Annotated in this window: 89 protein-coding genes and 3 pseudogenes (2 of these 92 cut by a window edge); 54 read left to right on the forward strand and 38 right to left on the reverse strand. The window is 69.3% G+C overall.

The window, feature by feature from the left end; genetic code table 11:
- The 7 genes from ABD466_RS05570 to ABD466_RS05600 form a co-directional block, all read right to left on the reverse strand.
- A protein-coding gene (locus ABD466_RS05570; RefSeq protein WP_344655839.1) for a hypothetical protein crosses the window boundary here: on the reverse strand, nucleotides 1-1,396 show its 5' portion. Its footprint begins 65 nt before the window's first position; only the first 1,396 of its 1,461 coding nucleotides appear in the window; it begins with the start codon at nucleotides 1,394-1,396; its stop codon lies off the left edge, out of view.
- A 21-nt stretch (nucleotides 1,397-1,417) separates the two neighbouring features.
- On the reverse strand, nucleotides 1,418-4,981 hold the full coding sequence (locus ABD466_RS05575; protein ID WP_344655840.1) for a hypothetical protein: 3,564 nt from the start codon (nucleotides 4,979-4,981) through the stop codon (nucleotides 1,418-1,420).
- Nucleotides 4,978-7,233 carry a hypothetical protein gene (locus ABD466_RS05580; RefSeq protein WP_344655841.1) on the reverse strand — a complete coding sequence of 752 codons (2,256 nt, stop codon included), beginning with the start codon at nucleotides 7,231-7,233 and terminating at the stop codon, nucleotides 4,978-4,980. The genes ABD466_RS05575 and ABD466_RS05580 overlap by 4 nt, the downstream gene beginning before the upstream one ends.
- Nucleotides 7,230-11,774 (reverse strand): DUF6603 domain-containing protein, encoded by a 4,545-nt coding sequence (locus ABD466_RS05585; protein WP_344655842.1) that lies wholly within the window; start codon nucleotides 11,772-11,774, stop codon nucleotides 7,230-7,232. The genes ABD466_RS05580 and ABD466_RS05585 overlap by 4 nt, the downstream gene beginning before the upstream one ends.
- Before the next feature lie 8 nt (nucleotides 11,775-11,782).
- Entirely contained in the window at nucleotides 11,783-13,285 is a 1,503-nt protein-coding gene (locus ABD466_RS05590) for an exonuclease/endonuclease/phosphatase family protein (protein ID WP_344655843.1), read from the reverse strand.
- A gap of 397 nt (nucleotides 13,286-13,682) precedes the next feature.
- Nucleotides 13,683-15,041, reverse strand: a complete 1,359-nt coding sequence (locus ABD466_RS05595) for an ABC transporter permease (protein WP_344655844.1) — start codon at nucleotides 15,039-15,041, stop codon at nucleotides 13,683-13,685.
- The gene (locus tag ABD466_RS05600) at nucleotides 15,038-16,027 is read right to left on the reverse strand and encodes an ABC transporter ATP-binding protein (RefSeq protein ID WP_344655845.1); all 990 of its coding nucleotides are present in this window, start codon (nucleotides 16,025-16,027) and stop codon (nucleotides 15,038-15,040) included. The genes ABD466_RS05595 and ABD466_RS05600 overlap by 4 nt, the downstream gene beginning before the upstream one ends.
- A gap of 359 nt (nucleotides 16,028-16,386) precedes the next feature.
- On the opposite strand from ABD466_RS05600, the gene ABD466_RS05605 reads away from it, so the two are divergent.
- The 3 genes from ABD466_RS05605 to ABD466_RS05615 all read left to right on the forward strand — a co-directional run bounded on the left by ABD466_RS05605 (nucleotide 16,387) and on the right by ABD466_RS05615 (nucleotide 18,393).
- Nucleotides 16,387-16,767, forward strand: coding sequence for a hypothetical protein (locus tag ABD466_RS05605; protein ID WP_344655846.1), 381 nt, complete (start codon nucleotides 16,387-16,389; stop codon nucleotides 16,765-16,767).
- Nucleotides 16,768-16,833: 66 nt separating this feature from the next.
- Nucleotides 16,834-17,841, forward strand: a complete 1,008-nt coding sequence (locus ABD466_RS05610; protein ID WP_344655847.1) for a hypothetical protein — start codon at nucleotides 16,834-16,836, stop codon at nucleotides 17,839-17,841.
- Nucleotides 17,842-17,925: 84 nt separating this feature from the next.
- Nucleotides 17,926-18,393 carry a DUF6884 domain-containing protein gene (locus ABD466_RS05615; RefSeq protein WP_344655848.1) on the forward strand — a complete coding sequence of 156 codons (468 nt, stop codon included), beginning with the start codon at nucleotides 17,926-17,928 and terminating at the stop codon, nucleotides 18,391-18,393.
- 209 nt (nucleotides 18,394-18,602) lie between these two features.
- Here ABD466_RS05615 and ABD466_RS05620 read toward each other — a convergent pair whose 3' ends face one another.
- From ABD466_RS05620 to ABD466_RS05635, 4 genes are read right to left on the reverse strand one after another with little or no spacing between them, the layout of a single operon-like run.
- Nucleotides 18,603-18,824 (reverse strand): ferredoxin, encoded by a 222-nt coding sequence (locus ABD466_RS05620; RefSeq protein WP_344655849.1) that lies wholly within the window; start codon nucleotides 18,822-18,824, stop codon nucleotides 18,603-18,605.
- 3 nt (nucleotides 18,825-18,827) lie between these two features.
- Complete coding sequence (locus tag ABD466_RS05625; RefSeq protein WP_344655850.1) at nucleotides 18,828-20,132, reverse strand: NADH-ubiquinone oxidoreductase-F iron-sulfur binding region domain-containing protein; 1,305 nt, start codon at nucleotides 20,130-20,132, stop codon at nucleotides 18,828-18,830.
- On the reverse strand, nucleotides 20,129-20,782 hold the full coding sequence (locus tag ABD466_RS05630; protein WP_344655851.1) for a ferric reductase-like transmembrane domain-containing protein: 654 nt from the start codon (nucleotides 20,780-20,782) through the stop codon (nucleotides 20,129-20,131). The genes ABD466_RS05625 and ABD466_RS05630 overlap by 4 nt, the downstream gene beginning before the upstream one ends.
- A complete protein-coding gene (locus tag ABD466_RS05635; protein ID WP_344655852.1) occupies nucleotides 20,767-21,798 on the reverse strand; it encodes an FAD:protein FMN transferase in 1,032 nt (343 codons plus the stop codon). Before ABD466_RS05635 ends, ABD466_RS05630 begins: the two co-directional genes overlap by 16 nt.
- Before the next feature lie 36 nt (nucleotides 21,799-21,834).
- Here ABD466_RS05635 and ABD466_RS05640 point away from each other — a divergent pair, with 36 nt between their 5' ends.
- On the forward strand, nucleotides 21,835-22,155 hold the full coding sequence (locus tag ABD466_RS05640; protein WP_344655853.1) for a hypothetical protein: 321 nt from the start codon (nucleotides 21,835-21,837) through the stop codon (nucleotides 22,153-22,155).
- A 903-nt stretch (nucleotides 22,156-23,058) separates the two neighbouring features.
- Here the strand turns inward: ABD466_RS05640 and ABD466_RS05645 are convergent.
- The 3 genes from ABD466_RS05645 to ABD466_RS05655 form a co-directional block, all read right to left on the reverse strand.
- Nucleotides 23,059-23,202 (reverse strand): ABC transporter permease, encoded by a 144-nt coding sequence (locus ABD466_RS05645; protein WP_425558548.1) that lies wholly within the window; start codon nucleotides 23,200-23,202, stop codon nucleotides 23,059-23,061.
- A 251-nt stretch (nucleotides 23,203-23,453) separates the two neighbouring features.
- Nucleotides 23,454-24,191 (reverse strand): ABC transporter ATP-binding protein, encoded by a 738-nt coding sequence (locus tag ABD466_RS05650; RefSeq protein ID WP_425558554.1) that lies wholly within the window; start codon nucleotides 24,189-24,191, stop codon nucleotides 23,454-23,456.
- An 8-nt stretch (nucleotides 24,192-24,199) separates the two neighbouring features.
- Nucleotides 24,200-25,090, reverse strand: coding sequence for a peptidoglycan-binding protein (locus ABD466_RS05655; RefSeq protein WP_344655950.1), 891 nt, complete (start codon nucleotides 25,088-25,090; stop codon nucleotides 24,200-24,202).
- A 34-nt stretch (nucleotides 25,091-25,124) separates the two neighbouring features.
- Between ABD466_RS05655 and ABD466_RS05660 the strand changes: the two genes are divergently transcribed.
- Both ABD466_RS05660 and ABD466_RS05665 read left to right on the forward strand, forming a co-directional pair.
- Nucleotides 25,125-25,394 carry a hypothetical protein gene (locus ABD466_RS05660; RefSeq protein WP_344655854.1) on the forward strand — a complete coding sequence of 90 codons (270 nt, stop codon included), beginning with the start codon at nucleotides 25,125-25,127 and terminating at the stop codon, nucleotides 25,392-25,394.
- 73 nt (nucleotides 25,395-25,467) lie between these two features.
- Complete coding sequence (locus ABD466_RS05665) at nucleotides 25,468-25,920, forward strand: hypothetical protein (RefSeq protein WP_344655855.1); 453 nt, start codon at nucleotides 25,468-25,470, stop codon at nucleotides 25,918-25,920.
- Between the two features lie 862 nt (nucleotides 25,921-26,782).
- Here the strand turns inward: ABD466_RS05665 and ABD466_RS05670 are convergent.
- On the reverse strand, nucleotides 26,783-27,769 hold the full coding sequence (locus tag ABD466_RS05670) for an SDR family NAD(P)-dependent oxidoreductase (RefSeq protein ID WP_344655856.1): 987 nt from the start codon (nucleotides 27,767-27,769) through the stop codon (nucleotides 26,783-26,785).
- A gap of 157 nt (nucleotides 27,770-27,926) precedes the next feature.
- Here ABD466_RS05670 and ABD466_RS05675 point away from each other — a divergent pair, with 157 nt between their 5' ends.
- The 6 genes from ABD466_RS05675 to ABD466_RS05700 all read left to right on the forward strand — a co-directional run bounded on the left by ABD466_RS05675 (nucleotide 27,927) and on the right by ABD466_RS05700 (nucleotide 34,226).
- Complete coding sequence (locus tag ABD466_RS05675) at nucleotides 27,927-28,496, forward strand: TetR/AcrR family transcriptional regulator (RefSeq protein WP_344655857.1); 570 nt, start codon at nucleotides 27,927-27,929, stop codon at nucleotides 28,494-28,496.
- Nucleotides 28,497-28,928: 432 nt separating this feature from the next.
- Nucleotides 28,929-29,477 (forward strand): hypothetical protein, encoded by a 549-nt coding sequence (locus tag ABD466_RS05680; RefSeq protein ID WP_344655858.1) that lies wholly within the window; start codon nucleotides 28,929-28,931, stop codon nucleotides 29,475-29,477.
- Between the two features lie 289 nt (nucleotides 29,478-29,766).
- On the forward strand, nucleotides 29,767-30,486 hold the full coding sequence (locus tag ABD466_RS05685; RefSeq protein ID WP_344655859.1) for a succinate dehydrogenase cytochrome b subunit: 720 nt from the start codon (nucleotides 29,767-29,769) through the stop codon (nucleotides 30,484-30,486).
- A gap of 1 nt (nucleotide 30,487) precedes the next feature.
- Nucleotides 30,488-32,452 (forward strand): fumarate reductase/succinate dehydrogenase flavoprotein subunit, encoded by a 1,965-nt coding sequence (locus ABD466_RS05690; protein WP_425558551.1) that lies wholly within the window; start codon nucleotides 30,488-30,490, stop codon nucleotides 32,450-32,452.
- Complete coding sequence (locus ABD466_RS05695; protein ID WP_344655860.1) at nucleotides 32,449-33,195, forward strand: succinate dehydrogenase/fumarate reductase iron-sulfur subunit; 747 nt, start codon at nucleotides 32,449-32,451, stop codon at nucleotides 33,193-33,195. Before ABD466_RS05690 ends, ABD466_RS05695 begins: the two co-directional genes overlap by 4 nt.
- Before the next feature lie 260 nt (nucleotides 33,196-33,455).
- Nucleotides 33,456-34,226 (forward strand): helix-turn-helix transcriptional regulator, encoded by a 771-nt coding sequence (locus ABD466_RS05700; protein WP_344655861.1) that lies wholly within the window; start codon nucleotides 33,456-33,458, stop codon nucleotides 34,224-34,226.
- A 61-nt stretch (nucleotides 34,227-34,287) separates the two neighbouring features.
- Here ABD466_RS05700 and ABD466_RS44380 read toward each other — a convergent pair.
- The 3 genes and pseudogenes from ABD466_RS44380 to ABD466_RS05710 form a co-directional block, all read right to left on the reverse strand.
- Nucleotides 34,288-34,461: pseudogene (locus tag ABD466_RS44380) on the reverse strand (hypothetical protein); the annotation flags it as partial.
- Nucleotides 34,398-35,117 carry a thioredoxin domain-containing protein gene (locus ABD466_RS05705; RefSeq protein ID WP_344655862.1) on the reverse strand — a complete coding sequence of 240 codons (720 nt, stop codon included), beginning with the start codon at nucleotides 35,115-35,117 and terminating at the stop codon, nucleotides 34,398-34,400. The gene ABD466_RS05705 and the pseudogene ABD466_RS44380, both read right to left, overlap by 64 nt.
- 63 nt (nucleotides 35,118-35,180) lie before the next feature.
- A complete protein-coding gene (locus ABD466_RS05710) occupies nucleotides 35,181-35,696 on the reverse strand; it encodes a hypothetical protein (RefSeq protein WP_344655863.1) in 516 nt (171 codons plus the stop codon).
- Between the two features lie 207 nt (nucleotides 35,697-35,903).
- On the opposite strand from ABD466_RS05710, the gene ABD466_RS05715 reads away from it, so the two are divergent.
- Nucleotides 35,904-37,271 (forward strand): hypothetical protein, encoded by a 1,368-nt coding sequence (locus ABD466_RS05715; RefSeq protein ID WP_344655864.1) that lies wholly within the window; start codon nucleotides 35,904-35,906, stop codon nucleotides 37,269-37,271.
- 39 nt (nucleotides 37,272-37,310) lie between these two features.
- On the opposite strand, the gene ABD466_RS05720 is transcribed toward ABD466_RS05715, so the two are convergent.
- From ABD466_RS05720 to ABD466_RS05730, 3 genes are all read right to left on the reverse strand, one after another.
- The gene (locus ABD466_RS05720) at nucleotides 37,311-37,664 is read right to left on the reverse strand and encodes a DUF488 domain-containing protein (RefSeq protein ID WP_344655865.1); all 354 of its coding nucleotides are present in this window, start codon (nucleotides 37,662-37,664) and stop codon (nucleotides 37,311-37,313) included.
- A gap of 360 nt (nucleotides 37,665-38,024) precedes the next feature.
- On the reverse strand, nucleotides 38,025-40,415 hold the full coding sequence (locus ABD466_RS05725; RefSeq protein ID WP_344655866.1) for a BTAD domain-containing putative transcriptional regulator: 2,391 nt from the start codon (nucleotides 40,413-40,415) through the stop codon (nucleotides 38,025-38,027).
- 198 nt (nucleotides 40,416-40,613) lie between these two features.
- The gene (locus ABD466_RS05730) at nucleotides 40,614-40,868 is read right to left on the reverse strand and encodes a hypothetical protein (protein ID WP_344655867.1); all 255 of its coding nucleotides are present in this window, start codon (nucleotides 40,866-40,868) and stop codon (nucleotides 40,614-40,616) included.
- Between the two features lie 87 nt (nucleotides 40,869-40,955).
- Here ABD466_RS05730 and ABD466_RS05735 point away from each other — a divergent pair, with 87 nt between their 5' ends.
- From ABD466_RS05735 to ABD466_RS05755, 5 genes are all read left to right on the forward strand, one after another.
- Nucleotides 40,956-41,138, forward strand: coding sequence for a hypothetical protein (locus ABD466_RS05735; protein ID WP_344655868.1), 183 nt, complete (start codon nucleotides 40,956-40,958; stop codon nucleotides 41,136-41,138).
- A 13-nt stretch (nucleotides 41,139-41,151) separates the two neighbouring features.
- Nucleotides 41,152-43,938: an aconitate hydratase gene (acnA, locus tag ABD466_RS05740; protein ID WP_344655869.1), complete on the forward strand. Its 2,787-nt coding sequence runs from the start codon at nucleotides 41,152-41,154 to the stop codon at nucleotides 43,936-43,938.
- Between the two features lie 14 nt (nucleotides 43,939-43,952).
- On the forward strand, nucleotides 43,953-44,510 hold the full coding sequence (locus ABD466_RS05745; RefSeq protein WP_425558555.1) for a DUF488 domain-containing protein: 558 nt from the start codon (nucleotides 43,953-43,955) through the stop codon (nucleotides 44,508-44,510).
- Between the two features lie 486 nt (nucleotides 44,511-44,996).
- A complete protein-coding gene (locus ABD466_RS05750) occupies nucleotides 44,997-45,362 on the forward strand; it encodes a YciI family protein (RefSeq protein WP_344655870.1) in 366 nt (121 codons plus the stop codon).
- Nucleotides 45,363-46,028: 666 nt separating this feature from the next.
- Complete coding sequence (locus ABD466_RS05755; RefSeq protein WP_344655871.1) at nucleotides 46,029-46,181, forward strand: hypothetical protein; 153 nt, start codon at nucleotides 46,029-46,031, stop codon at nucleotides 46,179-46,181.
- A 38-nt stretch (nucleotides 46,182-46,219) separates the two neighbouring features.
- On the opposite strand, the gene ABD466_RS05760 is transcribed toward ABD466_RS05755, so the two are convergent.
- Nucleotides 46,220-47,206 carry an ArsR/SmtB family transcription factor gene (locus ABD466_RS05760; protein ID WP_344655872.1) on the reverse strand — a complete coding sequence of 329 codons (987 nt, stop codon included), beginning with the start codon at nucleotides 47,204-47,206 and terminating at the stop codon, nucleotides 46,220-46,222.
- A gap of 402 nt (nucleotides 47,207-47,608) precedes the next feature.
- Between ABD466_RS05760 and ABD466_RS05765 the strand changes: the two genes are divergently transcribed.
- On the forward strand, nucleotides 47,609-52,495 hold the full coding sequence (locus ABD466_RS05765) for a LamG-like jellyroll fold domain-containing protein (RefSeq protein WP_344655873.1): 4,887 nt from the start codon (nucleotides 47,609-47,611) through the stop codon (nucleotides 52,493-52,495).
- A 170-nt stretch (nucleotides 52,496-52,665) separates the two neighbouring features.
- Nucleotides 52,666-59,124, forward strand: a complete 6,459-nt coding sequence (locus tag ABD466_RS05770; protein WP_344655874.1) for an RHS repeat domain-containing protein — start codon at nucleotides 52,666-52,668, stop codon at nucleotides 59,122-59,124.
- Nucleotides 59,125-59,798: 674 nt separating this feature from the next.
- Here the strand turns inward: ABD466_RS05770 and ABD466_RS05775 are convergent.
- Together ABD466_RS05775 and ABD466_RS05780 are read right to left on the reverse strand one after the other, a co-directional pair.
- Nucleotides 59,799-60,527 carry an endonuclease/exonuclease/phosphatase family protein gene (locus ABD466_RS05775; RefSeq protein ID WP_344655875.1) on the reverse strand — a complete coding sequence of 243 codons (729 nt, stop codon included), beginning with the start codon at nucleotides 60,525-60,527 and terminating at the stop codon, nucleotides 59,799-59,801.
- 114 nt (nucleotides 60,528-60,641) lie between these two features.
- Complete coding sequence (locus ABD466_RS05780) at nucleotides 60,642-61,862, reverse strand: alpha/beta fold hydrolase (RefSeq protein ID WP_344655876.1); 1,221 nt, start codon at nucleotides 61,860-61,862, stop codon at nucleotides 60,642-60,644.
- A gap of 81 nt (nucleotides 61,863-61,943) precedes the next feature.
- Between ABD466_RS05780 and ABD466_RS05785 the strand changes: the two genes are divergently transcribed.
- Together ABD466_RS05785 and ABD466_RS05790 are read left to right on the forward strand one after the other, a co-directional pair.
- Nucleotides 61,944-62,096 carry a hypothetical protein gene (locus tag ABD466_RS05785; RefSeq protein ID WP_344655877.1) on the forward strand — a complete coding sequence of 51 codons (153 nt, stop codon included), beginning with the start codon at nucleotides 61,944-61,946 and terminating at the stop codon, nucleotides 62,094-62,096.
- Nucleotides 62,097-62,453: 357 nt separating this feature from the next.
- Complete coding sequence (locus tag ABD466_RS05790; protein ID WP_344655878.1) at nucleotides 62,454-63,005, forward strand: PH domain-containing protein; 552 nt, start codon at nucleotides 62,454-62,456, stop codon at nucleotides 63,003-63,005.
- Nucleotides 63,006-63,089: 84 nt separating this feature from the next.
- Here ABD466_RS05790 and ABD466_RS05795 read toward each other — a convergent pair whose 3' ends face one another.
- The 3 genes from ABD466_RS05795 to ABD466_RS05805 form a co-directional block, all read right to left on the reverse strand.
- The gene (locus ABD466_RS05795; protein ID WP_344655879.1) at nucleotides 63,090-64,181 is read right to left on the reverse strand and encodes a hypothetical protein; all 1,092 of its coding nucleotides are present in this window, start codon (nucleotides 64,179-64,181) and stop codon (nucleotides 63,090-63,092) included.
- A gap of 559 nt (nucleotides 64,182-64,740) precedes the next feature.
- Nucleotides 64,741-66,027, reverse strand: coding sequence for a DUF3320 domain-containing protein (locus ABD466_RS05800; protein ID WP_344655880.1), 1,287 nt, complete (start codon nucleotides 66,025-66,027; stop codon nucleotides 64,741-64,743).
- Entirely contained in the window at nucleotides 65,994-66,230 is a 237-nt protein-coding gene (locus ABD466_RS05805; RefSeq protein ID WP_344655881.1) for a hypothetical protein, read from the reverse strand. The genes ABD466_RS05800 and ABD466_RS05805 overlap by 34 nt, the downstream gene beginning before the upstream one ends.
- A gap of 267 nt (nucleotides 66,231-66,497) precedes the next feature.
- On the opposite strand from ABD466_RS05805, the gene ABD466_RS05810 reads away from it, so the two are divergent.
- From ABD466_RS05810 to ABD466_RS05840, 7 genes are all read left to right on the forward strand, one after another.
- Nucleotides 66,498-68,105 (forward strand): amino acid permease, encoded by a 1,608-nt coding sequence (locus tag ABD466_RS05810; protein ID WP_344655882.1) that lies wholly within the window; start codon nucleotides 66,498-66,500, stop codon nucleotides 68,103-68,105.
- A complete protein-coding gene (locus ABD466_RS05815; RefSeq protein ID WP_344655883.1) occupies nucleotides 68,102-68,947 on the forward strand; it encodes an urea amidolyase associated protein UAAP1 in 846 nt (281 codons plus the stop codon). Before ABD466_RS05810 ends, ABD466_RS05815 begins: the two co-directional genes overlap by 4 nt.
- Nucleotides 68,944-69,618 carry an urea amidolyase associated protein UAAP2 gene (locus tag ABD466_RS05820; protein ID WP_344655884.1) on the forward strand — a complete coding sequence of 225 codons (675 nt, stop codon included), beginning with the start codon at nucleotides 68,944-68,946 and terminating at the stop codon, nucleotides 69,616-69,618. Before ABD466_RS05815 ends, ABD466_RS05820 begins: the two co-directional genes overlap by 4 nt.
- Nucleotides 69,615-73,274 carry an urea carboxylase gene (uca, locus tag ABD466_RS05825; RefSeq protein WP_344655885.1) on the forward strand — a complete coding sequence of 1,220 codons (3,660 nt, stop codon included), beginning with the start codon at nucleotides 69,615-69,617 and terminating at the stop codon, nucleotides 73,272-73,274. The genes ABD466_RS05820 and uca overlap by 4 nt, the downstream gene beginning before the upstream one ends.
- Nucleotides 73,271-74,920 (forward strand): allophanate hydrolase, encoded by a 1,650-nt coding sequence (locus ABD466_RS05830; protein ID WP_344655886.1) that lies wholly within the window; start codon nucleotides 73,271-73,273, stop codon nucleotides 74,918-74,920. The genes uca and ABD466_RS05830 overlap by 4 nt, the downstream gene beginning before the upstream one ends.
- A gap of 5 nt (nucleotides 74,921-74,925) precedes the next feature.
- Nucleotides 74,926-75,603: a TetR/AcrR family transcriptional regulator gene (locus tag ABD466_RS05835; protein ID WP_344655887.1), complete on the forward strand. Its 678-nt coding sequence runs from the start codon at nucleotides 74,926-74,928 to the stop codon at nucleotides 75,601-75,603.
- A gap of 516 nt (nucleotides 75,604-76,119) precedes the next feature.
- Nucleotides 76,120-76,245, forward strand: coding sequence for a hypothetical protein (locus ABD466_RS05840; protein WP_344655888.1), 126 nt, complete (start codon nucleotides 76,120-76,122; stop codon nucleotides 76,243-76,245).
- A gap of 190 nt (nucleotides 76,246-76,435) precedes the next feature.
- Here the strand turns inward: ABD466_RS05840 and ABD466_RS05845 are convergent.
- From ABD466_RS05845 to ABD466_RS05875, 7 genes and pseudogenes are all read right to left on the reverse strand, one after another.
- Nucleotides 76,436-77,676: pseudogene (locus tag ABD466_RS05845) on the reverse strand (serine hydrolase domain-containing protein).
- Nucleotides 77,677-77,945: 269 nt separating this feature from the next.
- A complete protein-coding gene (locus tag ABD466_RS05850; protein ID WP_344655889.1) occupies nucleotides 77,946-80,327 on the reverse strand; it encodes a helix-turn-helix domain-containing protein in 2,382 nt (793 codons plus the stop codon).
- A gap of 52 nt (nucleotides 80,328-80,379) precedes the next feature.
- Nucleotides 80,380-81,108: a DUF4097 family beta strand repeat-containing protein gene (locus ABD466_RS05855; RefSeq protein ID WP_344655890.1), complete on the reverse strand. Its 729-nt coding sequence runs from the start codon at nucleotides 81,106-81,108 to the stop codon at nucleotides 80,380-80,382.
- Between the two features lie 305 nt (nucleotides 81,109-81,413).
- Nucleotides 81,414-81,596, reverse strand: a pseudogene (locus tag ABD466_RS05860) (NF041680 family putative transposase); the annotation flags it as partial.
- A 186-nt stretch (nucleotides 81,597-81,782) separates the two neighbouring features.
- Nucleotides 81,783-82,124, reverse strand: a complete 342-nt coding sequence (locus ABD466_RS05865; protein WP_344655891.1) for a hypothetical protein — start codon at nucleotides 82,122-82,124, stop codon at nucleotides 81,783-81,785.
- Entirely contained in the window at nucleotides 82,121-82,825 is a 705-nt protein-coding gene (locus ABD466_RS05870) for a glycoside hydrolase family protein (RefSeq protein ID WP_344655892.1), read from the reverse strand. The genes ABD466_RS05865 and ABD466_RS05870 overlap by 4 nt, the downstream gene beginning before the upstream one ends.
- A 79-nt stretch (nucleotides 82,826-82,904) precedes the next feature.
- On the reverse strand, nucleotides 82,905-84,113 hold the full coding sequence (locus ABD466_RS05875) for a pectinesterase family protein (RefSeq protein ID WP_344655893.1): 1,209 nt from the start codon (nucleotides 84,111-84,113) through the stop codon (nucleotides 82,905-82,907).
- A 483-nt stretch (nucleotides 84,114-84,596) separates the two neighbouring features.
- Between ABD466_RS05875 and ABD466_RS05880 the strand changes: the two genes are divergently transcribed.
- The 14 genes from ABD466_RS05880 to ABD466_RS05945 all read left to right on the forward strand — a co-directional run bounded on the left by ABD466_RS05880 (nucleotide 84,597) and on the right by ABD466_RS05945 (nucleotide 100,381).
- Nucleotides 84,597-86,060, forward strand: a complete 1,464-nt coding sequence (locus ABD466_RS05880) for a glycoside hydrolase family 28 protein (protein WP_344655894.1) — start codon at nucleotides 84,597-84,599, stop codon at nucleotides 86,058-86,060.
- Between the two features lie 181 nt (nucleotides 86,061-86,241).
- Nucleotides 86,242-86,907, forward strand: coding sequence for a GntR family transcriptional regulator (locus ABD466_RS05885; RefSeq protein WP_344655895.1), 666 nt, complete (start codon nucleotides 86,242-86,244; stop codon nucleotides 86,905-86,907).
- Between the two features lie 84 nt (nucleotides 86,908-86,991).
- Nucleotides 86,992-87,933, forward strand: a complete 942-nt coding sequence (locus tag ABD466_RS05890; protein WP_344655896.1) for a dihydrodipicolinate synthase family protein — start codon at nucleotides 86,992-86,994, stop codon at nucleotides 87,931-87,933.
- Nucleotides 87,930-89,687: an L-arabinonate dehydratase gene (gene araD / locus ABD466_RS05895; RefSeq protein ID WP_344655897.1), complete on the forward strand. Its 1,758-nt coding sequence runs from the start codon at nucleotides 87,930-87,932 to the stop codon at nucleotides 89,685-89,687. The genes ABD466_RS05890 and araD overlap by 4 nt, the downstream gene beginning before the upstream one ends.
- 142 nt (nucleotides 89,688-89,829) lie before the next feature.
- A complete protein-coding gene (locus ABD466_RS05900; protein ID WP_344655898.1) occupies nucleotides 89,830-91,062 on the forward strand; it encodes an extracellular solute-binding protein in 1,233 nt (410 codons plus the stop codon).
- A gap of 2 nt (nucleotides 91,063-91,064) precedes the next feature.
- Complete coding sequence (locus ABD466_RS05905; protein ID WP_344655899.1) at nucleotides 91,065-92,246, forward strand: ABC transporter ATP-binding protein; 1,182 nt, start codon at nucleotides 91,065-91,067, stop codon at nucleotides 92,244-92,246.
- Entirely contained in the window at nucleotides 92,243-93,145 is a 903-nt protein-coding gene (locus tag ABD466_RS05910; protein WP_344655900.1) for an ABC transporter permease, read from the forward strand. Before ABD466_RS05905 ends, ABD466_RS05910 begins: the two co-directional genes overlap by 4 nt.
- A 41-nt stretch (nucleotides 93,146-93,186) precedes the next feature.
- Nucleotides 93,187-94,023, forward strand: a complete 837-nt coding sequence (locus ABD466_RS05915) for an ABC transporter permease (protein WP_344655901.1) — start codon at nucleotides 93,187-93,189, stop codon at nucleotides 94,021-94,023.
- A 21-nt stretch (nucleotides 94,024-94,044) separates the two neighbouring features.
- Nucleotides 94,045-95,445 (forward strand): glycoside hydrolase family 28 protein, encoded by a 1,401-nt coding sequence (locus ABD466_RS05920; RefSeq protein ID WP_344655902.1) that lies wholly within the window; start codon nucleotides 94,045-94,047, stop codon nucleotides 95,443-95,445.
- Complete coding sequence (locus ABD466_RS05925) at nucleotides 95,442-96,224, forward strand: NAD-dependent epimerase/dehydratase family protein (protein ID WP_344655903.1); 783 nt, start codon at nucleotides 95,442-95,444, stop codon at nucleotides 96,222-96,224. Before ABD466_RS05920 ends, ABD466_RS05925 begins: the two co-directional genes overlap by 4 nt.
- 164 nt (nucleotides 96,225-96,388) lie before the next feature.
- On the forward strand, nucleotides 96,389-97,372 hold the full coding sequence (locus ABD466_RS05930) for a hypothetical protein (protein WP_344655904.1): 984 nt from the start codon (nucleotides 96,389-96,391) through the stop codon (nucleotides 97,370-97,372).
- 31 nt (nucleotides 97,373-97,403) lie between these two features.
- Nucleotides 97,404-97,910, forward strand: a complete 507-nt coding sequence (locus tag ABD466_RS05935; RefSeq protein WP_344655905.1) for a SigE family RNA polymerase sigma factor — start codon at nucleotides 97,404-97,406, stop codon at nucleotides 97,908-97,910.
- Between the two features lie 179 nt (nucleotides 97,911-98,089).
- Nucleotides 98,090-99,598, forward strand: a complete 1,509-nt coding sequence (locus ABD466_RS05940; RefSeq protein WP_344655906.1) for a glycoside hydrolase family 28 protein — start codon at nucleotides 98,090-98,092, stop codon at nucleotides 99,596-99,598.
- Nucleotides 99,599-99,904: 306 nt separating this feature from the next.
- Complete coding sequence (locus ABD466_RS05945; protein ID WP_344655907.1) at nucleotides 99,905-100,381, forward strand: tyrosine-type recombinase/integrase; 477 nt, start codon at nucleotides 99,905-99,907, stop codon at nucleotides 100,379-100,381.
- A 252-nt stretch (nucleotides 100,382-100,633) separates the two neighbouring features.
- On the opposite strand, the gene ABD466_RS05950 is transcribed toward ABD466_RS05945, so the two are convergent.
- The 3 genes from ABD466_RS05950 to ABD466_RS05960 are packed head-to-tail and all read right to left on the reverse strand — an operon-like array spanning nucleotide 100,634 to nucleotide 103,344.
- On the reverse strand, nucleotides 100,634-101,170 hold the full coding sequence (locus tag ABD466_RS05950) for a DUF5134 domain-containing protein (RefSeq protein ID WP_344655908.1): 537 nt from the start codon (nucleotides 101,168-101,170) through the stop codon (nucleotides 100,634-100,636).
- A gap of 33 nt (nucleotides 101,171-101,203) precedes the next feature.
- Nucleotides 101,204-101,818: an NAD(P)H:quinone oxidoreductase gene (gene wrbA, locus ABD466_RS05955; protein ID WP_344655909.1), complete on the reverse strand. Its 615-nt coding sequence runs from the start codon at nucleotides 101,816-101,818 to the stop codon at nucleotides 101,204-101,206.
- 44 nt (nucleotides 101,819-101,862) lie between these two features.
- Nucleotides 101,863-103,344, reverse strand: coding sequence for an aldehyde dehydrogenase family protein (locus tag ABD466_RS05960; protein WP_344655910.1), 1,482 nt, complete (start codon nucleotides 103,342-103,344; stop codon nucleotides 101,863-101,865).
- 160 nt (nucleotides 103,345-103,504) lie between these two features.
- On the opposite strand from ABD466_RS05960, the gene ABD466_RS05965 reads away from it, so the two are divergent.
- From ABD466_RS05965 to ABD466_RS06015, 11 genes are all read left to right on the forward strand, one after another.
- Nucleotides 103,505-104,212: an IclR family transcriptional regulator gene (locus ABD466_RS05965; RefSeq protein WP_344655911.1), complete on the forward strand. Its 708-nt coding sequence runs from the start codon at nucleotides 103,505-103,507 to the stop codon at nucleotides 104,210-104,212.
- 299 nt (nucleotides 104,213-104,511) lie between these two features.
- Nucleotides 104,512-106,083 (forward strand): acetolactate synthase large subunit, encoded by a 1,572-nt coding sequence (locus tag ABD466_RS05970; RefSeq protein WP_344655912.1) that lies wholly within the window; start codon nucleotides 104,512-104,514, stop codon nucleotides 106,081-106,083.
- Nucleotides 106,080-107,609 carry an aldehyde dehydrogenase family protein gene (locus tag ABD466_RS05975; protein WP_344655913.1) on the forward strand — a complete coding sequence of 510 codons (1,530 nt, stop codon included), beginning with the start codon at nucleotides 106,080-106,082 and terminating at the stop codon, nucleotides 107,607-107,609. The genes ABD466_RS05970 and ABD466_RS05975 overlap by 4 nt, the downstream gene beginning before the upstream one ends.
- Nucleotides 107,606-108,412: an SDR family NAD(P)-dependent oxidoreductase gene (locus tag ABD466_RS05980; protein ID WP_344655914.1), complete on the forward strand. Its 807-nt coding sequence runs from the start codon at nucleotides 107,606-107,608 to the stop codon at nucleotides 108,410-108,412. Before ABD466_RS05975 ends, ABD466_RS05980 begins: the two co-directional genes overlap by 4 nt.
- A gap of 36 nt (nucleotides 108,413-108,448) precedes the next feature.
- Nucleotides 108,449-109,477, forward strand: a complete 1,029-nt coding sequence (locus ABD466_RS05985; protein WP_344655915.1) for a WD40/YVTN/BNR-like repeat-containing protein — start codon at nucleotides 108,449-108,451, stop codon at nucleotides 109,475-109,477.
- 30 nt (nucleotides 109,478-109,507) lie between these two features.
- Nucleotides 109,508-110,011: a VOC family protein gene (locus tag ABD466_RS05990; protein ID WP_344655916.1), complete on the forward strand. Its 504-nt coding sequence runs from the start codon at nucleotides 109,508-109,510 to the stop codon at nucleotides 110,009-110,011.
- 46 nt (nucleotides 110,012-110,057) lie between these two features.
- Nucleotides 110,058-110,660: an amino acid synthesis family protein gene (locus ABD466_RS05995; RefSeq protein ID WP_344655917.1), complete on the forward strand. Its 603-nt coding sequence runs from the start codon at nucleotides 110,058-110,060 to the stop codon at nucleotides 110,658-110,660.
- Nucleotides 110,661-110,668: 8 nt separating this feature from the next.
- Nucleotides 110,669-111,526, forward strand: coding sequence for an alpha/beta fold hydrolase (locus ABD466_RS06000; protein ID WP_344655918.1), 858 nt, complete (start codon nucleotides 110,669-110,671; stop codon nucleotides 111,524-111,526).
- Nucleotides 111,523-113,133 (forward strand): bifunctional 3-(3-hydroxy-phenyl)propionate/3-hydroxycinnamic acid hydroxylase, encoded by a 1,611-nt coding sequence (locus ABD466_RS06005; protein WP_344655919.1) that lies wholly within the window; start codon nucleotides 111,523-111,525, stop codon nucleotides 113,131-113,133. Before ABD466_RS06000 ends, ABD466_RS06005 begins: the two co-directional genes overlap by 4 nt.
- A gap of 17 nt (nucleotides 113,134-113,150) precedes the next feature.
- Nucleotides 113,151-113,477, forward strand: coding sequence for an NIPSNAP family protein (locus tag ABD466_RS06010; RefSeq protein WP_344655920.1), 327 nt, complete (start codon nucleotides 113,151-113,153; stop codon nucleotides 113,475-113,477).
- Between the two features lie 212 nt (nucleotides 113,478-113,689).
- Nucleotides 113,690-115,132, forward strand: coding sequence for an APC family permease (locus ABD466_RS06015; protein ID WP_344655921.1), 1,443 nt, complete (start codon nucleotides 113,690-113,692; stop codon nucleotides 115,130-115,132).
- Between the two features lie 130 nt (nucleotides 115,133-115,262).
- Here ABD466_RS06015 and ABD466_RS06020 read toward each other — a convergent pair whose 3' ends face one another.
- Nucleotides 115,263-115,343: the 3' end of a TetR/AcrR family transcriptional regulator gene (locus tag ABD466_RS06020; protein ID WP_344655922.1), read on the reverse strand. Its footprint extends 567 nt past the window's final position; only the last 81 of its 648 coding nucleotides appear in the window; its start codon lies off the right edge, out of view — the gene reads right to left on this strand; its stop codon occupies nucleotides 115,263-115,265.

Raw genomic sequence — 115,343 nt, forward strand, 5'->3', positions numbered from 1 at the left:
CTTCCGTCAGCCGGTCGAGGAACACCGTCGCGGCCTCGGTACGCCGGTCGGCGAGGGCGGTGAAGTCTGGCGGTACCGGCACCGCTTCGGCGAGTTCCTCGCTGGAAAGGATCTGAAAGGTCTGCTCGCCGTCGTGGTGACCGCTTATGGTGGAACACCAGACTTCAATTCTCACGGATGACTGGAAAAAGGACCTGATAGTAAAATCGGTGCCTGCCGGGAGTGGCACGGTGATCGACTTCCCGGCCGCGCTGCCCCCGAGATAGAAGTGGTTTCCCGAGACGGTGGCCATGGCGACCACCGGGTCATTCAACGAATTGCTAGCCTGAACCAGCATGTAGCTGTCGGTACCACAACTGAAGCTGAATTGCATCATATCGTGGGTATCGAGCAGCTTCGCACCGGGAGCGAGCAGCGCCACCCGGCCGGAAGGGCCGTTCAGTGTTCCGCGCACAGTGAGGTTGTCCAGTGCTGCCGTGCCGCCGTTCAGTGTTCCGCGCACAGTGAGGTCGTGCGCGGAGGTCACCGAGTCCGCCGTCAGTGCGCCGCCCACAGTCGCGGCCCCAGATGTGGACAGGCTCGTCGTGGTGACCGCGCCCGTGACGTGTGCGTCGTCGGTGACCTCCAGAAGGCCGTTGAGCGTGGACCGGCCGGAGACTGTCAGTGTCGAAGCGGTCAGCGCCGGGTTCGCCACCGTGACTGAAGTGCTCAGGTAGTGCTCGATCGTTTCGCCGCCGATCTGGAGGCTGGCCCTGAGCACGAAGACTGTGTCGACCGCCAACGGCACGCTTGTGAAGGGTGGCCCTGCGGAGACGTCGACGGGCGGACGGTTGCCGTAGAGGATGTCCAGCTTGCCTCCGATCGAGGACTGCCAGGACAGTACGGCGGGCTGGCCTACCTGGACCTGTGGGACCAGAGGCGCGAAGTCACTGAGGAACCAGTCGTACGGGAACTTCGAGAGCTGGTAGTCGTTGCGGTGCGCGGTGTACGGATCGGTGCCGGTGTGCGACCGCTCGCTCACGCCGAGGATGAACGTGCCGACTTGCGCGTTGACGGCGATGCCGGTCAGCTGCAGAAGCAGCCCGTCGGTGGTGAATTTGGCGTGTTCGGTCTCGGTCGGGATGAAGGTGATCAGGCCGGGATCGCGGGCCTTGAGCCGCCAGGACCGCGGGGAGACGACAGCGGCGATCGTGCCTTCATCTGTGGTCATCTGCTGCGCGTCCGGGCCGATCGGATATTCCACCCGGATCTCGTCGCACCAGATCGGCGCGCCCGTCGTGTTGGAGACCACGATGTTGATCGTGGCCACCCCGGGGCTGACCCCGATCGGGTCGGGTTCGCTGCTGAGCCCATATGTCAGAAGGTTGTTATTGGTGGCGAAGGACTTGATCGGCATGGTGGTGCTCTCGGTTCCGGGTCAGGGCCGCTGCCCGCGGGTGACGCACAGCCACCCGGATCGCAGCGACGGCGGTGTGTCCGGCATTTCCGCGCCGGTGGCCGGAGCGGCGGTCGGATAGGCCTTGACCTTTCCGGCCGAGTCGTTCTCCAGCCAGGACCAGGTGAAGTCCCGACTGGCAGGGACGGGCAGGCGGACAAGCGGCACCGGGCCGGTCGTGTCCAAGATCGTGAGGGTGGGGGAGACCTCGAACAGCAGCGTCATCGCCGCCAGGGCGGGATCGACGAAGGACGCGTCGATGCCGAGGGACGCCACCGGCAGGATGTCGCTGACCACGTGCACCGGCGCGCGCGGGTCTACCAGCATGGTCAGCAGCAGGTCGGCGCCGTTCGCCCGCAGCGAGGGGAAGGTGCCCGGCCCGGCCGTGGCCAGGAAGCCCCCGCCGGTCACGGCGGCCGGCAGTCGGCCGACTGTGCAGTGGGCGTAGTCGGAGCCGGTGAAATAGCCGACCAGTCCGTCGCCGCGCAGGTCTGTGTCACCGATCCGGACCGGGAAGTCCAGGTCGAGCACCGCGGCCGGCGGCTGCTGGAAGGTGAAGCGCCAGGTGGGGTCGGTCAACGCCGGTCCGTCGAGCTCCAGGCCGAGGCGGGCGCGCACCAGCGCCAGCGGCCGTCCGGCCAGCACCGCGGTCGACTGGTCGTCAGGCAGGCCCGAGGGCACGATACTCCACAGGCTCTCGTCGATCGTCTCCAGGATGCCGGGGAACTGCTGGGCGCCGGCCGCGACCATGCCGGCCAGCGTCTGTCCCAGATGCGGATAGGCCGAGGTGAGCGCGGCGACCGTGGGGTATCGGCCTCCCGGGGCCGGCATCCAGGTGACGATCCGGGTGTCGTGGACGTCGACGGTCAGACGCAGTTCGCCCAGCGCCTCGCCAGCCGGGGAGTACGCGGCGAGCGCGGAGTCGAGGTGGTTGAGGATGATCCACCCGCACACCGGGTTGACGCCGTCGTGCAGGCTGAGCACCTTCGAGTCGTCGAGTGCTGAGACGAAGTCGAAGCGCAGGCGGGCCGGCTGGAGCAGACGTGGACGCAGTTGCAGCATCCGGTTCGGCTCATAGGCGGCGGCCGGCTTATCCGGCAGGAGGTCCTCAGCCAGAACCGGCCGGAACGTCGCGGCACTGGAGGAGTCGACGACTTCGAGGGTCTGCCCGAAGGCGTCGACCACGATCAAGTCACTGATGAACGCCAAACCGGAACGCACCGGCTGGAAGGCCGATGGCGGCGGGTCGCGGAATTGCGGGAGCTTCGGGGCGCCCGGCATCGGGTGGTAGGCCGCGGCGGTGCCGACTACGTCAGCCAGGGTCACACCGGGGACGACTTCGGTCATCGGGTCGGGGCCGACCACGGCGACCGGATCACGCAGCGCCAGCTGTTGGTGGAAGCCGTCCAGCGTCTGGGACAGCAGGTCCCAGCCGTCAGCCTGCTCGATGAAGGCCTCGACCTGGGACAGCGGCGCGTGCGGGTCCGCTTTGGCGAACTGCTGTAGACGCGTGCGCATGGTGAAGACGTTCTGCGGGGTCAGCAGCGAGTAACCGGAAAAGGTTTTGTACGACAACTGTTTCTGGCTGTCCATCGCGGCGCCCCGGCCGGTCCACCGGTAGCGGTTTCCGTCGAAGATCCAGTTCGGGTCGGCCGCGGTGCCGAAGTCCACCGGGCAGTAGGAGATCCGCCAGATCAGGAACAGCGGCGACCACGGCTGGCTCCACGCGCCGAGATGAATCGCCGGCGGTGTCCCGCACAATTTCGCCGGGTCGGCCATGGCCGCGGCGATGGCGCCCGCGGCTTCAGGGTCGTGCAGCACCTGCTGCGCGACGGCCGCGGCGTTGTCCGGGTCGACCAGGAAGAACTCTTCGATCAGTCCCTTGACGGCTGTGGCAACGGCCTGCGGGAGGCCGGTCAGCGGGACCGTCGGGACGGTGAGTTCGGCAGCGGTGATCCGGCCGCCGGGGGCGGACGCGAAGGAGACCGCGTCGATGAGGCTCGCGGGCAGGCGGCAGGCCAGTGGTGCGGCCGGGGTCAGCGGCGCCGACGCTTTGGCTCCGGAGACGACGACCACCGGGTTGGCCTGCTGCCAATAGCTCGGCCGCACAGTCGCCCGGAGCACGCGGCCGGACGCCAGCTGGTGCGCCGTGCCGTAGGCGCGGATCGCGTCGGCCAACTGCTCTGCGGTGTCACCGTGGGGGATCGCGCCCGAAGCCGTGCGGACCTTCGCCAGCTGCGCGATCGTCCGGCTCAGCAGGCTGTCCGGGCCGGCGGGGTCGAGCGCGGCCGCGAACTGGGAGTCGCTGCAGCCGGTGGGCATCTGGTTGGCGTTCGCCCACCCCCGCTTCCACGCCATTTCGTACAGCTCCCACTGCAGCGCGGAAAGCTGCCTCGCGGCGTCGTCGAAGAGGCGCTGCGCCTGGTTGAGGTCCACCAGCCAGGACTCGTCGGGCTGTGCGGCGGGCCCGGTTCGGAGCGAGGAGCCCCCTGGCGGCATAGGAGGTGCGTCCGAGATCTCCCACAGCGTCCCGCCGGAGGAGCGCAGGAACGCTGCCTGCTGGGCCTGGGCGCGCAGCAGTTCCGGGCCGTCGGGCTGGTCGAGCGTCGGGAGCAGTCCGTACTGGAACGCCTTGAGGAGCTTGGCGTCCAGGTCGGTACCCCCGTGACCGCTTTCAGCGGCCTGGCGGGCGACCATCGCGGTCAGCGCGTCGACGGAGGTGTCGGCCACGGAGACGCACACGTTCCGCGCGGACGTCGGCCTTTCGCCGGCCGGAGCGGGTCCGTGCGGATCCCAGGCGATACCGCGTACCAGTCCGTGTACCACGCAGACGGCGGACGCGAGTGTGTCGGCTCCGGGGGCTGTCCAGCCGAGGGCGGACAGCGCGGCGGCGAGATTCGGCCCCGCCGTGCGCAGCGCGTCGTCCGCAGGGTTCGAATACCAGCCGGCCACCGCGTACGCCAGTGTGCCGGCGGCGACCCCGGACAGGTCATCGTGGATGGAGAAGACGTCTTCCACGTTCGGCTGGAACGAGGCGAAGGCCGGATTCCCCGGCGCGACCGCGGTGAGGAACAGCTTTCCGGTCCCGGTCTCCGACCAGCCGCCGGTGCTCAGATCGATCTTTCGGCCGATCGCGGTGGGCACCGGCGCCGATGCGGACGGGTCGAGGTATCGCGAGGTGGCGTCCTGGTCCAGGTGGTCGCTTTCGACCACCCAGCCTGCCGCGGTCCGTGCGCCCGCCGGCCCGCTGTAGCGCACGACCAGCCAGCGGTTGGGCACCAGCGGCCAATGCGTGGTCGCCGCCGCGGAATCGTGCGCACCCCGCCGCAGGGCGTCCGGCAGCGTCCACATGAGGTACACCCCGTTGGCCGAGGCGTCGTTACTCCATTGGCCCGACTGGACGTCGAACGGGGATTGTTCGGGCGTGTCGTACTGCTCTATGGCCTCGTAGCTATATGTCCAGCGCCGGTAGTTCAGCTGGCGCGCCGCGTCGTTGATCGCCATCGCCTGGACGGCCATCGGTACCAGCAGGACCGGATCGGTCACGACTCACGCTCCAGGGACAGGGTCTTGTGCGGTGCGAACACGAGTCGCTCAGGTGCCCGCACCAGGAGCACCGCGAAATCGGCCGCACCCAGTCTGGTCACGCCGAGCCGGGTCTTGAGCGCCGCGACCAGCGCGGTGATCGACAGCACCCTGGCGGGTGCGCCGTCCGGCGCCGGACGCAGGTACTGCGTCAGGTCGCCTGTCTCTGGGAAACGCGGTCGCGCGGCCGGGACGCCGACCGGCGGTGTCAGGCTCCTCAGTTCGAGCACGAACCCGTCCTGAGCACCGAACACCAGTCCGTGCGCCGGCTCGGTGAGCCACACTGTGTCCGGCACCGCCGCGAACAGACACAGCAGCACATCCGCGGACAGGCGCTTGACCACGGGCACACCGACCGGCGCCGAACCGGCCTTCGCCGTGACGGTCAGTCCGGGCCAGCCGGAGACCACGGACGAACGCAGCAGCAGGCCTGCGACCGGCGTGCCCTCCTTCTGCGCGTCCGCCACCGTCTTGTCCAGCACCGCGTCGAAAACGCTGAGCACGTAGAGGTCCCGGCTGCTCTCGACCGCGACGCTCAACGCCCCGTCGATCAGCGCGCCGGTCCAGCCGGGATCGACGTGGAAGAAGCGGATCGACTCGACTGGCAGCATCGAGGGGTGCGGCACGAGGTGGGTGAAGGGGACGCCTTCCATCCGGGCCAGCGCCGCCACCCGGGTTCCCACCGGCGCCAGACTTCCATCGGCCGCGTCCGTGCCGGCCTGCGCGATCAGGGCGAGCCCGGCCGGAGTGCCGAGAAACGCGGTGACCTGCGACCTCGGCGACAGCCCCGGCGCGGGCGGCGGCGGGGCCACGGTCGGCGCGTTCGCCCCGGTCGCCGCGTCCAGGGCGAGCACGGCGGTGTGCACCGTGTCCCCGAGGCCGGCCGCGACCAGGTTTCCGAACCGCCGGGTGACGGGGTTCGCCGTGACCAGCGTGGCCGGACCGGACAGGGTGTCACCGAGCGCCGCGATCCGACTCAGGGCCAAGTCGACGAGCTGATGAACGCGGCGGCGGAACTGGTAGAGCGCGGTGGCGAAGGCGCGGTCGGCCAGGCCGGCGGTCCGGCCCAGCGTCCACGCCGCGGCGTAGCTGAGGTCGAACACGCCGTTCTGCTCGATGAAGACCGTCGCCTGGTCTGCGCTGGTGTAGCGGCCCGGCTCGGGTTTGGCCGGCAGCGGCTGCGCCACCTCCGGAGTCCAGGGGCCGCGGTACCAGGCGAAGGTCTGTTCTCCGGTCGCGGTGGCGTAGTCCAGCGGGACATATCCGGCGGCGATCCGGTCCTGAGCTTCCTGCTGGGCCGGCGTTCGAGGGGCGGGCAGCTTGGGAACCGGGGCGCGCAACAGCAGTGCCCGCGGATCCCCGTGGGCGGAATCGACCAAGTCGCCCATCAGAGCGGCGAAGGTACCGCCCGCAGCCTTCGCACTGACGAAGGACCATGAGGCCAATGAGACGAGAGCCACGTCCCGGGGCCCGCCGGAGAGCTTGTGCCCGAAGTCCGGATGGCCCGTCAGCAGCGCGCCGTGCCCTTCCAACGACACCAGGTGTACCCGGTTGCGGGTGCCGCTGGTGCCCGGCGCTGCGGTCGAGTCCGGAAAGCGGGAGGCCACCACGACCGCGAAGGTGCCGACCTCGGTGCTGCCGCCGTCCTGTCCGCTCAGGTTCGCACTGCGTACGTGCGCCAGATACGGCAATTCGGCGGCCGTCGGGATCACGGCCTGGAAGACGTCGGCCGAGAGCACCAGCGCCGTGGTGGCCGAGGCCGCGATGGCCGCGGGCAGCGCAGTCGGGTCCAGATCGGGCTTGATCACGTTCGGGTCCGGACGCAACAGCGCCGCCGGAGTCGTCACGGTGGTCGAGACGATCTCCGCGTCGGTCAGTACCAACAACGCGAACCAGGGCGTGCGCATATCGGTTCCGGGGATGTCGCGTTCCCACGGCAGCGTCGGCTCGGTCAGCACGATGTGCGCCAGTACCTCGGAGTAGTCCCCAGCGGTGTCCGCCGGCGGGTAGAGCGAGGCGGTCTCGCCGGGATCCAGCGCGAACTGCGGAGCGCGCACCTCGAAGTCCTGGACGGCCGGCTTCGTGAAATACCCGTCGGTCGCGGCGCTCAGATCCTGGTGCGCCGTGATCTGGTAGACGCCGGCGGGGAACGCGGGCACATCGTCGTCGTGGAAGGCCAGCTGGCCGGGGGCGAGGTCGGGCAGATCGGTCACGGGGCGGCCACGAGGAGCGGTTCGTCGGTGAACAGGGAGCCGGCCTGGCCGGCGAACTGGGTCATCGGCGCGTTCGCGGCCAGCCGATAGCCGAGGGTGGCCAGTACGCCGAACAGCTCGCCGCGGGCCGTGGCCACGGTCTCGGACGCGATGCCGGCGACGATGGCGCGCACGGTCTGCCGCCCGGCCGTCGGCACCGGTCCGGCCGCCGGCGAGTGGGCGAGCACCGGAACGTTCGTGGTCTGCGGCAGCGGGTCGTAGCCGAGCGAGTCGGCGAGCGAGATGACGCCGGGGGTCGGGGCGATGGCGGGCGGGGTGACGGCGATGTCCATGCCGACCAGCAGTCCGGGCACCAGCTGCTGATCCGCTGGAACCAGTGCCTTGCCGGAGCCGGTTCCCCACAAGGCTTTCGGCCCCGCGGCGGTGGCCGCGGTCGCCGTGCAGGGCGCAGGGAACGCCTTGCCGTTGCGTGTGATCGACAGGACGTGCGGCGAGCTGGCGCCTGTCAGCTGCATGGGCAGGATGTCGACGCCGGTCCTCTCCGCAATCGCCGCTGCCCCACCGAAGCTGAGCGAGGTGGCCGGCACCGCGCAGCGGCTGCTGAAGGCGAAAGAGCCGGAGCGCACGATCCAGGTCGTCGTCCCGTTCGGGGCCCTCTCCTGGCCGGTCATGCCGGCCGTCGCGGTCAAGGTGATCGGGGCGGAGGGCAACAGGCCCTTGAAGTCGGGCCACTCCAGCGGCCTCGGGTCGTCGCTGGGCCCGGCGCCGAAGGCCACCGTGAACGACAGGATCCAGATGTGCACCGTCGCGGTCCCGCCGGTCGGCGGGCCCCACAGGTCCACCTCGGCCCCGAGCTCCACGGTCAGCGTCTTCGAGCACACGCCGAGGTCGAGCCGATAAGAGGCGCCGATGCTCACCCCGATCCCGGCCCGGAAGTGGAACGGCTGCCACCAGGCGATCACGTCGGCGTGCGCGGTGAGCCAAGCGGTGAGGTTGCCGTCGTGGAAGTTCACCGACAGCGCTCCGCCGGCCATCACCGCCGCGGGGGTCAGCGCGAAGTACGCGTTTCCCGAGACCGTGGCCTTCGAGCTGACGTTCCAGGTGAAGCCCACCCGCGATTCGAGCGGGTACCAGGCCGGGGCGGTGTAGTAGGGACTGTATCCACCGACAGTCAGCACGAAGTCGCCCTGGTGAGGGTTCTGCCCGAACCAGAAACAGAACGCGAAACCGCCAGTGAGCCGGCAGGCCGGGTCCAGCAGGTACGACTGCGGGGTCAGCAGTGCCGTGGCCGCGAACGAGCCTTCGTATACGCGGACCACGACCTGCAGCTCCAACTGGATCTGCGCGTAGGTCACCGGACCGGTCCGCGGGAAGCGGGCGGTGGACAGGCCCAGCAGGGCCACGGTGAGGTCCGTGCTGCCGAGCTCGGCGATCAGCAGGGCTTGGGAGCAGACCAGTTCGAATGAGGTGAAGGTGACTCCGGCGGCGACCCAGATCGCCCCGGCCGCAGGGGTGATCCAGGGTTCTGTTCCGCCGGTGAGCACGCTGAGTGCCGTGAGCGGGTCGGTCGCCCCCTGCAGGCCCGCCGCGCCGGTCGAGCCGGCGACCAGCGGGAAGGAGACCACTTGGTCCTGGGTCGGGATGCGCAGCGCCGAGTTGTAGCCGAAACCGCCTGCCAGTCCGGTGACGAAGAAGAACGGTGGTCCGCCGAGCGGCGCATTGAGCCGGGCGAAGACGAACATGCTCGGCACCCTGTCGAGGTCGGCGAAGGCACCGATCGCGGCCAGCTGGAGGTCTGGCAGCGAGACGGTCACGCCGCCGCCGTACTCCCATGTGGTGCCCTTCGGCGGCGGCACGATCTTCTCGAAGGCTCCCCCGATCGCGAGCGGCGCCTGGGTGTAGCCGATGCCCAGTCCGTCCAGACCCAGCACCGGGCAGAAGTCGGAGACGGGCGAGGTCACCGACAGGCCGAGCAGGGTGATGCTCAGGCCGCCTACCGTGAGCGTGGCGTCGAGCAGCAGGGTGAGGGCGCCGGCGAGGTAGCGGGCGCCGACCCGCTGGAGCGTGAGCGGCCCGACCGTACGCTGCACGGTGAACCAGGTGGTGCCGTCCGTGGCCGCCGGGGGCGTGGCGGTGACCGGCGAACCGGCCGGCGGGGGCGGCGCGACGGTGTTCGAACCCGTACTCTTCGGCGCGCCCATACCGATGCTCAGCGGGAGCTGGGTGCCGGCCAGGTCGATGGTGACGCAAAGCGCGATCCTGTCGGCGGTTCCCGCGCTCGGTGGCGCCGGGTATCCCTGCGGGATCAGCGGGCGCAGGGCGTCCGCGATCGGCTTGGTCAACGGTTGAGACGACAGCACCACGTGCACGTCGCCGATCGCGAGCACCTTCGCCAGCGCCTCGCCGACCACCGGCAGGCCGCCGAGGCCGACGTGCCCGACCGACAGGCCGAAGAAGTACTCGGTGTCCTGGCCGACCGGGACGGCCGCGAAGATCGCCTTGCCGTGGGAGGTCGACTCGGCCGTGATGACGAACGCCTTCGTGGTGATGTCGTACGTGAACGACGCATTGATCAGCCTCAGGTCGAGCTCTGGCGGGAGGGCGGGCGGGGTGAACCCGAGCCCTGCGATGACCGCGGTGATGCCGAGTCCTGCCGCGCCCTCGACGGCCGACCACGTGCCGGTCAGCACACTCGTCTGCGCGCTGGAGCTGAAATCGACCTCGAAGGCCTCGTCGCCGACGAACAGCATGCCGGTGAAGTGTGTGCGGTCGGCGGAGTGCCGGACTGAGACGCCGAGCGAGCAGGCGGCATCGGCCACCTCGAACGAAGCCAGCCCGGTGAACTCCAGGCTGCCGGCGGTGTCATAAAAGATGTTGAGGTTCTCCACCATCAGCCCGGCCGGGGCGTTCGACGCCGGGAAGTCCAGACCCAGATCCCGGGCCAGGCCAGACGCGAGCGCGGGCACATCGAGGGTGATCGGGGCCCGGGTGCCACCGGCGAAAGACCAGCTCGAGGTGGCGGCGACGTACGTCGCGGTGGCCCACAGCTGCTGTCCGGCCAGGGTGAACAGGCCGGTGATCTCGCCGCTCAGAGCCTTGTCATAGGTCAGGCCGAGGTCGATTTCGGTGAGGGCGAAGGTCTTGCCGCCGAGGGTGAAGCTCCATGAGTCGGTGACGCTGGCCTGGACGGTGTAGACCCTCCCGGGGACGTCGCCGTGCACGGCCAGCCGGGAGCAGGTGACCTGCGGCATGCCGATCGATGCGCCGGCGATGTGTTGGATGATCTGCTTGATGTCGAGACTGGTGTCCTCGGCGAGTTCAAGGTCGAAGGTGAGGTCGGGCAGGCTGATCTCGGCGTCCAGCGTCCCGCCGGCCACGGCCGCCCGGGCCTCGACGGTGGTGATCATCTCCGCGAGCGCGGGCAGATAGGTGAAGGTGACGGCCATGCCGTGGAACGCGACCAGCTCGTCGAACACCTTCCAGCCGGCCGGATCGGGGTCGACCAGTCCGACCGTCGCGCTCACGCTGACCAGCTGCTGGGACAACGACGGGGCGAAGGTCACCGAGACGTCTTCGAGCACGATGTCGTCGAGGACCGGGAAGCCGCCGGTGGTCGGAATCTGGCCCGCGACGTCGTGCCCGCTGACCAGCGAGGCGAGCTCGGTGAGCGCGATGGGGGCCTTGGCCGGCAGGTTCGAGCCGAGCGTCAGCGTTCCGGCGCTGCACGGCAGGGTGCGCAGACGCAAAGGCAACCTGATCACGTGGGGGCTGCCCGGACCGCCGACATCCTTGTCGATCTCGGCGTCGAATTGCAGGACGCTGGCGACGTGCACGGGCAGGGTGCCGTCCGCCGGCTGCAGCGCGGCCGCGACCACGGCGACCCGGAACGGCACGTCGTACCCCGCGATGCTGAACGGGTGCGTGGACGGCCTCGTGGCCAGACATGTGGTGACCGCCGAAGGCAGGAGGGCGATCTCGCCGGATACGTCCCAGGTGGTGCCGCCGGCCAGCGCGCCGAGGCCCGCGGGCGGGGACTGCAGGGCGACCTCGGCATGCAGTGACAGGCCTCTGACGAGCTTCGCGGACGTGGTCGAGGTGAAGGCGGGAAAGCCGAACACGGCCGGGTGATCCACGGGCAGCGCATCCGGATTCTGGGAGTCCAGAACCAGTCGCGGCCTGCTGTAAGTGAAGGAATCGGTGATCGAGCCGGCCAGAGACGGGAAGCTCGCAGAGGGCCGCCAGTCGGCCGGAAGGCCGGAGAGTTCGACTCGGACTTGGGCCAACCCGCCGACAACCGTGAACACCGCCGTGGCCGTCAGATCCGGCAGCCCGTGCAACGGGACGGCGAGCGTCCCGGACACGGTGATCGACTCCCCCGTCTGCTCGGCCGGCGGGGTGTCGGCCAGTTGTAGCCGGTCGGAGCCGAGGTGGCCGGTGAGCAGGCGGCTGACAGGCGGCGACTGCAGTTCGACGCCGCTGATGCGGAATGGCGGGTTGCGCAACGCGGTCTCGACCAGCTGGACGACAGTGGCGATGTCCATAGGCGCGCTCACGGGCAGGTGAACTGGAGGACGGTGGGAACGTGGTCACTGATCAGATTGGCTCCGATCCAACGGTCGGTCAGGGTCAGCACAGCGGGGTGCTGGTTGAGAGCCGGCGCCTGGTCCGCGTTGTACAGCGGCGGAATCCTGTTGGCGTAGTAGTTCTGGATCTGCCCGACCCAGACCTGGCCCGGGGCCAGGCCGCCCGGTGCCGCGGGGCCGGGGACGATGCTTGCCGGGACATCCACGACAAGCCCGGCATCAGCGGGGCTACCGCCGGCCGCCGGGGTGAGCATCGCCGCGCCGGACACTTGTGTGCCGCCGTAGAACGTCAGGTCGTAGCAACAGTCGCGCAAGGCGGCAAGGTTCCCCGGGGCCATCCCCGCGACGGCCCGGGCGTTCGCTGCGTTGTACTGCAGCAGGATCGTGCCCTGTCTGGTCACCGCGGAACGCAGCGCCTGGTTCGGAACGGACGTGACCGTCGGTGGCGCGGCCGGCACCTGGAACGGGACGATCGGGGGCCCGCCGGCGGGCAGGGCACCGGGGCCGGCCACCGCGGTGCCGACCAGGAGCGGCACCGCCGCCGACCCACCGTTCTGCGGCGTCGGCGTAAGGGTGACGAAGGCGTTGTGGTTGACCTGTTCCAGAAACCTACCGCCGTCCAGGTTCTGCTTGAAGTCCACGTTCCAATCGCCGGTGATGATCAGCTCCCGCACCGGCACGGCCGCGCCGTCGATGCTCAGATAGCCGCATTCGACCGGGGGCGGCCCGGCCGCGGCCAGATCGCGGAACGCGTACTTCTGGACGGCGTGCAGGAATTTCATCTGCGCGATCTGCCGGGTGGCGCCCCCATTGTGGGCGTGGCTGCTACGGGTGGCGTAGAAGTGGCAGACCACGATCGGCAGGTAGTAGTGGTTCCCGGCCGGGGTGTGGATGTGGAACAGGGCAAGACACGGCAGGCGCGCGCCGATGCCCTGGGCCAATCCGCCCTGTGCCGCGGGTTGGCCGCCGAATCTGACCAGTCTGGCCATGCGCGCTCTTGGCGGCACCGCGAACAGGTCCAGGAGCGGCTGGCGCGGCGGCGCGGGCAGAGGCGCGGGGAAGGGAGCGCCGAAGTTGGCTGGCCACGTAGTGAAGTCGATCTCCTCCAGATTGCGTACCGGGTGGTTCACCGTGCCGATGTCGGCCGGGGGAGCCGCAACGTGCACGTTGTTGGTGACGGCGGTGAAGCGCACGAGGTTGAGGTTGCGGCACAAGAAGCCGTAGCGCTCGCGCCCGGTAGCGCTGGTGTACGTCAGGGCCCAGTGGTTGGCGCCGTCGATCACGCGCAGGTCCGCCGCGAGCGCTTGCAACGCGACGACCCCGGTGCTTCCGGTCGGCTCGAGGATGATCGCGATGTCCGCGTTCGCGCCGACGATCGTGTGGCTGATGGCACGCAGCATCCCGGGGATGGCGCTCTTCGGCTGCCCGAACTTGCGGATGTTCCACTGCAGCACACGGATGTTCGGCATGACTGCCTCCCAGCTCGTAGAGACCGCGTCAGGGCGCACACGATCGACGCGCCGTTTCGGTGGCGGGAGGTCGTACCGAGCCCCGTGGACCTTCCTGGCGGCTTGTGATCAACCGTACGTCGCCCGTCATCGCATGGCGGGTATGTCGGTGTGCTCCGTCCGGGTGCTTTATGGCAGGTTGGATGCGGATCTTGTTCGAGTGCTGCTGAACCCCCATGGGGATGTAGTAAGGATCCGGCGGGTCCTGGGCGTCATGCCGTTCCCGGCGGTCCTTCGAGGTCCGCAATCCGTAGGGTCAGAAAGCAGCACCGGCCGTTCTGAGTCGTACTAGGCCGTGTCAGGGAATGTATTAAGAGCTGGGCGCTCGTTGTCGAAGCCGTCACTCTCTTCGGGAGTCTTACTCCACTGCCATGACAACCTCGATGGGCCGCCGTCGCGACAGTAGCGCGGCCGGGACCAGCATCCCTCCGACCACCACCACGCCGGTCAACAGGATGCCCGCGAACAGATACGACGGCGGCATGTAGGGAAGCCAGGTGTGGAACTGGGCGTGCAGCATGGGGGCGAGCGTCACCATTCCCACCCCGATCGCCAGCGCCAGCGCCGTGCCCAGGACGATCGCCGCCTCGACACCGACTATGCCCAGGATGCGGGGTCGGTCGGCCCCGGCGAGCCGGGTGACGGCCAAGGCACGGCGGCGGCCGGCCATGACGGTGATGAGCGTGTTCAGTGCGGCCGACGCGGCGAAGACGCAGTAGACGCTGGTTCCGGCGTAGTCGAGCCACACGTCCGTCGCGGCGTCGGCGGTGCCGGTGATGTGCGCGGCGGTGGTGTGCATCGAGACCTTGACGATGGCGAAGCCGATCGCCAGCACGAGCGGGACAAGCGCCCCGGACAGCGGCCGGGAGAGCACCGCGATGTTGTCGGCCGCGATGGTGGCCGTGCCGGAGCCGCCGAGTGCTGTGGCGAGTGGCCGGGCGAGGCCGACGATGGCACGTAGCAGGATCGGCCCGAGCAATCCCACGCCGACGCAGAGGGCGAGCATGACGAAGAAAGCGGCGTCGCCGGCGTTCTTCGCGTCGAGCTTGGAGATGAGCCCGGCCAGCACTACGCCACCGGCGAGAAGCAGTACACCGAGCAGCGTGCGGAACACGCCGATGCGAGGACGTCCGGTCGCCGAGTCGGTCAGGGCGCGTGCCGGACGCACGCGGGCGGGCCGGATGGCGGCGACGAGCGAGCCGAGAACGGAGGTGGCGAGCTCGATGCCGGCGACGATCGGCAGCGCTAGAAGGTCCGGGTGGAAGGTGACCTGCGGAGGGAGGATGTCATGGGAGCGCAGCGCCGAGATCCAGGCATTCCCGGCGAGCGTGCCCAGCCCATATCCGAGCGCTGAGGATGGCAGCGCGACGATCGCTGCTTGCAGCGCGGCTGAGCGGCGGATGCGTGCCGGCGTGGCACCGACGGCGCGCAGCAGGGCGATGTCCCGGGTCTGGCGGCTGATGACGAGGTTCATCGCTACGCCGACCAGCAGGATGGACATGTAGACGGAGCTGCCGATGAAGACGCCGTTCATGGCGCCGACGTCAGGGCTGATGAGGCTGTGGCGCTGGGGCTTGGTCAGCGGTGCGGTGTCCATCGACCGGGCGGCCATGATCGCGGCGCTGATGACGGTGGCCGCGATGGTCTGAGTGGCGGCCGGGCCGAGGAAGGCCCAGCGGTGACGACGCAGGGCTTGGAGAGTGATGCCTGAGGTCATGCCGGGTTCCAGATGGGACGGGCAGCTACGCGGCCGACGGCGTGACCGGCTGTGAAGTCGGCGTCTCGGCCGCCGTGAGCCGTTCGGTGAACGTGGCCGTCATCGGCGACGGGATTCCCGGCTCCCGCGCCGACTGAAACAGCACGCAGGCGTGCGGCGATGGTCCCCTCATCCGACGGCGTCGGCCCGTCCACCACAACTCGTCCGTTTTGTAGCAGCACCAGCCGGTCGCTGATCGAGGCGGCGCGCGGATCGTGTGTCACCATCACCACCGTCACCCCGTCCCGATCCACCGCCTGCCTCAGCAGGCCCAGGATCTGACCGCCGGTCGTCGGGTCGAGGGCACCGGTCGGCTCGTCGGCGAAGACCACCGCGGGCCGCGTCACCAGCGCTCGCGCTACGGCAACGCGCTGCCGCTGACCCCCGGACAGCTCACCGACCGGCCGCCGCTCCAGACCGCCCAGACCCACCGCGTCGAGCACGCGCGCCACGGCCGCGCGCCCCGCCTTCGGACCGCCGAGCCGGCTCGGAAGCAGCACGTTCTGGCCGACTGTCAGCTCTGACAGCAGGTTGTAGGCCTGAAAGACGAATCCCACGCGATCCCGCCGCAGCCGCGTGAGCCGCCGCTCCCGCATCCGTCCGATCTCACGCTCGGCCAGCCACACCCGCCCCCTGTCCGGCCGGTCCAGCCCGGCGGCGCAGTGCAGCAGAGTGCTCTTCCCTGAGCCTGTGGCACCCATGATCGCCACGAACTGCCCTGGCGGTACCGACAGCGTCACGTCGCGAAGCGCCCACACCGGCGCTCGGCCCGTCTCGAACCTGCGGCTTACTGATTCCAACTGCACGGACATGACACCAGACTGGCCGCCCAAAGCTGGGGATTCGACCGTGCGACCCCGAATGTCGTTGGTAGGGATAACCGGGGGCCATGCGCGAGACCTCGTCGCGTCCAGGCTGAGCACCGCCGCGATCACGGAGACGGCCATGAACACCTGCGCTAGCAGCGGGCGTGGCGGTGCCTACACCCCCTACGATCGTGGACATCGCACTGCTGGGACAGCTTCTCGCCCAGGTTCTTCCAGATCATGAAATCGGACCTTGGCTGGCGGCGGCGGGATATCAACGGGATCCGACCCGGGAGCGGAGGCGGTGGTCGCCTGGACGGACGCGCAGATCCGGCTGCTGACGACCGCCGAGGCACGGTGATCCCGATCAGCGGCCGGCGGCCGTCCGCAGCCACGGCGTCCGGGCCGGTGCGCGTCCGGAAGTGGGTCGAATCCCTCCATGGAAGCGCCCCGCTTTCGCAATATCCTGACTCGAAGAGGCGCCGGGCGGGAGGCTTTCCATGAACGAGGACGATGTGACGGCTGCGCCGTCAGCCCTGACGCGGCTGCGGGGCGGCGTCGACGCCCCCGACAGCCCGCACGCCCCTGCCGCCCACTCGTCGACGGACCTCGTGGCGCGCGCCGAGGCCGTCCTGGCCCTGGTCCGCGAGGAGGCGTCCGACACCACGCCGGAGGAGGACCAGCGGATCTTGGCCGGCATCTGGGAGCGCCTCGGTGAGCCGGAGACGCAGGCAGGCGGCGACGCGGACATCGCCGAAGCAGTGCTCGACGACCACTTCGGCCGAGTCCTCGCCGCCCCCGACCCCCCGGTGTCGATCGACGGGCTGATCGCCGAATTCGACTCCCTGCTCGCCCTGCTCCACGACCTGAAGCGCGCCTGACCCCGCCCCCGGCCCGCACCGCGTCCGCACAGTGTCCGCACCGCGCCCCAATTGATCGGAGCCGCCATGGGATCCCAGGAAAGCAGGCCCGCCGCGGACGCCGTGGCCCGCATGCAGGACGCCGTCGCCACGCTCGCCCGGGACCCGTCGACCGTCGCCAGGGCGCAGCAGGTCGTCGCGGACATCGAGGGGCGGATCGCGGCCGGGACGCTCGAGTTCAACCCGGAAGTGCCCATCAAGCTGGACGAGCTCAGGGCGAAGATCGCCCAGGCGAGAGAACAGCTGCGGCTGCTGGCGGAGCGGGTCGAGGCCCGGCGCCGGCAGACGCTGGCGACGCAGGAAGCGGCGCGAGCCGAGTTGGAACGCGTTACCCGCGAGCAGGAAGCAAGGCGCCGCCAGGCGCAGTCCGAGACACCGGTGAAGGTCCCGATTTATCTCAGGGCCCTGATCTCCCCGGACTCGCCCTACCTCGGCGTCGAGGACTTCGACGACGCGTACGTCTACGACACGGTCATCGCCGCCGGCAATGCGGAACTCCAGGCAGCCGGACTTCTTGTTCGCGCCTACAAGGAGAGCCACACCGGATACCAAGGCCTCTTCGAATGGCTGCAAGCCAGGCTGAAGGGCTACACGAGCCTCGCCCAGTTCAACCACTTCGTCGACATCCTGAAGTCGCCCCGGGAGGATGAGCTCCTCCTGCGGCTCCGCAGCCTCCTCGACGCCGTCGACCGGGCCAACCGCTTCAAGTACTCGCTGTTCGAGCAGGACGCCCAGGTTCCGGGTGCCGTGGATTCCCGCGAAGGTGTAGTGAAGGAGACTCTGGAGAGGACCACCTTCGAACTCGCGGCGTTCCTCTCCGACCATGCGTCGCAGTTCGCTCACGTCACGATCGACGGCATGTCGCTCTACGAGCACCTCATGCAGGCGCTCCAGAGCGGGAGCTGCAACAACCAGTACGCCGAGGTCGTCCGGCGGGCGCTCCAGAAGCAGTACCGCCAGGTCCCGCCGGTATTCTCGATCATGTACCGGCTCCACGTCTCGGGGTATTTCGCCGCTTCCGGGGACGAGGACTGACCCGCTCCACCATTTGCCAAGTCACCCGCACGCCTTCCCCGGTTGGCGCGCCGTGCCGCGATCGTGTAGCTATCTGCCATGCCAATGCGCCCCGGTGTTGGATCCGCGACACCGTTCGCCGAGTCCTCACCCGCCTCGTCGACCGCGGTGTCCGTCATCCTCGTCGGAGGTGGAAAGGCGCAGCTGAGCAAGCCCGCCGTGGCCCGCGACCTGTATGTCAGCCCGCAGTTCGCACAACGGCGGGCCCGGGCCGAGGCGAGCGGTGTGCCGTGGTTCGTAGTCAGCGGTCGCTGGGGGCTGCTCCACCCCGACGACCTCCTCGCGCCCTATTCATTCTCCTTCGCGCAACAGTCGTTGAACTACCGACGAGCCTGGGGCCGCTTCGTGGCCGAGCAGCTGTGCCTGTTCAGCTCAGTCGGCCGCGGCGACGTCGTGGAGATCTGCGCCGGTGCCGCCTACACCTCCGCGCTCACCGCTCCGATCGGGTACCTCGGCGCCCTGATCCGCCGGGAGACAGCGGGCGCGAGCGATTCGGGGGACGAGCCGCGATAGCCCGAGATTGGGCCAGCTCATCGTCGGGGCGGCGAACAAGTCCCGGACGCCGCCGTTGTGGTTGTAGGGGGTTGTAGGCGGCACGCATCCTGAACCGTGGTTCCCGGGTTCAGCGGCCGAACTCGTTCAGGCGGGGCGAACGTCGCCCGCCGCGGCCCTGGTGCGCGACAAAGGCGCCTGAGGATCAGCTACTTCACGTTGGCGAACGGTTATGGACGGAGCCTGAGGGCCAGGGCGGGACATTCGGAGACGGCCTTGCGGGCCCGGCGCCGCGCACGGTCCGGAACCGGGTCCGGGTCGATGATCGGGTATCCCCATTCATCCAGGGTGATCCGCTCAGGGAGCAGGTCGGCGCAGGCGCCGTGGCCGCGGCAGGCGGTCCAGTCGACGGTCGCGCGCGGAGGCCGGGAGGCGGTTGGGGGGTCTGCCATGGATCAGGCTCCTTGCTCGGCAGTTCCGGTGGGCAGCATCGGCGGGCGACCGGGCGCCCGGCATCGGCCGTGGGCGTGGGCGTCCGCCTCGGCGGCGAATGTGGTCAGAGCGCTGAGGGCCAGGCGGGCCGAGCCGTCGGGGTGGCGGCACGCGCCGCGCCCGGTGACCAGGCCGGCCCAGCGTGACAGGCTCTCGCGGACCCTCACGAGGTCTGCCCGCGGCGCCGGTCGGGCCAGGGCGCCGAAGGCCGCGGCGATACGGGGAAGCCCGTTCAGGCAGGGCCCGCACTGGCCGGCCGACTCCAGCGCCAGGAAGCGCAGGATCGCCGCGGTCTCGACGATGCCACACCGGTCCTGGGGCAGCACCGCGATCATTCCGGCGCCCAGTGGCACGCCCAGGCCCTCGGCGGTCACCGGCGTGGCCGGGCCGACCCGGCCGTCGGCGGGCGTTGCCCGCGGCGACCCCGATGCCGAGGCCACCGGCAGCCATGAGCCGTGGTACCCGCCGACGAGCACTGCCTGCGCGTCCGCGACTCCGGGCCCGGCCAGTCGCTCCAGCGAGAGACCCGGGCTGGCCTCCACCACAGCCGGAGCCGCGTCGCCGCGGTGCACGGTGAACAGCGTCGTCGTCGCGCCGGACCGGTACCAGGCCGGCCCGTGGCGCGCGATCAAAGCCAGGTGAGCCAAGGTCTCCACGTTGTGCAGCAGGGTCGGCGCGCCGTCGACGCCGTCCTCGAACACCGGCCGGGCCTGGAACCGCGGCTTGGCCGGACCCCCGTTCAGCAGCGAGACCAGCGCGGTCTCCTGACCGGACAGGAAACGCGGCGGCACCTCGACGATGGTGACCGGCACCCGAGACCCGGCCCGCTGCTCGCTCGCCGTCCTCAGGCGCCATCGCAGACCGCTGTGGGCTTCGACGGCCACGAACGCCCGGCTCGCGCCGACGGCGGTGGCCGCGAGTTCGACACCGTCCAGCACCAGATGCGGGCTGTGCCACAGCAGGGCCTTGTCCTTGGCGCTGGCCGGTTCGCCTTCGGAGCCGTTGGCGACGACCACCGCCCGGCGCCCGGTCCGCTCGGCGGCTTCGCGCACGGCGGCCATCTTGCGGTGCACGGGGAATCCTGCGCCGCCCTGACCCGTCAGGCCTGCCCGGTCGGCCATCTCGATGACGCGTGCGCCGTCGATCCGGGGAGTCGATCCGTAAAGCGCACGGTGCGCCGAGAAATCCAGCGGTTCCAGCGGCAACAGCCGGGGCGAAGTGCCGGAGACGAGCGACCGGACATCAGTGGGCAGGACTGTCGTTCTCATCGTCGGCCTCCTTCACCGATGGGAGCCCCGGAAACGGCGCGGTGCCGTCCCGGAGCGGCGTGCCAGTCGGCGGTCGGCGCTTCAGCCGCCGTCAGTACCGAGTCCGGGGTCGAACGGCGTCGGGCGGCCGTCACCCGATAGAGGATGGCGGCCAGCACCGAGCCGACGCATCCGGCGGTCAGCCACAGCATCCAGCCGGACATGAGGTGCCCGGTGCCGTTGCCGAGCTTCACGCCGTGCAGGACGGCCACCGGCCATGAGGCGTACGCCAGCCAGTGGACGGCCCGCCAGGCCCGCCGTCCCAGGCGGGCGCGCAGCAGGCTGGTCGCGACGACCGCCAGCATGAGATCCACGGCGACGGTGCCCAGGCCCACCCACAACGGCCGGTACGAAGAGCTGAACGGCACCAGGGCGGCCAGGGGACTGATGTTCACGTACGAGTCCGCGACCGCCGTCACGATGTGAACAGTCATGAACACGACCGCCAGCAGGGAAAGGCTGCGGTGCAGCGCGACCGTGGCCAGCCGCGGCATGCCGGGTATGCGCGTACGTTCCCGCACACCGATTCCCAACGCCATCACCAGGGTGAACAGGACCAGGCTCACGATGCCGGTGGCTTGTCCGGCGTACCACATCACCGCTGAATCCATGACGGGCCTCCCATCGGTTCGACGGCCGGGCCGAGGTCGTCCGCCTCGGTCGGCACACCCGGTCCCCGTCCCCGGGCGCCGGTCTGTTCGGCCGGCCAGCGTCCGACGGTGTGGACGGTCCCGTCCTCGGCGACCAGCCGTGCGTCCAGGCCGAGCCCGGCGAGCCAGTCGGGGGCACGGTCGCCCCGGATCACAGCGGCGGTGCTCGCGATGTTGGCGTCCAGGCAGGTGGCGGCGGTCACGCTGACGGTGCGCCACGGGGTGCGGGCCGGCAGGCCGGTGCGCGGGTCGACGATGTGGTGGACACCGGCACCGCCGCGGCTCCACCGGCGCGCGGCCGTGCCGGAGGTCGCCAGACCGCCGTCGCGGATCACCACCTCGGTGCGGGGACCGTCGGGATCGCTGCGATCTGTCACGTCTTGGACACGGATCGTCCAGCCGTCCCGGGGCGGCGGTCCCGCCACGGCGATGTCACCGCCCAGCCCCACCAGCACGCCGCAACCCAAGGTCTCGGCCAGATCCGCGGCGGCCCGGTCGGCGGCCCACGCCTTGGCCGTCGCCCCCAGATCGAGCCGGATCCCCGCCGGCACCGCCAGCGTCCGGTGCGCCGCGTCGAAGGCGATCCGGCGCCAGCCGGGAACCGGGCGCACCGTCAGCTTCAGCGGGGCGCCATCCTGTTCCACCAGGGCGAAGTCACGGTCGTAGCCGAGCGCGGCCAACGCGGATCCGACGGTGGGGTCAACGTCCCCGCACGTCTGCTCGGCTCCACGCAGCGCCGCGGCGACAGCCCCCGCCAGCACCCCGCTGACCGGCGTCTCCCGACCGCCCGACCGGTCCAGCGCGACGATCTCGGAGTCCTCCCGGAAACGGCTGCAAGCCGTGTCCACCTCGGCCAGCCAGGCGGCCAAAGCCGGCCGGGCCGCGTCCAGCGCCTCCGGTTCGGTGACCGCGAGCCGGACCGCGCAGCCGAGGGCGCGCCAGTCGGCGGCGGCGAACGGCCGCGTGCCGACGCTCACGAGCCGCCCGACGTCGCAGCCGGGGCAGGAGGCGTCGTGGTGGGGGAGGTGAGCGGTCGGGTGGTCGGGGAGGAGCCGGCTGAGCTTGAGGACCGGCGTGGGGCGGGAACCGGGGCGGTTGAGGCCGGCGGGGGCGAGGCTGGCGATGACGCGGACCGTGAGGTGGTCGGCGCCGAGGATGACGAGGACGCTTGCCGCGCGGACGAGGCTGGCGCGGCGGAAGACGGCGCCGAGGGTGACGTCGGCGAGGAGGGCGACGAAGGCGATGTGGGCGAGGGCGAACCTGCTTCAGCGCTGCCGGGCGCTGTCGCCGCGGGCTGGAGGCCCGAGCCGGCCGGAGTGGTGGAGGCGGACTGACCTGGGCGGGGGCCCGACCTCGACGCGCCATGGTGCGAGTGGGCCCGGGGCACTGTGGCGGCGATCGCCACGCCCCCGGCAACGCTCGCCGCGGTGACCGTCCAGGTCACTGCGGATATTCGGACGAGCTTGCGGCGGGCTTCATGCTCCATGACGCTCTCCTCACATTCGGAGTGACCGGTCGTCACCCACCGTGGTTACTCTGCGTAATAGATAGCGGCGTAGCCACCGAACATACCCTCTAAGCGGAAAATCCCAAAAGAGCATGAGTTATACGATCTCGCTAAACGATTCTGCGGGCGCTCCCGCTGAAGTAGCGTTCGAAGAGACCCAGCCGCAGTCCGAGGGGCCTGCGTCGTGATCGCCGAAAAGGCGCGCGTCCCGCGGCCGGAGCCGGAGCCCGAGCCGGAGCCCGACGAGACGCGGCCGGTGAACCGCGCGTGCTGTTGCAGTCGAGATGGGGGCCGGGGCCGCGGCGTTCGCCCGTGCGATGGGCCTGTTCGAGGGGCTGGTCGGCGATCTGACCGACCGCAGGGCAGAGGCACCGCCGGACCGAGAAGGGCCATGAGCGGCAGCTGAACACCGTGTTCGGCAAACTGCGCATCGGTGGTATCGCCTACCGGGTATCGGGTCGCGCGAATCTGTATCAGTGGCCCCCAGGGCCCCCAAGTGGGGGCAGCTTGGCGACGATGCGGTCGAGTCGGCGGAGCCTTCCACGAATACCGAGATGCTGCCTGAACTGTGTGGATGAGGTAATCGGCAGCTATAACGCCATCGCGGCCCGTGCCGCAGAGCGCTGACAGCGGCGCCATAGCCGCTCTCGCCCGCTTTGCGGGTTTCGGTGCAGCCGGTCCAGTGGCTCCAAGGACCGGGCCCGGACGACTCGTTCGACGGCGGGTCGCGTCAGCGGCGGAGGGCCTCGACCGGTTCGATGCGGGCCGCGCGCAGCGCCGGGTACGTTCCGGCCATCAGGCCGACGACGGCGCCGATCAGCGGGGCCGGCAGCACCGTGACTGGGTCGAGGACTGCGGTCCAGTGACGCGTCATGGCGACACCCACGACGACGCCCACGCCGAGGGCCGTGCCGATCAGGCCGCCCAGCGCGCCGATCGCCGGAGGTGATCTGACCGCTCGCGGTCGAGGTGAGTCCGAGGATGGCCACGAACGCGCCGACCCCCAGCACGGTGCCGAACATCGTGAGCATGGTGCGCGCCGGACGTTGCACGAGTCCGGCTACGGCTTCCGAGCCCAGCTCCCGCAGACGCGGCCGCGACTTCTCGATCGCCGAGGTCCGGCGGCTAGGCGACATGCGGCGCGTCCTCGGCCGGCGGCTCCTCGGTCAGGTCTCCGTCGCGGATGGTCACCGTGCGGTGCGCGCGAGCGGCGACGGTGGGGTCGTGGGTGATGACCATGAGGGTCAGTCCGGACGCCACCAGCTCGTCCAGGAGATCCAGCACCTTGGCGGCGGTGACGGTGTCGAGGTTCCCCGTCGGTTCGTCGGCCAGCACCAGCCGGGGCTTGTTGACCAGGGCCCTGGCGATCGCGACCCGCTGCCGTTCGCCGCCGGACAGCGTCGACGGCAAAGCGGCCAGTCGATGGCCGAGCTCGACGGCCTGGAGCGCGGCGACGGCGTCGTCCCGGCGTTCGTTCCGTCGGCGCCGGTCGGTGTACAACTGGGCCATCATGACGTTCTCCACCGCGGTGCGATGGGGAAGCAGGTGGAACGCCTGGAACACGAAGCCGATCCGCCGCCCGCGCAGCGCTGTCCGGTCGCGTTCTGAGAGGACCGTGGTGTCGAGCCCGTCCAGAAAGAGTCGGCCTTCCGTCGGGCGATCGAGCAATCCCAGCAGGTTCAACAACGTCGACTTGCCGGATCCGGACGGGCCGATGATGGCCACGTACTCGCCCTCTTCGACCGTCAGGTCTGCCGACCGCAGCGCTTGTACCGGCGGCGGTCCGTGGTATGTCCGAGTCAGGCCGCGCAGCTCCAGGACCGGTGTGCCGGCGGCGTTGCATCGCTCGGCGACGCCCATCATGGTGTCGGTCACGAACCCGCCTGTCCGATGACGACCGTGTCTCCTTCGCGCAAGGCGTCGGGCTGTGTCGGTGTGACTTCGACGTTCCCGTCGGCGCTGGCGCCCGCGGTCACCGGGACTCTGCGCCTGCTCTGGCCGACTCCGACCACCGTGACCGAGCTCTGCCCGTCGGCTCCGGTGGAGATCGCCGAGACGGGGACGGCCAGGACCGCTGCCGACGTCGCGGCGTTCACAATGGTGACGCGCACGTCCTGGCCCGACCACCCGTCGGGGAGCGGGCCGTCCGGAGTGACGGTCATGGGGTAGCCGGGTGTCAGCCGCACCTGTGGCTGACGACCGCCGTCGCCGCTGGATGCCGGCACGGTTCCGTTCGATGGTGCGGAACCCTGTGCGGGAGGCACCGCCCCGGACTGTTGCGTCCCGGCGTTGTACGTACCGACCGTTGTCACCGTGCCGGTCGCGGTCTGGCCGTCTAAGCCCTCGGCGAGCAGCTGTACCTTCATGCCCGGCTTCACCATGGCGTTCTGGCCCGGCTGAAGCACCGACGAGATCATGAGGCTTCCGGAGTTCACCGTGAGCAACGGTGCGGCGACCGTGCTGCCCAGAGCGCCGTTGAACGCTTCAACGTGCAACGGAAACGTCGGCGCGAAGACGATCTCGGCAGCGGGGACCATCGGCCCGCCCGCGATCGCCGCCGTCTTGCCGCCCGCGTCGTCGGATCCTCCCGTGGTCGGTACCGGATAGCCCAGTCGGTTGTAGAACGCTGTCACCGCCGCCTTGGTACCTGTGCCGAATTGCCCCGGGGTATCGGGACCAGACGAGTACCCCAGTGCGGACAGCGCGTTCTGTAGCTGAGCGACATCGCCTCCCACGGCACCCGGCTTCAGGTCCCGGTACATCGGTACGGCGCCGGTCAGGGCCACCACCGGCTGGATGGAGCAGCGCCAGATCGACGCGGCGAACGCGGCCGGCGTCCCGGTGACCTTCTACTGGGGCAACGCCGAGTTCTACCAGTACCGCATCTGCGATGGCGATCCGCAGGGCATCAACGACCTTGTCGCCGCTCCTACCGGGCCTGGTGACTTCTCCTGCCCCGGCAGCCCTCTGCCTTGCCCCAGCATGGAGAGCTTCCACCCCAACAACACCGGCACCAAACGCTATGCCATCGCCTTCCAGAAGGCGTTGACTTTGGCAAACTACTGAAATACTGGCCCAGTTCTCCGGGTGGCATCGCGCGCTTCGCGGTGCCACCCGTGGGCCTTGGCAAGGAGAAGCGATGAAGAAGGCCCTGATCATCGTGGGCGGCCTGGCCGCCGTGACGGCGGCGATCTACCTCGTGTTGCTCGTCGTGGGTCTCGGCGAGCAGAACGACGCCGACACCAAGAACAAGGCGGCAGCGGACGCCGAGATCGTCGCCGCTGCGCACACGTACGCCGAACGGCTCAACGCCGCGCTTCGGACGTCTCCGCAGTCCTTCGAGAAAATGGCGGCTCTGGCGCCACAAGGGACATCGGTGACGGTCGGTGCGCGGTCGGCTCCTGGCGAGCTCACTCTTACCTTCGACGTCAGCAAGACCTACGCTGGTCCGGGTTTCGGTGGTGTGACAGCGCACTGCTATAGCGAGGTGCTCGTCACAGGCACTGTCGTGTCTCCGGCGAAGCTGACCGAGATTGCTTGCTCGCAAATGATGCCCGTGGTCGGGCTGGGCAAGGTTGTTACCGCCCCATAGCGGTTGCCATCGAGCATCTATGCGTCTATTCGGCAGTCTTTCTTGCTTTTGCCCCAATATTGATTCGGCGGCGTCCCGGAAGCCGTAGACATCTGTGCATGGGCTTCGCATGGCGGCTAGGGAGGCTGAAGTCCTGGAGAGACTTGCTGACATGCAGCCGATCGCGGCATGCCGTGTGGTCCCCAATGACCCCAGACGGGCACCGGCAGCCCGGTGACGACGCTGTCCCCGATGGTGGAATGCTGCTGGGCGATCGCGGATGCTGAGGCTCTCCGATCTCAACGACAACGTCGCCCGGCTACATTCAGACGATCGCCTCGCTCGGTCGAGATGTCGAACAGAATCAACCCACTGATGTGCACGGGCGTGCGCAAGGCGATCCTCGGAGCGGCGAAGCCGCCCCACGAGGCGTCGGGTAGAGGATCGACGTGCCGGGGCGTGGTGTGGGTGCGGCGCTTGCCCGTTCGGGTCGTTGGGTAAGGACGGGCTCCTGGCGGTGCGGAAGGTGTCGGATCCGCGTGTCGGGGCCAGGAGCCCGGTGGAGCTATCGTCTCTGATCCGCGTCGCGATTTCTTGCAAATACGAGAATTTCTTTAAGTTAGGTAGTCTCGTGGCTCCGGTCTGGCTGAGTGCGCAGAGTGTCTGCCTTGCTGGTCAGCGAGGCTAGGCGGGCTAGTCTCCCCAGACAGGCGTGGCACGGCCGGAGATCTCCAGGCGCACCACCCTCTGGTGTCATCGGGGAAAGGGCGACCTCGCGTCGCGGTGAGGGCACCGAATACTCCACCGCAGTGGTGGAGCTTCAATGAGGTTCACGGCTGCGAACTCCTGCACTTCGACGCCAAGGGCGCCGAAGTCGCGCACGTCACCGAGGAGGTTCTCGGTGGCTGACGCGCTGGGCCGCGTCGGCGAGCATCTCCTCCGAGACCTGCCACAGCCGGGTCGCCGCCTCGGGGTCTAGTGCGTACTCTGCGACTCCGTGCCGCGCGCTGAGTTCTCCACGGACCGCTTCGTTGCAGTCCTCGAAGTAGCGGCCGGTCGCGTCCTTCACCAGCGGGGAGGCGGCCAGAAGGACGGATGTCGCAGCGCCCTGCTCGGTGGTCTTCCACTTCAGCTGGGCGTCGCCTCCGACCTGAGCCCGCAGCCGGGCGAGCTCCTCGTCGGAGACGTACCGCTGGAGGTTGGTCTGGATCCCGCCGGGCATCAGGGCGTTCACCGTGATGCCGTCGGCGGCCCACCGCTTGGCGGCCTCGACGGCGAAGAGGATGTTGGCGGTCTTGGACTGGCCGTAGGCCGACCAGGGCTCGTAGGGCCGGTCACGGTAGTGGATGTCCTCGAAGACCACCGGTGAGCGGTGGTGGGCGCTGGAGCTGACCGCGACGACGCGGGCGTCGCCAGCCTGGGCCAGGGCCGGGTACAGGCCGGTGGCCAGGGCGAAGTGGCCCAGGTGGTTGGTCGCGAACTGGAGTTCCCAGCCCTGCGGGGTGTACGCCTCGGGTGAGGCCATCACGCCGGCGTTGTTGACCAGGATGTGCAAGGGTCCGTCCCACGCCGCGACGAACGCCGCGACCGAGTCCTGGTCGGCCAGGTCCAGCCGCTCGACGAACACGTCCTTGTTGCCGGTGGTCGCGGCGATGTCCTGAGAGGTCCGGGTTCCGGCGGCCGGGTCGCGGACCGCGAGGGTGACCTGCGCGCCGGCGTCGGCGAGCGCGCGTGCGGTCTCCACGCCGATGCCGGAGGCGCCGCCGGTGACGATCGCGCGGCGGCCGGTCAGATCGAGGCCGGCGACGACCTCGGCGGCCGTGGACTCGGCGCCGAAGGGGGTGGTGATGCGGGGCGGTGGGGTGGTCATGGTCGTTCCCGTCTCGCCGGAGCGGTGCTGGGCTGGGCCGCGGGGGAGCGCGGCCGGTACGATGGAAACCGGAGGGTTCTCCGGATAGCCTCCACGGTAAGCGGAGGATCCTCCGTTTTGCAACCGCACGCGTCCGGAAGAACGAAGGAGCACGTCCGTGACCGCGCCCGACTCTCGGCCGCTCCGCGCCGACGCGCGCCGCAACCGTGACCGCCTCGTCGAAGTCGCCGTCCAGGCCTTCTCCCACGACGGACCCGACGTTTCCCTCGACGCGATCGCCAAGCGGGCCGGCGTGGGCATCGGCACCCTCTACCGCCACTTCGCCACCCGCGAGGAACTCGTCGACGCGGCCTACCGCAGCGAACTGGCCAAACTCTGCGCCTCGACCGGCGAACTGCTGGCGACCCGGAAACCGGACGAAGCGCTGCGGGCCTGGATGAACGGCTTCGTCGACTACATGACCACCAAACGCGGCATGGCCGACGCGCTGCGCGCACTCGTCGCCTCAGGCGGCGACCCGTTCTCCCAGAGCCGCGCCATGCTGACCGCGGCTCTCGCGGAACTGCTCGAAGCCGGAGCGGCCGCCGGCCTCCTGGCGCCCGGCATCGACCCCGAAGACGTGCTGTTCAGCTTGAGCGGACTGTCGATGGCCACTGCGGCTCCGGGGCAGCAGGCTCGGGTGGGGCGTCTGCTCGATCTGCTGATGAAGGGGCTCCGTTACCGATAGACATCCATCCCGATCGAGCTGTCCCGCCACCAAGCGGTGAAGACGCCCGCAGATCGTCCAACCGCGATCGCGACCTGCCCCGGTCCCGGCTCGGGGACCGGGATCCCCACCTCGCGGACGGTCTCGGGACCACCTGGCTCGGTGATGTCTCCTTCCATGATGGCAGCGTGCTGATCGACGGCTGTCCCAGGAAGATGCCGGTCAGCCGGTTTGCGATTTGCCGGCCTGCCGGGCGGTGGCGGGCGGGTGGCATCGGAGCCTTTCACCGGCAAGGATCGCCGGGCGAGAGCTGCGGGGCAGACCGCTGTTCTCCAGTTCGGATGACCTTCTGACGCCATTCGGTGGTCAGCGGTCAGCTTGCCTCGGTACGGTAACCGGAAACGGTATCCGGGCAGTATCTGACCGGCGTTGCCTGGAGCGGGGGGGACAAAGATGACGACGGTGCGGCTGGCCTTCATGCGGCGATTCCCGGAAATGTTCACTGGCGGGTTGCTGCTGGGGGTGGCCGCGATATTTGTGCTCGTGTTCAACGGCGCCGACTTCGCTGGTTGGCTGCTCGGCGCGGCGTGTGTGGTGGTCTTGGCCGCAGCGGTGCCGTACGCCTACTGGCTCCGGGCCGATGACCAGGGGCTGATCTTGGTACGGCTGCTGATATGGCGCAGGATCCCTTGGCGGGCCGTCCAGGGTCTCGAGCTGAGGTTCCACCGGGAGTCCAACGGCTACAAATATATGGCCCTTCACATACGCCTCAAGGCTTTGCCCGCCACCCGGCCCAGCGTCGCGAGGCGTCTCCGCCCCGGCCCTCTGGTCGGCAGGCTCGCTGTCACCCGCGAGTACCTCCCGCGTGGTACCGAACCGCGGGCACTGGCCGACCTGTTCGCCCTGTTCGGTGACCGCGGCGTGCCGATCAACGAGCACGAATACGTGAACGCGGTCCTGGCCGCGCACGGCCGTCCCGGGCTCCCAGCCTCGACTGCCTGACGCGGGCAGGGTAGTGCCCCAACCTCGACGGCCCTCCGCGCGGGCGGACCGGTGTCGGCGCGCCTCGCCCTGGGCGCGGCCTCGTGGCGGGCGCGTCTCTACGGCCGTGCTGCGGTCGGCCCCTGCCAGGAGGTCACAGGTAGCGTGCCGACGGTCAGATCTCTGCCCGAAGGGCGTCGACTCTCTCTTCCGCCACGCGACACGGCCGCTCGGGTGATTCCTGTGATGCCCGGATCAATCGCCTCCGCCTCCGGAGGCCGACTTTCTCATCCAGGCGAATCCTGGGCTGGTGACCACCGCTTCCACTACGACGGCCCGTCGAGCAGCGCCGCGCTCCACCGTGGCGTTGAAAGCCGCGATGGCGGTCACCGGCCTGATCATGATCCTTTTCCTTGTGGTCCACATGTACGGCAACCTCAAGTTGTTCTACGGCCAGGCGGCTTTCGACAACTACGCACGCCATTTGCGCACAGTCGGCGAGCCGTTTCTTCCGTTCTCAGGGGCGCTGTGGATCATCCGGGTGATCCTGCTGCTGAGCGTACTGACCCATATCGCCGCCGCCCTGACCCTGTGGGCACGCTCTCGCCGGGCTACTGAGGGACGGGGCGGATGGCGCTACGAGAGTGGCAAGGCGCGGCGCGGTGTGCAGCGCAGCTACTCCTCGTTCACGATGCGCTGGGGAGGGGTGACCATTGCGCTGTTCGTGGTCTATCACCTGCTGCATTTGTCGACGGACACGATCCACCCGGGCGGGGCCTCGTCGAGCCCCTACGTGAGGACCGTGAACGGGTTCGAGATCTGGTGGGTCGTGCTCAGCTACACCGCTGCCCTGATCGCGCTCGGGCTCCACCTCCGGCACGGGTTCTGGGCCGCCTTCGCGACGCTGGGGGCGAACACCTCCGTGCACCGTCGGCGGGTCCTGAACGCCTGGGCGATCGTGGTGGCGGCCGTGATCACGGTCGGCTTTCTCGTTCCGCCATGGACGGTGCTGTTCGGAGGGATCGACTAGGGTGAGCGACACTGCAGCCGCCTCGGTGCCAGCCCTCTTCACCGTGGGGACGCCGATCGCCGACACCAAGACGCCGTCCGGCCCGATCGAGGAGCGCTGGGATGCCCGGCGGTTCGATGCCCGACTGGTCAACCCGGCCAACCGACGCGCCCTGTCGGTGATCGTGGTCGGCACCGGTCTGGCGGGCGGTTCCGCGGCCGCGACGCTGGGCGAGGCGGGCTACCGGGTCGAGGTGTTCTGTTTCCAAGACTCGCCTCGCCGCGCGCACAGCATCGCGGCGCAGGGCGGCATCAACGCCGCGAAGAACTATCGCAACGACGGCGACAGCGCGATGCGGTTGTTCTACGACACCGTCAAGGGTGGCGACTTCCGCGCGCGGGAGTCCAACGTCTACCGGCTCGCCCAGGTCAGCGTGGACATCATCGACCAATGCGTGGCCCAGGGCGTCCCGTTCGCGCGGGAGTACGGCGGGCTTCTGGACAACCGCTCCTTCGGCGGCGTCCAAGTCTCCCGGACCTTCTACGCCCGCGGCCAGACGGGCCAGCAACTGCTGCTCGGCGCGTATCAAGCGTTGGAGCGGCAGGTCGGGGCCGGAACGGTGTCGGTGCACGCCCGACACGAGATGCTCGACGTGATCATCGCCGACGGCCGCGCCCGGGGCGTGGTGGTGCGCAACCTGGTCACCGGAGAAGTCTCGGCCCATTTCGCGGACGCAGTGGTACTCGCCACCGGTGGCTACAGCAACGCCTTCTACCTGTCCACCAACGCTGTCGGCTGCAACGCCACCGCGATTTGGCGCGCCCACCGCCGAGGCGCGCTGTTCGCCAACCCGTGTTTCACCCAGATCCACCCCACCTGTATCCCGGTCAGCGGCGAGCACCAGTCCAAGCTGACGCTGATGAGCGAGTCGCTTCGCAACGACGGTCGCATCTGGGTGCCCGCGCGCGCGGGTGACAGCCGGCTCCCGAGCGAGATCCCCAAAACAGAACGGGACTACTTCCTGGAGCGGCGTTATCCCGCCTTCGGCAATCTTGTGCCGCGCGATGTGGCCTCGCGTGCGGCGAAGAACGTCTGCGACCGGGGGTTCGGAGTCGGCCCGGGCGGGCTCGGCGTCTATCTCGACTTTGCTGATGCCATTGCCCGTCTCGGTCGGTCCGTAATTGAGGAACGCTACGGAAATCTGTTCGACATGTACCAGCAGATCACCGCCGAAGACCCCTACCGGGCCCCGATGCGGATCTATCCGGCTGTGCACTACACGATGGGCGGGCTATGGGTCGACTACGACCTGCAGAGTACGATCCCGGGCCTGTTCGTCATCGGCGAGGCCAACTTCTCCGACCACGGGGCCAACCGCCTCGGGGCGAGCGCCCTGATGCAGGGGCTCGCCGACGGCTACTTCGTCCTGCCGACCACACTGGCCCACTACCTGTCCGTCGGCCCGTTCGAAAAGCTCGATGAGCGCCACCCCGCGGCCCGGGAAGCGCTCGCCGCCGTGCAGGACAGGATCAGCCGTCTGCTGGGCATCAAGGGACGCCGCTCTCCTGTCTTCTTCCACAAGCAACTGGGTGCGCTGCTTTGGGACCACTGCGGCATGGAGCGCACCCGTGAAGGCTTGCTGACCGCTCTCGGCGCCATTCGCACGCTGCGGGACGAGTTCTGGTCCGACGTCAAGGTCGCCGGCGGCACCCAGGAACTGAACCAGGCGCTGGAGCGAGCGGGCCGGGTGGCCGACTTCCTCGAGCTCGGCGAGCTGATGTGCATCGACGCCCTGCACCGCGACGAGTCGTGCGGATGCCACTTCCGCGCCGAGCACCAAACCCAGGACGGCGAGGCCCTGCGCGACGACAAGGACTTCGCCTACGTCGCCGCTTGGGAACGTTCCGGCGAGGCCGGCCCGCCGATCCTGCACAAGGAGAAGCTGACCTTCAAATACGTGGAGCTGAAGGCGAGGAGCTACACGTGAACGTCACCCTGCGCATTTGGCGGCAGGAGAGTCCAGTGCAACCTGGGCGCATGATCCCCTACCAGGTCGAGGACATCTCCCCCGACATGTCGTTCCTCGAGGTGCTGGACGTCCTGAACGAACGGCTCACCGTGGCCGGCGAAGACCCGGTCGCGTTCGACAGCGACTGCCGCGAGGGCATCTGCGGCATGTGCGGCCTGGTGATCGACGGTGTCGCGCACGGGCCGCAGGCGCTGGTCACCACCTGCCAGCTCCACATGCGCAGCTTCGCCGACGGCGCGGTGATCGACGTCGAGCCGTGGCGTGCGGGCCCCTTCCCCATCGTCAAGGACTTGGTTGTCGACCGCGGTTCCCTCGACCGGATCATCGAGGCCGGCGGCTACATCAGCATCCCGACCGGCTCCGCCCCCGAGGCGCACAGCATCCTGGTGCCGAAAGACGACGCCGATGCGGCGTTCGACGCGGCGACCTGCATCGGATGCGGTGCGTGCGTGGCGGCCTGCCCCAACGGCTCAGCGGCACTCTTCCTCGGCGCGAAGATCACCCACCTCGGCCTGCTGCCACAGGGCCAGCCCGAACGGCGCTCACGCGTACTCGGCATGGTTACCCGCCACGACGAGGAGGGCTTCGGCGGATGCACGCAGATCGGCGAATGCACCGCCGTGTGCCCCAAGGGCATCCAATTGGACGTCATCTCGCGCTATCACCGCGACATGCTCTCCGCCCTGCTCCATAGCGGCTGATCTGTGTCGCCCTCCACAGCTGCGGCCGGCTGCAAGAAACCTGCGGGCACGCGGGAAGAGCATCGAGGTCGGTCGTGATCCCGAGCGCGGAGGTGCGTTCCAGAGCCGATGATGGACTGGGCCAAACTTCCAGGGCCCGGCAAGGCGACACTTTGTCGGGTGGCTGGACGGTGCATATCACTCGCCGCACGTGTGGCATCGTGCCCCCCCCACGAGGCGACGCTCGTTTCTACTATACAAGATGGTCTAAAATGGGTGGCATGGTAGGCGAGCGGTCCTTGAGCGATCCGGCGCCGGCGGCGGCACTCGGCGAGAGCCGTGCACGAGTGCTGGAGCTGTTGCGTACAGCAGCGCAGCCGCTGGGAGTGCAGGACATCGCCGAACAGACTGGACTGCACCCGAACACCGCGCGTTTCCATCTCGACGGGCTTGTTGAAGACGGGTATGCACAACGCGACACGGAGGATCGGGACCAGCCAGGCCGTCCACGCACCGTCTACCAGGCCGTGCCCGGCGACGCGGCAGCCGGGCTGCGCAGCTACCGCCTGCTCGCCGAGATCCTCACGACCTTGGTCGCCGAAAACGTGCCGCGACCCGAACAACTCGCGCGCGAGGCGGGCCATGCCTGGGGTGGATATCTGACCGAGCGCCCGGCACCGTACGAGCGGCTGAACCCGCCCGCGGCGACCCGGCGGCTGGTCGGCATCCTCTCCGAGATCGGGTTCGCGCCCCAGGCCCAGGCCCGGGACGATCAGTCTCCAGGCGATGCCGACGGCGTCCGGATCGAACTCAGACACTGCCCGTTCCGTGAAGTCGCCGAGCATCACCGGAACGTGGTGTGCTCGCTGCACCTGGGCCTGATGCAAGGCGCGCTCGATGTAATGCGCGCTCCGCTGCAGGCCGACCGGCTCGACCCCTTCGTCGAGCCGAGCCTGTGCATGGCGCACCTGAGCCCTTCGAACCGTAACCACGGCGAAGACACGCAGGCCCCTGCCAGCGAAGCAGATCCGGATGCCATAGGTGGCACGTAGGCAGCCGCCCATGAAGCCGCTCGACCAGACCGATCAGCTCGGTGTGCTCGCCGGTCAGCGTGCGCACCAGGTCGCTACCGCGTGCCTGGGTGATCGCTGCCTGGTAGAGGGTGCCTTCCTCGGCCTTGGCATGAGGCAGGATCTCGGACTCCAGGTAGGCGAGAAGGTCAGTCAGAGAAGACTCGGAACCGGCAGCGGCCGCACTGGGGTCGGGGCGGGTTGCCCGGCCAGCCAAACGACCGCATCCTGCCCGGCATGGAGTGCGCCGCGCTCGTCGATCAGGACCGGCAGGTCCGGCCGATCCAGCGCACGCCACTGCTCACGCCAGGTGCGGATGCGTCGGTAGGCGATCGTGGTGAGCGGGCCTCCGTCCGGGGCGATGGTGCCGCCCGATCGGCGGACGGCTCTCCACAGGTCCGGATCGCGGTTCACCGGCAGGGGGAGGTCGCTGCTGCTGTAAGGGCCGATGGGCACGCGCGGGTACGTGATGTCGGTGATGATCCGGCGTACCTCGTATGCGCTGCTCAGGTGCCGGTTCTCGATCCAGATCGCTCGCAGGAGGTGCCGGCGGAGTTCGTCGTGGACGCCGTCGGTGACCGCTTCGGCGTAGGCGGCGGTGGCGGCTTGGGTGTTGGAGATGATCTGTGGCAGGGCGTCCGGCAGCCTGTCCCGACCCTCTGGAACGGGCAGTCGTGCGGCCTCGACGAGCTCGTGAAGCAGTGCGGGCGGGGCGGCAGCGTTCGGGACGCCGAGATGCGACAGGCTCGGGAGGTGTTCGACCGCGCGCCAGTCGGTTTCGATGCCTTCGGCCCGGCGCCGGTCGGCCCAGAGCCCGGCCAGGTAACACAGAGGGCTGTTGAAATCCGCATAAACGATCGTCTTCAGTTTCATGGCATGCTCTTCTCGCTCTTTGTGGGTCTGCGCATCGGTGGCGATGCCGGCACTGGTTCAACCTCACGCGGGGCTTGTCACCTGGCAGCCGAGTCGCGCTTCGAGTTCGGTGACCAGGGCGAGCACCTCGGTGGCGGCATGAGCGGGGAGCGCGGGCAGCAGGACGGTGCGCTCGATCGCGAGGTGCGCGGCCAGCAGAGCGTCGATCGATTCGGCCAGTGAGGTGACGATGGGTGCCTCGTCGGCGTTCGGCAGCGCGTCGAGGTGCCGGCGCAGAACGGCGGCACTGGTGCGCAGGGCGAGGATGAGCAGGCGTGTCTCCGGCTCGCCGGCCGCGGACACGTAGAGCCGCTGGTCGCAGGTATCCAGGTAGTCGCGCAGCGGGCCGTCGCAGAACTGCGCCAGGGCGGCCTGGACTCGTTCCCGGGCTTGGGGGCCGAGATCCAGCTGTGTCAGCAGCGCGACCTTTGGGCGAAGCGTGCCGGTGAGGCACTGGTGGACCTGCTGCAGCGGGTTGTGCGCCTGCGTGAGAGGAGTCATCTCGGTTCCCTCGATGCAGGCCTCCAGGGTGTTCGTCATGGCGTTCCACCTTCGCTCTCGCTGCCGAGACCGTAATTTCTACTAGCCTCCTTGTATTTACTATAGGAGCTCGGGCACCGCCTCGGAAGAGGACCCTCGGCCGTACCCGGTCAGGGACTTTCGACCCTGCTCGAGGGGAGATGTCGGCTGCTAGGCTTCGATAGTTCTCACAATGTGGATTGTGTAAACTCGATCGAGGAGGATGCGGTGGCTGAGCCCATGCCCGGCGCGCCGGCAGGCGTCGGTGCACAAACGCCCGGATACCGGCGTCTGCCGTTGGTCGACTCGACCTCACCGCGGCCGCGCCGCCGTCGGCACATGGTGGCCGCCGCACTGGTGACGGGTTACCTGCTCGCAGCAGTGGTGGTGATCGTGGCCCAGCGAGCCGTCCCGGTTCCGCAGTGGCTGGCGCTGCACCTGCTGCTGCTCGGAGCCGCCACCAACGCGGTGTTCGTCTGGAGCCGTCACTTCACACAGGCCCTGCTGCACGCCAGGCCCGGTTCGGAGAATGCCGCTCACACGCGTCTGGGCGTCCTGAACGCCGGGGTCGTGTCAGTCCTGGCCGGCGTCGCGGCCGCCTGGACGCCACTGGCGATCGCCGGCGCGACGCTGGTCGCCGCAGCGGTGATCGCGCATGTCATGAGCCTGATCGCGATGGCTCGCGGTGCCACTATGGCAGGCCGCCTACGGATCACTGTGCGTTTCTATGTGGCTGGTGGGTTCGCGCTTGCCTTGGGCGCGAGCCTCGGTGCGCTGCTCGCATCCCATGCGGCCCACTCTGATTCCTGGGAGCGGGCAGTGGTGCTCACACACGCCCACCTGAACGTGCTCGGCTGGCTCGGACTGAGTGTGATCGGCACCCAGTTCATGCTCTGGCCCGCGGTCCTGCGCACCCGGATGGTCGATGACGCGCCCGCAGTCGCCAGAAGGGTCCTCACGGGAGCAGTCGCCGGCCTGGCCGTCGCTGTCGCATCCCTACTGCTCAGCCCCGAACTCGGTGCCGCGCACTGGACGGCCGCGGCCGGGATGGCGCTCTACGCGGGTTCGGTGACCTATTCCTTGAAGCCTGCCCTCAGCGAGGTGCGTACCGGCCGACCACGCTCGGCGCCCGCGTTCGCGCTGCTGGCCGGCAACCTGTGGCTGATCGCCGCGCTCGGTATCGACGTAGTGGGGTTGGCGTTCGGGACCGACACCGCCGATTCACTGCTGGACCACGTCTTGGTCCCGGTACTCGGTATCGGTGTGGTGGTGCAGATCCTGACCGGAGCACTCAGCTTCCTGCTTCCGGTGACGGTCGGCGGCGGCCCGGCCGGCAACCGGAGAATGAGTGCCGTCCTTGCTTACGGCTGGCCGGTCCGGGCAGTGCTGGGCAATGCCGGGGTGATGATCCTCGCCGCCGCCAGCGGCCAGGCGTGGCGCGTGGCCGGGTGGATCGGTGTGCTGGCGGGCTTCGGCTCCTTCCCGCTGCTCATCGCCGCTGCGCTGGTCGCAGCGCGCAAGCCGTCATCGCAAGCCGCAGGTGGCGAAGCGATGGCGCGGCGGACACCGGGACTGAATGCCCGCAGCGCACGGTGACTGGCTGCGCGGGCCGGAACCGCTATCCGTACCGCGGCCTTAGCTGAGCTTCTCGGCCAGCACGGCCGCCTGGCTGTGCTCCAGGTCGCGAGACGCGGTCAACAGCAGCAGCGGCTTGGCGTGAGCGAGCTCGCGCAACTCGCCGAACGCCTCCGCCCGCTCCGGCTCGTCCAGCTCGGCGCTGTACCGGCGCCGGAACTCGTCGAACTTCTCCGGATCGTGGCCGTACCACGTGCGAAGCTTCGGGGACGGCGCCACGTCCTTGGCCCACTGGTCCAGGTGCGCCGCTTCCTTCTTCAGCCCGCGCGGCCATATCCGGTCCACCAGCACCCGCATCCCGTCCTTCGCGGGAGTGTCGTCGTACACGCGGCCGATCTTGACTTTCGGTTTCATCGAAACTCCTCCTTCCGCCTCCTTGTCTTCTTCGGGACGGCCGTCGCCCCGGCGTGCGGCAACGCGCCGGTCAGGTCTCTTCCACCGCGTGGAGGGCGAGTGTGGAGTGGGCGTAGGCGCCGTTGGCGAACACCGCTCGGCTGAAGTCGTCGAACGCCTCGTGGACCTGCGGCGCGAGTTCTCAAGGCATCGCGTGACACCTCCCCGCCCACTCCGGTGGGGGCCGACGAGCCTGAAACACTGCACACGGACTGCGCCTTCGCCCCGCGTCCTCGCCCTGTCGCCGCCATGGTCGTGAGCATGCTCCGCACGGCTTGCGAGATGCCTGCGGCGAAGACGGCCCGGCGAGGCTCGCCGAGGTCAGGCGGTGGCCAGCTCGGCCAGGCGGGGTACCAAGGCAAGGTAGCCGCTGGCCCGGGCCGCTGTCAGGGCGTCCTCGGCCATGCCCGGCGCGCCCGCCTCGCCACGGGCATGCGCCAGCTCGACGCGCGCCCACCGCGCCTCATGCCGGGCCAGTGGAGCGCCGTGTTCAAGCGCCGAAGCGGTCATCTCGTCGGCCTCGGCCAAGCGTCCCTGACCGATCCGGATCAGGCCGAGCCGCGCCGAGGCCCAGGTGGCGAACAGCGCGTTGTCCGGCGCCGCCGACCGCGAACGCTCGAAGGCGGACTCCGCGCCGGCCAGGTCGCCAGCCGTCTGCCGAGCGATCCCGAGGCCACGCAACGCCGCCGCGCTCCACTCCGCATGCCCGATCCGTTCGGCGATTTCCACCGCGGCCTGTGCGTTCTCGCTCGCCTCATCCGGGCGGTCCAGCGCGGACAGCGCCTCACTGCGGTGCCACAGGCAACCGCAGCGCAGCACGGGATGACCGACCGCCCGCGCACGGCTGAGCGCCTGGTCGATCTCGGTCAGTCCGTCCGCCGGTCGCGCAGCGAACACCAGAGCGTGCCCGCGGGCCGCCTGAGGATCCCACCAGCGCAGCAGTTCCTCCGGTGTGACGGGGAGACCGGCCAGATCGCCCAGCTCGGTGATCGCCTCGGGCAACCGGCCGGCGATCAGCTGCGCCATGCCGCGCCAGTACAGCAGCCGCGCCGCTCCGTCCGGATCCGCGGCCTGCTCGAGCAGCAGGCTGGCCTGCTTGAAGCGCCGCCGGGAACGATTCTGCCGCTCCAAGGTCAGGTCCACGATCGCCCCGGCTGCGAGGGACTGGCCGAGCGCGGCCGGATCACGGCCCGCCTCGGCGATGGCGAGGGATATCAACTCGTCCCCGCGCGCCGCGTCCCGCGACCGGGCCTCGAGGATCCCCAGCCGGGCCAGGATCCTGGAGCGCTCAGTGCCTCGAGCCACCTGCGTAAGCGCCCCCTGCAAATCGGTGCGCGCAGCGTCCAGCTCGCCGAGCCGCCGATGGGCCTCGCCACGGATCTTGAGTAGCGACACGCGCGTCTCGCCTCGCTCGCACACCGTCAGCCCCTGGTGCGCCAGGCGTAGCGCCTCGTGGTCAGCGAGGCGGTCCAGTTGGCGTTCGGACGCTTCGGCGAAGGCGCGCGCCGCGGCCTGCCGGTCTCCGCCGGCAGCCAGGTGTGCGGCGACCTCGGCGGGATCGCCTGCGTTGGCGACCAGCGCATCGGCCAGCAGTAGGTGCAGCCGGGCCCGACGTACCGGGTCGATGGCGCGGGTGACCACACGCGCGACCGGACCGGGAGTGATCACGTAGGTCTTGTGCTCGCGGAGTGCCAGGCCGGACCGGCATAGCACGTCGAGCGCGTCAAGGATCTCGCGCTGGCCGGCGTCCGCGGCCGATGCCAGAACGTTGGCTGTGGTGTGCCGTGCGAGCAGGGCAAGCAGCGCAAGGGTCTCGCGTTGACGGTCCGGCAAGCCGGCGATGCGCGCCGCGACCTCGAAGTGCGAGTCGCTGTAACCGACGGTGCCCAGCGCCACCGCGGTGTCGCGGCGCGCGGGCCTCGGACGGATCTGGTCGCACAGTACTCGTCGCCGCAGCTGCAGCGCCTCGGCCGAGGGCTCGACGCCGAGCTCATCGCTCAGCCGTGCGGCAAAGCCGTCGAACCGGCTCAAGGCTCCCGCCCGATCGCCGGCCGCGGCCAGAGCGCGGACCGTGAGCAACGCCGCGGCCTCACGCAACGGCTCCTGCTCGCACGCCTGCTGGGCCCACTCCAGCGCCACCACCGGATCGCCGGTCTCCAGCGCGGCCGTCGCCGCCCCCTCCAGTACCTCCAGGTGCACCCGCCACAGATGCCGGCGGTGCTCCTGCGCCCAGTCCTCATACGCGTCCTCGGCCAGCGGCTCACCGCCCCACAGCGCCAGGGCCCGGCGAAACACCGCCAATGCCCGGCCCGGGTCACGGCCCGCCGAGGCGTGCGCGGACGCGGCCGCGCTCAGGAAATCCTCGACATCGACGGAGCACCGCCGGTCCCCGACCAGGCTGTACCCGCCTGGGCCGGTCGCCACCAGCGCCCGGTCGCCCAGCGCCCGGCGGATCCGGCTGACGAGTACTTCGACGTTGCCTGGCGCGTCGGCCGGTGGCTGCTTGGGCCACAGCGCCTCTACGATCACGTCCTTGGACAGCAGAGTGCCGCGGCGCAGCGCGAGCATGCGCAGCAGCCGCGCCGCCAGCCGGCCGCCGAACTCGCGCGCCGGGAGCTCGACGTCACCGTGCCGTGTTGCGAACCGACCGAGCATCTGGATGCGGACCGGCACTGCTTGTACCGAGCCGTCCCCATCCGGTGTCGTGTTCATCGCACTGTGGCTCCCACCTCGGCGTCACCGACCTCGGGCAACGCCGTGTTCCCCGCATCCAATGGTAGAAACCCCGCAGGGACTCGGCGCAACCGCAGGCTAACGCTGCAGGTAGAGCAGACGGCCGGGTCTTTAGTTCCTTGGTTTCGTCGTCGATGGTCCCTACCCGGCATTGCGGGCGCATCCACTCGGGACGGCTCAGCTCTTGGGCCAGGGCCACAGCCCTGCGGCCCGCATACATTCCTTGGCTTCGGCGAGCAATGTCCCCGCCTCCGGATGCTCGGCCAGCACCGCAGTCCGCCAGCGATCTGCGGACACGCCTTTGCCCGCCGCGTTGACCGCTCGCACTGCCAGCGCCTTCACCCGAGGTGAACACGAGGCGTTCTCCAGCCACTCGACCATCGCCGGATCTCCGGGCTCCGGCAGTCGGGCCCAGTCCAGATCGTCGCTCATGCCGAATCGCCTTCCGTGGTTGAGAAGGATGGAAGCCACCAGCCCCATGCTCGCTCTGGGGACCTGCAGGTTCCTTGCAGTAAGGCCGTGTACCGCTTCGTGCGCCGCGATCCGATGGCCAACCTGGGAGCCGTGACGAAGGCTGCAGGAAAACCGCAAGCCGTCGACGTCACGATGACTGTCAGGCCGGCATTGATCACCGGCAGGGCGATCATCGCGATCATCCCGATGAGGAACGCGAGCGACGATCAGGCCGGTAGCGACCCGTGAGCGGAGAAGACAGATGTCCCTCGACAGCTTCGGCACCCGCGACACCCTCACCGCGGCGGACACCACCTATGCAATCCACCGCCTCGACCGGATCGAGGGCGCCGACCGTCTGCCGTATAGCCTGAAGGTGTTGCTGGAGAACCTCCTGCGCAACGAAGACGGGCGCGTGGTCACCGCTGAGCAGATCCAAGCACTCGCCGCCTGGGATCCGGCCGCCGAACCTGCCGCGGAGATCCAGTTCACCCCGGCCCGGGTACTCATGCAGGACTTCACCGGCGTGCCTTGCCTGGTCGACTTGGCCGCGATGCGTGAGGCGATCCGCGACCTCGGCGGCGACCCGACGAGGATCAACCCGCTGCGTCCCGTCGAGCTGGTCATCGACCACTCCGTGATCGCCGACCACTACGGCCGGCCCGATGCGCTGGAGCTCAACGTCGAGCTCGAATTCCACCGAAACCAAGAGCGCTACCAGTTCCTGCGCTGGGGCCAGAAGGCCTTCCAGGGACTGCGGGTCGTGCCACCCAGCACCGGCATCGTGCACCAGATCAACATCGAACACCTCGCGCGGGTCGTGTTCACCGACGACGGCTCGGCCTACCCGGACACGCTGGTCGGCACCGACTCGCACACCACGATGGTCAACGGCCTGGGCGTCCTGGGCTGGGGCGTCGGCGGCATCGAGGCCGAGGCCGCGATGCTCGGCCAGCCGATGAGCATGCTCATCCCGCAGGTGATCGGCGTACGGCTGACCGGTCGCCTGCCAGAGGGCACCACCGCCACCGACCTGGTACTCACCGTCGCCGAACTGCTGCGCGCCCAGGGCGTGGTCGGCACCTTCGTGGAGTTCCACGGCCCGGCGGTCGAGCAGATCCCGCTCGCCGACCGCGCCACCCTCGGCAACATGAGCCCCGAGTACGGCTGCACCAGCGCCGTCTTCCCCATCGACGCCGAAACCCTCACCTACCTGGCCATGACCGGCCGGACCCCCGAGCACCTGGCGCTGATCGAGGCGTATGCCAAGGAACAGGGCCTGTGGCACGACCCGGACCACCAGTGCGCCTACACCCGCGTCATCGAACTCGACCTGTCCACCATCACCCCCTCGATCGCCGGACCGAAGCGTCCGCAGGACCGCATCCCACTGGCGAAAGCACCCGAGGCCTTTCACGCCGCCCTGCGCGGCCTGCTGCCGATCGCCGGCGCGGTCGGCCTCGACGAGAGCGGCGCGGAGTCCTTCCCCGCCTCCGACCCGATCGCGGTAAGCGGCAACCACCAAGGCGACCGCCCCCGGCCGATACCGGCGAACACGCGCAACAACGCACCCCCGAGCAAGCCCGTCCTCATCCACCTGGACGGCGGCGAGAGCGCCGAACTCGACCACGGCGCCGTCGTGATCGCCGCCATCACCAGCTGCACCAACACCTCCAACCCGCGCGTCATGCTCGGCGCCGCCCTGCTGGCGCGTAACGCGGTCGAACGAGGACTGCGCTCCAAGCCGTGGGTGAAAACCACCCTCGCCCCCGGCTCCAGGGTCGTCACCGGCTACTTCGACCGCGCCGGACTCACCCCCTACCTGAACGAACTCGGATTCGACCTTGTCGGCTACGGATGCACCACCTGCATCGGAAACTCCGGCCCCCTGCCCGAACCTGTCTCCCAGGCGATCAGCGAAGCCGACCTCGCCGTGTGCTCGGTCCTGTCGGGCAACCGCAACTTCGAAGGCCGTATCCACCCCCAGAGCAAACTCAACTACCTCGCCTCACCACCGCTGGTCGTCGCCTACGCTCTCGCCGGCACCATGGACATCGACCTGACCCACGACCCGCTCGGCACCGACAGCGACGGAAACCCGGTATACCTGCGCGAGATCTGGCCCAACGCGCAGGAGGTCGACGAGCTCATCGCCACCTGCCTGAACCCGGGCATCTTCGAACACGACTACGCCGACGTCCTCGACGGCGACGCACGCTGGCAGGCCTTGGCCGTCCCGAGCGGCGACACCTTCACCTGGGACCCCGAATCCACCTACGTACGCCGGCCCCCCTACTTCGACGCCCTCCCGGCAGAGCCCCAAGCGCTGCGCGACATCACCGGCGCCCGGGTGCTGGCCCTGCTCGGGGATTCGGTGACCACCGACCACATCTCGCCCGCCGGCGCGATCAAGCGCGACTCCCCAGCCGGCACCTACCTGCGCGAGCACGGCATCGCCCCGCGCGACTTCAACTCCTACGGCTCCCGCCGCGGCAACCACGAAGTGATGATCCGCGGCACCTTCGCCAACATCCGGCTGCACAACCTGCTCGCCCCCGCCACCGAAGGCGGCGTCACCCGCCACCTGCCCGACGGCGAGCGCATGACCATCTACGACGCCGCACAACGCTACGCCGCGGACAACGTGCCGCTGCTGGTCATCGCAGGGAAGGAATACGGGTCCGGTTCCTCGCGCGACTGGGCAGCCAAGGGCACGGCCCTGCTCGGAGTCAAGGCCGTCATCGCCGCATCCTACGAACGCATCCACCGCTCCAACCTCATCGGCATGGGCGTCCTGCCCCTCGAATTCCCGCACGGCCACGACGCCTACACCCTCGGTCTCACCGGCGAGGAGAGATACACCATCAGCGGCTTCACCGACGTTGCGAGCCCTCCGGCACACGCCAAGGTCACCGCCGCCGCCCCAGACGGCTCCACGATCGAGTTCGACGCCCGCGTACGCATCGACACCCCCGGCGAAGCCGACTACTACCGCCACGGCGGCATCATGCCCTACATGCTGCGCCGACTCGCGGCGCCGGACCAGTGACATCCGAGGCGACGTTGCCGAACCCTGATACATCGCAGGAACAGCTGCACGGACCGTGCCTGTTCACGTTCGGCCACGGACTCGCCGATCGCACTCAAATAGCTGGGCTGCTGCATGGCTCACATATCCGCGCGGTCGTCGACGTCAGGACCGCCCCCGGCAGCCGCCGCAACCCCGACGCCTCCCGCCAAGCCCTCACCCACTGGCTACCCGAACACGACATCTCCTACCGATGGGAGCCCCGCCTCGGCGGCTTCCGCAAGACGGCGCCGGACTCACCCGACACCTTCTGGGAGAACGAATCCTTCCGCGGCTACGCCGGATACACCCGACAGCCGCAGTTCCTTCAAGCCATGAACGAACTGCTCGACCAGGCTGCAACAACCCCGACCGCCGTCATGTGCGCGGAAACACTGTGGTGGCGCTGCCACCGGCGCATCATCGCCGACTACGCCGTGCTCATCCAACACACCCGCGTCCAGCACCTCGGCCACGACGGACACCTGACCGAGCACCAACCGACCGCGGGCGCACGAGTACGCGCCGACGGCCTACTCATCTACGACCGCTGACGCCCGCCGCACACCGCGACAACCAGATCAGAGCACGCTGCCAGCAAGGGCATACGGATGAGATGAACACAATCTCTTTGGCAGCTCAGCGCACAACTCTGGAGAACCGGCCCCGCGAGGCGGGACGCCCGAGCCGCGCCCGCGAACCGGACGATCGACGTCTGGCCACGCCTCCCCCCAGGTCTTGGCATGCGGCGGCCTCAGGACACACCCGGATTCGTCCTCGAAGAGGATCCACGCCCCTGAAGCCGCGGCTGCCTTTCCGCGGCCGGCCACACCTCTTTCTTCCACAATTCGATCGCGGACAGCCGGACGTGCTCGCGGAACTCACGCTGCCTGGCGGTCAGGCTCCCACCCTGCGGATACCTCACACTCATGACGTACCGCAGGGATCAATACCTGTCAGTACACGACGGTAGCGTAACGGTCGACCTAATTAGGTAGGGATAGACGGTCAGAGCAACCAAGTTTGAAGGGAGATCCGTCATGGCCGAGTTCGCTGTGCTGATCTACGCCAGCGACGCACCTCATTCGCCTACAGCGACGGCGGAGGATCTCGAGGAATGCGACCAGCATGCGGATGAGTTGACGAACAGCGGCTCCATGGTCATGGCGTACGCGCTGATGCCGCCGGACATGGCGACCTCGATTCGCGGCAGCGGAATCACCGATGGCCCGTTCCATGACGCCAAGGAGGCAATCGCCGGCTTCTACGTGATCGAGGCACCGGACCTGGACACGGCTATTGCGATCGCGCGCACCAACCCTGCTGTTCGCGACGGCGGCGGCGTCGAGGTCCGGCCGGTACACAGCGGCGGCTTCATCGAACGTACGGACCAGCCCGCCGCATAGACGGGCGGCTGACATCCATCGTCCCGACGGGTTGGCCGTTCATCGGGGCGATGCAATGTCATGCGCGATCTTCGCTCGACACGACTGGGGCGCCGCGGGCGACTCCGCCCGCGGTGGCCGTGAGGCCCGCAACCCTGCGGATAGCCCGCACTCATGATGTACCGCAGAGATCAAGACCTGTCAGCACACGACATCACGCATTCAAAGTCAGTAGCACATGCCGAGCAAGCGCGGCATCGAGGACGAGCCGGTTGGCAGCGCCTCGCGGCCATGATGACGATCTCTCTGCAGGCCGAGGAGTGGGCGCTCTCTTCCCGGCGCTGGGCTTACGTGTTGAAACGTGACCGAACTGAACGTCAGGCGATCATGTGCGTCGCGGTCGGGCTGACAGGATTTGAACCTGTGACCCCTTGGCCCCCAGGTCCATGTGGTTACCGTTTCTGCACGTCACCCACAGTATCCCTCCTCGGATGACCCGGCATGGCGAGTGTCCAGCTGCAGGTCGCTCATGATCGTGTATCGCGTGGGGCCCCCAAGCGGCCCCCAAGTCCTCGCGCGACGTGTTTGCGCTCGGAGGGGAGTTCTGTTGAGGAGGTGGTCATCGGCTCCTGGTTCAGGGACGGCGGTGGCATCCGGGCCCTGAGATCGGCGTCTGACGAGCTGGTCGTGCGGCGTCGGCGCCTGGTGTACGAGCTGGTGGTCGCCAACGCGGACGGCGACTTCCTCGTCGAGCAACAGGCGTACTACCAGTGCGGTGAGGACGGTCGCATCACCTGGATGCGCATGCTGTGCGCGGGGTACCAGGCTGCCGACGTCTGAGCGAGTCCGAGTGCCCGCGGCAGACCCCGACACGCAAGCTATCGAGGCTCCGGATTGGCGTCGAGCAACGCCGCTCCGAGCGAAGTCGTGGCATGCAGCACCCGCCGACCGTCGCGCACCGTGGTGATCAGCCCGGCCTCGCGCAGCGTGGCGGCGTGCACCGAAGCGGTGGGAGCGCTGACCCGCATCCGGAACGCCAGATCCCCGGTGGTGCACCCCTCGGCGATGTGCCGCAACGCGGCAGCACGGCCCCGCCCGAGAAGCCCCACCAACGCGTCCTCGGCCGCCGGGCGGACCGGAGCTCCGGTGGCGGCCGTATAGCCGAACAACGACTTCTGCCGCGGGCCGACCACCGGCACGACCTTGCCGCTGAGGAACAGTGTCGGCGCGAGCAGAAAGCCTCGCCCGTTAAGGAGGCAGTCGGTCTCTCCGGGCTCGCACGGCAAGGTCAGCGTCAACGCCGCGGGGTCCCGCCAGCCGGGATGGATGCCGAGGAGCGTCTCGCCGAGGCCGACTGAGCCGAGCATGGCGCGGCGCCGCGCGACGTCGTCGTGCAGCCGCCGCTGCATGTCCGGCCAGTCGGCGGCCATGCAGGCTTTGAACAACGCGTGCGCCGAGTCGGCCAGCCGCGTTATGGCCCGGTCGTCCTCGCTGAGGGCCTGGACGGCGCGCGGTATCGGCCCGAGCTCCGCATAGGTCTCCAGCTCCAGCTCCAGCCGAGAATCGTCGTAGGCCCGCATCATGTCGAGCTCTTCGTCGATCGAGACCGGCCGGCGGTGCTCGGGCAGCGCCACCGGCGGGGCGAGCGCCTCGGGAACGTACCAGGGGCTGGAGTTCGCCAACGCCAGAAACGGCTGCGCGGCCGCGGGCACATGGCCCCGTACCGAGCGCCACCACCGCCGCGCGGCCAGCGGCGAGGTCGCGGCGTCCGGATACCGGCTTCCGACGAGCAGGTGCAGCATCGGCGAAACCGTGAATCCGATCGAGGTCAGATCACTGACACCGAACCGGTAAGTCACCTGCACGGTAGCACCCCTGATCAATGTCCTGCGGCCGCCCCGCCGCCCCCCATGACTGGGCAGGAGCCTAGGCGTTCCAGCCACCGCGCGTCAGCTGGTTTTCCCCCGGCCGAGCCGCACTGTTAGGCCTCGTCCTAAATGATGGCGAGCGGCTGACCTCCTGTATCACTATTTCCGCGGGCCCGTCAGGCGATCACGAACCTGGCGGGACAGTCATGATCCGACACCGCTCCTCACGTTCCAGCCCCGGTCCGGCGTGCTCATCGGGCGAGCCCGGGTCGCCGTCCCCGCCTGTCGTCCACGGAACGACCGCCACTGGTAACCGCAGCGCGCAACGAACGGGGCCGAGGCCCGGTGGGCGACCGCGGCGATGCCGTCGGCGCCTGCCCACCTTCTGGAAGGATGTTAATGAGTCACCATTCATGGCGCGGGTCACCGCGAGGCCTGCTGGCGATCGCGGCGGTCGCGGCCGTCGCGGCGACGACGGCCGCGGGCATGCCCGTCGCGCGCGGGGGGACGGCGGCCGTCAGCACCGCCGCCTCGGCCTCGGCCGCCACCGCCACACCGGTCACGGCCGCCCGGCCCGCCACCGAACTGACACCGCAGCAGGCCTCGATCGCGGCCGGCAAAAGCGGGAAGCCGGTCCCGGTGCCCGGATCGACGACCCCGACCGACACGCTGACCGCCAACCCCGACGGCACGTTCACCGTGGACCATGCGCTCGCACCGGTGCGCAAGCGGGTCGGCGCGACGTGGGCGAAACTGGACCCGACCCTGGTCGCCAACCCCGACGGCACCATCTCGCCGCGGGTCACGACCTCTCCCGTGACGATGTCCGGCGGCGGCTCCGGACCGCTGGCGACCCTGGGTTCGGCCCGGCGGTCGCTGGCGCTCTCACTGCCGACCGCGGTGCCGACCGCGCTGCCCAAGCCGACGCTGGCCGGGGCCACGGCGACCTACGCCTCGGTCCTTCCCGGTGTCGACCTGAAGGTGACGGTCGACGCGCAGGGCGGCGTGTCCGAGGTGCTCGTCATCCGCGACGCCGCCGCGGCCGCGAACCCGGCCCTGACAGACCTGGAACTGGGCACCGCGGCGACCGGCCTGAGCCTGGCCGCCGACCCGGCCGGCAACATCACCGGTAAGGATGCGGCCGGCCACGTCGTGATCGCCGCGCCCGCCCCGATGATCTGGGACTCGGCCGAGGCGCCGGAGAAGCACGCCGCAGCCGTCCCCGACCCCGCCGGCGTCTCGGTGGACGCCGCGAACGGTCTGCCGCTCGCCTCCTCGGCGGCCGCCCCCGGCGAAGGGGCGCATCAGGCCAAGGTCAAGGTCGCGCTCGGCAAGACCGCGTCCGGCAAGGACGCGATCAAGCTGACGCCGGACCGGTCGATGTTCACCTCGGCGGCCACCAAGTGGCCGGTCTACTTCGACCCGACGTTCATCGCCCCCTCGGCGGGCTCGCAGGAGCCAGGCTGGACGACGGTGACGGACTACTGGAGCACCACCTCGTTCTGGAAAACGTCGGGCAACCTGAAGGTCGGCTACTGCGGTTGGTCGTACTGCAACAACGACAGGAACCGGTCCTTCGTGGACGTCTCGGTGCCCTCGCAGATCTGGGGCTCCACCGTTCTCAGCTCACAGATCAACTTCAACGAGGTGTGGTCGCCGTCGTGCACGGCCACGCCGGTGGAGCTGTGGTCCACCGGATCGATCGGTGCCGGGACGACCTGGAGCAATCAGCCCGCGTGGTACTCGAAGGTCGGCACGCAGTCGGTGGCGAAGGGCTATAGCAGCGGCTGCCCGAGCGGCGGCGTCGGATTCGACATCACCTCGGTGATGCAGACCGCCGCCAACAACCACGCCGGCGACCAGACGTTCGGTCTTCGCGCCGGCGACGAGAGCGACGCGTACGGCTGGAAGCAGTTCAGCTCGGCGGTCACGGTCTCGACGACCTACGACCACGCGCCGAACACCCCCAACGGCCTGTCCACCTCGCCGGCGACCGCTTGCGGCGGCACGCCCAGCACGGTCGGCGACGGCGACGTGACCTTGTACGCTCCGCTTTCGGATCCGGACAACGGAACGCTCGGCGCGGCCTTCTCCCTGTGGAACACCGCGACCGGCGCCCCGATCGCCTCGTCGACCTTCGACCAGGTCTCCGTCACGTCGGGAAGCACCGCTGTGTTCACCGTGCACGAAGCGGCCCTGAAGCAGTCCGCGGGCGGCGCGGTCACCCAGTTCTCCTGGCACGTCCAGGCTTCCGACTACAAGTTCTCCAGCGCCTGGTCCGCCACCTGCACGTTCGATTTCGACCCGACCCGGCAGGGCGCGCCGAGCGTCACCGAGCCGGTCAACGCGAAGGTTGGGACCCCGGTCTCGATCACCATCGCCAAGCCGCTGACCGGCACCGTGCCGAGCAGCTACCTGTACCAGCTCAACGGCACCGCCGCACAGACCGTGACGGCTGCCTCGGGCGGCGCGACGGTCACCATCACGCCCACCCGCTTCACCAACATCCTGTCGGTGACGAGCGTCTCGGCCGGCGGCAACATCGGTGACACCGCGGTCGTGGAGTTCAACGCCGCAGCGGCCACCACCCAGGCGCCGAACGACATGACCGGCCACGGCATCGCCGACCTGCTGACCGTCGGCGGCGTCAACGGCCTGCCCTCGGGTCTGTGGCTGGCTCCCGGCCAGGCCGCGGCGGGCGCGACGGCCGGTACCGGACAGGTTCAGACGGCTGCCACGAACATCGGAGTCAACGGCAACGGCTACAGCACGGCCGACACGGCCTCGGACTACGACGGCGCGCAGGCCATCACAGGGCACTTCAACGGCTCCGGCTTCAACGACGTCCTCGTCTACTACCCGACGGGAGCCAACGCCGCCGGCGGCGCCGTGATCAGCGGCACGGGGGACGGCTCGCCGTTGCAGCCTCAGTACAGCGGCAACGAGAACACACTGACCCGGTCCCTGTTCGTCGACCCGAACGGCGCCAACCCGGTCCAGCTCGCCACCGCGGGGAACGCCAGCCGGCAGAACCTCGCCTACCCGGACCTGATCGGCGTGGCCGGCCCGGCGGCCGGGAGCGGGGGCTACACCCTGGACCTCTATCCGAACGGCAACGGGGCGTACGGCGCGGTCGACGTGCTCAGCAACACGGCCCCGGACGGCACCATGAACTGGAACAACTGGACGATCGCCGACACCGTGATGGGCGACGGCTCGACCGCGATGTTCCTCTGGAACAGGTCCACCGGTGCGCTGTACTTGTGGACCGGCCTGAACGGGGCCTCGGCATACGCCAACGGCGGCGGAGCCCTGGCCTACACCCAGTACCTGATCTCCACCGGCTGGCACGCCAACAGCTCGGCCGGCCTGCAGGCCGCCGACATCAACCATGACGGCGTGCCGGACCTGTGGACGGTCGGCGCGGGCGGCACGGTGACCGCGTGGCTGGTCGGCGGCCTGAGCGGCACGCCGACGATCTCCGCGCAGAGCGGCCAGACCCTCCAGACCGCGGCGCATACGTGGCTCCTCAACGACCAGGGGACGTCGGGGGCCGCTTACGGCACCGCCAAGGACCTCACCGTCACCGGCGGGCTGAACGCGTCCACCACCAACGTCACCGGCAACAGCGGCGACCTGTTCTCCCCGGACGCGAAGTTCGGCGGCAGCGGCGACGCCGTCACGACCGGTCCCGCGGTCAACACGGCGTCGGACTTCACCGTCTCGGCGTGGGTCAAGCCGGACACCGCAAACGGCGTCGTCCTTTCCCAGGACGGTGCCCACACCTCCGGGTTCATGCTCTACCCGAACACCGCGGGGGGTGACTGGGCGTTCTGCATCGCCACGGCCGACACCGCCGGCAGCTGGCCGTACGACTGCGCGTCCGGCGGCACCATCCAGCACGGCGTCTGGACCCGCGTGACCGCCACCTACAAGGCGTCGACCGGCATCATGTCGCTCTACCTGAACGGCGTGAACGTCGGGCTGACCACGCACACGGCGGTCAGCGGGATCACCGGCCCCTTCCACATGGGCGACTACCTCAACGACAACGCGAGGGCCTCCTACTACACCGGGCAGCTCGCCGACGTCCAGACCTGGAACCAGGTCGTCCCTCCGACCGCGCCGGCGAGCGCGGACGGCTACTTCGTCCCGCTCACCCCGACCCGTCTGCTCGATACGCGGAACTCCGCCATCGGCGGCTACACCGGACCGGTCGCGTCCGGATCGACCGTCAGCTTCCAGGTGCTCGGCGCCGCCGGCGGGGCCATCCCGTCGACCGGGGTCACCGCGGTGGCGATGTCGATCACGGCGGTCGGCGCGAACAACGGCGGTTTCCTGACCGCGTACCCGGACGGCACGCCGCTGCCGGTGTCCAGCACGGTGAACTACGGCCCGGCCGCGAACATCACGAACGGGACGATCGTCCCGGTCGGCGCGGACGGCAAGGTGGCGATCCACAGCCACGGCATGGACACCGGCACCACGGTGCAGGTCCTGGCCGACGTCACCGGGTACTTCACCACTGACTCGGGGGTTCCCGGGGCGGGGACCTACGTGCCGATCGCGGCGACCCGGTTCCTGGACACCCGCAACGGCACCGGCCGCGACGGCGTGACCGGCCCGATCGCCAGCGGCTCGTCCCTGAGCCTGCCGATCGCCGGGGTCGCGGGCATCCCCGCCGCCGACGTCACCGGAGTGGTGATCAACCTGACCACCGCCAACTCCGGCGGCAACGGCCCGCTGCTCGCCTACGCCGACGGCACAAGCACGCCCACGGGCACGACCGTGCAGACCTACGCCAGCGGCTCCGCGGTCGCGGCCGAGGCGGTGGTACCGGTCGGCGCGGACGGCAAGATCGCCATCTACAACGGCGGCCTCGGCACGTCGACCGACATCATCGGGGACGTCGTCGGCTACTTCAGCACCTCGACGGGCGGCCAGAAGTACCACACGTTGGACGCCACCCGGTTGTTCGACAGCCGCCTGACCGGCGGCGCCATCACCAGCACGACGCCGCGGGCCTACCTCCAGACCGCCGTCAACGCGGTCAACCCGACGTTCGTCCTCAACATCACCGCCACTGGGGCGAGCGGCATCGGCAACATCACCGCGATTCCCGACGGCGGCGTGACCAACGGCACCAGCGGTGCCAACTACACGGCCGGTGGTGACGTCGCCGACATGGCCGTGACCGCCACGCACAACAACATGTTCGACCTGGCGGTGCAGGGGGCCGCGACCCAGGTCGTGGTGGACACCAACGGATACTTCGCCACCTTCTAGGCGGCCGGGGATCCGCCAGCGCCTACCGAGCGCGGCACACCGCGGGGCCGGGAGCGACCCGGCCTCGCGGCACGGCCGGCTCCTCTCATTCACCTTCATCAGCGAATGGAGATTCGATGTCTCATCGTCGGAGATCGGCAAGACTTCGACAACGGCTCGGGTGCGGGGCGGTGGCCGTCGTGGTGGCGGCTTCGCTGCCGACCGCCTCGTTCGCGTCGGCGGCCGGCATCGGGAGCGCGGCTGCTCGGCCGACGCCCGCCGGGGATCCCGGCCCGGCGGTCAGCGGGGTCGCCGCGGTGCGTTCGCACTTCGTCACGCCCGATGATCAGGCGGCGCGTCCGTTCCAGGCGACGGCGACGACGTGGCCTTCGGACGCGGACGTGACGGTCGCGTCGGGGTCGGCGGAGGCGGCGGCGCCGTCGGCGCTGTCAGCGTCACAGGCCTCGCCGCCGGTCACAGTGCACGTGCTCGCTCACGACAAGGCCACCGCCGCCAACGTCAGCGGAGTGCTGATGACGGTGACGCCGAACTCGGCGTCGCCCAACACGGCAGTCGCCGACCCGGGCCGGGTCCGCCTGAGCCTGGCCTACAGCGGATTCGCGCAGGCATACGGCGGCGACTACGGCGCGCGCCTGAGCATGGTGGCGTACCCGTCGTGCATCCTGACGACGCCGGCCAAGGCGGAGTGCCGGGTGCCGACGCCGTTGGCGTCCGTGAACGACCAGGCGAAGCGGACCGTGTCGGCGCAGATCAAGACCTCCTCCGCCGCCGCGCCCATGGTGGTGGCGGCGACGTCGTCCGCCGGGACCGAGGGCGGCGCCGGGGGCACGTACGCGGCCACGACGTTGAAGCCGTCGGGGTCGTGGACCTCGGGCGGGTCGTCGGGGTCGTTCACCTACACCTACCCGATGACGGTTCCTCCGGCCTCGACGAGCCTGACCCCGAAGGTGGGGCTGGCCTACGACTCGGGCAGCGTGGACGGGCAGACCGCCGGCAGCCAGACCCAAGCCTCTTGGGCCGGGGACGGCTGGTCGACCGGCGACTCCTTCATCGAGCAGTCGTTCGTGCCCTGCTCGGACAGCCCCGAGGGCAGCGCGTCACCGGTGTCGAGCTCGGACCAGTGCTACGACGGCCAGATCCTGACGATGTCGTTGAACGGCTCGTCCACGGCGCTGGTGTGGGACGCGTCCAAGAACGTGTGGAAGGCTGCCGGGGACTCCGGCATGGTCATCACTCATGTGACGGGTTCGAACAACGGCTCCGGGACCTACAACACCGACTACTGGAACCTCACGGACCGCTCGGGCGCCACCTACAGCTTCGGCCGGAACCGGCTGCCGGGCTGGAGCGCGGGGAAGCCCACGACGAACTCGGTGGACTCGGTGCCGGTGTACTCGGCGCATTCCGGCGACCCCTGCTACAACGCGGCCGGATTCAGCTCGTCGGTGTGCACCATGGCCTACCGGTGGCACCTGGACTACGTCACCAGCGCCGGCGGCCGGGCGGCGATGGCGTACTACTACAACCAGGACACCAACTACTACGGCGAGAACAACGGCGCCGCGAACGTGTCCTATGTCCGGGACTCCCACCTGGCGCGCATCGACTACGGGTTCACCGACGGTGGCGCGTTCGGGACCGTGCCGGACCAGGTGGTGTTTCACACCGCCGACCGCTGCGTGTCAGGCACCTGTGACCCGCTGAACTCGACGACCAAGACGAACTGGCCCGATGTGCCGTTCGACCTCGTGTGCGCCTCCGGGGCCACGTGTTCGTCGTACTCGCCCGCGTTCTTCTCCACGGTGCGTCTGGCTTCGGTGTCGACATCGCAGTACAGCACGGCCGCCGCCGGGTACGTCACCGTCGACTCCTGGACGCTGGCGCACACCCTGCCGGCCACCGGCGACTCGACGTCCCCGACGCTGTGGCTGGCGTCGGTCCAGCACACCGGCAGTGACACCACCGCGGGCGGCTCGACCTCGTCCATCACCTTGCCGGCGGTGTCGTTCGCGGGCGTGGACCTGGCCAACCGGGTCGACACGACGACCGACGGCCTGCCGCCGCTGTACCGGTACCGGATCTCCGCGATCACCACCGAGACCGGTTCGGTGATCTCGCCCAGCTACGGTCAAACCGCCGCTTGCACCGCCCCGGTGACGATCGCCCCGGCGGCCAACACGTCCTCGTGCTACCCGGTGTACTGGACCCCCAGCGGGTACACCCAGCCCTATCTGGACTGGTTCAACAAGTATGTGGTCACCTCGGTCACCCAGAGCGATCCGACCGGTGGTGCGCCGCTGATGCAGAACTCTTACACCTATGTCGGTGGGGCGGCCTGGCACTACGACGTCAACGAGGTCGTCAAGGCCAAGTACCGTACCTACGGGCAGTTCCGCGGCTACGGCGACGTCCGGACGTTCGGCGGCGACGGAGCCAACGACCAGAAGTCGGAGTCCGAGACCACCTACTACCGCGGCATGTCGAACAACAACAACACCACCGCGGTGACGCTGTCCGACTCGGCGGGCGGCACCCACGACGACGCCGACGAGCTCGCCGGCGAGGTGCTGGAGACCACCGCCTACCTGGGATCGGGCGGGCCTGTCGACCACTCGACGATCACCTCGTACTGGGTGTCCGCCCCCCTCGCGACCCGGAACCGCACCGGACTTCCGGCAATGACGGCCAAGCGTGTCGCCGCGGCGGAGACATACAGCCGGCAGGCGGTCACCAGCAGCGGTACGACGAGTTGGCGGTACACCGAGACCGACACCACGTATGACGCCACTGTCACCGATGCGAACTTCGGACTCACCACCGCGGTGTATACGCACACTGTGCCGGTCAACCCGGCTTACGATTCCTGCACGACCTCCTCGTACGCGGCCCCGAACGTCTCGGCGAACATCGTGGGACTGGTCGCGGAGACGGAGACCGACCACGTCGCGTGCGGCGGGTTCACCCAGGGCAGTCCCGCATCAGTACCGGCAAATCTCAATACCCTGACTGCTCCGGCGACCGTCAGCCGCCCGGCTCAGGTGGCCTCGGACGTGCGCACCTACTACGACGACCCGACCTTCGCCACCACGTTCCCGCAGGCCGCTCCGCCGAGCCGTGGTGACGTGACCATGACCAGGCAGGCCAAGGACTACGCGGATGGTGCGTTCGTCTACAACACCGCTTCCCGTACCACCTATGACGGGTACGGGCGCGTGGCGCAGGCGTATGACGGAAACGGCAACCTGACCGGTACCACTTACACCGTCGACTCGGTCGGGCTGAGCACCGGCCAGCAGGTCACCAACGCGCTGAACCAGACCGCCAGCACCACCCTGGACACCCAGCGCGCCCTGCCGCTCACAGCCACCGACGCTAACGGCGTAACCGTCACCACGCAGTACGACGCCCTTGGCCGGACTACTTCGATATGGCTGGCCTCGCGAACCGCGCCGGCGCCGGCCAATGAGCTGTTCGCCTACCAGGTGTCGAACACCGGGCTCACCGCAGTGACCACGAGCAAGCTCAACGACGAGTCGGCCTATCAGACCTCTGTCCAGATTTACGACGCGTTGCTGCGCTCTCGGCAGACCCAGACCATCACTCCGATGGGCGGCCGGATGGTGAGCGACACCTTCTACGATTCGCGCGGCTGGACAAAGTCCACGAACAACGGCTGGTGGGACAAGAACACCCTGCCGGCCGTCGCGCTGATCAGCCCGGTGTCGCTCAACGATCCGATCCCCAACCAGGACTTTCTGACCCACGACGGCCTGGGCCGCACCGTTATCGACGCTTCGGCCAAGAACGGCGCGACGGTGTCCACGACGACCACGATCTACAACGGCGACCGGACTACGGTGATCCCGCCGACCGGCGGCGTCATCTCCTCGACCCTCACCGACCCGCTGGGCCGGTCGGTCGAGCTGGACCAATACAGCAGCACCCCGGCCGTCAACGCGCCCGTGAACCCCTTCAGCGCGCCGTTCTTCGTCACCGGCGGCACCTTCACCGCTACCACCTACGGGTTCGACGGCCATGGCAACCAGTCCACCGTGACCGACGCCGCGAACAACACCTGGACCACGACGTTCAACCTGCTGGGCCAGGCCACCGCCAAGAGCGACCCGGACGCCGGAGCGACGACCGGCCTGCAGTACGACGGTGCCGGGAACCTGCTGCAGACCACCGATTCCCGAGGCAAGACGATCAGCTACACCTACGACGCGCTGAACCGCAAAACCGGCGAGTACGACGCACCCGTCAGTTCGCAGAGCGCCGGCAACGAGCTCGCGTCGTGGGCGTATGACAACTCCAACAACGCCGTCGCGGGTATGACGTACCCGGTCGGCCACCTGACGACGTCGACGTCGTACGACGCGGGCGCGGCGTATGTGAATCAGGTGTCGAGCTTCAACATCTTCGGCGAGCCCCTGGGCGAGACGGTCACAATACCGGCAGCCGAGGGCGCGGCACTGGCGGGAACGTACACCTACAGCCACATCTACACGCCCACCGTCGGCCTGCCGATGAAGGACGTGTACCCGGCGGCCGGCGGCCTCCCGTCCGAGACGGTGCTGCACAGCTACGCCGGGACGCTCGACCTGCCGAACACCGTCAACGGCCTGTCGGGGAACTACCTGTCGTCCACGACCTACGACGCCTGGAGCCGGATCAGCCAGCTGAAGCTGAACGCCGCACCGAACTTCGCCTACGTCACCGACACCTACGACGACCACACCGGGCGCCTGACCGACCAGCACGTCACCCGGGCCGTGGCCACGCCGTCCGACGTCGACGAACAGTCCTACACCTACAACCTGGCTGGCAACCCGATCAGCCAGACCAGCACCCGCATGGGTTCCCCATCAAGCGCGGAGACGCAGTGCTTCAGCTATGACGGTCTGACCCGCCTGACCGGCGCCTGGACCGCGACCGACAACTGCGCCACCATCCCGACCACCGGCGCCCACAGCCAGGTCGCCGACAACCTCGGCCCGGCAAGCACATACTGGACCACCTGGCAATACGACGCCCTGGGACAGCGCCAACAACAGATCCAGCACACCACCGGCAGCGGCCCGGACACCACCACCGCCTACACCTACAACGGCAACGGCACCGGCCAGCCGCACACTCTGACGGGCACCTCCACCACCGGGGGAGCGACGGCCGGCGCCAGCTACTCCTATGACACCTCCGGCAACATGAAGACCCGCTCCACTCCCACCCTGGGCAGCCAGTCCCTGACCTTCAACGACCTCGGCAAGCCCGCCAGCATCACCGCGGGCAGCGCCAAAACCACCTACGTCTACGACGCCGACGGCAACATCCTGTTGCAGAAGGACCCCACCACAACCACCCTGTACCTCCCCGCCGAACAGATCACCCTGACCACGGCCACCAACGCCACCACCGGCGTCCGCTACTACGCCCTGCCCGGCGGCACCACGGCGTACCGCACCGGCGCCGGCACGTCCTACGGCTTCGAGGTGGCCACCGACCAGCACGGCACGAAGACCCTCATGCTGGACAACACGGGCCAGGTCCCGACGTGGCGACAGAGCACACCGTTCGGGGAGGCGCGCGGCGGCAGCACCAGCTGGGTCGACAACCGCGGATTCCTGAACAAGCCCGCTGATACGTCGACCGGCCTGACGGAGATCGGAGCACGGCAGTACGACCCGACCGTCGGGCGGTTCATCAGCCTCGACCCGGTCTTCGAACAGAAACAGTCACAGCAGGTCAACGGGTATACATACGCCGGCGAGAATCCTGTGGGTGCCAGTGACCCGACGGGGCTGACGCCTGTGCTGTCGTGCCCCGACGACGACCCCCGCAACGGTGGGTGCAAGCAGGCGTCGGGCGGCAACGCGGCCGGCAGCGCGGGCGATTCATACCAGAACAACACCGGAGAAGGCGGCTACGGCGACCAGGCTGTGATGATCACGCCCGATGGGCGCGCAATCGGCGGCAACGCCGACGACCCGGCGCTGGTGGCGGGCAAACCGTTGAGGCCGAGCCAGACCAACGCGCTGGCGGTGCAATACGGCTATAAGGGCTCGTCTGCATTCACGTGGAAGGATGCGGCCGAGTTCGCGCAATATAGCGAGATGGGCTGGGGCTATGTCTGCGAGGGGGTGATGGGCTTGTCTCATGGCGCGTGCAAGCATGACCCCTTTACTGGCAGTAAGGATATATGGCATGTCGAAGGGCTCGTCGAAACGATCAAGGACGCCCGGGGCTTCCTCGCCACAATAGGAGCTTATGGGGGATGCCTGGTTCCTGACGTGGGCTGGGCGACGTGCGGTCTCATGCAAGCGGGGGCATACGCGATGAGGACCGATCAGAAGGTTCAAGACGGTGGAGGATTCGACAAGAATCGAGTATCCATCGGCCTCGATGGTCTTATCACCATGGGCGGGATTGGTGCCGGAAAGCTTCTCGACGGGCTTAAGGGCCCGGTCGAAACGACGAGGTTGGGACCAAGGTCGGTGAGTCCGGCTGTGACCCAGTCTTGGGTTGAGTGGGCCACGACGGACGAAAAGACCGCTGTCTACATCTTCGGAAATCTCGACCTAGCGTACGATTTTGGATGCGGCCACATCGATATGATGTGCGCAAGAGAGTGACCTGGATTGATCAGTGAGTATGTGCAAGGCCTCTGGTGATGTTCGTGGGTGTTTAATTCACACGGACAACCGGAGGCCTTGCGCCTCTTTGTTTGCGGCTCATGCTGAACCCTAAAAGGCTGGCGAGATCGAAGCTTAGTTGCGCGCCAGGAAGCAGGTGGAGTTGATCACCTGGCTGCGAATATCAGCTTGCAATGTCAACGACGGCTCGGTGCGTGTCGGAACCACCCGGCGCTGCGGCCGGGGTGGGGAACACCCGTGGATCGTCTCGCGGGAAAAACGGGGAGGAGCCTCCGTACGGCTCACCCGCACCGAATGGGCCGTGCTGGAGATGCTGCTGCGGCACCCGAACCAGCTCGTCACCATCAACCGGACAGGCCGTGCCCGCCGGTGTTGCCCATCTGCGACTGCCCGTTGACCATCGCGCGCGAGGCTGCCGGGCCGGTCACGGTCCGGGCCGTCGGCGAGGTGCATGGCCTGCTGGCGGAGGTACAGGGCAAGCTGGAGCCGTTGCGAGCGACGCTGACGAAGCTTGCCGATCGCAGATGGCTGCTCAAACTTGCCGATGGCGCAAGGTCAGCACGACGGCGGCAGCGGCAGCGGCGGGCTCCACATGCTCAGACATGCGGTCCGTCCGGCATCTCTTGGCATGTCAGCATCCAGGCGCAGGCGCGTTACCTCGCTTCGCCTTCGGGCATCACATCTGCACGCAGCAGGTTGTGGTCCGAAAGGCTGCCGACGTTTTCGATCTGTGCGCCGCTCGTACTACCGCCACGGACGATGATGTGGTCGATGGTCCTGGCCGAGATGCCCGCGCCGTACGGCCGGGTGGGCGGTGCGTCCGGCGGGAGGACTGCGAGCGTGTATCCGGGGCCAAGGGCGGCTGACACAGTGGCGGAGTCGCAGTTGAAATCGCCGAGCAAGACGACCGGATTTGTCGAGGCGGTCGTGAGCTCGGCCAAGCGAGCCAGCTGACCGGCCCGGCGTTGGCCGGAGCTCACGTGAGTGGCGACTACGAGCGTGTCGCCGGTCTGGACGGCCAGCAGCCCCTTGCCCGGATCGTCGTCGAAGGCTTCGGCCGCGACCTGGTGGGCTGGCCCGTTCACCACCAGGACCAAGTGCTCGCTTGGGTCTTCTAATGAGGACGTTCCGTAGCGCGGTCTCGGGACGCGTGGGTAGCGCAGAGCGTGTGTCACACGGTCGGCGGATAGGGCGTGAACCAGATCGTTGAGTTGGTCGCCGCTGACTTCCTGGAGGGCGATGACCTGCTCAGCGCGCTCCATCAGCCGTGCCGTGATCGCGGCGATCCGATCCGTTTCGTCCGGCCAATGCCTTGGGCTGTCTTCGCCCCAGTTCTCGGCGTGGACGCGGTGCAGGATGTTCCAGGTCGCGACGGAAATCACGAGCCACCTTAACGCCGATAGGGTCAGGGGGTGTGTGCTCTGGTCCGCATCAGCAGTGCGGTGTGCCACGATGGCGAACTGAACCCCTCCGACTGGTGGTCGTCGGTTGCGCCTTCAATGAGCCCACTGCTCGGCCGCCCGGCCACACCGGAGCGCACCGTGCTCAACGAGGTCCTTCAGCGAAGACCCGCCTGACCGTGATTCGGGACACCGCCGTCGGCACCGCCGCGATGCACTCCACAGGATCGGTGCATTGCCGTCGTCGGGGTCTGCGATGGCGCGCCTCGGCGTCCATCTCCCTGGAGGAAGGTGGCGCTGTAGCCGGGCGGCTCGTGTGGTCAGGTAGGGAGGGCGGTGAGCCAGTCGATGAGCAGCTTGTTGACCTCCTGGGCGCGTTCTTGCTGGATCCAGTGGCCGCAGTCGTCGAGGATGTGCGCGGCGGACAGGACGGGCAGCGTGGTGGGGAAGGCGTCGATCGCCCCGGCCAGCCAGGTGGTCGAGGCGTCTCGGGATCCGCCGAGGAACAGTGCGGGTCTGTGCGGGTCGGGTGACGGGCGCGCCGTCGTGTTCGGCGAGGTCTTCCCAATCCCGGTCCATGTTCCGGTACCGGTTCAGGGCGCCGCGCATGCCGGAGCGTTCGAACTCGGCAGCGTAGACGTCGAGATCGGCTTCGCCGAGCCAGGCGGGGGAGCGGCCGGCCGGGAACCGTTCGCGCAGTGTCCCGCCCCGGCTGACGAAGTGCGGGTCCGGCGCCTCCGGACCGGGCATGGTGTCGGCGGACAGAGCGGCGTAGAAGCCGGCGAGCCAGCCGCGGACGTCCGGTTCGATCTCGGCCTCGGCCCGGCCGGGCTGCTGGAAGTAGCTGATGTAGAACTCGTCATCGCCGGGGATCTGTGCGAAGACCTCACTGGGGCGTGGCCCGCTGCGTGGGGTGTAGGGCACGCTCAACAGGCCGACCGCCCTGAAGGTGTCGGGCCGGAGCAGCGCGGAGTTCGCCGCGATGGTCGAGCCCCAGTCGTGTCCGATGATCACCGCGGACTGTTCGCCGAGGGCGTGCACCACGGCGATGTTGTCCGCCACCAGGTCGAGCATCCGGTAGGCGGCGACGTCCTCGGGTTTGGACGAGCGGCCGTAGCCGCGCACGTCGATGGCGACGGCCCGGTATCCGGCCGCGGCCAGCGTCGGCAGCTGGCGGCGCCAGGAGTACCAGGATTCCGGGAATCCGTGCACCAGGAGGACCAGCGGCCCTTTGCCCTGCTCGACCAGGTGGATCCGGCCGGCGGGCGTGGCGACCAGGCGGTGGGTGGCGTCCAGGGCCGGTGCGGGTTGTGTCATCGGTTCCTCCGGGGTGTGGTCGGTCCGGTACGAGCCCGGGCACCGGTCGCCGACCCGCCGCCCGACTCGCAGGATGCGATCATGAAGGACTGGAGCGCGGGTCGCGAATTCCGTTGCCGTTTCGGCAAATTCCAGGGCCTGGAACTGGCGGGCCCCGCCCGGTCCTCGGCTCCTCGACTCAGCGGCGGTGGCGGCTCGCAGTTCGGCCAGTTCGTGGTATGCGATGTCGGCTAACCCGCGGTCGTCGGCCGGCTCGAACCGGCGCGTCAGGGCATTGCGTGGGGGCGAGGCCGTGGTCACGTTGCTCGTGACCGAGTGGTGTCGGAAGGCTGCCGAACGCCTGGAGATCGACGTCGTTCCACGGCGCCTGCCCGCCGACTGATGCCGCGACCCCGCGTATGTCGACCACGGCCTGCGTCCGGTGCGACGCCGCCGCCTCCGGCTTCAGCCCTGCCATCGGCGACCGTCCGCTGCCTTGTCCAGGGTCGCCCTCAGTGCCGTCAGCACGGCGACGACCCACCTCGGTACCGTGACTGGTGCGGCAGCCGGGCGGTATCTGCCCGGCCTCGCCTGGAGTAGGGGGGGAGAGATATGACGACGGTGCGGCTGGCCTACATGCGGCGATACCTGGAAACACTCGTCAGCGGGTTGCTGCTGGGGTTGGCCGCGATACCAGTGCTCGTCTACCAGCGCGCCGACTTCGCCGGCTGGCTGCTTGGGGCTGTGTGTGTCGTGGCCCTGGCTGCTGCGGTGCCGTACACCTACTGGTTCCGGGCCGACGACCAGGGGCTGACTTTGGTACGGCTGCTGGCGCGGCGCAGGATTCCGTGGCGGGCCGTCCAGGGCCTTGACTTGAGGTTCCATAGGGATTCGAACACCGGCGCCCGACATGCGGCCGTTCACATACGCCTCAAGCCCTTGCGCGCAACCCGGCCCAGCGTCGCGAGGCGCCTTCGCCCCGGCCCGCTCATCGGCAGGCTCTCGATCACCGACGAGTGCCCTCCGTGCGGTACCGAACCGCAGGCACTGGCCGACCTGTTCGCCGTCTTCGGCGACCGCGGCGTGCCGATCGACGAGCGCGAATACGTGAACGCGGTCCGGGCTGCGCACGGCCGTCCAGCGCTTTCGGCTCCGACTGCATGACGCGGGCAGGGTAGCGTCCCAGCCCTGACGGCCTCCGCGCGAGGCTCAGGTCCGCGCGGAGCCCGGGGCGGGCGCGGGCGGCCCTCAGTTTGCCTGTACCCAGGCCGCCAGGGCGCGCAGGTCGGCGTCGACCTGGGCCCAGGTCTTGTAGTGCGCGCCGTGGGTGCGGATCTCGAAGACGAGCTGGTCCACACCGTTCTCCGCGGCGGGCACGACCAGGGTCATGTCGCCGAACATGCTGGTCTGCGGGACCTGCGGCCCGCCGGTGCACGCGGACTGCACGTATTGGCCGAGCGTGTAGGGGACCTGCCCGACGGGCGCGCGCTGGATGTTCTCGCTGAAATCGGCGGTCCCGCCGGTCTCAGTCACGCCCTGGAGGAGGGCGATGCGGTCGATGATCGTGTCGTTCGTCCACTCTTGCGCCAGGAAGTTGCGCACGCTCAGGGGCAGCCCTGGATAGATCTGGAAGAAGGAGGCCCGGCACAGGGCGACGGTGCTGTTCTTGACCTGGCCGGTCGGCGGGACGTTGTCGACGTAGTCGGCCACGCCGGCGATCTGCGTGTACATCAGCTCCGCGTAGGCTCTCAGTGCGGCCACGTTGGCGGCGGGGGCGCCGGGGGCGAAGGCGCCGTAGGCGGCCACGAGTTCGGCGGCGAAGGTCGGAGCCTGGCCGGCCCGGAACCGAGCCCGGCGCAGGTAGCTGCCCGGGCCGGCCGGAGCCGCTGCGCGGACCATGGCGAAGAAGGCGCCCAGCGCGCGCCTGGGCACCCCGAGGGTGTAGTGCAGGAACAGCCCGTCGCTGCCGTCGTTCTCGGCCGGCGCGTAGCCGGGCGGGAAGTTGATGATCTGGGCCGTCAATCCATCGGCGATCGCCGTGGCGTAGGGGCCGATGGCGGGGGCGAAGCCGCCGGGCTGCGCGGCGTAGAGAACGTTGCGCATGGTCTGGATCGCACCCAGCTGGCCGATGAGCAGAGCCACGCCGGCCGCCGCGGCACCGCCCGCGCCGACGACGGGCACCGCGTCAGTCACGAACTCGATGTTCGAGTGCCCTTGGCGCCGGTCGCTGACCAGTTTCAGGGCGAAGGGGTTACAGCGGGCCAGGTCGCTGTCACCCGGCAGCGCGGCGCCGAACTGGTCGGTGACCAGCAGGCTGATTTCGATCTCGAACCCGATCATCCCTCTCCCCTTCGCGGGCGCGGGTCCGGGCGGCCGTGGCGGCTGTATCGCGGCATGGCGCACACCCGCGTCCATTACCGCCCAGCGTAGAAGAATTGGGTTCGAGTGACTGATTCTCTGCGGAAAAGTAGGGTTTTCACCCGGGCGCCGCACCGGCAGGCCAACCGGCCGGCCGCCCTGGACGTGCGGGGCGGCCGGAAGACTTTGCTGTTCTGCGCGTGGCTGGCATGGTCCAGGTTCCGGCGGTGATCCCGGTCTGGGACGCCGCCGTCGGCACCTTGGCCTCCAGCCTGGACGCGACCAACAGGAGCCTTACGGCCGGGTGTGTGACAGCGCCCTGCCACCTCTGCAACCGTTCGAGATGGTCCCGCACCTGCGGATTCGGCTCGTGTTCCGGCCGCACGATGCGCAGCAGGTGGCGGGAGCGCCGGCGTAGCTCGGTCTCCTCGGCCTTCATGTCCCATCCCCCTTTCATGCCGTCTTCGAACGTCCCGCCTGTGAGCTCGAACGCACCCGGATATACCGCGAGGTGACATGCCCCGCAGGCCCGTCCTCGACGTCAGCTCTGTGCGGGGACGATTCGCTCGTCGGATCCGGTCAGCCCGCCGTCGGCGAGGAGAACATCGATGTCTGAGTTCAGCGCCTCGGTGATATCAGGGCCTTTTCGCAGCCAGCCGAACACCCTGGCCACCGCCTGCACCAGTTCGGATCGAGACACCCCGGGCAGCTCGCCGACCATCATCACCAGGGCCCTGCGACGCTCGACCGGCGGTACCCAGGCCACTCTGCGCGGCGCGGTTCCGTCGACGGCGCGGCCGCGCACCGGGACCGGTCCCGTCCGGTCCGGCACGTCGTACACCGCATCGTGCTTGACCAAGTCGCCGCGTCGAACCAGCGACCGCAGCACGAGGTCCACGTTCGCGCGGATCCGGCTCCCGTTCTTCCCGACGCCCCACGCCTCACGCGCCCGAGTCGTCAGCAGCTCGGCGTGGATGGGCCCCTCCACCGAGACGATCTCCCGCAGGACCCGCATCAGCGTCGGACGGGCCTCCGGCGTGTGCATCTCGGCTGAGCTGCCGCACACGGCGCTCGCGACCTGATAGACCCCCACCCAGGGCAGATCGCCCGAGCCGGCGTCGGTCAGCACGACGGTCTGCGTGGTCCTCGGAGCCGGCACGGCCGCAGGTACCGGCGCCGTCACCGGCATGTCCTGCTCGACATCGGTCGCCGCAGCCGTCGACTCTCGCACGGGCGGCGAGACGGGCGGCGCAGCGATAGCCGCTTCGACGGCGAGGCGGAGCTGCTCCTCAGCCTGCCGCCGGTCGCGGTACCATGCGCTTCCCCAGATCCGGTGCAGGCGCCAGCCCAGCCCGCGCAGCACGTCCTCCCGGATCCGGTCACGGTCCCGCGCGGCCCGGGAAGAGTGGTACATCGCACCGTCGCATTCGATACCCAAAGCGAACGCTCCGGGAATTGCCGGATGTGGGACGGCCATGTCGATCCGGAACCCGGCGGCGCCGACCTGCGAGACCGGCGCGTACCCCCAGGAACGCAGGGTGCTGAGCACCGACTCCTCGAAAGGGCTCTCCGGCCCGCCCAGGGAAAGGCCGTCCCCGTCACGCCGGGCCAGAGCCGCGGCGCCTTCGCCGGCGTAGCGGATGTAGTCGCCCAGGCGCAGGATACTGACGTTTGCGCCGGTGATCTGGTCGGCGTCGAAGGACGCTATGAGCTCGACCCGCTCCTTCGCCCGCGTGACTGCGACGTTGAGCCGCCGCCATCCTCCGGACTTGTTGAGGGGCCCGAAGTTCATCGTCATCTTGCCGGCCTCGTCGGGCCCGTAACCCACAGAAATGATGACACGTCGCGCTCGTTGCCCTGGACTGACTCCAGCGGCTTGATGAAGAAACCGTTCAGACGGTCGTCCTCCCGGAACAGGTGCTCCAGGTCGGGCCGCTGCCGACGCTCGCGGAGGACGGCGTTCATGACGGTCTCGGCCTGGTTGGCCGAGAGGGTGACCACGCCGAGGGTCTTGTCCGGGCGCGTCGACATCGCCGATCTCGGTCGAATCGGCAACCCGGCGACGTCGGAGGCTCGCTCATCAGCACGTTTAGTCGGCGGGGAGATGACGTGGCTGGTGCCGCTGACCTTCTCTCGTAGGCGAGCACGCCATCTCGAACGACCTCCGGCCTCCGCGTCCCCGGTGTGCGCCGGAGTTAACACGGCATGTACGGCCGTGTCATAGAGCCGTGACCACCGGACATCACCGTAAGCGATACCTGTCGAACGACAGATATTACGAGCCCGGTGAGGTCCGCGATGAGCCAACCGCAGAACGTTGCGCCACCCGCCCAACCCCCATTCCCGTCCGGCCGCGCCGACGCGGCCGCCCTTGCTCAGGCCGAGAGCCTCGCCGCCCTCGGCTACCGTCAGGAGCTGCGCCGGGGCGTCGGCTCCTTCTCCTCCTTCGCCGCGGGGTTCTCCTTCGTCAGTATCCTGACAACTGTCTTCCAGCTGTTCGGCCTGGGCTTCGGCTTCGGCGGCGCGGCCTTCTTCTGGACCTGGCCGCTGGTTTTCGCCGGCCAGCTGCTCGTGGCGCTGAACTTCGCCCAGTTGGCCGCGTGGTGGCCGGTGTCCGGGGCGATCTACCAGTGGTCTACGCGGCTGGCCGGGAAGGGGTTCGGCTGGTTCACCGGCTGGGTGATGATCGTGGGCCAGGTCCTCACTGTCGCGGTGGCGGCGGTCGCCCTGCAGGCGGTGCTGCCGAGCATCTGGGACGGGTTCCAGGTCGTCGGTGGCCGGCACGCCGACCCCACGCCGACGTCGTCGACCGGCGCGCAGAACGCGGTGCTGCTCGGCTGCGTCCTGCTGGTCGTCACGACGGTCGTCACCATCGTGTCGGTGCGCGTCATGGCCCTGGTCACCAGCGCCGGCGTGGTCGTCGAACTGGTCGGCGTGACGGCGCTCATCGCGCTGTTGTTCTTTCTGCCCAAGCGGTCGGCGACCGTCGTACTGCACACGACCGGAGCAGCCCCGGGCGGCTCCTACCTGTTCGCGTGGCTGGCTTCGGCGCTGATGGCCGCATATGTGCTGGTCGGCTTCGACGCCGCCGGCGAGCTCAGCGAGGAGACCCGGGCACCGCGCCGCACGACGCCGAAGACGATCGTGCGCGCCGTCGCGGTGTCGGGGCTCGGCGGTGGGCTGCTGATCCTGGCCGGGCTGATCGCGGCGCCGAGCCTGACCGACGGGGGCCTGGCCTCCGGCGGGTTGGCCTGGGTGGTCTCCGAGCGGTTCGGGCCGGTGCTGGGACGGTTGCTGTTGTGCACGGTGGCGGTAGCGGTGTTCGCGTGCACGCTGGCCTGCCAGACGGCCGGGTCGCGGATGGTGTTCTCGATGGCGCGGGAGAACGCGCTGCCGTTCTCGCGGGCGCTGGCGAAGGTGTCGCCGCGGACGGGGACGCCGGTCACGGCGAGCCTGGTCGTGGGAGCCGGGGCCGCGGCGGCGCTGGTCGTGAACATCGGTCAGACGGCGCTGTTCACGGCGTTGTCGAGTCTGTGCATCGCGATGCTGTATCTCGCGTATGTCGGGGTGACCGGTCCGCTCCTGTGGCGTCGGCTGACGGGGTGGACCGCCCAGTTCGACGGTGGGCGGGACGAGGATGGACGCGCCATCTTCAGCCTGGGCCGGTTCGGTGTCGCCTGCGGGGCGGTGGCCGTGCTCTATCAGGCCGCGATGGTGATCAACCTGTTGTGGCCCCGGGCCGCTGTCTACGACACGACCGGGCATACATGGTGGCTGCGATGGTCGGGGGTCCTGTTCATCGTCGGGGCTACCGCGGGCGGTGGCCTCTACTATGCGGCGACGCACCGGCGGCACCGCGCGGTCGGCGGGATCGTGATCGCAGCGGTGGCCGAGGCGGTGTCATGACCACTCGCCAGACGGACACCGTCGCCGCCGCCCGCAGCGACGCGCGGGCCCAGGCCGTGTCCGTCGCCGCGACGGCCACGAAGTCCATGCCGTACGTCCCCGCCGCGACGTCTCCCAACATCCCGCCGGACGTGTCACCAGACGCCCTGACCTGGGCCGAGACTGTTCCGCCAGCGGCCTACACCCACCGGGTGGTCGCCCGCGGGACGCGCATCCGCCTGGAGGATCCCACCGGCGATGCCTGCGCCCACCTCTTCCTCCTCCGGACCGACGCGCCGTACGAACGCCTCAACGTCGCCGACACTCTCAAGATCCCCTGGCAGGCCTACCTGGGTCCCGGCCATCCACTGCTCTCCGGCGACGGCAGGGTTCTGGCTACTCTCGCCGCCGACACCTCCCGGCACCATGACGCCTTCTGCGGCACCACGTCCGACGCGTGGAACATCGCAAAGTACGGCGACGCCCGACCCGAAGGGCCCACGCCGTCCGGACAGTCGCTCCTGACGCTCGCCGCCGCGAAGCACGGCCTGACGCTTCGGGACCTGGGCCCGACGCTCTCCTTCTTCCAGGGCGTCCGTGTCGCTGAGGACGGCGCTTTGAGGTGGCAGGGCTCCGCCGGTCCCGGCACGTCGGTCGACCTGGTCGCCGAACTGCCGCTCACCGTCCTGGTCGCCAACGTCCCGCATCCTTTGGACCCGCGTCCGGGCTATACCGTCGGCCCCCTGCGAATCCACGCATGGCGCAGCACCCCGACCGGTCCCGGGGACGAATCCTTCACCGCCAGCCCCGAACGCACCCGCGCGTACCTCAACACCCTCGATGACTGGGAGTCCCGCTCGTGACCATCCTCGACTGGTCCGGCTCCCTCGCCCCCGGCGCCGTGGTGCGCGACGACCGGGTCGCGCCGCGCGCCGCGTGGTCGGCGGTCGTGCCGGCCGGGCATGTGCTGACGATCGTCGACGTCGGCGGCAACCAGAGCGCCGACTGCCTGCTGTTTGACGCCGCCGACCCGGCCGAGCGCTATAGCGCCCCGGACACGCTGGGCTGGTCGGGCGACGCCTATGTCCGCACCGGCACGGTCCTGCGGTCCAACCATGGCAACCCCCTGATGACCGTCGTCGGCAATGAGGTCGACCGGCAGGACACGATCGGCGGGGCCTGTTCGAAGGAGTCCAACACCCTGCGCTACGGCCATCACGCGGCCGCCGACCACGCCTGTCGGGAGAACTTCCTGTCCGAGGGCGCCAAGTGGGGACTGGGAGCGCGGGACCTGGTGTCCAACCTGAACTGGTTCATGAACGTGCCGGTCGAGGCGGACGGGTCACTGGGGATCGTCGACGGCCTGAGTGCGCCGGGGAAGCGTGTGGCGGTTCGGGCTGATCGGGACGTGCTAGTCGTGGTGTCCAACTGCCCGCAGATGAACAACCCCTGCAATGCCTTCGACCCCACTCCGTTACGCATGATCGTCACCGTCGTCGGGGCCGCCCCCGAGACGGCGCAGGAGGACCTGTGACCCCCCGCTTCGACACCGTCTTGATCGCCAATCGCGGCGAGATCGCTCGGCGCGTGATCCGCTCGGCGCGGGAGCTCGGGCTGAGGACCGTCGCCGTGTTCTCCGACGCCGACCGGGCCGCGCCACACGTCCGCGAGGCCGACACAGCGTTCCGGATCGGTCCCGGGCCCGCGCGCGAGAGCTACCTGCGCGCCGAGGCGATCCTTGAGCTCGCCGTGAGGCACGGCGCGGCCGTGCACCCCGGTTACGGCTTCCTCTCCGAGAACGCGGGGTTCGCCCGATCCGTCGAAGAGGCCGGACTCGTGTTCGTGGGCCCCACGGCCGAGCAGATCGAGGCCTTCGGCAGTAAACACACGGCGCGCGCCCTCGCGGCGGCGGCCGGGGTGCCGATGCTCGCCGGGACCGGCCTGCTGGCCTGCGCGGACGATGCGGTCGCCGAGGCGCTGCGGATCGGGTTCCCGGTGATGCTCAAAGCGACCGGGGGCGGCGGCGGGATCGGCATGGCCGCCTGCGCGACCGGTGAGGAGGTCCGAGAGGCGTTCGACCGGGTCAGCCGGCTGGCAGGCGCCAACTTCGGCACGTGCGGGGTGTTCCTGGAACGGCTGGTCCGGCCCGCGCGGCACGTCGAGGTCCAGCTTTTCGGCGACGGTGCCGGGCGCGTCGCGGTGTTCGGCGACCGTGACTGCTCGCTCCAGCGCCGACACCAGAAGGTGATCGAGGAGGCGCCCGCGCCGGCGCTGCCGGACGATGTCCGGGCCCTGCTGCAGGCCTCGGCGCGGACCCTGCTGACCGGCGTGGGATACCGGTCGGCCGGGACCGTGGAGTTCGTCTACGACCCGATCCGGGCCGAGGCCTCGTTCCTGGAGGTCAACACCCGGCTCCAAGTTGAGCACCCGGTCACCGAGGAGGTGTTCGGGGTCGATCTCGTGGCCCTGATGCTTCGTCTGGCGCGTGATGGCGCCCGCGGGCTCGACGACTCCGTCTTCGGCCCGCACGAGCCGCGCGGCCATGCCGTCGAGGCCCGTGTCTACGCCGAGGACCCGGCGCGTGGCGGTCAGCCCAGCTCCGGGCTGGTCACCGCGGCGGCGTTCCCGGGCCAGGGCACGCCGCCGCTGGCCGGCGTGCGGGTGGACGGCTGGCTGGAGACGGGGATGGAAGTCGGGGGGCACTACGACCCGATGCTCACCAAGGTGATCGCCTCCGGCCCGACCCGGGAGGACGCACTCGACGTGCTGCACGAGGGGCTCCAGGCCTGCCGTGTGGACGGGATCGTCACCAATCTCGGACTGCTCAGGGCGTTGACCGGAGACGCAGCGCTGCGCTCGGCGACGCATTCGACCTCGACGCTGGCCGAAGGCGCGATCGCAGGGGATCCCGAACCGCGTGTGGAGGTGCTGCTGCCGGGTCTGCAGACGACGATCCAGGACCTGCCGGGCCGGGTCGGGTTGTGGTCGGTCGGCGTTCCGCCGAGCGGACCCTTCGACGCGGTGTCCTTCGCCGAGGCCAACCTCGCGGTCGGCAACCCGGCCGGGGCGCCGGGCCTGGAGATCACTGCGGCGGGGCCGACACTGCGTTTTTCGACGGCGACGATCGCCGCGGTCACCGGTGCGCCCTGCGAGGTCCTGCTGGACGGCGAGCCGGTCCCGATGTGGGAGCCGGTGGAAATCGCGGCCGGGTCCGAGCTGGCGGTCGGCGCGGTCGCCGGACCGGGACTGCGGGTCTACCTGGCCGTGCGCGGCGGCTTCGACGTGCCGCGCTATCTGGACAGCGCCTCGACCTTCACGCTCGGCGGTTTCGGTGGCCACGGCGGCCGGGCACTGATGACCGGCGACGTTCTGCGTCCCGGATCACCGGACTCCGACCACCCGCACCCGGCGTTCGCGCCGGGCGAGCGGCTGATGCGGGTCGGGCCGCCGACGCCTGCGCACCGGCGCCCGGCGTTCACCGGCGACTGGGAGATCGCCGTCACCGAGGGACCGCACGCCGCGCCGGAGTTCTTCACCCGCGCGGACATCGAGACCTTGTACGCGTCCTCCTACACCGTGCACCACAACTCCGCGCGGACCGGCGTGCGGCTGCTCGGGCCCAAGCCCGAGTGGGCTCGCCAGGACGGCGGCGAGGCCGGTCTGCACCCGTCGAACATCCACGACACGCCCTATGCCGTCGGCGCTCTGGACTTCACCGGCGACACACCGATCATCCTCGGGCCGGACGGGCCGTCGCTCGGCGGCTTCGTGTGCCCCGCTGTGGTGGCCGGCGGCGACTTGTGGAAGCTCGGGCAGCTGCGGCCCGGCGATACGGTGCGGTTCGTTCCGGTAAGGGAGGAAGATGCGGCGCAGCTCACCGACAACCGCGCCTCGACAGCGGTGCCGCGGCGCGGCGGCGACGGGGATGACGGCGTGCTGGGACGCCTGCCGGCCGAGGACGGCCGCCCCGAGGTGACCTACCGGCGCGACGGAGACGGCAACGTGCTCGTCGAGTACGGGCCGATGATGCTCGACATCGGGTTGCGCATGCGCGTACACGCCCTCCAAGAGGCGCTCGCCTCGCATTCGCCGCACGGTGTCCTCGACGTGACGCCGGGGATCAGGTCCTTGCAGGTCCACACCGACGCGCGGATCCTGCGCGCGACCGATGTGGCGGCGCTGCTGCGCGAGTTGGAGACGATGCTCCCGCCGACCAGCGAGCTGACAGTGCCGTCGCGGACGGTGCGGCTGCCATTGTCCTGGGACGACCCGGCCACGCGCGTCGCGATCGACCGCTACATGGCCGGGGTGCGCGACGACGCGCCCTGGACGCCTTGGAACATCGAGTTCATCCGCAGGATCAACGGCCTGGACTCGGTCGAGGACGTGCGGCAAATCGTCTACGACGCCTCCTACCTCGTGCTGGGGCTCGGTGACGTCTACCTGGGCGCGCCGGTCGCCACGCCGCTGGACCCGCGGCACCGGCTGGTGACGACGAAATACAACCCGGCGCGCACCTGGACCGCTGAGAACTCGGTCGGGATCGGCGGGGCGTACCTGTGCATCTACGGGATGGAAGGGCCCGGCGGTTATCAATTCGTGGGGCGGACGGTGCAGGTCTGGAACCGATTCCGCCGCGGCGGACTGTTCCGCGAGCATCCCTGGGCCCTGCGGTTCTTCGATCGGATCGAGTGGTATCCGGTCTCGGCCGAGGAGCTGCTGGAGCTGCGTGCTCAGGCCGATGCCGGACGCGGCGACTTCGAGACGGTCGAAGGGACCTTCTCCATCGCCGAGTACGAGCGCTTCCTGACGCGTGAGACGGACTCGATCGCCGAGTTCCGGGCGAGACAGAGCGCGGCGTTCGAGGAGGAGAAGGAGCGTTGGCGCGCCTCGGGGGAGTTCGACCGGCACACGGAGCCGGTCGTTGCGAACACGCCGGACGAAGCGGCGGTCGTGGTGCCCGACGGTGCGGTCGTCGTGGCCGCGCCGTTCCTGTCGACGGTGTGGCAGTTGCACGTCGAGCCGGGATCGATGGTCGCGGCGGGGGAGCGGATCGCGGCGGTGGAGGCGATGAAGATGGAGTCGGTGGTGACGGCGCCGTGCTCGGGGCGGGTGCTGGGCGTGTACGCGCAGCCTGGGGATCAGGTCGCCGCGGGGCAGGCGCTGATGGCGATCGGAGTGGCGGCGTGACTTCGAACAACGCCGTCCGGCGGGTCCGCGCCGCCTTCGCCCGGATCCGGCAGGCCGACCGGCCGGAGGTCTGGATCAGTCTGCGTCCGGAACCCGAGGTTCTGGCCGAGGCCGCGAGGATCGATGATCGGATCGTCGCGGGGGAACGGCTGCCGCTGGCAGGCCTGGTGTTCGCCGTCAAGGACAACATCGACGTTCTCGGCCTTCCCACGACAGCGGGCTGCGCCGCGTATTCGTACCGGCCGACGCAGGACGCCGCATGCGTCGCGCGCCTGCGTGCCGCGGGCGCGATCGTCATCGGCAAGACCAACCTCGACCAGTTCGCGACAGGCCTGGTCGGAACGCGCAGCCCCTTCGGCGCGGTCCGCAACGCCTGGGACCCGGCCCGGATCTCCGGCGGCTCGTCCTCGGGGTCGGCCGTCGCCGTGGCGCTCGGCGAGGTCGACTTCGCCCTCGGCACCGACACCGCCGGCTCCGGGCGGGTGCCCGCCGCGCTGCAGGGTGTCGTCGGGATCAAGCCCACCGTGGGTGCGGTGCCCACGTCCGGCGTAGTCCCGGCCTGCCGTTCGCTGGACTGCGTGACCGTGTTCGCCCCCGATGTCACCCTGGCGCGCGCCGTCGCTGAGGTGATGGGCGACCCGGCACCGTCGTCCCGGGCGTTGCCCGCGCGTCCGCGCATCGCCGTCCCGCTCGCGGCACAGTTGTCCGGCCTGGCCGAGGGCTGGCTGGAGGCGTTCGCGGCGGCGGTGGCCCGGCTCCGCACCTGCGGTGTGGAAATCTTCGAGGTCGATATCGCTCCGCTCCTGGAAGCCGCCGACCTGCTCTACGGCGGTGCTTTTGTGGCCGAACGTTATGCGGCTGTGGGCGAGTTCATCGAGAACCATCCCGACGCAGACCTCGATGCGACGGTCGCCGCGATCATCCTGGCTGGCGCGGCCCCGAGCGCCGCGGACCTGTTCGGCGACCGCGAACGTCTGGAGCAGCTCGGCGCCGAAGGGCTTGAGGTCTTCGACACCTGCGACGCTCTGCTGACCCCGACCACGACAGGCCACCCCGAGCTTGCCGATGTGCTCGACGATCCGGTCGGCGCGAACAGTGGCCTGGGCCGGTATACGAACTACGCGAACCTGTTCGGCCTCGCCGCGGTCGCCATCCCGGCTGGGCTCGTCGACGGACTGCCCTTCGGTGTCATGTTCACCGGTGCGCCGCGCTCCGACGCAGCCCTGGCCGAGCTCGCCGCACGTTTCGCCGCGCCGCCGGTCCAGATCGCCGTCTTCGGGGCACACCTTCGCGGCCAGCCGCTCAACCGGCAGTTGGTCTCGCTCGGCGGTGCGTTCACCAGGGATGTCCGGACGGCTCCGGCGTATCAGATGTTCGCGCTCCGGACTGTTCCGGCCAAGCCGGGCCTGGTCCACAGCGGTGCCATTCGAGGTGCGTCGGTGGCCGGTGAGCTCTGGACCCTTCCCGCCGCCGGCTTCGCCGAACTCGTCGCGAGTCTTCCGCGACCGATGGCGATCGGCTCGGTGGAGCTCGCAGACGGTGAGTTCGTGCCCGGCTTCCTGTGTGAACCGTCAGCCCTCGACGGCGCCGAGGACATCACTGCGGCCGGTAGTTGGCGCGCTCACCGGGCGGCCACGCCAGAATGACCATCATGGAGAAGACGTCACGCGCGGGCCGCCCGCGTGCGGTTCCCGACGCCGCCCCGGAGCTGCCGCCGCGCGAACAGATCCTGCTCGCTGCCGCCGGGCTGTTCGTGGGTCAGGGCTTCGGCGGCACGTCGACGCGCGCCATCGCCGACGCCGTCGGCATTCGGCAGGCGTCGCTGTACTACCACTTCGCCGGAAAGGACGACATCCTCGCAGAGTTGTTGAACCGCTCGGTGCGCCCCAGCGCCGAGCTCGCGCGGCGCCTGGAGGAGCGGGCGGGCCCTGACCCGGCGGTCTCGGCGGCGGCGCTGTACGCGCTGGCCGCGACGGACACGGAACTGCTTGCACGCGCGCCGCACAACATCGGCAGCTTGTATTTGACACCGGAGGTGCGCGACCCGCGGTTCGACGAGTTCCGAGCGCTGCGGGAGGAGCTGCAGGAGGTTTACGGGCGGCTCGGTGGTAAGGCCGGACAGCTGGCTCCCGGTGCGAACGCGGTACCGGTTTCGGTGCTCGGGGCACTGCTGATCCAGGTGGTGGAGGTGGTCATCCCGTTGCGACGGCTGGGCGGGTCCGAGCTGCCGGTCGAGCCGGCGGTGGTGGCGGAGGCGACGCTTCGGATGGCCGGCCTCGGTCCGGCGGAGATCCAGGCAGCGGCGGCGCGGGCCGCGGGGCTGCCGTGAGCCGGTGAAGACCCGGGCTCGCGGCTGGGCGGCTCACCCTGGCTGCCGGCTGCTTGGCGGGGCATGTCACTGCCGACGCGAATCCCGATCATGGCGACGTCGTCGGCCGGCTCTGTCGTGGCTTTCTAGATGTCGAGGATGAGGGCGACTGTCGCCGGGCTGATGATGAACCGATCAGAGGCGTGGTGCGCCGCGTCGGCCGTGTCGGCGGGACCAGTCGTGGCGCCGTGGCGCAGGGAGGGTGACTGCCGGGCGAACCGGAAAGCGATCCCGCACACTAACGAGGCCACGAAGCGCCGCGCGCTCTTCGAGCGTGTCCGGGATGCATTGTGGCGTCACGCCGAATTGGCGTAGGCAGGAGTCCGATGCAGATCTGGAATTGCAGCAGCGGCGCCGACCCGAAGTGGGTCCTGCCGTAGCAGTCAGCTCCATCCACGGCATGTCAACCTGGTGCGCGGCGACTGGTGTCTGGCCGCCGACGTAGCGGCGTTCGACCAGGTATTGCACGGGTAGGGCGTGAACCGCCGATACCGCTTCGGTATCGGCGGCCACGACTGGAACGCCTTCGACGACCTGACCGACTTCCTGGTCTACGCCTACGGCGGTGGCCCGGCTGCCAGGGCCTGCGGCAGTGGGGGCTGACCGCCGCTGGGACTCCAGCCCGCAAAGGCTCCGGCCCCGCAAACTCCAGCTGGCAGCAACTCCTGACCGCGGAGACTCAGCTGGCAGCCGGCCCTCGCGACCGCGATCTTTCGTCGGCGCGTTGCCCAAGTCCTGTGAGGACTGCATGACGCCGTCGCTCGGGCCGGGATGCCGCTGAAACCGTTGTGCGTCAGTCCTCGACAGCCTGGTACACCGCAGTCCAGAAGTCGTGCATGAGCCGTACCGAATCCGGTGTCGACGCTCCTACCTGAGTGAGCAGGATCCCGATGATCCCGTTCACCGGGTCGGCGTAGGTGGAGGCACCGCTGCCGCCGTCCCAGCCGAACTGACCGATGGGCGCGTAGTCTCCGCGGTAGGTGCGCACCGCCATGCCGAAGCCCCAGCCGCCGTGTTGTCCTTGGCCGAAAGAGATGTGGACGTTGTCCCGTGCCAGTGCCCCGCGCGCGGTCTGCTGTTCGGGGGTGAGCCGGTTGGTGGTCATCAGCTCGACGGCCGCCCGGGACAGGATCCGCTCGTGCCCATGCCGTCCGTGGTTCAACAGCATCCTGAAATAGGAGTGGTAGTCGTCGGCGGTGGAGTTCAGGCCACCGCCGCCGCCCTCGAACGCCGGGGGCTTGCTGTGGCGTCCGCCTTCGGCCTCGTCCCACACGTGGAACTCGCCGGTAGACGGGTCAGGTGCGTACAGCGGCGGGAGGCGGTGGATCTGGTGGGCGGGGACGTGGAATCCGGTGTCCTTCATACCCAGCGGTTCAAAGACGCGCTCGGCGAGGAAGGTCCCGAACGGCTGTCCGGTGACGCGGGCGACGAGCACGCCTAGCAGGTCGCTCGCGATCTGGTACTGCCAGCGCTCGCCGGGCTGGTACATCAGCGGCAGGGTGCCCAGGCGGCGCATCCACTCGTCCGGCTCCGGCATCGGCGTCGGCAGATTCGGCGTGATTCCGGCCTCGAAGACCGCGGCCATGATCGGCGTGCCGATCACCGTCATGTCCATGCCGAGCCCGAAGGTGGAGGTGAGCACGTCCCGTACGGTGATCGGCCGGCGCGCCGGCACCGTGTCGTCCACCGGGCCGTCGATCTGCCGCAGCACCTGACGGTTCGCGAGCTCGGGAGCCACGGCTCGACGGGATCGTCCAGCCGCAGCCGGCACTCGTCGAGCAGGACCATCGCCGCCGCGATCGAGACCGGCTTGGACGTCGAGGCCATGCGGAAGATGGTGTCCCGGCGCATCGGCGCCCCGCCGTCATGGCGCGTCGTCCCGATCTCCTCGACATGCGTCTCGTCGCCGCGGCTGATCAGGGCCACGAGCCCGGGGATCTTTCCGGAGTCGACATGGCGGTCCAGCACCTCGCGCAGTCTGCGCAGTCCCGCTTCGGTGAAGCCGTCGTGGCGGCCGGTGAGCGCGACGGACATGGTGGTGTGCTCCTTACGCAGGTGGACAAGTCGTGTGTGTGGCACGAGCTTCGGTGCGACGACCTGCGTGGGACAACTGTCGTGCGCCGCAGACGAGGGTGAACGGCTCTACCGGCAGGCAGCCCGACCTGGTCTGTCGCGGCGACGGAGAGGTGTTGCAGAGTTGCCCCACGGCGGGGCGGGGCACCGCGACGCGGGCTGAATCCGGTCATGCCGCTGCGATGCAGGCTGCATTCGGTCACCGACGGTGCGCCGTCGTCGTGCGCCGATCAGGTCGGCACGGCCGACGACGGGTTGTCGTCCGTAGACGGCAGGTCGCACGCGGCCAGCGCCAGCCCGCGCCGTGCCTGCTCGGCGACCCACCGATAGCCGCGCGGCTCCGCGATGTCGAGGCTGCGGCGGAAATGGTGCGCTGCCCGGTCGCGGTCGCCGGCGGCCAGGCAGATGCGGCCGAAGGCCTCGCGCGTGTAGAGCTCGTGGTGAGGTTCGCCGTTGTCCACGGACCAGGTCGTCGCGGCTTCGCCCTCGTCCAGGGCTTCGGCGTGGCGGCCCAGGCGGCTCAGGGCTTCGGCGACGTCGCCACGGCCGGCGGCCGCGTTGGCCTCGTGTCCGGTGGCGCGGGCAACGGCTGCCATGGCGTGGAAGGTCTCGAGGGCTGCCTCGGCGTCGTCCTGCACCAGGCGAGCATGGCCGAGCAGACGCAGAGCCGTGATGCGCAGCATCGGCTCGTCGGCTTCGGGCATGGCCAGAACGGCCTGCGCCGCCTCGGCGGCATCGGCCGCGCGGCCCATCCGCACCAGGGCGTAGCCGCCGCCAAGACGCGCGAAGGCGAGTTGCTCCGAATACCGGTCGGTTTCCGGTACTGCGCGGGCCGCGTCGCGGAGCTCCAGCACGCGCACGAAATCGCCGCGGTCCTCCGCGATCCCGGCCAGGCGCCACAGGCCCTGGAGACGCAGGGAGACGTCGGCGAGCTCGGCCCCGATGGCGAGCACGGCCGCGAAGTCCGCCTCGGCGTCCGCGAGCCGCCCGGCGAAACGGTTGGCGACGCCTTGGAAATAGCGCACCTTGGCCAGTTCCTTCGGGTCGGCGCGCCGCTCGGCGGCGCGGACGCCGGCGGCGGCGATGCGGTACCACGGGTCCATCTCGCCACGGCGTCCGAGGAAGGCGCCGATCACGAGCGCGAACTGCACCGTGGCCTCGTCCTGGCCACGCTCCGCGGTCAGCTCGACGATCCGCAGCACGGTGGCCGCCTCCGTGTCGAACCAGGCCATGATGCGCGCGACGGTGTCGAGCTTCGGAACGTCCTTCGCCATGTACCCCAGAGGGGGCAGCCGTTCGAAAGTCGGCTCCAGGACCTCCCGCCCCGCCTTGACGCAGTGCAGGTAGAAGGCGGTCAACCGGTCCAGGGCCGCGTTCCGCTCCCCGGCTGCGGTCTCACATCGTGCGATCTGCCCAGCGCGTTCCCGGATGAGATCGTGGAACCGGTAGCGCTGTGCGCCGGGTTCTTCCAGCAGGTTCGCGTCGACCAGATCGTCCAGCAGGACGCGCGCTTCGGACGCGTCCAGGTCGGCCAGTGCGGCGGCGGCGTGCAGGCCGACCACCGTTCCCGGGAAGACGCCCAGCAGCCGGAACATCCGACGTTGCTCGCCGCTGAGCCGGGCCAGCGAGGCGTCGATGACCTTGTCCAGGCCCGCCTCGTCGGTCGGCGCGGGATTGTCCAGCAGATCGGCGATCGACCACGACGGCCGGTGCCGAAGCCGTGCCGCCGCGACCCGGATGGCCAGCGGCAGGCCGCCGTAACGCCGCATCAGCTCCGCGACGGTTTCCGGATCGGCCGCGGTCCCGGGGCCCAGCGCGGACCGGAACAACTCCGCCGCGTCGGACGCGTTCAGCGGAGTCAGCGACAGCGGTTCCACCCCGTCGAGGCCGACCATGCGGTTGCGGCTGGTGACCAGCGCGGTGTTGCGGCCGGCGCCCGGCAACAGAGCCCTGACGTGGTCGGCGTCGGCCGCGTTGTCGAGCACGACGAGCGCGCGCCGTCCGGCCAGTTCCGAACGCCAGAGCGCGGCACGTTCCTCGAGCCCGTCGGGAATGCGGCCGGCGGGCACCCCGAGGGCGCGCAGCAGGGCCAGCAGCGCCTCGGGCGCGGGGACGGGCTCGCGGCCGGGAGTGAAGCCGTGCAGGTCCACATACAGCTGACAGTCGGGGAACTCGGACGTCATCAGGTGTGCGACGTGCACCGCCAGCGCCGTCTTGCCGATGCCGCCCATCCCGTCGATCGCCACCGTGTGCCCCGCGCGCGCCAGGCGCACGAGCGCGTCGACCTCGTCGCGCCGGGCGGCGAAGGCGGCCACGTCACGTGGCAGGTCGTTGCGCGGTGCCGGGCGTGCGGGTGGCTTCTCCGCGTCGAACGGCCGCCCTGGCGCGCGCCGGCCCCGGTCCGCCGCCTCCCAGAGGGGACGCAGCGGCCGGGGATCGTGTCCGGTGACCCGGCACAGGGCGACCACGACGTTCCACGAAGGCGTCGCCTGGCCGGACAGATAGCGCGACAGCGAGGAGTTGCTGATGCGGGTGGTCCGCTCGATGTCGCGCAGGCTGCGCCCGGACTCGGACTTGAGCCGGCGCAGCGTCACAGCGAGATCGTCGTTCACCGTGCCGTGTATATCAGCAGCTTTGCGTTCTGGGCCACTGGTCGGGTCGCTCTTACAGACTGCGGGCGGTGATGTCGCCGTAGGCGGTGGTGGCGTGGATGAGCAGTTCGGCGGTTCCGGTGGCGTTCCGCAGCGAGTTGTGGATACGGCCATGGCCGGTGCCGGCGTCCAGCGCCGCGGAAACGCCGCGGGCGGCACCGATGGACAGCGATCCTGACTGCGTGCGCAACACGACGGTCCCGCGAACCGCCTCCCCGATCACGATGTCACCGCGCCGAGTGCTGATCTCCGCCGCGCCACCCAGCCGGCCCACAGCGATGCTGCCGTCAGCCAGCACGAGGCAGGCGTCGGCGGCCTCCTCAAGGTCGATCGAGCCGGTCGCGCCCTCGAAGGCGACCTCGCCGAGCCGCCCGGCACCGCGCAAGTCGGCGACCGCGGCCTTAGCCTGGACCCGGGAGCCGGCGGGCAGGTGGACGGTGACTGTGACGGACCCGGAATCGCCGATGAGGCGATGTTCGGCGGCCTCGGCTTCGACGCGGAGGACGCCGGCGTCGTAGGCGACCTGCATATGCTGCGCCGCCTTGACGTCACGATTCCGCGAGGCGTCAGCAGGCAGGATCTCGACGGTCGTGTCGCGGCGTTCGGCGGCGATGAGGCGGATGGCGCCGGAGGGGATCTCGAGGATGACGGTGATCGGTTCCGGTGTTTCGATGGGTTCCGGTCCGACTGTGTCGATCGGAGAGGTCGTGGTGGCGTGACTACTGGGTGCGGATGCGTTCATAGTGCCGATCATCAGAGCCGCCATGCTCCCGGCCACAGGGCGGATGGGACAGCGGGGCAGGGAGAACCGCAGGCACCTCAGCCCACCAGCAGACCGCACCTTCTGCTCGAGTGCCCCGGATTTGCCCCACATGGGACGGTGCCGGATCGGCGAGCTGTCGAGGCGCTCGCATGCGCGTCCTGTGTTGTTCTCCTGAGCTTGTTCTTCAAGTGCGCCACGAGCGGGGCATGTGCCGGCGGACCGGCTCGTAGTAGCGGTGAAGCCCCACGGTGGGCGACCGGGTCGCGCAGACCGTGGTGGCGATGACGTCGGTGCTCGCGAGCCAGGGCGAGATCGGCCAGGGTCTTCACCGGGCCGTTGGTGCACAGCAGCGCGTCGGCGAGTTCGAACAGCGCATCACCACGCGCGGTGAGGCAGTCGTAGAAGCTGGTACGGAACCCGGACAACACACCCAGGGCCTCGACGCGGGCGGCGGGAACCTCGAAAATGGTGACGCCGGTCTCCTTGTGGGCGTGTGCTCTTGGCCGAACACACAGCATCACCTGGAGACCGCTTCATCGTCAGGGCAATGAGAAACTCCGACACGGAACGATCATGTCGGGGTTGAAGAACAAGCTCAAGACCGGTGTGCCGAACTGGGGCCGGCACACCGTGCCGGCCCCAGCGGTGCTGGATCAGAGGGCGGGGAAGGCCGGGAAGGAGCAGCTGGGGACGCTGCCGCTGCCGGAAATGGGACTTACCTTCACGCCGGAGCCCGATGGCGTGATGTTGGAGTTGTAGACGCCGATGTTTGCGTACGCGGCGGTGGTGCTCGTCGCGTCCAGCTTGATGTTCTCCAGCTTCAGGCCCAGCGGGTGCGAGGCGTCGTAGCCCTCGAGCGTCGACTTGGCGCTGGAGGCGGAGTGGACCGCCGCCACGCCGTTGAGGGTGATGTCGGCGAAGTTCGGGATGGAGGATCCGCTGCCGCCGCCGCTGTAGTGCGGGTCGATGACGATCAGGTCCTTCACGCCGGTCATGCAGATGTTCTGGTAGACGATGCCGGTGACCAAGCCGCCTCGGTCGGCGGCGCTCTTGACGTGCCGCTGCCGCCCTTGGCCGACGCGGCCAGCTGCCACCAGGTCTGGCTCGTTCCGAGCATCGCCTGGCCGCCGCGCCCGTCGACGATGCCCTGATGGCCGGCGGAATCCCTGGTGCCCATCAGGCCGGCCCCGGAGCCGGCCAGCGCTATGAACGGCTTGCAGCCGTTGTCGCTGGAGCCGATCGTGCCGCACTTCGCGCCGCCGGAGACCTGGTAGTCGGACGGCTTACGCGACGCGTAGAGGGTCACCCCGGAGTCGACCAGCAGCACCTCGTTGGCACCGATGCTTAGCGGTCCGCTCAAAAAGGCGCTGTGTCCGTTGCTCGCCTTCAGTTCGACGGCCTTTCCGGTGCCGGCGCACTGATTCAGCGCGGCCTGGATGCGAGCTGTGTCGGGTGCGGCCGCCTCAGTCGCGGCCGGGAACACCTCGTTGCTGGCCGACAACTGCGCCGGCACCGGCACACAAGTGCTCGGCACGCTCGGCTGAGCAGCGGTGGAGCCGCTCACCGCTCGGGCTGCGATGTCGGACGTCGTCGTGTGAGCGCTTACAGTAGGTGCCATGCTGACTGCCAGCACGAAGGCGAGCGCGGAGGAGGCTTCGGCGGTACGCGACCGCACGAAAAGGGTGGATGGCTTCATGAATCCTGTCCTGGGATGAAGGGGATACCGAAGGCTGAGCCGCAGCGGCCCAACCGGAGACGCCCCAGCCGAAGACGCCTTAACCGGAGACGACCGGCGTCCAGTCGCCGAAGTACGCCGCGACGGTGTACGAGGCCGCCTGCTGACTGGTCAGTTGGGGCACGTCCGCGGCGACGTCGGCAGCTGCCGGGCCGATGTTGCGGTACTCGGAGTAGCGCGCGTCGGTCCACTTGAAGAACGGGCTGGACCAGTTCTCGTAGTGGGCCGGGGAGATCGCCGCACCGAGGTAGGTGTTGCGGATCGTCATCTGGGCCACCGGGTTCGTGGTGCCGGTGTGCCGCCACGGCCGGCTCAGGTAGTCGGCTCCGGCGGCGAGGGAGCCGTCCAGGTTGTCGATGCGGCTGTTGTCGATCAGGTATCCGCGGGAGAACGCGGTCGGCGTGTCCGGAGCGCTGACCGACCCGCCGGGACGGCCGCGGAGTATGTCGATGGTGTCGCGCTCGAAGACCGCGGTGGCCGAACCGCAGACGAAGTCGATCGACCCGGCTATGTAGTCGTCGACGAAGTACTGCCGGGCGGCGGGAGGGTTGGCGGGTGCGGGTCCGCTTTTGGCGGGCGGGGTGGGGGTGCCGTCCTCCGCGAAGCACTGGTTGGGTGCGAAGTCGTCGGCGTATGAGGAGGCGAAGACGGTGTCCTGGACGCCGAGGAAGCGGTCGTGCGCGAAGATCGCTTTGTCGGCGACCGCTTTGACCGCGACCGCCTGCGGGCCGCGCGCGGCGGTGGCCGGATCCGCGGCGCGGTCGAAGGCGTTCGCGACGGTGATGTTGTATGCCTCGAAGCCGTTGCCTGCGACGGTGAGAGTGGCGGAGCAGTCTGTGCCGTAGAGGTTGCCGTCGGCGGCGATGGTGCCGTGGGCGAGGTTGTCCTTGAGGACGATTTGGCTGGCGTCGCCCAGCCCCGTAAAGGTCAGGTTCGGCTTGTCCGCGGGGATGTAGACCTGGCCGGTATAGGTGCCCGGCGCGATCTTGATCAGGGTGTGGTGTCCGTTCGTGCCGGGCGCTGCGGCGTTCACAGCAGCCTGGATCGACGTGAACGTGACCACCCCGCGCGGGCCGGGCGTCCCGGTCGGAGCGACCAGGAACACCTGCTGGTGCTGTCCGGCGGCCGCCGATCGCGTGTCGGCCGTCGCCGAGGTGGAGGCTGTGGCGGTGACTGCGAGTGCGGCCACCGCCACAGCCAGGCCCTTGATGAAGGATGCTGCCATGCCCTTGTCGTCGGCGCGTGTCATCGTCTGTGTCCCCCGGGCTGATGGGTCGGGACTTGCTGATCGATGGTCCGGTAACCCGTGCGGACGACCACCCCGGAATGAGGGTGAAAGGCGGCCGTCCGCACGGGAGCCATACGCCGTGCTTCGTCGTGCGTCGCCGTGGATTGATACAGCGCATCGACACAGCACGGAAGTGGATCAGCGCGTCATATATGGCATGCGGTGGAACGTACCTGTCACATGACATGCCGTCAACGCTCTTGATGCGCCAGGTCACGAAGGAGCAGGCCCGCAGGTCTCCGGGCCTGCGCACGGTCGTGAAACGTACATCATGTGCCGTTCACGATGACTTGCGGATCGTCGTCCCCGGTGAATCAGAGCTAGCCAACGCCTCGAGCGGCATGTACTCTCCCGTCGCAACGGTAGGTAGCAACGCCGTTACGCGGTCCGCATGAGGGTGACGGCCGCGCATGTGACAGTCCATCTATCTCGAGGACAGGGTTCATGCGAAAGATCACCCCACCGTTCCGTCCGCTCGCCTCCCGGACCGGCGTCATCGCCGCCGCGGCCCTGGCGATCAGCAGCCTGACAAGCGTCGACGCCGATGCCGGCAGCGTGGCCACCGGCGACAGCCGCTCGGTCCACCAGCCGACGCTCCCCGGCGTCTGCCAGCCGCTGAGCGCCACCCTGGCGACCAGCAACGAGCAGTTCTCCAGCACTGCCGAGGCCAACCCGCCGGACACCTCCCGCATCCAGAACGCGCTCAACGCGTGCAAGGGCACCGGCAAGTCCGTCCTGCTGACCTCCAGCGGTGGCAACAACGCTTTCCTGTCTGCGCCGCTGACCGTCCCGGCCGGCGTGTACCTCGTGGTCGACGCCGGCACGACGCTCTACGCCACCCGCGTCGCCAAGCAGTACCAGTCCAGTTCCTCCGACGTGTGCGGCACGATCGCCAGCAGCGACAACGGCTGCAACCCCTTCATCAAGATCACCGGTGCAAACGCCGGCGTAGAGGGCGTTCGCAACTCCTCCGGCAGCCAGGGCACGATCGACGGGCGCGGCGGCCAGACCATGTGGGGCACGAGCACGTCATGGTGGCAGCTCGCCCACAACGCCGACCTCCAGGGCAAGAAGGAGAACAACCCCCGGCTGATCTATTTCTCCGCCGCGAACAACGCCACGCTCTACGACATCAACCTGACCAACGGCGCGTTCTTCCACGTCACCTACAAGAAGGGCAACGGCTTCACCGCCTGGGGCGTGCGCATCAAGACCCCGGCGACCGCCCGCAACACCGACGGCATCGACCCCGACGCCTCCACCAACATCACCATCACGAACTCCTACATCCAAGACGGTGACGACGGCATCGCCATCAAGGGCGGCAGCGGTGCGGTCTCGAACGTCACCATCACCAACAACCACTTCTACGGCACCCATGGCATCTCCATCGGCAGCGAGACCAACGCGGGTGTGAGCAACGTGCTCGTCGAGAACAACACCGTGCAGGGCACGGACAGCGCCGGCAACGTCAGCACGCTCAACAACGGGCTGCGGATCAAGAGCTACCCGGGCAAGGGCGGCACCGTGTCGACGATCACATACATCAACACCTGCGAGACCGGCGTCTCACACCTGATCGAGCTGAACCCGCGCTACTCCTCCGGCAGCGGCTCCAGCATCCCGGAGTTCAGCAACATCCTGGTGAACGGGCTGACGGCCGTGAACTCGGTCTCCGGAGCCCAGTCGATCGTCGAGGGTTACGACTCCTCGCACATCACCGGTCTGACCCTGCAGTACGTCAACCTCGACCAGACCGCCTACACCGCCGCGTACGCCAACGTCGGCGTATACAACTCGAACCTGTCGCCCGCCTCCGGCACCGGTGTGAAGCTCACCAAGCTCAGCTCCCCGGTGACCAGCGGCAGCGTCCCCTCCTGCTCGTTCCCCGCCTACCCGAACCTGTAGCCGAAACCCGCGGCGGGTTGCGCGAAGTCCCGGGCTCTCGCGCAACCCGCCGGTGTCGTCCAGCGACGTTGACACCAGACCTTGATCGGCGCGTAACAGCATTGACTCACTGCGGTCCACGCTCTACGCTCGCGTCACATCTCATATATGAGATCTTCGTTCCAGTCTCTTGGGAGTCCTCGTGTCCGATGTCCTCCTGTCCGCCGGGCGATCACGTCCCGGAGCCTTGCCGTCCCGCAGCGAGGCGGTGTTGGAGGCGATCAAGCATGCGATCCTGACCGGTGAGTTGAAGCCGGGCCAAGCGCTGGTCGAGACCGAGCTCGCGGCACGACTCGGGGTGTCCAAGACGCCGGTCCGCGAGGCGTTCAAGACCTTGGCCGGCACCGGGCTGATCGTCATGAGCACGTACAAGGGCGCGTCGGTCCGGGAAATCGACCGCGCACACGCGCGGTCCATATATGACATGCGACTGCTGCTGGAGCCGGTCGCAGCCATGCGGGCCGTCGCCGGTCACCGGGACTGGTCAGCGGCCCGCCGAGCCCTGGACACGGCGGCCACGGCGGCGGACGCGGCCGAACGGTCGCTCGCGAACCGGGTGTTCCATCGGGAGATGTATCTCGCGTGCGGCAACCCACTGCTGGTGCGGACGCTCGACGACCTGCGCGACCAGACGGCGCTGGTCTCCGCCGCCGCGTGGGCCCAGCGGCCGTCCTGGAAGCGTGAGGCGGCCGAGCACCAGGCGATCCTCACAGCGGCCGAGCAGGGCGCCACCGAAGAGGTCAGAGATCTGATGCGCAACCACATCGCCTCCTTCGTGGCGCGCAACTTCCCCGAAGTCGAAGCGTAGAACGCCTCCCACCGGATCACGACGGTCCGGGGCGAGGAAGCAAGGCGATATACCTGACGACCCACGAAACGGAGCCGTAAACCCATGACCGCTGTATCGGATGCCGCCACGCCTCCGTGGGTGGACCTACGGGCTCGACTGGCGACGGTGGTCGCGATCCCGGTCACCCCGTTCGCCCCCGACGGCACCGTCGACTGGGACGGCCATGCCGCCTTGATCCGCCGCCTGGTCGAGGACGGCGTCGAAGCAGTGACTCCCAACGGCAACACCGGCGAGTTCTACACGCTCAGCGAGTCCGAGAAGCGGCGGGCGGTGGAGTCCACGGTCGAGGCCGTGGCCGGCCGGGCCGAGGTCGTCGCGGGCGTGGGCCTGGACATGGCCAGCGCCGTGGAGGCCGCCAAGCACGCGGCCGGCGCCGGTGCCAGCGCCTTGATGGTGCACCAGCCGGTGCACCCGTACCGCTCCGCCGAGGGCTGGATCGAGTACCACCGCGCGATCGCCGACGCCGTCCCCGACCTCGGGGTCATTCTGTACATCCGTGACGAGCGGGTGACCGGGGAGCACATAGCCACGCTGGCCGGACACAGTCTGAACGTGATCGGCGTCAAATACGCGATTCCCGACCCTGTGCGGTTCGCATCCGTGGCACGCGATGCCGGGCTGGATTCCCTGGCTTGGATCGCGGGGCTCGCCGAGCTGTCCGCCCCGGGCTATTGGGCGGTCGGCGCGACCGGCTTCACTTCGGGCCTGGTCAACGTCGCCCCCCGGCTCTCGGCGGCGCTGCTGGAGGCGTTGCGCGGCGGCGACTTCGCCAAAGCGATGCTGCTGTGGGAGACAGTGCGCGAGTTCGAGCAGCTGCGCGCGGCCGACGCCAGCGCGGACAACGTCAGCGTGGTGAAGGAGGCTCTCGCGCAGCTCGGACTGGTCGGCCGCGAAGTGCGTCCTCCATCCCGCGTGTTGCCGGGGCCGTTGCGTGACCGCATCGCCGTAGTGCTGGACCAGTGGCGGGAAGGGGGGTGGCTGTGAGCACTGACACCGAGAACGGGAACACGGTCGAGCTTCGCAGCGCGGCTTGGTTCGGCAGCGGTGCCACCGGCGGGGGACTACGGGCTTTCAGCCATCGCTCCCGGGTCCGGCAGCTCGGCTATCTGCCCGAGGAGCACCTGGGCAAGCCTGTCATCGCGATCCTGAACACGTGGTCCGACATCAATCCCTGCCACATGCACCTGCGCGAGCGCGCGCAAGAGGTGAAGCGGGGTGTGTGGGAAGCCGGCGGGTTCCCGCTGGAATTCCCGGTCTCGACGCTGTCGGAGACGTTCCAGAAACCGACGCCCATGCTCTACCGGAACCTGCTGGCGATGGAGGCAGAGGAGCTGCTGCGCTCCTATCCGGTGGACGGCGCGGTGTTGATGGGCGGCTGTGACAAGACCACGCCGGCATTGCTCATGGGTGCCGCGAGCGCGAACCTTCCAGCCCTCTTCGTCCCGGCCGGGCCGATGCTGCGCGGTCACTACCGTGGCAGGACGCTCGGCAGCGGTACCGACCTGTTCGGCTACTACGACGAGTACCGCGCGGGCCGGATCGGCGACTGCGAGATGTCAGAAGTGGAAGGCGGGCTGGCGCGCTCGCCGGGGCACTGCATGACGATGGGGACGGCCTCCACGATGACCGCGGCCGCCGAGGCCCTGGGCATGGCACTGCCTGGTTCGTCGTCGATCCCGGCCGTCGACTCGGCGCATCACCGGATGGCCGCGGCCGCCGGGATGCGGGCGGTCGGGATCGTCCGCGAGCAGCTGACGCCGTCGAAGGTGATGACGCGTGAGGCGTTCGAGGACGCGGCGGCCACGGTGCTCGCGCTCAGCGGCTCCACCAATGCCCTGATCCACCTGATCGCGATGGCCGGCCGGGTCGGTGTGGAGCTGTCCCTGGACGACTTCGACGCGATCGGGGAGCGGGTCCCGGTGCTGGCCGACGTCCGGCCGGTCGGCAGGTTCCTGATGGAGGACTTCTACTACGCCGGGGGCCTGCGGGCCCTGTTCCTCCAGCTCGCCGAGGTACACGGGGCCCTGCATCCGGACCGGCCGACGGTATCGGGCAAGTCGTTCGGCGCCTCGTACTCCGAGGCGGCCACCTACGACGACACCGTGATCCGGAGCCCGCAGGACCCGGTCGCCGAGCACGGCGGGGTGGCGGTCCTGCGGGGGAACCTGGCACCGGACGGCGCTGTGATCAAGCATCTGGCGGCCGATCCCCGGCTGCTCGTCCACACCGGTCCGGCCGTCGTCTTCGATTCCTACCCGGAATTGCAGGCGGGGATCGACGATCCGTCGTTCGGCATCACCGAGGACACCGTGTTGGTGCTGCGCGGCGCCGGCCCCCTCGGCGGACCCGGGATGCCGGAGTACGGCATGCTCCCCATTCCCGCCTACCTGCTGAAGAAGGGGGTCAAGGACCTGGTCCGGATCTCCGACGCCCGGATGAGCGGGACCAGCTACGGCACCTGTGTGCTGCACGTCGCCCCGGAGTCCCACGCCGGCGGCCCGCTGGCCCTGGTGCGCACCGGCGACCTGATCACCCTCGACGTCCCCAAGCGCATCTTGCGCCTGGAGGTCGACGACGCCGAGCTCGAACGCCGCCGTGCGCAATGGCAGCCGCCGGAGCCCCGGTTCGAGCGCGGCTACGGCTCCCTGTACGCCGAGCACATCACGCAGGCCGATCAGGGCTGCGACTTCGACTTCCTCGCCCGGCCCGGCGCGAATCCGGCGCCGGATCCGCGCTGATCCGATACCGACCAGCACGAACACGCCAGATCACATCAGTTCTGCACCAGGTAGGTAGCACCACCCGCGTCAGCGGCATCACCGCCGCGCCGCCTACAGCGGCGCCGGCTTCTCACACACTCATCAAGCGAAGGACACCCCTATGTCCGTGCGCAAGGAAACCGTCTCTCGGCGCGCTGTGCTCCGCTCCATCGCGGCCGGCACGGCCGCCGTCCCGATCTTGTCCGCGTGCGGCGCGCCCGGCAGCAGCACCAGCACCAAGGCCGCACCGACTTCGCTGGCCGCGACCGCCCCGAGCAAGCCGGTGACCCTGAACATCCTGGACGTCGCGGGCACCCTGCAACTGGTCAAGCCGATCCTGGACGCCTTCAAGAGCCAGCATCCCGAGATCGTCGCGAACATCACCACGAGCACCGGCACCGCGCCGGAGCTGGCGCCGAAGGTCCAGGCGCAGCAGCAGGCCGGGAATGTGCAGATCCAGCTGGTGCTCACCGGCACCGACGGCCTGGCCGCCGGCATCCAGAAGAACCTGTGGCAGCCGCTGAAGCCGTACTACGACACCTTCTTCCCGAACCTGATGGCGAACTATCAGCCGGGGGCGGCGTCCATGGCGACGCTGGCCCAGGACCAAGGCATCGAGCTGGTCTGGACCCCCTCGGGACCGCTGCTGGAGTACGACCCGGCCAAGGTCGCGACCCCGCCGAACAGCCCGCAGGCGCTGCTGGACTGGGCCAAGGCCAACCCCGGCAAGTTCCAGTACGCACAGCCGCGCAACTCCGGCCCCGGCCGCACCTTCCTGATGGGCCTGCCGTATCTGCTCGGCGACAGCGACCCCACCGACCCGACCAACGGGTGGGCCAAGACCTGGGACTTCCTGACCCAGCTCGGCAAGTACACGGCGCCGTACCCGTCGAAAACCTCAGCGACCATGACCAACATCGCCCAGGGCACCGTGTCGATGATCGCCTCCACCGCCGGCTGGTACATCAACCCGCGAGTGCTGGGCACGGTTCCGGCCGGAATCAAGGTCGCCGCGTTCGACAACCTGACCTGGGTCAGCGACGCGCAGTACGGCGTGATTCCCAAGGGGCTCTCGCAGGACGAGCTGATCGCGGTGATGCGGCTGCTGGCCTTCGCCCTCACCCCCGATCAGCAGGCCGCCACGTTCGACAACTGCTATTTCTACCCGGGTCCGGCGGTGAAGGGCGTGACTCCGGACAAGGCGCCGGCCGCCTCGCAGCAGGCGATCCAGAAGTTCGGCGATCCCCGCATCGATCAGTGGATCGCCGGCGCCCGGATCAAGAACTCGCTGCCGGCCGCGGCCCAGGTGACCGCATTCGACCTGTGGGACAAGAAGATAGGTGCGGCGAAGTGACGATGACTGAGGCACCCCCTTCTGGACCTTCTGCCGGACGCCGTCCCGCCTCGCAGCTCGGCCGACTGAGTCTGCGCGGCGTCTCCCGAGCCTACGGCGCGCACACCGCCCTGCACCCGCTGGACTTGGAGATCACCGGCGGGGAGTTCATCGCGCTGCTCGGACCGTCGGGCTGCGGCAAGACCACGGCGCTGAACTGCCTGGCCGGCCTGCTGCCGCTGACCGCCGGCTCGATCGAGCTGGACGGCCGCCGCGTGGACACCCTGTCACCGGAGAAGCGCGGGTTCGGCATGGTGTTCCAGAACTACGCGCTGTTCCCGCACCTCACCGTCCGGGCGAACGTCGCGTTCGGTCTGAAGATGCGCGGCGTGGCCAAAGCAGAGATCGAACGACGCGTGGGCGAGGTACTGAGGCTGGTCCAGCTGACCGAGCACGCCGCCAAACACCCGGCACAGTTGTCCGGCGGCCAGCAGCAGCGCGTCGCGATCGCCCGCGCCATCGTGACCGAACCGCCGCTGGTGCTGATGGACGAGCCGCTCTCCAACCTGGACGCGGCGCTGCGCCTGACCATGCGCGGCGAGATCCGGCGCATCCACCAGGACTTCGGGCTGACGACCGTCTACGTCACGCACGACCAGGAGGAGGCGCTGTCGCTGGCCGACCGGCTGGTGGTGCTGCACGACGGCCGGGTCAGCCAGATCGGCACGCCGGCCGAGTTGTACGAGCATCCCGCCGATGCGCACGTGGCGGCGTTCATGGGGTATCGCAACCTGCTGCCGCTGACGGTCACCTCGGCCGACGCGGCGGGGGTGCGTGCCGAGGGCAGCGGGCTACGGGTGGTCGGGACGCCGGTCGACGCCGATTCGTTCCGCGACGGTGAGCAGGTCTTGGTGGCCATCCGGCCTGAGGATCTTCGAATTGCTGCCGAAGGCGAGACGGGGATCTGCGAGGCGGTCGCGGAGATCGTCGAGTACCACGGCCGGGTCCTGCACGTGGAGGCGGCGACTCGCGGGGGACAGCGGCTGCATCTTAAAGCCTCGCAAGCGGTTCGGCCCGGCGACGTGCTGTCGGTCGCCGTCGATGCCGATCGGGCTCTGGTGTTCCGGGCCGGGGCGGCGCAGGTCGCGCAACTGCAAGCGGAAGCCGACGCTGCGGAAGCGCAAGCAGAGGCGGACGTTCCATGACCGCCGTTGTCACCACCGCCCCGACGCGCGCCGCTCTGCGGCATCGCTTGGCCGAGCGCGGCGTGGACCGCACACTGCTGTTGGTCCTGCCGGGTGCCCTCGCCCTCATCGCGCTGTTCTGCTACCCGTTCCTTTACGGTCTGCAGCTGTCCTTCCAGCCGAAGACCGGCGGAGTCCTCGGCGCCTACCGCCAGTTCTTCAGCGACCCGTTCTCCCGCAAGTCGATCTGGGCCACCTTCTCCCTGGCGATTCCCGCCTCTCTGATCAACGTCGGCGCCTCGATCCCGATCTCCTACCGCATGCGCCGTGACTTCCGCGGCAAGCGGATCATGCTGGCGGTCCTCGTCGTGCCGATCACTTTGGGCACAGTCCTGACCGCCGAGGGCATCCTGGAGTTCTTCGGCCCGGCCGGCTGGTTCAACCGCACCCTGCACCTGCTGGGCCTGGCCGACTCGCCGATGCGGCTGACGATGAACTACACCGGTGTCCTGCTCTCGCTGATCATCAGCGGTTTCCCGTTCGCCTACCTGCTGACCCACTCCTACCTCTCCGGTATCCACCCGAGCCTGGAGAAGGCCGCTGCCACTCTGGGCGCCGGCTGGTGGCAGCGCTTCCGGTACGTCACGCTGCCGCTGTTGCTGCCCGGACTGCTCACCACGTTCAGCCTGACCTTCGTCATGGCCTTCGCGGTATTCCCCTCCGCGCTCATGGTCGGCGACCCCGACGGCCGCACGCACGTCATCTCCATCGAGGCCTACGAGGCCGCCTTGCAGCGCTTCGACTACGCCCAGGGCTGCGCCGACGCCATGATCATGACCGCCCTGATGCTCATCGTGATCGCGATGCTGGCGGTCGGCCGGTCGCGGCTTTACCGAGGAGCAACCGGAGGCAAGGGATGAGCGCGTCGACGATGACACCGGTCTCAGAGCCCGTGGAATCCATGACAGAACCAGGCCGCCGCAGCGTGGCCTTGCGCCCCGGAACCTGGCTGACCTGGGGCATCCTGGCTTTCTTCCTGCTGAACCTCGCCGGAGTCATCGTCACGGTGCTCCTGGACTCCTTCAGCACGAAGTGGTTCGACACCTGGATACCGGGCGGATGGAGCAGCCACTGGTACTCCGACGCCTGGAAGGAGTTCACCCTCGGGCAGGTGCTCGGCACCACGGTCGAAGTCACTCTGCTGGTCGTCGCCATCTCGCTGGCGCTCGGCGTGCCGGCCGCCTACACGCTGGCGCGCCGGGACTTCCCCGGCAAGAAGGCGCTGAACCTGCTGTTCGTGCTGCCGATCCTGGTGCCACCGATCGCCTACGGCATCCCGCTGGCGACTGTGCTCTACAAGGTGCACTTGGCCGGGACGCTGACCGGCGTGGTGCTGGCCAACCTGGTGCCCTCGATCCCGTTCGTGGTGTTCACCATGACGCCGTTCATCGAGCAGATCGATCCGCGCATCGAGGCCGCCGCCCGGGTCTTCGGAGCGAAGACGCCGACGGTCCTGGTCAGGATTCTGGGACCGCTGCTGCTGCCCGGGATGCTGGCCGCCGGGATCCTGGTGCTGGTCCGGACCTTCGGCATGTTCGAGCTGACGTTCCTCACCTCCGGGCCGACCAGCCAGACGCTGGTGGTGACCCTCTTCTCGGCAGTCAACTCCGCCGGCATCCGCACCACGCAGTCCATCGATGCCATGGCCGTGATCTACACCGGTTCCATGGCTGTGCTCCTGCTCATCGCACTGCGGTTCGTCAACCCCACTCAGCTCGTCGCCCGATCCTCGGACTAGCACGAGAGGCAGAACCCTCAGATGTCAGGCATTCCCCGGCGGGACTTCATGCGCTCCACGCTGGTCGTCGCGGGCGCGGTCGCTCTGACCGGCACATTCGGTGACGCGGCCTCGGCCTCCGCCGGCGACTCCAGCTCACCGGACCATGAGGCGGACCGCGCCGCAGACCGCATCATCGACCGCGTCAAGCTGCCCCGGATCCCGCGGCGCGACTTCCCGATCACCCGTTTCGGCGCGGTCGGCGACGGCGTCACCGACAACAGTGCCGCCATAGCCGCCGCCGTCCAGGAGGTCAGCTCACGCGGCGGCGGCCGTGTCGTGATCCCGGCCGGGACCTGGGCCACCGGCCCGATTCATCTCAAATCACGCACCGAACTCCACGTGTCGGCCGGGGCCACCCTGCTGTTCAGCACCGACCCGCACGCCTACCTGCCGACCGTATACAGCCGATGGCAGGGCATCGAGCTGATGAACTACTCGCCCCTGATCTATGCCTACGGCGAGCACGACATCGCGGTCACGGGCTCCGGGGTGTTGGACGGCCAGGCCTCGGTCGCGAACTGGTGGGCCTGGAAGAAACTCGGCGACGCCGACTTCCCCGTCTTCGAGGCGACGGTGAACGCCGGCCTGCCAGTCGAGCAGCGTGACGGCACCAAGTACCACTTCCGGCCGACCTTCTTCGAACCCTACGACTGCGAGCGCGTCCTGATCGAGGGCGTGACGCTGCGGAACTCGCCGTTCTGGCACCTGCATCCGACGCTGTGCCGGGACGTCGTCGTCCGAGGAGTCACCGTCGACTCCACCGGGCCCAACACCGACGGCTGCGACCCGGAATCCTGCGACGGCGTGGTCATCGAGGAAGTCTCGTTCGACGTCGGCGACGACTGCATCGCGCTCAAGTCCGGCCGCAACACCGACGGGCGCCGCCTGAACACGCCGTGCCAGAACGTCGTCATCCAGCACTGCACCTTCGCCAACGGGCACGGCGGCATCACCATCGGCAGCGAGATGACCGGCGGGGTGCGCGACGTCTATGCGCGCGACCTGACGATGACCTCCGCCGGACTGCAATCGGGACACCGGCTCAAGACCAACTCGGTGCGCGGCGGCTTCATCGAGAACAGCCACGTCTACCGGGTGAGCGTCAGCGCGATCGGCGGGCCGCTGCTGCTGATCGATTTCAACTACGGCGAGGGGAACACCGGCTCGTATCCGCCGGTGGTCACCGACATCAATCTGAGCCACTGGACGGTCGCCTCCGCGACCCAGGGCTGGAACATCGCCGGCTACCCGACCGACCCGGTCGGCACCGTCCGGCTGAGCGACATCACCATCACCGGACCGCTCACCACCGCGAACGTCGCGACGAACGTCAGCGAACTGCAACTTTCCGACGTGGTGATCGACGGAGTGCCGCAGTGACTTCTGTTCTCATCACCGGCGCGGCCGGCCGGATCGGCGGTTATCTGCGATCCGGTCTGCCCCCGCTCGGCTGGCACCTGCGCTGCCTCGACCTGGCCGGGCCCGCGGAGCACGACGGCCTGCCGTGGTCGATCGGCGACGTCGCCGATGCCGAGGTGCTGTCGAAGGCCATGGTCGACGTCGAGGCGGTCGTGCACCTGGCCGGCATCCCCACCGAGGCACCCTTCGCAGATCTGCGACAGGCGAACATCGAGGGCACGTACCAGGTCTTCGAAGCAGCACGGCAGGCCGGTGTGCATCGGGTCGTCTACGCCAGCAGCAACCATGCCGTCGGCTTCCACGAAAGCGGTGCGCAGCTGACCACCGCGGTCAGACCGCGCCCTGATTCGCTCTACGGCGTCACGAAGGTCTTCGGCGAAGCGCTTGGCTCCTTCTATGCGGACCGATATGCCATGGACGTGGCGGCGGTACGCATCGGAAGCTGCTTCGACCGGCCTCCGGGGGAGCGAAGCCTGGCCACGTGGCTGAGCCCGAACGACTCGGTGCGCTTGATCGACGCGCTGCTGCGCGCGCCGTCGTTCGGCTTCCAGGTGCTGTACGGCATCTCGGCGAACACTCGCGCCTGGTGGGACCTGGCTCCGGCGATCGCCTTGGGCTATCGGCCCGAGGACGACGCCGAGGACTTCGCCAAGGAAGTTCTCTCCGATCGCGCGCCGCTGTCCGAAGACGATCCGGACCGCCGCTATGTCGGCGGTCGGGCCGCGTTGGGGTCGTGGTAGCGGTGACAGCAGTTCCGGTCAGTGCGTTCCTCTATCCCTGGGACGTCATCGGTGATCCCGCTGCTCCTGAGCGAGTGCGTGGTCTCGGGGCCGGATCCGTGACGCTGGCGGCGGCCTATCACGCCACAACCGCGGTGACCCCTCGGCATCCATCGCATCGCATCGTGCGCGCCGAGCACTCCGCCGTCTACTACCGTCCGGATCCGGAACGGTGGTTCGGACTGGAGCTTCGGCCGGCCCGGCAGCGCTGGTGCGGTGCCGAGGACGCTTTTGATGAAGCCGCTGCACAGCTGGCACACGCCGGCCTCGATGTCCGCGCATGGGTAGTGCTGGCCCACAACTCCCGGCTGGCTACGGCGTTCCCGGGCTGCGCGGTGCGCAACGCATACGGCGACACCTATGGCTGGGCGCTGTGCATCGCCAATCCGCGGGTCCGCCGCTACGCCGCCGAGTTGGCTGCCGAAGCGGCAGCCCGCCCGGGGGTGTCCGGCATCGACATCGAATCCTGTGGCTGGTACGGCTACGCGCACCTTCACGCCCATGACAAGACCGGTGGCGTGCCATTCCGCGATGCCGGCCAGTACCTGATGTCGCTGTGCTTCTGCGACCACTGCCGCCAGGGCTATCGCGAGGTCGGGCTGGAGCCTGACCGATTGGCCGAAACGGTACGGAACGCACTGGAGCCCATCTGGCGTGGTGCGGGCGGCGACGGCGACGACTGGGATGCGGTGCGCGAACTGCTCGGTGCTGACGTTGCCGAGGCGACGCTGCGATTCCGGTCGAGTGCGGCGCTACGACTGCAGCGCGAAACTGTCGCAGCTGTGCGGCAGGCGACAGAGCCCGGATTCACCATTCGCCTGCACGCCGACCCGCTGCCCTATCGCACGGGAGCCAACGTCGGCGTGGACGCCACGACGGTGGATTTCGTGGACGGCCTCGTCGTCCCGCCCGAAGCCGTCGTGGCGGCCGCGAAGTCCACAGCCCGCGTCATCGCGAACGTCCGCATCCTCTCCGCGACCGAAGTCGCCGACACCATCGACGCGGCGCTTGCGGCGGGCGCGAGAGAACTGAGCCTCTACCACGCCGGCTTGGCCTCGGATCAGGACCTCGGCCGGATGCGGAGGGTTCTCAGAAGCCTCATGCCCTGACCCATGGCGGCCACCAGGAAGGACGGACCCGATGACGCTCCCCGAACCGAGCACGGCCCAGGCCTTCCAAGAATTCTTCGCCGCCCACCACACCCACCTTGCCCGTTTGGCACGCAGACTCACCGGCGAGCCGGACGCAGCCGACGACCTCGCCGCCGAAGCGCTTCTCCAGGTGTGGCAGCACTGGGACCGGGTTGAAGCAGCCGACAACCCGCTGGCCTACGCGAGCGGCATGGTGGCGGTTCTCGCGCGCAATCGGCTGCGCCGTTTGCTGCGGGAGCGGCGCTGTCTGACATCCGTCGGTTTCGCCGGTCCAGATGCATTCGAAGAGTTCGACGGTGGCGATGTCGATGCTGTCCTGGATGTGCGGGACGCGCTGCGCCGAATGCCGCACGGCCGCCGGACCTGCGTTCTTCTGCGCTACGGCTACGGTCTGTCCGAGGCCGAGACCGCGGATGCTCTCGGCATCTCGGTCGGAACCGTGAAGAGCCAGACCGCGCGAGGCGCCGCCCAGCTCGTCCATATGCTGAGTATTTGAGAATTTTGTCATCGTTGAGCAACCTTTCGGCGCTCTCAGACCACTGACAAGTAACGAGCGTTCACCGAACGCCGAATGCGAAGTGGAAGCAGCCGACCGAACACCCCCACGAAGAACGGCAGCGTTCGGCCCTGCCGCTTCCCGGCGCGCAATCGAATCCCCATCAGGAGTCCTTCATCATGAGAACCCCCGCAAGACTGAGATCCGCACGTGCTGTCAGCGTCGCCGCGGCATCAGGAGCCGCACTGACCCTGGCCCTCGCGATCGCGCTCCCCACTGTGGCGAACGCGGCGACCGGCTCCGGCAGTCGCACTCAGGCCGGCGCGCCCTCCGCGACGCCGCGCGAGCCCGTCGTGCCGGGAACCTGCACGCCGGTGGTTTCGACTCTGCCGAAGCCGTCCAACGAGCTGTTCACCAGCGCGCAGGAGTCCGCACCGCCGGACACGGCGCGGATCCAGGCGGCGCTGAACAGCTGCGCCGGTACCGGTAAGGCGGTGGAGCTCAAGGCGGCCGGCGGCAACGCCGCGTTCCTGTCCGGCCCGCTGACCATCAAGGCTGGCGAAGTGCTGCTCGTGGATGCCGGCGTGACGCTGTACGCCTCCCGCAACCCGGCCGACTACCAGGTCGTCGGCCAGCCCAAATGTGGCACCCTCGGCGCCTCGGACGGCACAACGATGGGCACCGCCACCGGCTGTGTGCCGTTCATCGCCGTCCGGGGCGACAACTCAGGGATCATGGGCACGCAGAGCAGCGCCGGCGCTCAGGGCCTGATCGACGGACGCGGCAACCAGACCATGCTCGGCACCAGCAAGACCTGGTGGGCCCTTGCCGAATCGGCGCACGGCAAAACCACCACGCAGCAGGAGAACCCCAAGCTGATCACCGTGTTCGGCACGTCGAACACCACGATGTACCACATCAGCCTCACCAACTCGCCGATGTTCAACGTGCTGCTGGACCGCGGCACCGGCTTCACCGCCTGGGGCGTCCGCATCGACAACCCCGACAACGCCCGCAACACCGACGGCTTCGACCCGGACAGCGCCAGCAACGTCCTGATCACCGACAGCTTCATCAACACCGGTGACGACGGCATCGCCGTCAAGGCCGACGCCGGCGGCCCGGCCAGCGGCATCACGGTGAGCAACAACAGCTTCTGGGGCATCCACGGCATGTCGATCGGCAGCCAGACCGAAGGCGGCATCTCGAACGTCACCTTCAGCGGCAACTACATCCACGGCGGCAAGGACATCCACGGCAACACCGCCTCCAGCAACAACGGCGTCCGCGTGAAGAGCGACTCCAGCTTCGGCGGCACCGTCAGCGGCGTCAGCTTCGTCAACACCTGCGAGACCGGCGTCAAACACCTGATGCTCATCGACCCCCAGTACCTCAGCGGCAACGGCTCGGCGGTACCCAGCTTCGCCGACATCACCGTCAACGGCCTGCGCTCGGTGAACTCCACCCACGGCAGCTCGACCCTCGACGGCTACGACGCGGCGCACCCGGCCGGCCTGACCCTGGAGAACATCCAGCTGGACTCGACCAAGGTCGTGGCCCAGTACGCCCACATCAAGACCTACAACGTCAACATCGCACCGACTGGGACCGGCGTGACGGTGACCCCGTTCACGGGCACCGGCAGTGTCCCCAGTTGCAGCAGCTTCCCAAGCTGGCCCGGTCTGTGATCTGACCGTTTGAGATGACGGCGGCGGCGCGGTCCACGACACAGAAGATGGTCCGTGCCGCCCAGCCCCGCGCCAGGGATACGCCCCGGCGCGGGGCTTGCTGCTTGTACGCCAGGCAACACTCCTTCATGAACAGCAACTTCATCGACGGCGTGTTCGACTCCGCCGCCGCGTCGCTGCCGTGGTCGGTCGGCTATCACGCTGGGATGGACCGAACCGCATCCCAAGTCCGGTCGGCAGCACCGGCACGGGACGATCTCGGCCTACTCCGGCATGAAATGCCGCTGCCAGTACTGCCGCGACGCCATGAGCGCCTATCGCGCCGCCCGCCGCGCCATGGGCAAAGACGAGCCCAGGAAACCGCGGGTACGCGACACCGACGGCCACATCGACGGCTCTTGGTTCCGTAACCAGGTCTTCTATCCCGCGGTCAAGACCGCTGGGATCACCTTCAAGGTCACCCCGAAGTCGATGCGGGACGCTCACGCGTCCTGGCTCTTAGCCGACGGCGCGGACCTGCAGATAGTGAAGGAACGTCTAGGTCACGGGAGCATCACCACCACCGAGCAATACCTCGGCACACTCCCAGGAACCGGCGAAGCGGCGTTGAGTGCTCTCGACGCCATACGCGGCACGCGGACACCAGCCGATAAGCAGGCCGAACTTCCCACGGCGAAGGTGGCCACGCCGGACATGGCCGAGCTGATGAAGATGATGGCAACCATCAAGGACACATACGAACGCCTCGGTCGAGCGCCTCGCGTCATGAGTCATCGATTGTGACCGTCTGGGTCAAGGATCGGCGCCAGTACTCGGTCAATGAGCCCTGCATCAAGCTGTCTCGTTCGTTCTGCCCGTGGCCGGGTTTCATCCGAGTCGCGAAGCATCGGCGACGGGTAGCCGACGATGGAAACTCAACCCGAACCCGCGGATAAGAAGAGGCTTGAGCGGTGACTCTTGGTCACAGCTGTGCCGTTGGCTGATGAGCGGCGGGAACCGTCCAGGTGAAAGCTCGGTGCGGGCGAAGGCGTGGGGTCAGGCGGCGGCGATCATCCACGCCATCGCGGCGGTCGTCATCAGTGTCCCCGCATGGGGAAGCGTCAGCAGCATGCGGCTCGCGCCGGTCACAGAGGCCCTGTTCCGTGCGCCGATCAGCTGCCTGCCGTGAACCAGCGCGCACACCGCCAGCACACCGGCCACGGAGGGCGGCAGCCAGGTCGGTGGGTGTGCGGGGGCGGCGAACATGTACGCCATCGCGGCCTGGCCGGCACCGATCGCCGCGCTCTGGCACCGGTGCCCGCCCCGGCCGTACCCGGCATGAGTGAAGAAGACAGCCGCGAGCAGGGCGAAGACCACGGCTGAGGCACGCATGACGCCCATCGGAACACCCGGGAACACCATGACTGTCATACCCGTGCCCATAGCCATGTGTGCGATGTCTTCGACCTGATTGGCGAGGGAAAGCCGGGTGACGAACAACAGCCGGATCATGTGCAGGAGGGTCACACCCCAGAAGAGTGTGATTTCAGCCAGCACTAAAGCAGCGGGATTCCCGCTGGCACCCATGTCCATACCCGGCATTCCCAGCGCCGCCCTTCATACAGCTCAGGCCCGCGCGGCAGCCAGGACCTCGGTGAAGTGGGCGAGGCGCCGGCCCTGGTAGCGGGCGCATTCGAGCACCGTCTTGTCCGGCATGGTCGACGGGTAACCGGCGGGCCAGGAGGTGCCGTACGGGTTGCCGCCGGCGGCGTAGACGACGTCGTCGGTGTAGCCGAGAGGCACTATCAGCGCGCCCCAGTGGTAGAAGACGTTGTTGAGCGACAGGATCGTGGCTTCCTGTCCGCCGTGCTGTTCGGCGGAGGACACGAATGTCGTCACCGGCTTGTCCGCCAGCTTGCCCTCCTGCCACAGGCCGCCGGCCGAGTCGATGAACTGCTTGAGCTGCGCGGCCGGTGCGCCGTAGCGGGTGGGGGTGCCGAAGGCGTAGCCGTCGGCCCATTCCAGATCGTCGAGGGTGGCCACCTGGACCTGGTCGTCGGTCTGGCTCTTGTGCTGTTCCCAGTCGGGGTTGGAAGCGATCGCCTCGGGCGGGGCGAGTTCGGCTACGCGGCGCAGCCGGACTTCAGCTCCCGCGGCCTCGGCACCGTCGCGGACGGCCTCGGCGAGGCGGTGCACAGAACCGGTGGCACTGTAGTAGGCGACAAGGATGCGTGCGGGCATGGGGACTCCGTTTCGAAGCATGCTGGTATGGGGGAAAGGCTGAATCAGAGCACGATGGTGATGGTCTTCAGGTGGGTGTCGGCCTCCAGCCCGGCGAGGCCGAGTTCGCGGCCCTGCCCGCTCAGCCCCGACCCGCCCCACGGCAGGCGCGGGTCCAGAGGCGACCAGCCGTTGACGGCCACGGCTCCGGCGCGCACCCGGCGGGCGAGGGTGTGTGCGCGGGAGACGTCGCTGGTCCACAGGGTCGCGGCGAGCGCGTAGTCGCTGTCGTTGGCCAGCGCGACGGCTTCGTCATCGGTGTCGAAGGCGATGATCGTGCCGACGGGGCCGAAGATCTCCTCGCGAGCGATGGCCATACTGTTCGTCGCGTCGGCGAACAACGTGGGCTGCACGAAGTAGCCGCTGCGGTCGGGACGTCCGCCGCCGGCGACGAGCCGCGCTCCTTCGGCCTTGCCGCGTTCGACATATCCCAGGACTCTGTCTAGCTGGCGGGCGTTGATCAACGCCCCCATGGTCGTGCCGGGCTCGAAGGGGTCGCCGGGGACCACGGCGGCGGCGCGGGCGGCGAGGCGGTCGACGAACTCGTCGTGGATCGCGCGGGCCACCAGGATCCGGCTGCCCGCCGCGCACACCTCGCCCTGGTTGGCGAAGACGCCCAGGGCCACACCGTCGGCGGCGGCGTCCAGGTCGGCGTCGGCGAAGACGATCTGCGGGCTCTTACCGCCGAGTTCCAGGGTGGTGGGCCGGAATCCGCGCAGCGCCGCGGTGGCGACCAGATGCCCGGTCTGCGGACTGCCGGTGAACGAGATCTTGTCGACGCCGGGGTGCTCGGTCAGCAGGCGGCCGGTGGTGGCGCCGCGTCCGGGCAGGACGCTCAGCACGCCGGCGGGCAGCCCGGCCTGACGGGCGAGTTCGGCGAGCAGCAGCGAGGTGAGCGGCGCGTCCTCCGGCGGCTTGAGGACCACCGCGCACCCGGCGGCCAGCGCCGGGGCGATCTTCCAGGCGCCGATCATCGTGGGGGAGTTCCACGGGGTGATCGCCGCGACCACGCCGATCGGTTCGCGCACCGTGTAGCTGAGCGTCTGCCGTCCCATGTAGCCGGAGGTCGGGATGGTTTGACCGGTCAGCTTGTCGGCCCAGCCGGCGTAGTGCCGGAAGGTGCCCACCGCCTGCGGCAGGTCGATGACGCGCGGCTCGATGCCGGGCTTGCCGACGTCGAGCGACTCCAGGTCGGCGAAGTCCTCGGTGCGCTGCTCGATGAGATCGGCGAAGGCATGGAGCAGCTGCCCGCGAGCGGCGCCGTCCATGCGGCCCCACTCTCCGGAGTCCAGAGCGTCGTGCGCGGCCGAGACGGCGCGGTCGACCACTGTTTCATCGGCCTCCGTCACCGTGGTGAGCAGCTGCTCGGTGACGGGGTCTATGACATCGAAAGTTTGCGAGGTGGAACGGGGTTCCCAACTCCCGGCCACGAATGATGTGGTGGGAAGGCCCCGGGCCAGGTTCTCGGCCAGTGTTCGCTGCGTCATGTTCGATTACCGTTCCTCGTGGACGATAGCCGTACAGTACGATGGCGGGGCCGGGTGGTCAATGGTCGCTCACCGTGAGATCGCGGGATCCGAATCCCGGTGTGCTAAACCATGACTGCGGCTTACGCCCATCCGGTCGGCTACGAAGGACGCCACATCGATGACTGCGACACAAGGCGAGACGTCCCAGACTCTCGACCGCGGACTGGCCGTGCTGTGGCTCCTGGCCGAGCACGGTGACGGGCTGACGGCCGGGGAACTGGCTGATCGGCTGTCCACGGCCCGGGCGGTCGTCTACCGGCTGTTGCGGACGCTGGAAGCGCATCGGCTGATCGGGCGGTCCGACTCCCGCTACGTCCTGGGCTTCGGCGTCGCCGAGCTGGCCAGTCATCTGCGCCCCCGGCTACAGGCGACTGTCCTGCCCATTCTGCGGCAGCTCAGCGAGCAGACCAACAGCACCGCTCTGCTCAGTGTCGCCGACGGCGACCAGGCCATGGTCCTGATCGCCGAGGAGCCGCCGCACAGCACCTTCCATCTCGCACTGCGCCAAGGTTCGCGCCATCCGCTCGCGGTCGGCTCCGACGGCATCGCCATCCTCGCCGGACGGCCGCCGGCCGCCGGCGACGCGGATGACGTTGTGCGGGCTCGCAAGGCGGGATACGCGCTGAGTGTCGGCGCCCTGCAGACCGGGGCGATCGGCGTGGCCGCCCCGATCGCCACCTCCGACTGGGCCACAGCCAGCATCGGGATCGTCCAACTCGGCGTCGAGCTCGGCGACGAATCCCTTCCGCAGGCGGTCATGGCCGCCGCCGCCGAGGCGACTCGGCGTCTGTCCGGCGACCACATCGGGCAGAAGGTTTCGCGTTAGCGAAGGGGACCCCTCCGGTGCCGTATCGGGCACCGGCAGGCTGACCCGCTGAGAATCCGGCGCGCCGAACGGCGCCGCCGGTGATCGGCATGCCCTGATCCGGTCGGTGCAGATCCGGCCGGTGCAGATCCCGCCGGGGCCGGCACGTGCTTCTGCCGTTGTCATTTCCGGCGCCACCGCAGCCCACCGCCTCCGCGCCCGGTGATTCCCGCCGAAGTCTTCCCTCCGGCGTCGATCACGCCTACTCTTACCGCTGAGCGAACATGATGTTCGATTATCGTCCAGCAAGGTGGGAAATCGTGGCGGAGGAAACTGTCACCGGGGCCGAAGCGCTGATGTCGGCCGCCGTGCGAAGGGGAGTGCGGGTCTGCTTCGCCAACCCCGGCACTACGGAGATGCCGCTGGTCGCGGCCCTGGACCGGACACCGGACGTGCGCGGGGTGCTCGGATTGCAGGAGAACGTGTGCACCGGCGCCGCCGACGGCTACGCGCGCGTCGCCGGCCATGCCGCGATGACCCTGCTCCACCTCGGGCCCGGCCTCGCGAACGGACTGGCCAACCTGCACAACGCCCGTCGTGCCCACACGCCGGTGGTCAACGTCGTCGGTGACCACACCAGCTGGCACCTGCCCTACGACGCACCCCTCACCTCCGACATCGCCGCCCTGGCAGCGACCGTGGGGTCCGCGCTCACCGTGTCCGGACGAGACGACATCGACGCCACTACGTGCGCGGCGATCGACGACGCACACGCCAGGCCGGGAGTCTCAACGCTGATCGTGCCCGCCGACTACCAGCAGGACCTGGCGGCTGTCGGCTCCCCGGCCGCAGAGTCCGCCGCCGAACGGTCAAACCGCTCCCGTCCCCGCGTGGACAGCAGCCGGGTCAAGGAAGTCGTGGCTCGCATGCGCACCGCGGGAGCGAGCGTTGTGGTGCTGCTCGGAGGCAATGCCCTGACTCGCGCCGGCCAGCAAGCCGCCGGCCGGATCGCCGCGCACACCGGGGCGACACTGTTCAGCCAGACCTTCCCGGCGGTGGCCGAGCGGGGTGGCGGCTTGCCCGCGATCGACCGGCTTCCCTATTTCCCCGAGGCGGCCATCGCGGCGCTGGGGGACCGCGAACTCGTCGTCATCGCCGGAGCCGACGAGCCGGTGGCCTATTTCGGGTACAGCGGTCTACCGAGCCGGCTCGCCCGCCCCGAGGCGCTGGCATCGTTGGCCCGGCCGGGTGAGAACGTCGAAGAGGCCTTGATCGAGCTCGCCGACCTGCTCGGCGCCGCACCCGCCGAGCCCGTCGTCCAGCCGAGGCTTGAGCTTCCCGACCCGACTGCGCTGCTGACCGGTGCCACCGTCGGCCAGACTGTCGCGGCCTGTCTGCCGGAAGGCGCCATCGTCTCGGTGGAAGGCGGCACCTGCGGCTACCCCTTCTACACGGCGTCGGCTGCCGCGTCCGCCCACACGGTCCTGACCAACACCGGCGGCGCGATCGGCCAGGGCCTGCCCTGTGCGCTGGGCGCGGCGATCGCGGCACCGGAGCGCCCGGTCATCGCGCTGCAATCAGACGGCAGCGGCCTCTACACCGCTCAGGCGCTGTGGTCCATGAGCCGCGAAAAGGCCGATGTCACCGTGCTCATCGCCGCCAACCACACCTACAACGTGCTGCGCACCGAACTGAACCGCCACGGCGAGTCCGACTTCGGTCCGCAAGCCGCCGCGCTGACCAGTCTGTCCGACCCCCGCGTCGACTGGATCGCGCTGGCCGCCGGCTACGGAGTGCCGGGCCGGCGCGCTTCCACCGTCGCCGAACTGAGCCAAGCCCTGGCCGACGCCGTCTCCTCCGACGGCCCGCACCTCATCGAGATGGCACTATGACCCTCACCCAGGCCCCTTCGATCCCCTCCTCGACGCCACCGGGCGTCGCCTCCTTCCTGGCCCGCGATCACGGCCTGCTGATCGGCGGGCATTGGCGGCCGAGCAGATCCGGCCACAGGCTGGTCTCCGTCAACCCGGCCACCGGCCGGCCGCTGGCCGCGATCGCCGCGGCCGACGGCAGCGACGTCGACGACGCCGTCGCCGCGGCGCGCGCCGCCCTGGCCGACCCCGCCTGGCGCGATATCAACCCTCTGCAACGCGGCGAACTGCTGCACCGACTCGCTGAACTCGTCGAGGAACACGCCGACGAGCTCGCCCTCATCGAGTCGCTCGACAACGGCAAGCCGGTCGCGGTGGCGCGCGCCGTCGACGCCGGCACCACTGCCAAGCTCTTCCGTTACTTCGCCGGCTGGCCCAGCAAATTCGAGGGGTCCACGATCCCGCTGTCGCCGCGGGGCGGGTTGCGTGTCCTGAACTACACCGTGCACGAACCGATCGGCGTGGTCGGCGCGATCGTGCCGTGGAACTTCCCCATGTCGATGGCCTCGTGGAAGCTCGCCCCGGCGCTGGCCATGGGGAACACCGTGGTCCTCAAGCCGGCCGAGGAGACCTCGCTGTCCACTCTGCGCCTGGCCGAGTTGATCGAAGAGGCCGGATTCCCGCCCGGCGTCGTCAACGTCGTCACCGGAACCGGAGCCACCGTCGGCCACGCGATCGCCGCGCACCCGGGGGTGGACAAGGTCGCGTTCACCGGCTCGACGGAGGTCGGACGCCTGGTCACCCAGGCCGCGCTGGGCAATCTGAAGAAGGTGTCGCTGGAGTTGGGCGGCAAGTCGCCGCACATCGTGCTCCCCGACGCAGACCTGGAAGCCGTCGCCGCGGCCGCCTGCGATGGGATCTTCTTCAACCAGGGCCAGACGTGTACCGCCGGCTCCAGGCTGTATGTGCACGCCGACATCTATGACGATGTCATGTCAGCCCTCATCGACCGGGCCCGACGGATCGTCGTTGGGCCCGGCCACGATCCGGCCACCGGGATGGGGCCGCTGGTGTCGGCCAAGCAGTTGGCCACGGTGACTTCCTACCTGGAATCCGGCCTGGCGGACGGCGCCGAGCTGGCCTGCGGCGGCGTGCGCCCGGCCGGTCTGGCAGGGGAGTACGCCGACGGCTTCTTCCTCGAACCGACCATTTTGACCGAGACGACGCACGCCATGCGGGTCGTCCAGGAGGAGATTTTCGGCCCGGTGCTGGTCGCCATGCGCTGGACCGATGTCGGCGATCTGATCGACAAGGCCAACGACAGCCCCTACGGACTGTCCGCCGGCCTGTGGACCAACGACCTGACGCAGGCGCACCGGATCGCCGCGGCGATCAAGGCCGGAACCGTGTGGGTCAACTGCTACAACCTCACCGACCCCGCGTCCCCGTTCGGCGGCTACAAGCAGTCCGGATGGGGCCGCGAGATGGGCCGGGCCGTCCTTGAGCAGTACACCGAGACCAAGAGCGTGTGGGTGAACCTGACATGAGCCCTCTGATAACCGAGCATGACCTCACCGGCCAGGTCGCGATCGTGACCGGCGGCGGCCTGGGCATCGGCAAAGCCGTCACCAGAGCCCTGGTCGGCCGCGGCGCACAGGTGGTGATCGCCGCCCGCCGCCTGCCGGTTCTGGAGCAGACGGCCAAGGAGATCACCGCCGAGCTCGGCGGCGAGGTGATCCCGGTCGTGGCCGACACCACCGACACCGGGGCGATCACGGCACTGGCCGCGGCAGCCGCCGCCATCGGTCCGGTGAGCATCCTGGTCAACGGGGCCGCGGCCCCCGCCGGCCTGGTCCGCAACGACATCGCGCAGGCCGACCCGGAGGCGCTGCTCGCGGATCTGAACACCAAAGTGGTCGGCTACTTCCGCTGCATCAAAGCCGTCGCGCCGTACATGCGCGAGCAACGCTACGGCCGGATCGTCAACATCGGCGGACTGACCGGCCGCTCCAGCCACGCCCTGTCCGGGATGCGCAACGTCGCGATCGTCCACATGACCAAGGTGCTGTCCGACCAGCTCGGACCGGACGGCATCACCGTCAACACCCTGCATCCGGGCGTGGTGGAGACCGAGCACATCCATGAGCTGTACGCGCGGAATGCCGCCGCCCAGGGCACGACCGCCGAGCAGGTCGAACGTGACTTCATCGAGCGCACCCCGATCCGGCGGGTGCTGACCGCCGGCGAGGTCGCCGCCGCGGTCTGCTTCTTCGCCGGCCCGGCCGCGGGCGGCATCACCGGCGAATCCTTGGGCGTCGACGGAGGCCTGACCCGCGGCGTCTTCCTGTGAGGCGCTCCAGCCGTGAGTGTGTGAGGAGAACTGGCAATGCAAGGAACGATTCTGGTCGCCACCGCGGGCCAAGGAGTGCTGCGCAGCAGTGACGACGGCAGCAGCTGGCTCCGTATACCCCTGGATCAGGGCCTGGAGTTCGACGCGGTGGTGCGCACGCTGGCCGTGCACCCCGCCCGCCCCGAGACGGTGTTCGCCGGCGCCGACGCCGGTCTGGGCCGCAGTGACGACGCCGGAACGCACTGGACGCGTGTCGACACCCCCTTCAACGACCGCCAGGTCTGGTCGATCGCGATCGACCCGAACGACCCCGACAGTATGATCGTCGGCACTGGTGCCCCGTCCCGCGCGGTGCTCTACCGCACCACCGACGGCGGGGCGGCCTGGGACATGCTCCCGCCGGAGCTGCCGGAGCACTGTGCCGGGGTGAGCAAGCCCCGCATCCTCACGGCGGTCTACGACCACGTCGACGCCGAATCCGTCTGGTTCGGCGTCGAGGAAGGCGGCCTGTGGCGCAGCCGCGACCGCGGCGACACCTGGGAGCGCACCGACGGGACTCCGCGCGAACTTCCGCACGGCGTCACCAACTCCGACGTGCACTGCATGCTCGTCCTGGACGGGCCGCCCAAGACCCTGGTCTGCGCGGTCGTGAACGCCCTGTTCGTCAGCCAGGACGACGGCGCCACCTGGACCCGCACCGACACCAGGGCGACCTGGGGCATCTACTACACGCGGCTGGTCGCCCGCCTTCCCGGATCGAACACGGTGCTGCTGGGGATCGGCGACGGCACCCCCGGGACGAAGACCCGGATCTTCCGCTCCGACGATCTGGCAGCGACCTGGAGCGAAGCGACGCTGGACGTCCCAGCCAACTCCACGGTCTGGGCGTTCGGCACCCATCCCGCCGACCCGCAGCTGGTGTTCGCCGGCACCAAGTACGGCCACCTGTTCCGTTCCGCCGACGGCGGCCGGAGCTTCACCAAGGAGTGGCGCGAGTTCCCCGAGATCACCGACGTGGCGTGGACCCCCGCTGTGGCACCCGCGCCGTCCGCCTTCCACCACTGAACCGACACTGAACCGCATCAGGAGCGAGCCATGTCAGATTCCGCGTTCACCGCGGTGGCACCAAGCGCCGTCAGCCCGGTCAAACCTGTCATCAACCGCACCCATCTCTCGCTGTTCGTCCGAGACCCGGAAGCCTCCGCGCTGTGGTTCGCCGACGTCCTGGACATGCAGATCACCGCCCGGGGTCCGCAGTGGGTGTTCCTGTCCTTCGGACGCAAGCACCACGACCTCGCCTTGATCAGAGCTGAATCCGGCGCCCAGCAGGGCGGACTGGGCCTGCAGCACTACGGGTTGGAGATCGACGGCGACGTGGACGAGCTGCGTCGCCTGTACGGGATGTTGCTGACCAAGGGCGTGAAGGTCGTCAAGACCACCGACCACAAGGTCGGATTCGGGCTCTACTTCGAGGACCCGGACGGCAACCGCTTCGAGTTCTTCGCCGAGACCATCACCGACGACGCCGAAGGCCGCCGTGTGCTCGGCGAGCACCACGCGCCCAGCGAGCCCGTGGTCCTCGATCCCCTCTTCACCTGACCGATCCGCCATCAGCGAAAACACCCATCAGATAAAGGAGCCCACCATGCCGGAAGCCAACTTCGGGCCTTATCACGTGCGCAAGTGGTTCACCCACGTCGAGGACGTCCTGGCCAACGAGACCGGGCAGCCCGCCGACGGACAGCCGGTGCGCCGCGTGGTCATCGCCGCGGCGATCCACAACCCCTACGCCGGCCGGTTCAGCCAGGATCTCAGCGATATCGTCGCCAAGTCCGACGAACTGGGCCGCGAGTTCGGCCGCCGCGCCGTGGAGGCCGCCGGCGAGGCCGGGATCCAGAGCTATGGCAAGGCCATGGTGGTCGGCTCGCTGGGCGAGTACGAGCACGGCAACGCCTTCCTGACCCAGGTGTTCGCCGACCCCATCCGTGAGGCGGTCGGCGGCGGCAAGTCCTGGGTGCCGTCCTCCGGCAAGGTCGGGTCCGCCGGCGCCGTCATCGACATCCCGCTCGCCCACAAGGACGCGCTGTATGTCCGGGCCAACTACGACACCGTCTCCATAGCGTTCGGCGACGCGCCGCGACCCGACGAGGTGGTCGTCGCCTTCGCCTTCGCCTCCCGGGGCCGCCTGCACGCCCGCCTCGGCGGACTCGCGGCCGAGGACGTGCGCGGCGAAGACGGGCTGCGGTAGCCGGCGCCATGGCCACCGTCACATCATCCAGTCACGTCGTCGAGGTCAACGGGCTGGCTTGCCGATATCTGCAGTGGGGCGACGCCGACTCGCCTCCGGTGCTGCTCTTGCACGGGCTGCGCAGCTATGCCCGCACCTGGGAACCCGTGGCCCAGACGCTCAGCGGCTCGCACCTGCTGATCGCACCGGACTTCCGCGGCCGTGGCGAAAGCGCTTGGGATCCCCAGCGCTCGTATCGCACCGACACCTATGTCAGCGACATCGAGCACCTCGTGGCGCTGCTCGGCCTGGAGCGGTTCGCGATCGTCGGACACTCGATGGGCGGCACGGTCGCCTACACCTACGCCGCCCGGCACCCAGACCAGGTCGCCGCCCTCGTCATCGAGGACATCGGACCCGGATCGTCCACCGAGACCTCCGGCGCGACACGGATCCTGAGCGAGATGGCGGACACGCCCGCGCGCTTCGGCTCGCTGGAGGAGGTGCGAGCCTACTGGCGGGGAATCCGGCCGGCTATCACCGAAGAGGCGCTGGCCTCACGGATCGAGAACACGGTGCGTCCGCTGGGCGACGGCGCGTTCGAGTGGCGACTGGACATGGCCGGAATCGCCGAAGCACGCCGGAACGTGGACTCCACGGAAGCCGCAGACCTGTGGTCCTGCGTCGACACGCTGCGCTGCCCCACGCTTGTGGTGCGCGGCGCGCGCTCCGACTTCCTGCCGGCCGACACCTGCGACCAGATGGCGCGGCGCCAGCCGCTGTTGCGCTGGGTGCAGGTGCCGGACGCCGGACACTACGTCCACGACGACAACCCGGCGGCGTTCATCGACCTGGTACGCGGGTTCCTCGCCGCGCGACAGCCGTGAACGCCGTCGAGCGGGTCCGCGTGGCCGTCGTCGGCGCGGGTCCCGTGGGTGTCACCGCCGCCAACCTGCTCGGCGGGTACGGCGTCGACACACTGATCATCGACCGGGACACGGAAGTCGTCGACTATCCGCGCGCGATCGGCGTCGACGACGAGACCCTGCGGACCCTGCAGGGAATCGGCCTGGCCGACGAGATCCTCGGCTCGGTGATCCAGAACGTACCGCTGAAGCTGATCGACGCGGCCGGGCGCTGCCTGGCCGACATCCGACCGACCATCCGGGAGCTCGGCTGGCACCGGCGCAACATCTTCCTGCAGCCGACCGCCGAGGCGGTGCTTCGCGGCGGCCTGAAACGCTTCCCTCACGTACGAGTGAGTCTCGGCACCGAGCTGCTGGAACTCGCGCAGGACGACGACGGCGTCGTCCTGCGGCTCGACGGGCGTGACGGCCGCCGCGAAGTCCGCGCGGACTATGTCATCGCCGCCGACGGCGGCCGCAGCACAGTGCGGGACCGGCTGGGCATCCGGCTCGAAGGCACGACGCATCCGCGCCGGTGGGTGGTCATCGACTGCGCGAACGATCCGCTCGACGCCCCCTACACCGCCCTGCACTGCGATCCGCGCCGGCCGTACGTCAGCGCCCGGCTGCCCGACGGGCACCGCCGGTGGGAGTTCATGCTCTTTCCGGGCGAGGACGGCGACGACATCCTCACCCGTGACCGCGTCGATGAGCTGTTGAGCCGCCACGTCCCCGATCCCCGCTCGGTCGACGTGGTCCGCTCCCGGGTCTACACCCACCACTCCCGTGTCGCGGCGCGATTCGTGCACGGCCGGGTGGCGCTGGCCGGCGACGCGGCGCACCTGATGCCGCCCTGGGCGGGACAGGGCCTGAACACGGGCGTCCGGGACGTGACCAACTTGTGCTGGAAGCTCGCGGCCATCACGCGTGGGCAGGCCGACGAGTCACTGCTGGCCGGCTACGACCGGGAACGCCGCCCGCACGCGACCGCCATGATCGGACTGTCCGACACGCTCGGGCGCATCCTGGGGCTGCGTCGTCGCGGCGTCGCCAAGGCGCGGGACCGGATTCTGCGCGCGGCCTCGGTTGTTCCTGCCGTCCGAAGGTGGGTCCTGGAGATGCGATTCAAACCGATCCCTTACTACCGCGACGGATTCGTCGCCATGGACCAGGCCCGGGACGGCGCCTCCGGCGTCGGGCGCATGTTCCCCCAACCCATGGTCGAGGACTTCGACGGCCGACACGTCCGGCTCGACGAGGTGCTGGGCCCCTGGTTCGCGCTCGTCGGCTTCGGATGCGATCCGCTCAGTCGGCTGACCGCCGACGAACGCGCCGCCGTCGGCCGGTTCCAGGCCCGGGTGATCGAGGTCGTCGAATCGCGGTCGGCCGTCGGGCGAGCGGGCGGCGAACCTCCCACCGGGGACCTGGTCGTCGTCGAAGACCTCGACAACCATCTGCGCCCCTGGTTCCAGGACCGGGGCTGCGACGTCGTTCTCGTCCGGCCCGATCGCTGCGTCGCGGCGGCCGGAACCGGTGACCGCATCGGCCCCGTGCTCGCCCGCCTGTCGGAACGGCTGATTGGCGGCTGATTGGAGGGAAGCGCATCGTGATCCTGGAAGAACGCGAGTACCGGCTCGTGCCGGGCTCGACCGCACGCTATCTGGAGGCCTGGCAGCGGCTGGGCCGCGAGCCCCAGACCCGGCACCTCGGCGAACCCGCCGGGGTGTACACCGTCGAGATCGGCGACCTGAACACGCTGATCTACCTGTGGCGCTTCGCCGGCCTCGGCGACCGCACCGACCGCCGCCGGGCGCTCGCCGCGGACCCCGACTTCGCCGCGTTCCGCCGCGAGGTGCGTGAGCTGCTCGTCAGCCAGTCCAATCGGATTCTGCTGCCCGCGCCGCATTCGGCTGTTCCGGCGGCCGGGAGCTGAGCCGTACCGCATCTGTAAAACCCCGGTGACTTTTCGCCCGAGCCGTTGACACGGCTCGCTCGGGGCAGCACCATCTCTTCAACAATCGTACACGGTGTTCGAATATCGTACTCGGCCGACGGTTCAGCAGTTCAGTCGGCTATCCTCACCCTTCGACAGGAGTCGAGATGAGTGACACACCGAACGCTTCCCTTGGGCGAACCAAAATCTCCATGACCGGCGTCCTCGCCCAGTCGGTCGGCTTCATGGGGCCGGTGTTCTCGGTGGCCAGCCTGCTGCCCCTGATGGTCGGCCTGTCGGCCACCGGCCGCGGTGCCGGCGCCGCCACCCCCATCGCGCTGATCATCGCCGGCATCGGCATCTTCGGCGCCGGCTGGATCATCGCCCAGTACGCCAAGCGGATCCACCTGTGCGGATCGCTCTACGAGTACATCTGCGACACCTTCGGCCCGGCCGTGGGCATCGTGGCCGGCTGGTTGTACTTCGGCGCGATGCTGGTGCTGGCCGCGGCGACGTTCCTGGTCCTGGGCGGTCTGACCGAGAGCCTGCTGCAGGCGGTGTTCTCGGTCGACATAGCCTGGTGGATCCTCGCCCTCGGCTACGTCGGGGTCATCACCGCGATCGTCGTCGTCGGCGTCCAGTTCTCGGTCCGAGCCCAGCTGATCCTCGTCCTGATCTCGGCTGCCGTCGTGGCCGCCTTCTCGGTGTACATCATCGCCAAGGGAGGCCTGGGCGGGCACAGCGTGACGGCCCGGCCGTTCAACCCCTTCTCCGTCGGCCGGTTCGACCTGCTCTACGGCGTCCTGTACGGCATCAACATGTTCATCGGCTTCGAGACCGCCGCGAACCTGGCCGAGGAGACCGACGACCCCGAGCGGCACGTCCCCCGTGCGGTGCTGTGGTCGCTCACGATCGTCGGCGCGTACTTCGTCCTGACCGCCTACGCCCAGGACGTCGGTTTCGGCCAGGACGGCTCGGCGTGGAAGAACAGCGTCTTCCCGCTGCAGACCCTCGCCTCGGCCAAGCCCTTCGGCTCCACCGACTTCGGCAACGTGATGTCCGTGCTGATCATCCTGGACGTGGCGGCGGTCGCCATCGGCGTCTGTGTCGCTGCGACCCGCGGCATGCTGTCCATGGCCCGCGCGGGCCGTCTGCCCCGCGCCCTGGCGAGCGTCCACCCGCGCTTCCGTACCCCGGTGGGCTCGGCGATCCTGGTGGCCATGGCTTCGGTGGCCTCCATCGTGCTCGTCGCGGTCCGCGACGGGGTGTTCTCCCGCGACACCGGCCAGCCCGGCGTGCTGCAGCCGCAGTGGGCGCCGATGTTCGGGTGGATGGCCGGCTTCGCCGGTGCCGGTCTGGCCCTGATGTACCTGGCCGTCAGCATCGCCGGCGCCCGGGGGCTGTGGCACCGGGTGAACCGCGTGAAGCTGGTCATCGCGGTCACCGCCGGCGTCCTGGTCTCGGCCGGGGCCGTCTTCGGTGCCTTCTACAAGGCGACCAGTCCCCTGGACACCGTCTCGTGGGCTCTTGTCCTGTGGATCGCGGCCGGCGCCGCATGGTCCCTGTTCGTGACCTTCCGGCAGCGGGCGACGGCGGGCGCGGAACTCGAAGTCGCCGTGGACGGCGCCGCCGGCGACGAGTTGCGCACCGCGTGACCTGATCCGTGGCCGGAATCCAGAAGCGGCCGATGAAGCCGGACAGCCGGCTGTGCGCACAGGGCGGTGCCGTGGAGCGGCATCGCCCGTGTGCTGTTGCACGCCGGAGGGAGCGGGCGTAGTCGGGGCCTTACAACCCTGCGGATTTCGTCTCGGCGTACACCGAGAGCATCGTGCGGAGCATCTTCAAAGCCTTCTGCGTGCGCTCGAC

Origin of the sequence: Catenulispora subtropica (assembly GCF_039531675.1) — a bacterium.
Lineage (GTDB): Bacteria > Actinomycetota > Actinomycetes > Streptomycetales > Catenulisporaceae > Catenulispora > Catenulispora subtropica.

Coding starts and splice junctions, on each gene's coding strand:
- ABD466_RS05585 (WP_344655842.1), bottom strand. CDS start 11,774: ATGGACATCGCCACTGTCGTCCAGCTGGTCGAGACCGCGTTGCGCAAC.
- ABD466_RS05590 (WP_344655843.1), bottom strand. CDS start 13,285: ATGCCGAACATCCGTGTGCTGCAGTGGAACATCCGCAAGTTCGGGCAG.
- ABD466_RS05595 (WP_344655844.1), bottom strand. CDS start 15,041: ATGACCTCAGGCATCACTCTCCAAGCCCTGCGTCGTCACCGCTGGGCC.
- ABD466_RS05600 (WP_344655845.1), bottom strand. CDS start 16,027: ATGGCCGTCTCCGTGATCGCGGCGGTGCTCAGCCTGGACGCGACGAGG.
- ABD466_RS05605 (WP_344655846.1), top strand. CDS start 16,387: ATGAACGAGGACGATGTGACGGCTGCGCCGTCAGCCCTGACGCGGCTG.
- ABD466_RS05610 (WP_344655847.1), top strand. CDS start 16,834: ATGGGATCCCAGGAAAGCAGGCCCGCCGCGGACGCCGTGGCCCGCATG.
- ABD466_RS05615 (WP_344655848.1), top strand. CDS start 17,926: ATGCGCCCCGGTGTTGGATCCGCGACACCGTTCGCCGAGTCCTCACCC.
- ABD466_RS05620 (WP_344655849.1), bottom strand. CDS start 18,824: ATGGCAGACCCCCCAACCGCCTCCCGGCCTCCGCGCGCGACCGTCGAC.
- ABD466_RS05625 (WP_344655850.1), bottom strand. CDS start 20,132: ATGAGAACGACAGTCCTGCCCACTGATGTCCGGTCGCTCGTCTCCGGC.
- ABD466_RS05630 (WP_344655851.1), bottom strand. CDS start 20,782: ATGGATTCAGCGGTGATGTGGTACGCCGGACAAGCCACCGGCATCGTG.
- ABD466_RS05645 (WP_425558548.1), bottom strand. CDS start 23,202: ATGACGCGTCACTGGACCGCAGTCCTCGACCCAGTCACGGTGCTGCCG.
- ABD466_RS05650 (WP_425558554.1), bottom strand. CDS start 24,191: ATGATGGGCGTCGCCGAGCGATGCAACGCCGCCGGCACACCGGTCCTG.
- ABD466_RS05655 (WP_344655950.1), bottom strand. CDS start 25,090: ATGTACCGGGACCTGAAGCCGGGTGCCGTGGGAGGCGATGTCGCTCAG.
- ABD466_RS05660 (WP_344655854.1), top strand. CDS start 25,125: ATGGAGCAGCGCCAGATCGACGCGGCGAACGCGGCCGGCGTCCCGGTG.
- ABD466_RS05665 (WP_344655855.1), top strand. CDS start 25,468: ATGAAGAAGGCCCTGATCATCGTGGGCGGCCTGGCCGCCGTGACGGCG.
- ABD466_RS05670 (WP_344655856.1), bottom strand. CDS start 27,769: ATGACCACCCCACCGCCCCGCATCACCACCCCCTTCGGCGCCGAGTCC.
- ABD466_RS05680 (WP_344655858.1), top strand. CDS start 28,929: ATGACGACGGTGCGGCTGGCCTTCATGCGGCGATTCCCGGAAATGTTC.
- ABD466_RS05700 (WP_344655861.1), top strand. CDS start 33,456: ATGGTAGGCGAGCGGTCCTTGAGCGATCCGGCGCCGGCGGCGGCACTC.
- ABD466_RS05705 (WP_344655862.1), bottom strand. CDS start 35,117: ATGAAACTGAAGACGATCGTTTATGCGGATTTCAACAGCCCTCTGTGT.
- ABD466_RS05710 (WP_344655863.1), bottom strand. CDS start 35,696: ATGACGAACACCCTGGAGGCCTGCATCGAGGGAACCGAGATGACTCCT.
- ABD466_RS05720 (WP_344655865.1), bottom strand. CDS start 37,664: ATGAAACCGAAAGTCAAGATCGGCCGCGTGTACGACGACACTCCCGCG.
- ABD466_RS05725 (WP_344655866.1), bottom strand. CDS start 40,415: ATGAACACGACACCGGATGGGGACGGCTCGGTACAAGCAGTGCCGGTC.
- ABD466_RS05730 (WP_344655867.1), bottom strand. CDS start 40,868: ATGAGCGACGATCTGGACTGGGCCCGACTGCCGGAGCCCGGAGATCCG.
- acnA (WP_344655869.1), top strand. CDS start 41,152: ATGTCCCTCGACAGCTTCGGCACCCGCGACACCCTCACCGCGGCGGAC.
- ABD466_RS05750 (WP_344655870.1), top strand. CDS start 44,997: ATGGCCGAGTTCGCTGTGCTGATCTACGCCAGCGACGCACCTCATTCG.
- ABD466_RS05765 (WP_344655873.1), top strand. CDS start 47,609: ATGAGTCACCATTCATGGCGCGGGTCACCGCGAGGCCTGCTGGCGATC.
- ABD466_RS05780 (WP_344655876.1), bottom strand. CDS start 61,862: ATGACACAACCCGCACCGGCCCTGGACGCCACCCACCGCCTGGTCGCC.
- ABD466_RS05785 (WP_344655877.1), top strand. CDS start 61,944: ATGAAGGACTGGAGCGCGGGTCGCGAATTCCGTTGCCGTTTCGGCAAA.
- ABD466_RS05790 (WP_344655878.1), top strand. CDS start 62,454: ATGACGACGGTGCGGCTGGCCTACATGCGGCGATACCTGGAAACACTC.
- ABD466_RS05795 (WP_344655879.1), bottom strand. CDS start 64,181: ATGATCGGGTTCGAGATCGAAATCAGCCTGCTGGTCACCGACCAGTTC.
- ABD466_RS05805 (WP_344655881.1), bottom strand. CDS start 66,230: ATGTCGACGCGCCCGGACAAGACCCTCGGCGTGGTCACCCTCTCGGCC.
- ABD466_RS05810 (WP_344655882.1), top strand. CDS start 66,498: ATGAGCCAACCGCAGAACGTTGCGCCACCCGCCCAACCCCCATTCCCG.
- ABD466_RS05815 (WP_344655883.1), top strand. CDS start 68,102: ATGACCACTCGCCAGACGGACACCGTCGCCGCCGCCCGCAGCGACGCG.
- ABD466_RS05835 (WP_344655887.1), top strand. CDS start 74,926: ATGGAGAAGACGTCACGCGCGGGCCGCCCGCGTGCGGTTCCCGACGCC.
- ABD466_RS05855 (WP_344655890.1), bottom strand. CDS start 81,108: ATGAACGCATCCGCACCCAGTAGTCACGCCACCACGACCTCTCCGATC.
- ABD466_RS05865 (WP_344655891.1), bottom strand. CDS start 82,124: ATGACCGGCGTGAAGGACCTGATCGTCATCGACCCGCACTACAGCGGC.
- ABD466_RS05870 (WP_344655892.1), bottom strand. CDS start 82,825: ATGAAGCCATCCACCCTTTTCGTGCGGTCGCGTACCGCCGAAGCCTCC.
- ABD466_RS05875 (WP_344655893.1), bottom strand. CDS start 84,113: ATGACACGCGCCGACGACAAGGGCATGGCAGCATCCTTCATCAAGGGC.
- ABD466_RS05880 (WP_344655894.1), top strand. CDS start 84,597: ATGCGAAAGATCACCCCACCGTTCCGTCCGCTCGCCTCCCGGACCGGC.
- ABD466_RS05890 (WP_344655896.1), top strand. CDS start 86,992: ATGACCGCTGTATCGGATGCCGCCACGCCTCCGTGGGTGGACCTACGG.
- ABD466_RS05900 (WP_344655898.1), top strand. CDS start 89,830: ATGTCCGTGCGCAAGGAAACCGTCTCTCGGCGCGCTGTGCTCCGCTCC.
- ABD466_RS05905 (WP_344655899.1), top strand. CDS start 91,065: ATGACTGAGGCACCCCCTTCTGGACCTTCTGCCGGACGCCGTCCCGCC.
- ABD466_RS05910 (WP_344655900.1), top strand. CDS start 92,243: ATGACCGCCGTTGTCACCACCGCCCCGACGCGCGCCGCTCTGCGGCAT.
- ABD466_RS05915 (WP_344655901.1), top strand. CDS start 93,187: ATGACAGAACCAGGCCGCCGCAGCGTGGCCTTGCGCCCCGGAACCTGG.
- ABD466_RS05920 (WP_344655902.1), top strand. CDS start 94,045: ATGTCAGGCATTCCCCGGCGGGACTTCATGCGCTCCACGCTGGTCGTC.
- ABD466_RS05935 (WP_344655905.1), top strand. CDS start 97,404: ATGACGCTCCCCGAACCGAGCACGGCCCAGGCCTTCCAAGAATTCTTC.
- ABD466_RS05940 (WP_344655906.1), top strand. CDS start 98,090: ATGAGAACCCCCGCAAGACTGAGATCCGCACGTGCTGTCAGCGTCGCC.
- ABD466_RS05945 (WP_344655907.1), top strand. CDS start 99,905: ATGAGCGCCTATCGCGCCGCCCGCCGCGCCATGGGCAAAGACGAGCCC.
- ABD466_RS05950 (WP_344655908.1), bottom strand. CDS start 101,170: ATGGACATGGGTGCCAGCGGGAATCCCGCTGCTTTAGTGCTGGCTGAA.
- wrbA (WP_344655909.1), bottom strand. CDS start 101,818: ATGCCCGCACGCATCCTTGTCGCCTACTACAGTGCCACCGGTTCTGTG.
- ABD466_RS05960 (WP_344655910.1), bottom strand. CDS start 103,344: ATGACGCAGCGAACACTGGCCGAGAACCTGGCCCGGGGCCTTCCCACC.
- ABD466_RS05965 (WP_344655911.1), top strand. CDS start 103,505: ATGACTGCGACACAAGGCGAGACGTCCCAGACTCTCGACCGCGGACTG.
- ABD466_RS05975 (WP_344655913.1), top strand. CDS start 106,080: ATGACCCTCACCCAGGCCCCTTCGATCCCCTCCTCGACGCCACCGGGC.
- ABD466_RS05980 (WP_344655914.1), top strand. CDS start 107,606: ATGAGCCCTCTGATAACCGAGCATGACCTCACCGGCCAGGTCGCGATC.
- ABD466_RS05985 (WP_344655915.1), top strand. CDS start 108,449: ATGCAAGGAACGATTCTGGTCGCCACCGCGGGCCAAGGAGTGCTGCGC.
- ABD466_RS05990 (WP_344655916.1), top strand. CDS start 109,508: ATGTCAGATTCCGCGTTCACCGCGGTGGCACCAAGCGCCGTCAGCCCG.
- ABD466_RS05995 (WP_344655917.1), top strand. CDS start 110,058: ATGCCGGAAGCCAACTTCGGGCCTTATCACGTGCGCAAGTGGTTCACC.
- ABD466_RS06000 (WP_344655918.1), top strand. CDS start 110,669: ATGGCCACCGTCACATCATCCAGTCACGTCGTCGAGGTCAACGGGCTG.
- ABD466_RS06015 (WP_344655921.1), top strand. CDS start 113,690: ATGACCGGCGTCCTCGCCCAGTCGGTCGGCTTCATGGGGCCGGTGTTC.